This is a genomic window from Autumnicola lenta (assembly GCF_031846515.1).
In the GTDB taxonomy this organism is placed as follows: domain Bacteria; phylum Bacteroidota; class Bacteroidia; order Flavobacteriales; family Flavobacteriaceae; genus Autumnicola; species Autumnicola lenta.
In genome coordinates this window covers 1-115343 of record NZ_JAVRHO010000012.1, presented here as the reverse complement: position 1 = coordinate 115343, position 115343 = coordinate 1, and the positions used below count along the sequence as shown (strand labels likewise).

Below are 115343 nucleotides of genomic sequence, written 5' to 3'. Positions count from 1 at the left end.
TGCAAGGGCTCTTTTCTTTTGAGCACTCCATTTTTTCATCTTTTTCTCGAAATAAATAGCCTGATTTACATCATTAAATTCTTGATGGAAAATAAGTTCAACCGGTCTTCTGCTGTAGGTGAAACTATTCTCATTTTTATCCGAATTATGTTCTGCCAGTCTGCGTGAGATGTTGTTGGTTATTCCTGTGTAAAGCAGATTATCTTTACACTCTAAGATATAGACATAGTACAATTTCATAATGAAGAATGTTAATTGTTTCTAACAACCCCTCGACTTCGCTCGGGGGGACAATCGTTTCAATTTTCTTTTAAGTACTTATTCCTGCTTTCAGACTCACCCCTCGAATACGCTCGGGGGAAAATCATTGGAGTAGTTCGAGCGCTCTCAGCTGTCCGTTCGAGCGGAGTCGAGAACCCGTTGTGCTATTTTTGACAAAAGAATGTTTACTGCTTCTAACCCACCCCTCGACTTCGCTCGGGGAGACAAGTGGTTTTCAGTCTGATTTTATTTTTTCACATTTTCTTTCTCTACAGAGTGTCAGTTCGAACGGAGTCGAGAACCCGTTGTGCTATTTTTGACAAAAGAATGTTTACTGCTTCTAACCCACCCCTCGACTTCGCTCGGGGTGACAAGTGTTTTTCAGTCTGATTTTATTTTTTCACGTTTTCTTTCTATTCAGAGTGTCAGTTCGAGCGGAGTCGAGAACCCGTTGTGCTATCCACAAAAGAATGTTCACTGCTTCTAATCAACCCCTCGACTTCGCTCGGGGGGACATCGTTGGAATACTTAGAGAACTCCAGCTAGTCAGTTCGAGCGAAGTCGAGAACAGTAGCTAATTTATCGTCGTTCCATTCTCAACCCCATCTTCATCAGGATTTACAAAGACCAACTTTCCTTCAGCGTTTTCTGTCATTAAGATCATGCCTTCGCTTTCTACTCCGCGTAATTTTCTTGGGGCGAGGTTGGCGAGGACGGTAACTTTTTTGCCGATGATATCTTCAGGTTTAAAATGCTCTGCAATACCCGAAACTACAGTTCTTTTATCAAGACCTGTGTCGACTTTCAACACCAGTAATTTTTTAGTTTTTGGCATTTTATGAGCTTCGATAATGGTCCCAACTCTCAGGTCCATCTTCGTGAAATCATCGAAATTTGCAGTTTCCTTCTGAGGCTCCACTTTCTGATTTTCAGCTGCGTTGGCGGTTTTTGTAGCTTCCAGTTTTTTCAGTTGTTTTTCGATTTCGGAATCTTCTATTTTACTAAAAAGTAATTCCGCTTTTCCGATTTGATGTCCTGCCGGAAGTAAAGACTTTTTTGTGCCGATTTTATCCCACTGCGCTTCTTCTTCTCCCTGGTGCTCTACGGCATCTGTAATTTTCAGGATTCCTTTCAGTTTAGTTGAAGTAAATGGAAGGAAAGGTTCACTTAAAGTTGCAAGTGCCGATGCAATTTGCAAAGCAACATACATCACGGTTTTCACCCGTTCCTCATCAGTCTTGATCAGTTTCCACGGCTCTTCATCGGCTAGATATTTATTTCCTAAGCGCGCAAGGTTCATCAATTCAGCCTGTGCTTCGCGGAAGCGGTATTTTTCAATAGAACTGGCGATAACTGCCGGATATGCTTTTAATTCAGCAATCGTAGCTTCATCAACTTCAGAATATACATTGGGTTCAGGAACAATTCCGTCATAATATTTATTAGTAAGAACTACAACACGATTTATAAAGTTGCCAAATATCGCCACCAATTCGTTGTTGTTCCTTGCCTGAAAATCTTTCCAGGTAAAATCGTTATCCTTGGTTTCAGGAGCGTTTGCGGTTAAAGCATAGCGCAATACATCCTGCTGATTCGGGAAATCTTCCAAATACTCGTGCAGCCAGACCGCCCAGTTTTTAGAAGTGGAAAGTTTTTTACCTTCCAGGTTCAGGAATTCGTTTGCCGGAACATTATCGGGGAGAATATAGTCTCCGTGCGCCTTCAGCATAGTCGGGAAAATAATACAGTGAAAAACGATATTATCTTTTCCTATGAAATGGACAAGTTTGGTGTTCTCATCCTTCCAGTAAGGTTCCCAATCTTTGCCTTCTCTCGCTGCCCATTCTTTGGTGGAAGAAATATAACCAATTGGGGCATCAAACCAGACATAAAGAACTTTCCCTTCAGCGCCTTCCACAGGCACAGGAATTCCCCAATCCAGGTCACGTGTCACCGCGCGGGCTCTTAAGCCATCATCTATCCACGACTTTACCTGTCCGTAGACATTCGTCTTCCAGTCGGCTTTGTGACCTTCCAGAATCCATTCTTTTAGCCAGTTTTCATATTGATCCAAAGGCAAAAACCAATGTTTTGTTTCTTTTAAAGTAGGAACAGCCCCTGTTATGGCAGATTTAGGGTTAATTAAATCTGTCGCATTTAAGGAAGTTCCGCAGCTCTCACACTGGTCACCATAAGCTTCTTCATTTCCACATTTCGGGCAGGTTCCGGTTACAAAACGATCGGCAAGAAATTGTCCTGCTTTTTCATCATATAGCTGCTTTGTGGTCTCCTCGATAAATTTGCCATTTTCGTACATCGACTTAAAAAAATCTGATGCAGTATCGTGGTGAACTTCAGCAGAAGTCCGCGAATAATTATCGAAAGAGACACCAAAATCTTTAAACGATTTTTTGATAATGGCGTCATATTTATCCACAATATCCTGCGGACTAACGCCTTCTTTTTTTGCCTTTATAGTAATTGGCACCCCGTGCTCATCACTTCCGCATACAAAGGCCACGTCCTGGCCGTGCATCCTAAGGTATCGTGCATAAATATCGGCGGGAACATAAACACCTGCAAGATGGCCTATATGTATAGGTCCGTTGGTGTATGGCAAAGCAGCGGTAATCGTATATCTCTGTGGAGAATTGTTCATTTATTCCTAATCTTTTTTTGAGCTTGTAAAGGTAAGCAACTGCTATATATTACGAGTTAAATTCTTGTAAAAGACCATCATGATGACGGAATTGTTTCTACATTTATGCCACCCTTTAAAAATGGCAATTTTCGTACTTTATACTGCGGAAGTAAATCAGAAAACATGAAAAAAATATTTTTTGTAATAGCTTTTATTGGTCTTTATTCCTGTAATAGCACAAAACAAGCGACTACAGCTACTTCAGACAAATTTGTTGCAGAAAAACTTCTGGATTATGACCTAAAGGAGGTGAAAGAGCGGTTTTCTGATGCTAATATAGAAGAAGGAACCAATTTGTATGATGAGGGAACAGTAGAGCGCTCTTACGCAATACTCTATCCCGGAACTAAAGATGAAATGCACATCACCTGGAATGCGAATAATGAAATATTTGATATTCGCTTTGCCGAAGAAGGGAAATGGCGTTCTGCCTCGGGGGTGAAGGTTGGTACAACCTATAAAGAATTGAACGGGATTAACGGAATTCCGGTTTCTTTCTATGGTTTTGGATGGGATTACAGCGGAGCTGTAGTGTGGAATGGTGGCAAATTGGAAGATACCGATTTAAGGGTCTTTCTGGGTGCGGAAAATGAACCTTCAGATAAATTCTATGGCGATCAGGTAGTAAAGGCTTCGCCGCAGGAGATCGAAAATATGAATTTAAAGGTGCAGGCTGTAGTCCTGAAAAAATCCTGAAAAATTTTCAATTTATTCTAGTTAGCGTTTATGTAGAGAGATCGATTTTAACTTGATTGCTATGGCAAAACACAATTTGCTTGGGAAAAAAGGGGAGGAGTTGGCTGCTGAATTTTTGAAAAAGAACGGTTACATAATTGTAGCCAGAAATTTTGTTTACCAGCAAGCCGAAGTTGATATCATCGCCAGGAAGAGCGATACGCTTATTGCTGTAGAGGTGAAAACCAGGAGTACACCAGACTTTGGTGACCCTCAGGAATTTGTAAAGAAGAAACAGATTCAGCAACTTTTAAAAGCTGTGAATTACTTTGCAGAAGAGCAGGCACTGGACCTGGAAGTCCGTTTTGATGTTATTGCCATTATTAAAAATCAGGCAGGAACTAGAATTGAACATCTAAAAGATGCCTTTTACCACTTTTTGAAGTAGAGAATTGTCACACTGAGCCTGACGAAGTGTGATTGAAGTTGGAAACTGGCTTCGACAGGCTCAGCCGGACTCCGTGACTGACGAACGGCAGTCAACAGTCATTTTATAGTTGCAGTCCCCCTGAGCTTGTCGACGGTGGGTTCAAAGTTGAAAGCATCTCGACTCCGCTCGATGTGACATAGTAATAATAACCAGTTCATTAGGTTTTAAAATTTAGTCTTAATTCTTGTTTCTTTCAGCGAAGCGGTCTTATATCATCAAAAAACGAAAAGAGCCGGAAAAATCCCGGCTCTCGTTAATTAACTGTCTATTGAAAATTACCAGATTTTCACCCGGTTTTCAGGACTTACATACATTTTGTCTCCTTCGGCAATATCAAAGGCTTCATAAAAAGCATCGATATTTTGCAACGGAACATACGCACGGTACATTCCCGGAGAGTGAGGATCTGTTTTAATTCTGTTTCTTAAAGCTTCCTCACGCATTTTTGTGCGCCATACGGTCGCCCAGGACATAAAGAAACGTTGCTCAGGTGTATATCCATCAATTTCCCCAGGGTTTCCATGCTCTTCAAGATGAATTTGTAGTCCGTCGTAAGCAGCATTTACTCCGCCTAAATCCCCAATGTTTTCACCTAAAGTAAATTGACCGTTGATATAAACACTATCGAGAACTTCAATTGCGCTGTATTGATCTGCCAATTCGCTTCCCAGTTCTTCAAATTGCTCAAGGTCTTCATCTGTCCACCAGTTGTTCAGGTTTCCTTCAGCATCAAAACGGGAACCGCTGTCGTCAAAACCATGAGAAATTTCGTGGCCTATTACTGCTCCAATTCCGCCGTAATTTACTGCAGCATCAGCTTTATAATCATAAAAAGGCGGTTGTAAAATGGCAGCCGGGAATACGATCTCGTTGTAACTCGGGTTGTAATAGGCGTTTACAGTTTGCGGTGGCATATACCATTCGCTCTTATCTACGGGCTGTCCAAGTTCTGCAAGGTTTTCTTCAACTCTCCATTTTTGAGCGTTCATTAAGTTCTGGAAATAAGAACCTCCTTCTTCAGGACTTTTAATTTCAAGTCCGCTATAATCTTCCCACTCATCAGGATAGCCTACTTTTACAGTGAAACTCGCTAATTTTTCCAGTGCTTTTTTCTTGGTTTCTTCACTCATCCACGGTAGTTCATTAATCCTGTTTTCATAGGCTTTAATGATATTTCCAATCATTTCCTGAGCTTTTTCTTTAGCTTCTGGCGGGAAATGTTTTTCTACGTAAAGTTTACCCAAAGCTTCTCCAACAGTTCCGTTAACAGTTCCAAGCGCTCTTTCATTACGTGGCCGTTGTTCCTGGGCTCCCTGTAAAGTTTTGTCATAAAACTCCCAGTTCTCGCGCTCAAGCTCAGTAGTTAGCATAGAAGCGGCATCGTTAAAAAGATTCCATTTTAAATATGCTTTCCAATCTTCAACAGAATTTTGAGCAATAATATCCTGAAGTGACTTCATGTACTCCGGCTGGGTAATAATGATTGTGTCCAAATCTTTAGCGCCAATTCCTTCAAAAAATGCCTCCCATTGCATGGCAGGAACAGTATTTTGAAGTTCATTTACCGTCATTGGATTGTAAGTTTTCCTTGCATCACGGCGTTCTACTTTATCAAGCTGGGGTTGTGCAAGACTGGTTTCAAAAGCAAGGATCGTTTCTGCTTCTGCACTAGCTTCCTCTTCAGAATAATCTAAATACTGAAGCATTTCTGCAATGTACTCCTTATATTTTTCCCTCTTCTCCTTGGAATCTGAATCGTCTGCAACATAATAATCCCTGTCTGGCAGTCCCAATCCTGAAGGATTTAGGTAGGCAGCATTCATGTTACTGTTTTTTCTGTCGGCGCTAACGCCAAAGGAGAAAAAACCTGCACTGCCGTACTCACTCATATCCACAAGGAAGTTCTGTAGATCTTCCTTGTTGTTGATGGAATCGATCTTAGCAAGATATGGCTTAATAGGTTCTATCCCCATTTGGTTCCTGGAAACAGTGTCCATAATACTTTTGTAGAGGGAAACCGCTTTCGCCTGATCACTGTCAGGATTTAAAGTGTCGCTGGAAGACGCTGCTTCCAAAATGCTAAGTGCATCATCATCTGTTCTTTGACGAAGCTCATAAAAACTACCCCAGGAAGTTCTGTCTTCCGGAATTTCAGTGGAATCAAGCCACTTTCCGTTTACATATCTAAAAAAGTCGTTTTTTGGGTTTGTAGTAGTATCCATATAGGCAAGATTGATCCCATGTACTTCTTCTTCGGCCTGCGCCGTTCTATCATCATTCTTGCAGCCGGTTAGTACAGCCGAGCCAAGAGCAGAAAATAGTAAAACATTTTTAAGTGTATTCATGTGGTTTTAAAATTTTTTAAAAATTGGATGCTAAAGTAATAAAAACGAATATATCTTTAACAAGGGGTTTTTATGCAGAATTGATGCCAAAAAGCATTAATTTTTCTGAAGTTTGGTTTGCAGCCTTTGATCTGCCTTCTTCTTGATCGCGAGAACTTCTGCAACATTTTCGTTTGGAACAGTAATAGAAAGAACGTAGTGCTTAATTTTCCAGTTTTCGCCCATTTTTATAAGAACTCCCGATCCGCGGCAAATTCCCATTTGCGTGTCCAGCAATTCATCAAACCAGGCATAATTTTCGTTTTTTCCGAAGTAAATATTCCTTTCCAGCACTGTAAAATTCCAGGCTTTTCCTTTGTCGAAATGAGGTTTCGCATATTCCCTGAAGTCTTGGTTTTGCCAGTTTTCAGTCGCATCTGTACCAATAAAAACTGCATCTTCTGTCATTAATCCAAAATACGCTTGAAAATCGGCGTTTGCAGCGGCCTGGTGCCAAAGGTCGAGGGTCTGCTCAACCTGTTTTTGGGCAGAAAATTCAGCATTAGAAGAATCCTGTGCGTAGCAACTAAAGCTGGCTACTGTGAGAAAACAAACTGCTATAAATTTCTTCATGATAAAAAACTGACTGGCTAGGAGTCGTTTAAAGTTCGGAGGCTGCGTACAGAAACGGAATCATTTTCAACTTCATTTTCCTCTTCCTGCAAATCCAATTCAGCTTCAAAATCCTGAAGCGTTTTTAGGAAAATTTCGTTCATCTGGATTTTCAGGTAATTAAATTCTGAAGGAATCTCTTCTGCGACTTCCTCTACTTGCTCAGGATCGGGCTTTCTTTTGGAGGAAGCGTGATTCAGCAGCATAGATTTCGTGGTAAGTACATTTAAACGCGCCTCGACGGCTGTAGATTTTAGCGAATCTGGTACCGAATTTTGTAAAGAGATCATTATTTCTGCGAGGGGAGCGGCATTGTCCATCACTTCGCGAAGCGTGGCATCATCAAATTTATCAATTTCATTTTGCGCAGTGATATATTCAATCCACAGCACAGCATATTCCCGTGCTTCGGGCAAAAGCACTACCTGCTCATTGGTAACCTCTATTTGCCTCCCAAATTCGGTGGTGTCCACTTCTGTTGTTGCAGAATTCTCCACCTGTTTGTCTTTGCAGGACATGAGGCACAACATACCTAAAATAAAGGTTATTTTCTTCATTTAAATTAACTGCATTACGGGATAGAAATACTTCCGTTATAATTGAGGATATAAATTTAGGCTAATTCCGCGGGAAACAAAACAGAAGGTCGAAAATCGCCATTTTACAGGCATCGCTATATTTCTTCGGAAGAAAAAAAGAAATAAAGTTGATGCTGAAGTTTTTACAACTCATTAAATTAAAAGAACTTCAAAAATAGGATAGCTTTAAGGTTTTTTATTGCATAAATCTCTGTAAGAATGGATATATTTGCAAAAAACTTAAATCTATGCCCGGAAAAATCCTAATTATAGGAGCCAGCGGACAAATAGGCACCGAATTGAGCCTCAAACTAAGGGAAATCCACGGAAATGAGCGCGTGATTGCCAGTGATATAAGGGAAGGGAAGGACGAATTGATGAATTCCGGTCCTTTTGAAGTTGCCGATGCCACCAATGCACAACAAATTGGCGAAATTGTGGAAAAACATGCAATTTCTGAGGTTTATCTTATGGCGGCAATGCTTAGCGCCACTGCGGAAAAAGCACCAATGAAGGCCTGGCATTTAAACATGGAATCCCTTTTTAACGTGCTGAACCTGGCAAGGGATAAAAAAATTGCAAAGATTTTCTGGCCATCCAGTATTGCCGTTTTTGGACCTACAACACCTAAAGAAGGAACGCCGCAAAACACTATTATGGAGCCTTCTACAGTTTACGGAATCAGTAAACAAACAGGGGAGCGCTGGTGCGAATATTTTCACAGGATTTATGGCGTAGATGTGAGAAGCATCCGTTATCCCGGGATTATTAGTTACAGAACGCTGCCCGGCGGAGGGACGACAGATTATGCTATAGAGATTTTTCATGAAGCTGTGAAAAATGGCTCATATACTTCTTTTCTTTCTGAAGATACCTCACTTCCCATGATGTATATGGAAGATGCCATAAAAGCGACAATTGACATTATGGAGGCACCTTCTGAAAAGATTAAAATAAGGTCTGCATATAACCTTTCGGCGATGAGTTTTACCCCCAAAGAACTTGCTGAAGAAATTAAAAAGAAGTTACCGGAGTTCAAAATAAATTATAATCCAGATTTTAGACAAAGAATAGCAGATTCGTGGCCTTCCAGTATCGATGATTCTCAAGCCCGTGAAGATTGGGGTTGGAACCCCGATTTTGACATTGAAGCGCTTACCACAGCAATGCTGGAAGGCATGAAGGAACAGCTTCAGAAATAAATTTTCAGATTTTACTGAAATATTCAATTTTATAAATGGTGCAGGGAATTTCAGCAGGTCGAAAATTGGCATTTTGAGGCAAGCTCCAAAAATTAAACGTTCAGAAGAAATTTACAGAGTAGTATAGAACTAAAAAAAGCCGCTGCAGCGGCTTTTTGAAGTCTTAAATAGAAAATATGTTATTCTATAACGCGCACATTGCTTGCGTTTACTCCTTTTCTTCCTTCCACTTCTTCATACTCTACTTTGTCACCCTCTTGAAGAGTTTCGCCGTCAAGTCCTGTAATGTGAACAAAGATGTCTCTTCCGGTTTCGTCGTTAGTGATGAATCCATAACCTTTGGACTCATTGAAAAATTTTACTGTACCTTCCATTATAAAAAAATAAATATTATTAAAGTGCAAACTTAGTATATTATATTCGACATGACTGCAAAATTTTCTCAGAATTTTGAAAAAAATAAGAATTTTACGTTCTAATTACGATTGTTTTCCCGCATCTTTTTCATGTTCTTTTCAGAGAGGGTATAGTCTTCCAGCTTTTTTCCTTTCCATCTCACGTAGAGGAAGATAGGCATTAAAATAAAAGCGCTTGCTAAAACAGCAACTCCAACTATAGCATCACCTAATGGATCGTTTCCCTCCATTTTCTGGTAAAAACCCACTCCAATGGCAATGAGAATCGCTATGCCTAAAATCTTTAATATTGTGTTCATAATTTACACTGTTACTTCAATTAATTTCTTGCGATAGGCGGTGAGTAGTTTAGATTTTGAAATAAACCCTATGTACTCTCTGTCCTTCACAACAGGAAGGTTCCAGGCATCACTATCCTGAAATTTCTTCATTATATCTTTTGTCCTGTCTTTCCTCAGATCTATGATCTCGGGTGGACGCTGCATGATGTCACTTACCTTAACCTCATCATACATTTTCTGGTCAAACATAATTGGCCGTATATCGTCCAGAAGAATTATACCAAGGAATATACCTTTTTTGTCTACAACCGGAAAAATATTCCTGTTGGATTTTATAACGCCTTCTTTTATTAAGTCGCCCAGGGTCATGTTAATCTTAATTGGGATAAAATTTCGTTCAATGACGCTGTTAATGTTCATGAGCGTTAAAACTGTCTGATCCTTATTGTGCGTAAGTAGCTCTCCTCTGGCAGCAAGTTCCAGCGTATAGACAGAATGAGGCTGAAACTGGGAAGTAATCATAAAGGAAATCGCGGCTGTAATCATTAGTGGGATAAATAATTCATAACCGTGCGTTAATTCAGCAATAAGAAAGATTGCGGTTAAAGGTGCGTGAAGAACCCCCGCCATTAATCCTGCCATTCCTACAAGTGTGAAATTACTGACTGAAATAGGATTGCCTATTTTTAAATGGTTTATAAACAGGGCAAAGCAATGTCCCATAGCGCTACCCATAAAAAGAACGGGTGCAAAGATTCCACCAACACCGCCAGCACTAAATGTTAGGGAAGTGGCGACAATCTTAAAAATCACCAATCCGGCTAAAAGTATTATTACCACCCAGAAATTCTCCAGGTAAGCATTGAAAAAATTAGTGCCGAGGGCCTCCAGATAATTTTCCTGAAGCAAATTGTTGATTACGTTATAACCTTCACCATATAACGGTGGAATAAAATATATAAGGATTCCCAGCCCTAAACCTGCTAAAATGAGTCGGTAGAAGGGGGACTCGATCTTCGCAAAAACTTTATTAATACTGAAGTAGGTTTTCGTAAAGTATATAGAACATATAGAGGCCAATACTCCCAGCAGTATGTAATATGGAGCTTCAGAAATAATAAAGCTATCCTTTAGCTGAAACGGAAGAATAATTTCACTTCCGAAGAAAAAATAGGAGGTAAGGATTGCTGAAACTGACGCCAGGAGCAAAGGCAGCAAAGAAACCAAAGTGAGGTCGAGGCTAAACACTTCAATAGCGAAAATAATAGCCGCAATTGGAGCTTTAAAAATAGAAGACATGGCTCCTGCGGCGGCACAACCTATTAACAGTGTCCTAGAAGCCTGGTTGAGCAGAAAAACACGGGAAATATTAGAACCAAGAGAAGCACCGGTAGCCACAGTAGGGCCTTCGAGACCAACAGAACCACCAAAACCCACAGTAATTGGAGCGGTGATAAGAGATGCATACATCTGGTATCTTCTCATAATCCCTTTACGCTGTGAAATAGCATGAAGGGTAGTGGGAATACCGTGTCCTATTTTTCTTCGGAAAACGAATTTTATTAAAAGCCACGTAATAAAGAGGCCGATAATGGGGAAAATAAAATAAAATGCATCGTGGTAATTTGCAATAAACTTTCCTTCAAGCAGTGTCTGTATAAAATGGGTCAGGTTTTTTATGGCTACAGCTCCAAGGCCTGCAATAAAACCAATAATAGCACTTAGAAACATCAGGAATTGCTGATGTGTAAGGTGCTGGGTTTTCCAGTTTAAAAACCGGAGCAAAACTGATTTGCTGAAATTTGGCACGCAAACTCTGTTTTTAATTAGAACGAAAAATTACGCTTACTGCAGAACCTAGGAGGATTTACAACCTCAGCTTTAGATGTAGTTCTTTTAATTGCTCTTCGTCCAGTTTTGCAGGAGCATCAATCATTACATCACGACCGGCATTGTTCTTTGGGAAAGCAATAAAATCACGAATGGTTTCCTGTCCACCCAGAATGGCTACAAGCCTGTCAAAGCCAAAGGCTATTCCGCCGTGAGGTGGAGCACCGTATTGAAAAGCGTCCATTAAAAATCCAAATTGTTCTTTGGCTTCTTCTTCTGTAAATCCGAGATAATCAAACATTCTGGACTGTGTTTTTTTATCGTGGATCCTAATTGAACCACCACCAATTTCGTTTCCATTAAGGACGAGGTCATAGGCATTTGCACGAACTTCTCCTGGATTAGTTTCCAGTAATGCAATATCTTCTTTTTTTGGTGATGTAAAAGGGTGGTGCATTGCATGATACCTTTGGGTTTCTTCGTCCCATTCCAAAAGCGGAAAATCGAGTACCCATAACGGAGCGAATTCTTCAGGATTTCTAAGGCCCAATTCATTCCCCAGGTGCATTCTTAATGCACTTAGTTGAGTGCGTGTTTTAGTTGTATCGCCGGCCATGACCAGGATTAAATCTCCTGCTTTTGCACCAGTTTCTTTTGCCCAGCCAAGAAGATCTTCAGAAGAATAAAATTTATCTACAGAAGATTTTAAGCTGCCGTCTTCATTATATTTTACCCAAACAAGCCCATTTGCGCCTACCTGTGGTCGCTTTACCCAATCAATAAGTTTGTCAATTTCTTTACGGGTATAGGAAGCGGCTCCTGGAACAGCAATTCCCACTACAAGTTCCTGCTGGTCGAAAACATTAAAGCCTTTGTCTTTTGCAAGTTTGTTAAGGTTGGCGAATTCCATCCCAAAACGTATGTCGGGCTTATCATTGCCATATTTTGCCATAGCTTCGGCATAGGTCATCCTCGGAAAATCACTAATATCGACCCCTTTTATTTCTTTGAGGAGGTGTCGGGTAAGACCTTCAAAAATATTCAGAATATCTTCTTGCTCAACAAAGGCCATTTCGCAGTCAATTTGTGTGAATTCCGGTTGCCTGTCTGCCCTTAAATCTTCATCCCTGAAGCATTTAACGATCTGAAAATATTTATCCATTCCGCCCACCATCAGCAATTGTTTAAAAGTCTGAGGAGATTGCGGGAGCGCGTAGAACTGGCCTTCATTCATTCTGCTTGGGACTACAAAATCACGGGCACCTTCAGGAGTTGACTTGATGAGGTACGGAGTTTCAACTTCAATAAAACCAGCCTGTGAAAGGTAATTTCTTACATGCATTCCCACTTTATGCCGAAACATAAGTTTATTCTTTACCGGATTCCGGCGGATATCGAGGTAACGATATTTCATTCTCAAATCTTCACCTCCGTCTGTCTCTTCTTCAATTGTAAAAGGAGGGGTAAGGGAGGTATTCAGGATATTTAGCTGAGATACCAGGATTTCTATTTCCCCGGTTGGAATGTTGGGGTTTTTAGATTCGCGTTCAATCACTTCTCCTGTTACCTGAATCACAAATTCGCGACCAAGTTTTCCTGCCTTCTCCATGAGCCCTTTAGAAGAACGTTCTTCATCAAAAATCAGCTGGGTGATGCCATAGCGATCCCGAAGATCAACCCATACCATGAAGCCTTTGTTTCTAATCTTCTGAACCCATCCTGAAAGCTGAACTTCCTGGTCTTTGTTTGTTAGGTTAATTTCCCCGCAAGTATGACTTCTGTACATAATATCCCTGAATTTTAAAGTGCTGCAAAAGTAATAAGTTCTTGTCGTTTTTAAATGATTAATTATAGATAAAAGTCGGGGTGTTTATACAATAAATCTTCTTTTCAAAAAGGTTTTAAGTGCTGAATATAAGTATTTTGAGCCTTTAATGTTAATTTAATGTTACCTGATTATTGATTTATTGTAAACTTTCTTGTATATTTGTAAAGCAATTATTAAATAAGAACTGTGATGAAGAAGATAAAACAAATAATGCTGATAGGCGCTTTAGCCATTAGTGGTGCTGTCATGGCACAAGAGAAAGAGCCTGTTTTTGAAAAACAGGGAGAATTAATTAAAGGGACGTTTTACTATGAAGATGGAAATATTAGACAGGAAGGTACGTACAAGGACGGAAAACTCCATGGGGAGTGGGTTTCTTACAACAAAGGAGGTGAAAAGACAGCGATCGGCCAGTACGAAGCGGGTCAAAAAGCTGGTAAATGGTTTTTTTGGACTGACGAAAATTTAACAGAAGTAGACTACGAGAACAGCAAAATTGCTTCAGTAAATAGCTGGAAAAATGAAAGTGGCCTTGTGAGCAGTGATTAGTGTTCCTGTAGCTACAGAATATAAAAAAACCCCGGAGCATTTGCTTTGGGGTTTTCTTTTTATGCGGAAGTTATTTGCTTCCGTTCCTTTCTTTCCGAACGTTTGTTTTTAAATTTTACTTTCGCCCTGTTTACAAGATAAAACATTATCGGTACGATGATTAGAGTTAAAAAGGTTGCGAAAATAAGTCCGAAGATTACTGTCCATGCTAAAGGTCCCCAGAATATCACGTTATCTCCTCCAAGATAGATCTGCGGATCATAATCTGTAAACAAAGTAAAGAAATCTACATTAAATCCAATGGCTAAAGGAATAAGTCCAAGTACTGTGGTTATGGCCGTTAGTAATACCGGTCTTAGCCTGGATCTTCCACCAGCTACTATTACATGAAAATACTCTTCACGTGACAAAAGCTCGTCTTCTTCTAAGCCTAATTCCTCTTTCTTCCGGTCTATAAGAATTTGGGTATAGTCAATCAATACAATTGCGTTGTTCACAACAATACCTGCAAGTGAAATGATCCCCATCATAGTCATGATAATGATGAAATCCATTTGAAAAATCACCAGTCCAAGAAAAACTCCTACCAGGCTGAGTAATACCGACATCAAAATTATCACCGGTTTGGATACCGAATTAAATTGTGCAACCAAAATAAGTAAAATGCCTCCTAATGCAATGAGTAAGGCCTTAATAAGGAAGTTCATATTTTCGGCTTGTTCTTCCTGCTCGCCGGTAAATTCAAGGCTCACCTCTTCGGGTAATTCATAATTCTGCAACTCAGTCCTCAATTGTTCAACCACTTCATTTCCGTTGTAGCCTTGTAATACATTAGAATATAAGGTGATAACCCTTTTTAAATCTTTCCTTTTTATTGAGCTGAAGGAAGAGGTTAATTTTTTATCTACCAGAGAAGAGATAGGGACCTGGATTAAATCTCCCGAACTCTGATCCTTAAAGGTAATAGGTTGATTAAATAGTACATTTTCGTTATACCTGTTTTCTTCATTAAACCTCACATTTACCTGATAATCGTCGTCTCCTTCTTTATAAGTCGAAACTTCCTCTCCATAAATAGCCCGTCTTAATGTTTGTCCAACCGCTGCAGTAGATACTCCCAGCTGTCCTGCTTTTTGGCGATCCACCTGAACTTCAAGTTCTGATTTTGCCTTGTTCACATCAATTTTTAGTTCTTCTATTCCGGCAATGCTGAGATCCTGAATATAGGAGCGCAAATTTTCAGCTTCATTAAGCATTTGTTCGTAATTCTCACCCTTGAGCTCAATATTAATGGGGTAACCAGAGGGAGGTCCTGCGGCATCTTTCTCAACAATTACAGACGCTCCCGGGAATCCCTGTACTGCTTCACGAACCTCAGAAAGCACCTTGCTGCTGGAAACGCCCCTTCGCTTTTGAAACTCACGCATAGAAAGCGTAACCTTTCCTTTGTGAGGCATATTATTTTGTTGGCCACCATCAGTTTGTGGATTTCCGGCGCCCTGTCCTACTTGTGAAATTGCAGATTCTACCATAAAGTTGTAGCCATCTTCATCTTCATATTTCTCAATGACCTCAAAAATCTGTTGTTCTACCTGCTTTGTGAGCTCATTTGTTTTTTCAATAGCCGTACCTTCCGGATATTCAATATATGTAATGATTTGCTTGGGTTCATTCTCAGGAAAAAATAACACCTTTGGTTGTACAAGGGCAATTAGAACTATAGACAGGAAAAGCATTAATACAGTTCCAAAGAAGAACACATAGGCCTTTTTCCCTCTAAGAGCATACTTTAAAGTCTTCTCGTAAGAATTCTCAAGTTTTTTTAAAGCACGGAACTGAAAGAATTCTACTCCTCCCGCGAGTACGTATTTGTAAACCCATAATAAAATTCCACTCAGGATTAATAGGTTTCCAAAAGCACGGAGAGCACCGGAAGGAACTATATAACCAAGAATTAAAAGCAAAAGACCGACACCTCCCATAATTCCGCTGTACCTTATGAGCTTTTTCTTCTTCAATTCCTCTTCTTCGGTTTTCATGAATTCTGAAGTAAGCATGGAATTAATAATTAATGCCACAAATAACGAGGATCCCAATACAATTGAAAGGGTAATAGGAAAAATCATCATAAACTTTCCTACTGTTCCAGGCCATAATGCAAGAGGAAAAAAGGCCATAAGAGTAGTGGCAGTTGATGCGATAATTGGCCATGCAATTTCACCCATTCCTTGTTTTGCAGCCTCTTTCCTGGACATTCCCTGGTCCATAAGTGTGTAGACGTTTTCCACGACGACAATCCCGTTATCCACAAGCATCCCCAGACCCATTACCAGTGCAAAAAGTACCATGGTATTAAGGGTATAACCCAAACTGGAAAGTACTATAAAGGATAAAAACATGGAAAGCGGAATTGCCAGCCCTACAAAAAGAGCATTTCTGAAACCTAAAAAGAACATTAGTACCAGAACAACCAGGATAACCCCGAAAATGATGTTATTTACCAAATCATTTACCTGCTTTTCTGTGTTTGTAGACTGATCATTGGAAAGACTTATATGTAGGCTTTGCGGCAGATATTCAGCTTGCTCTGTAGCAATGATATCCTTAATTTTCTCGATGGCCTCCACCATGTTTTGACCACTACGTTTTTTTATATCCAGCATTACAACGGGGTCGCCATACTCACGCGCATAAGTGGTAGGGTCTTTTTCCTTGAAATTAATTTCAGCAATGTCTCGTAAAAAAACATTTCCTCCATTCCGTTTTACCACTACATTTTCAAGTTCATCAGGATCTTGAATTTCACCAAGGATCCTTATGTTTCTTTGTACACCGCTTGTGATAATATTCCCTCCGGAAATTGTTCGGTTTTCTGCACTTACAGCATTTATAATATCTGAAAAACTTACTTTTGAAGCTGACATCTTGTAAATATCCACAGCTATTTCAACTTCCATATCTTCGGCACCCTGGATATTGGCTTCTTTTATTTCAGGTAATATCTCAATACGATCCTGAAGATATTCAGCATAATCCTTAAGCTGTTGAACGGTATAATTTCCGGTTAGGTTGATGTTCAGGATAGATTGCTCTTCAGAAATATTAAGGTCAAAGACATTAGGTTCGACTTTAGCACCATTGTCCAATGTAGGCCATGTGGTTTCGGCTTTCACCATATCTACCTTGTCCTTTATCTTTTGCTTGGCAACATCTACATTTATGTCGTCCTCAAATTCTACAATCACCAAAGAATAGTCCTGCAATGTAGTTGAAGTAATTTCCTTTATGCCGGCAACATCGTTAAACTCTTCCTCCAGAGGTTCAGTTATGAACTTTTCTACATCTTCTGCAGAATTTCCGGGATTTACTGAACTTACATAAATCTCTGTCGTAATAACTTCGGGAAAAGATTCCCGGGGCATGGCATAATAAGACATTAGACCCCCAATAAGGATAATGGCCATGATAACGTACACCGTCATCTTGTTGTCTATAGCCCAGGAAGAAAGTTTAAAGTCCCTATCTATTTTATTCATTGCAAATAATTAATTTCTGATTTTTATTTCCTGACCGTCACGAAGATTTCTGCTGCCGTCGGTAATTATAGTAGTGCCAGGTTCTAAACCTGCCGTAATTTCTATGACACCATTGGCAACATAACCCGTTTCTACAGCTACTTCTTTCGCAATACCAGTGTTTTCTCCCTGTGATTCCCACACGTATATAAGGTTTTCCCCTTGCGGATTCTGCTGCACTGCATACTCGGGAACAACGATGGCATCTTCATTGGTATAATCGTTAATTCTTACCGTGGCAATCTGGTTTGGTTTTATCATCTTGTCTTCATTAGGAATGGCTACCTCTATTCTGAAGGTTCGGTTATTTGGATTAATTGTATTTCCTACCCGCTGTATTTTACCTGTAAATTCTTTTCCAATTGAATTAATTTCCACGATTACTTCGCTTCCTGCTGATATCTGGTTGAGGTAATTCTCCGGGACATTCGCTTCAACATACATATTTTGTAAGCTTACCAGTCTAAATAACTGACTTTGTCCGGGAGATACAACCTCACCTCGTTCTATTAATACTTCATCAATAATTCCGCTGAAGGGAGCTTTGATGGTACTTTTCGCAAGTTGGGTTCTTACCTGGTTAACGGCATTTTGTGTAGCTTCAAAATTGGATTGCGCCTCGAGGTATTGCATTTCTGATCCTATATTCTGGTTCCATAACCGCTCCTGGCGTTCAAAAGTAGTCTTTGCCAAGGATAACTGTGTCTCCAGTCGTGCCAGCTCACTCGCCAGTCCGCCGTCATCAACTACTGCCAATGTTTGCCCACGCGAAACTTCCTGTCCTTCACTTACACGAACATCTGCAAGAAGCCCTGATGTTTCAGGGTATATAATAATATTCTCATCTGTAGATACATCTCCCTGTACCTGTGCGTAATGCTTAAAAACAGTATCTTCCACGGGTTGAATATTTACCAGTGGACGGCTACGGTTCTCATCGAGTTGGTTAATTGCCTCGTCCAGCCGGTTAATCTGTTTTGTAAGCTCATTTTGTTCCTGGCTTAACTCCGACTTTCTTTGTCTTATCTCGCTTAAATCGCCATCCTGAATAACAGCATCTACGGATTTGTTTTCCTGTTCTCCGCAGGAATTTAGTATAAACGGAAGGCTTAGTAAAACGGCTAATTTTCTCATTGGTGAATTTATAATGTACCTGTTAATCTTCATTGTTATATTTTGTAGTGTCCAGTAAATTTTCCAGCTCAACCTTTGCAACGATTACATCCAGCATTGCCTGTAGTAGGTTTTGCTGTGCACTGTATAGTTGTCTTTGCGCTTCACTAAGTTCGAAGCTGCTCGCGAGACCTTCAAAAAACTTAATCTGATTTTTATTTTCGATGCGTTCAGCCAGTGCCAGATTTCTTTTCATATTCTGGTAATTTTCCAGGCTGAATTCGTATTCGGTTTTGGCAGAATTAATCTGATTCTTTACTTCATTTTCTGTACGCTCAAGTTCGATGAGTGCCTGCTCGTAAGCGATTTGTTTTTGTTGTGTTCTGGAACTTCGCATCCCACTGCTGAAAATTGGAATATTTAAGGTCACACCTAAAATTGATTGATCAAAGTACTCCTGATCGCTTTGTAGGAACGAAAATGTTTCACTGAAGCCCTGGACCCCATAATTTACAAATCCAGATAAAGTAGGCAGTGCCTTGGCCTTCTCTAGTCTAACTTCAATATTGGCAGCTTCAGCTGTGTTTTCTGCAATACGATAATCTATATTTTCCCGAACAGGGATCTGCTTTTGAAGCAATGCTAAATCAAAATATTCCATCGTAAGCTCATCAAGGTTTTCAGTTAAAGTGACTTCAGCCTCAACGGGAATGCCTAGAGTAAGGTTTAGCATCTCATAAGCAATGTCACGCATTCTTCTGCTTCGGTTTAAATTGTTTTGTAGTCCAAGAAGTGTTATCTCAAGTTGCTCCACATCTTCCTGTTCTGTCATTCCGTTGTCATAGAGGATGCTGGTCTCTTCAAAATTCTTCTGAACTGTAGCTTCGTTCCGTTCCAGGATTTCTGCACTTTCTTCAGCTAATAATACGTTTCCATATGCATTAATAATTGCCCTTTTTACCTCATGATCTGTTTTGGTCTTTGCATTTTCTGAAATTTCCAAAAGTGTCCTGGCCGACTGGATCCCGACGATATATGAACCGTCAAAAATAAGCTGGTTCCAGGTGGCAGTTGCGTTCACGCTCTGTTTTGTACCAAACCGAACCGGAATAAAACCTTGTGGTGCATTTACCGGGACATCGTTCCTCTGAATATTTTGAAAGTAATCCTGTACAATATCTATCGTACTCTGGGTATTGTCAAAAGCGGCGGCGGGCAACAGGGTCACCGGTTGTTGTAAGAAGTTCTGGTAATCTACATTACCACCAATCTGAGGCAAACCCTGGGAAATGATCTCCCACTTTTGTTTTAGTGAAATTTCCACATCTTTTTGTGCATTTCTGGAGTTGTAGTTATTTGCCAGCCCAAAAATTATAGCTTCGTCAAGGGATAAGTTGTATTCCGGCACCTGGTTTTGCTCCTGCGAGAGGACGGGCAGCGAAAATAGAATTGCGGTGGACGCTAGTTTAAGCTTATTTAAAATTTTCATGACTCTTTTTAAATTCTTCTAAAGTTTTTAATCCTTTTGGGGTGCATATAGCGTGGAGGTGATAATCCAGAAAGTTTTCCATTAGCTTTGGCTTGCTGTATTCTTCCGGAGGGAAAATATCTGGATTTTTTATTCCTGACATGCCAAGAAAATGAATCCTGCTTATGAAAGATACTGGTATGCCTGAACGATAATGTCCCGACTCGATTCCGCGCTCAAGGTTGTCTGTAACGCAGTCCTGTACCACATCGAAATATTTTTTTTCGATTGGCTGTGCTATTTTTGGATAATATTTATGAAGCTGATAGTGTGGAGATGCTTTTTCATCCTTCAAATAAACCATAGTGAACCTTTTGATCTCATAAAGCTCAACAATTGGATTTTTCCTTTGAGCCCTTATTTCATCAATGCCGGTTTGTATTACCTCAAAAAGATGCATTATAGTAGCCTGTACCAATTTATTTTTGGTGGAAAAGTGTGTATAGATAGTTTTTTTTGAAATTCCCAGCTTATCTGCAATATCATCCATCGTTACGCTTTTAAACCCCAGGCTTAAAAACATATCACTTGCTGTAATTAAAATCTTTTCTCTCAATTTTTAAAAATTTGAAGGGCCAAAAGTACTATCAGGAAACTTTAAAAACAAATATAGTTTCCAGAGTTTACTGTAATTTAACATAAGACCAAAATTTGAATTATCTTCAATTGTGGTATTTTAGCTGAAAATTGAAAATTTATGCTGTCTATTTCTCAATATCGGGAAGCATTTTCAGAATATCTGGAGGAAAGAATAAGAGTACAGGAGCCAGAAAACTTATATGAGCCAATGGTTTATATTCTGTCCCAGGGAGGGAAGCGGCTTCGACCGGTACTTCTGCTTATGGCAACCGAAATATTTAATACCGATTACCATAAGGCGCTTGATGCAGCTCTTGCCATTGAAATCTTTCATAATTTTTCCCTCGTTCATGATGATATTATGGATGATGCCCCCATTAGACGTGGGAGTCCTACCGTGCATGAAAAATGGGATATGAATACTGGCATACTTTCCGGGGATGCCATGCTTATAAAAGCATATCAGCTCTTTGAAAATTATGATAACCCAATTTTTAAAGAATTGGCCAGACTCTTTTCAAAGACAGCTATCCAGGTTTGTGAAGGTCAGCAGTACGACATAGATTTCGAAACCAGGGAAGATGTAAGTATAGAGGAGTATATAAAGATGATCGAGTATAAAACAGCGGTCCTTGTAGGTGCTTCTCTGCAAATGGGGGCTATCATTGCTGAAGAAAGCCCCGAATGTAAGGAGGCTATTTATCAGTACGGTCGTTACCTGGGGATTGCTTTTCAATTACAGGATGATTATCTAGACGCTTTTGGAGATCCGGAGACCTTTGGGAAACAGTCTGGAGGTGACATTATTGAGAATAAGAAAACTTTTCTTTATTTAAAGGCTTTGGAGACCTCGGGAAAAAGTGAAGGACAACAATTGGAGCATCTTTATTCTATAAATCCGGGAGATAGTTCAGAAAAAATAGAAGCGGTGAAAAATATTTTCCAGTCCAGTGGAGCGTCTGAGTTAACCCGGCAGGAGATAAAAAAATATACCAAAAAAGCATTTGATGTTCTGGAAAAAATAAATATTCCCCGGGAGAAGAAGGAACTTTTAAGGAAATTTGGTGAGTCTTTGATGGAAAGGGAGGTGTAGAATTTTTTAGTCAAAAATCATAATAAGCTACTTTTTGATAGGGGTCTGGTGGTTTCTATGTTAAATTATTATAATACGTAGTATAAAAATTAGATACGGCAAGGTCCTTTTTTTTAAAAATTGTATTTTTGTTATTACAATTAAAAGAAACATTGGTTTCAAATTATGGATAGATTTTCATTTCTAAATGCCGCACATACCGCATACTTCGCAGAACTTTATGACCAATATTTAAAATATCCTGATAGTGTAGAGCCCAGTTGGAGGGCTTTTTTTCAGGGCTTTGACTTTGGAATGCAGCAGGATGGAGTTGCCGGGGAAATCCTGGAATCTGCTCCCGCAAATTTTGAAGAAGGAGAAATTCCTGAGCATGTAGTTAAGGAATTTCAGGTAATTCGGTTGATCGACGGATACAGGACAAGAGGACACTTATTTACAAAAACGAACCCGGTAAGGGAAAGAAGAAAATACAGGCCAACCCTGGATATCGAAAATTTCGGTCTTTCTAAGGATGATCTGGATATTACTTTTAGCGCAGGTGAGATTTTAGGTATAGGTCCTAAATCCCTTAAAGAAATAGTTAGTCACCTTGAAAAGATTTATTGTGAATCTATTGGTGTGGAATATATGTTTATCAGGAAGCCGGAGGAAATCCAATGGATTCAGAATAAACTTAATATTAACGAAAACCACCCACAGTTTAGTGGAGATCAAAAGAAACAGATCCTTAGAAAGTTAAATGAGGCTGTTTCCTTTGAGAGCTTTTTACATACCAAGTATGTGGGGCAAAAACGTTTTTCCCTGGAAGGAGGAGAAAGTTTAATTCCTGCACTGGATGCATTAATAGAGCGGGCAGCCGAACTTGGAATAAAAGATTTTGTCATGGGAATGGCTCACCGGGGCCGTCTTAATACCCTTACAAACATTTTCGGGAAAAGTGCCAAGGATATTTTTAGTGAATTTGACGGTAAGGATTACGAACAGGATATTTTTGACGGTGATGTGAAATACCACCTTGGGTGGACTTCATGCCGTACAACAGATAATGGCAACGATATTAACATTAATATCGCGCCTAACCCTTCTCACCTGGAAACAGTAGGGCCTGTAGTAGAAGGTATTGCCCGGGCAAAAAAAGATCGCCGTTATAATGGCGACAGTTCTAAAGTATTACCGATTCTGGTACATGGTGACGCTGCAATTGCAGGTCAGGGAGTGGTGTATGAGGTCGTGCAAATGGCACAACTGGAAGGATATGAAAACGGTGGTACGATACATATAGTAGTTAATAACCAAATTGGTTTCACTACCAATTATCTCGATGCAAGATCCTCTACGTATTGTACAGATGTTGCAAAAGTAACTTTGTCTCCGGTTTTACATGTAAATGCAGATGATGCCGAGGCTGTGGTTCATGCGATGTTATTCGCACTGGATTTTAGAATGAAATTCCACCGTGATGTATTTATTGATCTTCTTGGTTACAGGAAATATGGTCATAATGAAGGAGATGAACCACGTTTTACCCAGCCAAAGCTTTATAAAGCCATAGCTAAACAGGAGAATACCAGGGATCTTTATGCTGATAGGCTTAAAAAAGAAGGTGTGATTGACGATGGTTTTATAAAGAAACTTGAAGAAGAATATAAAGCAAAACTGGAAGAGAATCTGGAAGATTCCCGCAAAGAAGATAAAACCAAAATAACTCCATTCATGCAGGACGAATGGGAAGGTTTTGAAAATGCACAGGAAGATAAAATGATGGAGGAGGTGGATACTACCTTTGATATTGATAAACTGGATAAAGTTGCAGAAGCAGTGTCCAGGTTACCTGAAGGAAAAAAATTTCTTCGTAAAATTGATAAGCTGGTAAATCTTCGTCATAAGATGTATTTTGAAACCAACCAGTTGGATTGGTCTATGGCTGAACACCTGGCTTACGGTTCATTAATGACAGAGGGTTATCATATTCGTATTAGCGGCCAGGATAGTGAGCGGGGAACTTTTTCACATCGTCATGCGGTTGTGAAGGTAGAGGACAGTGAAGAAGAGATAATATTACATAATAATATTGAAGGACGAAAAGGAGAATTTTTTATATATAATTCCCTGTTGTCTGAATATGGTGTTGTAGGGTTTGATTATGGATATGCAATGGCAAGTCCACAAACACTTACAATTTGGGAAGCGCAATTCGGTGATTTTGTAAATGGTGCGCAGATTATGATAGATCAGTACATTTCTGCAGCCGAGGATAAGTGGAAACTTCAGAATGGATTGGTAATGCTGCTGCCGCATGGTTATGAAGGACAGGGTGCAGAGCACTCTTCCGGTAGAATGGAGCGTTTTCTTCAGCTCTGTGCTAAGGATAATATGTATGTTGCCGATATTACCACGCCGGCAAATATGTTCCACCTGTTACGAAGGCAGATGAAAGCTGGATTCAGAAAACCCCTTATTGTGTTTACTCCCAAAAGTCTTCTCAGGCATCCGAAAGTAATTTCTACTAAAGAAGAATTTGCTAACGGAAGTTTTCAGCCTCTTATAGATGAAGGTAATGCCGATGTCAAGAAAGTAAAGACTTTAGTTTTCTGTACAGGTAAATTCTATTATGATCTTCTGGATCATCGGGAAAAGAACGATCGTGATGATGTAGCGCTGGTTAGGGTGGAGCAACTATTCCCTCTTCCTGTCCAAAAGATGAAGGAGACAATGCAGAAATATAATAATGCAGATGATCTTGTTTGGGCGCAGGAAGAACCAAGAAATATGGGGGCTTATGGTCATTTACTATTGCATTTTGATGAAGCCAGGAATATGAGGATATGCAGTAGGAAATTCTATGGATCGCCTGCAGCAGGAAGTTCTGTGCGTTTTAAAAGACGTCACGACCGGGTTATTGCCGGTGTTTTCGATAAATCTTTAGAAGAATCAATTTAATAATTAAGAATAAAAATTTCTGTTTCGGCAGAAATCAAAATAAAAATTAAGATCATGGCCTTAGAAATGAAAGTTCCTTCTCCAGGGGAATCCATCACCGAAGTTGAAATAGCACAATGGTTAGTGGAAGACGGAGATTATGTAGAAAAAGATCAGGCAATTGCCGAAGTAGATAGTGACAAAGCTACACTGGAGCTTCCCGCAGAAGCCAGTGGAATAATCACTTTGAAAGCCGAAGAAGGTGATGCTGTTGCTGTTGGTGCGGTTGTTTGCCTTATTGATACTGATGCCGAAAAACCGGGAGGGGAAGATAAAGAGGCGAAAAAGCAGGAAAAGGAAAGCAAAGAAGCAAGTTCCGGAAGTGAAAAACAATTGGATAAGGAGGAAACAGGTTCTGAAGAGGCTCCTGCTAAGACCGAAGAGCCTTCAAAGTCCAGCACTCCTTCTCAGAAGCAAGATAGTTACGCAAGTGGAAGCCCTTCTCCTGCGGCCAAAAAGATCTTGGATGAAAAAGGAATAGACTCAAAGTCGGTTAAAGGTTCTGGAAGAGATGGCAGGATAACAAAAGATGATGCCGTAGAAGCAAAAGCTTCTATGGGAACACCAGGAACCGGAAACAGGGGTGAATCTCGGAAGAAAATGTCCATGCTGCGTCGTAAAGTGGCACAAAGACTGGTTAGTGCGAAAACTGAAACGGCTATGTTAACTACTTTTAATGAAGTAGATATGTCTCCGATTTTTGCACTTCGGAAAAAATTTAAAGAAGAGTTTAAAGATAAGCATGGAGTGAGTTTAGGATTTATGTCCTTCTTTACGCTTGCCGTTACGCGTGCATTGGAATTATTCCCTGATGTAAATTCCATGATAGATGGAGATTATCAGGTAAATTATGACTATAAAGATATCAGTATAGCGGTATCCGGGCCTAAAGGTTTAATGGTTCCTGTAATGAGAAATGCCGAAAACTTGAGTTTCAGAGGTGTGGAGGCTGAAGTGAAGCGTCTGGCGCTAAAAGCAAGGGATGGAAATATCACTGTGGATGAAATGACAGGTGGTACCTTTACTATAACTAATGGAGGTGTTTTTGGATCTATGCTTTCTACTCCAATTATTAATCCTCCTCAAAGTGCGATACTGGGAATGCATAATATCGTGGAGCGGCCGGTAGCTATAGATGGTCATGTGGAAATACGTCCAATTATGTACGTGGCCTTATCTTATGATCATAGAATTATTGATGGGAAAGAATCTGTAAGTTTCCTCGTAGCAGTAAAGGAGGCGCTGGAGAATCCGGAGGAGTTATTGATGGATAACGATGTGAAGAGATCTCTGGAACTCTAAATAGCTTAAAAATTAAAAGAATAGAGGCAGCATTTAATTAATGCTGCCTCTGCTATTTTACAGGCAAGATTAAAACAAGAAAAATAAATTAAATAAATTTAAGAACAGCACAGCAGCTATGGCAATCATCAAGATCGTAAGAAAAGCCGGTGTGAGAACTCTGTTTTTGATAAGACAGGAATTTTGGTTTACTTTATTTCAGGTAAAGGTAAATTAACACTCCTAAGTTTAAAAGGGGAAATTCCCCCCTTTTTTGCATCATTTAAGATAAAGGGCTTTTTTGCCGTAGTCTATTACCGCTTTTCCTCGTTTTAAAATGTCTGCCCCTATAATACCATGAACCTTTTCAGCTTCATGATTCACAAGGGCTTCGTTTACATGTCTTAGATCAAAAAGTACCAGATCTACCTTCTTCTTCTTCCAGCCTTTAATTTCTATTCTGTTCTTCTGGGCGATCTGGGTGAGCATATTTGTGGCTCCGGCTCCGGCTGCTTTTACGTCACTATCTTCAGCAATTAATTCAAAATGTTTCACTGCTTCCATTCCTACGCAGGTGCTTGAGGCGCCGGTATCAAGAATAAAATTACCCTCGATGTTGTTTATTTTAGCTACTATCTCTATATGGTTTGTCTTCGTGTACTTAAATTTTATACGCTGGTACCCTTTCTTTTCAAGCAATTTCTTTAAAGTTGACATTCTTTCTTTTTTCACAAAGATAGGTCTTCAAAATAAATTATTTTTGCATTTATGATTTTAACCGATACACATACCCATTTATATAGCGAAGCTTTTGATGAAGACAGGAAGGAATTAATTGCAAAAGCGATAGATGCGGGTATTAAAAGATTTTTTATTCCGGCTATAGATTCAGAATATACACAGGCTATGTACGATCTGGAGGTGGATTACCCTGATAATATTTTCTTAATGATGGGTCTGCACCCTACGCATGTAAAGGAGGATTATAAAGATGAACTTGATCATGTCGAAGAACAGTTTAAAAAGAGAGAATTCTGTGCTGTTGGAGAAATTGGAATCGATCTGCACTGGGATAAGAGTACCCTGCAAATTCAGCAGGAGGCGTTTAGGAAACAAATTCAGTTGGCGAAGAAATACAAATTACCAATAGTTATTCACTGCCGGGATGCCTTCGATGAGGTCTTTGAAGTTTTGGAAAATGAAAAAGCAGATGATCTCTTTGGGATTTTTCATTGTTTTACAGGAACCCTGGAGCAGGCGCATAAGGCCTTGTCTTATAATATGAAACTCGGTATTGGTGGGGTGGTGACCTTTAAAAATGGCAAAATTAACAGGTTTCTAAATGAAATTCCTATTCAGGATATTGTTTTGGAGACAGATGCACCCTATCTCGCACCAACTCCTTTCCGCGGAAAAAGAAACGAACCGGTCTTTCTTGAAGAAATAGCAAAAAAAATATCCGAAATATATAAGATTGAATTAAAGGAAGTTGCAGAGATAACTACCGCAAATTCAGAAGTAATATTTGGGAGGTAATTATTTCTTGTTTTATATTTTGTTTATTTGCCGGTATAAGCCATTAACATTGTTTGCTTATATTGCCATGCAAAGGCTTTTTGGTTTAATAAGTGCCCGCCGGGCATGCTAAGATGAGAATTTTGTGCAAGAATTTGAGGATATAAGATTTTATAAAGATGAGGAAGTAGAGGAGGCCTTGCGGCAATATGTAAGGCATCCAATGGTAAAGGCTTTACTTCAGTTTACTTTTCCGGAAAAGGAATTTTCCGAAATTGAGGAGCTGGTACTTCAGTGTCAGTCCATCAGGGACTTTCAGACCAGGGTTATTTATCACTCTGTAGATAAGGTATTGGAAAAAAGCACTGAAGGTCTTACTTACAGTGGGTTTGAAAATTTACAGAAAGATCAGGCTTATTTCTTTATTTCTAATCACCGGGACATTATACTGGATACGTCGTTATTGAATTATACTTTATACGACCATGACTTGATAATGACTGCTTCTGCAATTGGCGACAACCTGGTGCGGAAACCTTTTCTTTTGGCACTTTCAAAGCTGAACAGAAACTTTCTAGTTCTGAGAGGGCTCGGTCCAAGGGAAATGCTGAAAAGTTCTCTGAAACTTTCAGAGTACATAAGAAAATTGCACTTTAAAGATAATCGTTCAGTATGGATGGCGCAGCGGGAAGGGCGGACAAAAGACGGTAGCGACCATACACAACAGGGGGTTTTAAAGATGCTGGCAATGGCCAAGAAAGATATGAGTCTTTGTGAGTATTTTTCGACACTTAATATAGTTCCTGTTGCTATTTCTTATGAGTTTGATCCTACAGATATTCTGAAGATGCCAGAAATCATGGCAAAAAGGATGAAGGAAACTTATGTAAAATCTGCCAACGAAGATTTTAATTCAATTATGCAGGGGGCATTAGGCCAGAAAGGAAGAATCCATATTAGTGCCTGCGGAGTAATGGAAGATGAAATCTTTGCTAAAATTGAAGCTCAGCAAAGCTCTGTAAACGATCAGATAAAAGTCGTGGCAGAGAAAATTGATCAGGAGATACACAATAATTACAAATTATGGCCTGCAAATTATATTGCTTATGATTTACTAAAGAATCATGGGAAATATAGTTCTGAATATTCAGACAAACAAAAGAGACAATTTGAAAGAAGGCTTATGCGTAGAGTAGATCTTAAGAATTCCCTTGAAGTTAACAGTTATCTGCTTATGTATGCAAATCCTGTAGTTAACAAAGAAGGTCTGTATGAAAACGAAAGCTAGGATCCTGTTAGTTTACACCGGGGGGACCATTGGCATGATAAAAGATTATGATACAGGTGCTCTTAAAGCCTTTAATTTTGATGAATTACTGCAGAATATTCCGGAATTAAAACTTCTGGAACACGAAATTGAGACCCTAAGTTTTAAGGATCCCTTGGATTCTTCTAATATGAATCCTGATGGCTGGCTTCAAATAGCAGAAACTGTAGAAGAGAACTACGACAAATACGATGGTTTTGTAATCCTGCACGGGAGTGATACAATGTCCTACACAGCTTCTGCATTGAGTTTTATGTTTGAAAATCTCGGTAAGCCGATAATCTTTACCGGATCTCAATTACCAATAGGAGATCTAAGGACTGATGCAAAAGAGAATCTAATCACAAGTATACAGATTGCCGGTCTTCGGAAGAAAGGCAAACCTGTAATCTCTGAAGTAGGGCTTTATTTTGAGTATAAATTATATCGGGCCAATCGTACCACAAAAATAAATGCTGAACATTTTCAGGCCTTTGCTTCGCCGAATTATTCACCCTTAGCTGAATCTGGCGTCTATCTCTCAGTACATGAAACTGATTTGTGGAAGCCGGACCGGAAACAGAAACTTAAACTTCATAGACATCTGGATAATGATATTCTTATTCTTAAGATGTTCCCCGGCATAAGTAAAAGCACAGTCGAACATATGCTGTCGAAAGAAAATTTAAAAGGTGTAATTCTCGAAACTTTTGGTAGTGGGAATGCCCCTAATGACGAATGGTTTCTCAATATACTGAAGGAAAAAATATCTTTGGGACTCAGAATAGTAAATGTTACGCAATGCATTGCGGGGAGTGTTACAATGGGTCAGTATGAGACCAGTATGGAGCTTAAAAAAATTGGCGTGGTTTCGGGAAAAGACATTACAACAGAGGCTGCTGTTGGAAAAATGATGTATTTATTGACAAAAAATTTATCAGCCAAAGTATTTAAAACTATATTTGAAACATCTTTAAGGGGTGAAATGGCTTAAAAATTAACGCAGCATGCTTGATGATGTATTATTTTTTTTGTTATTTGCCGCACCGTTTAACATTTGAGTTCAACATTTTAATAGAGAGGTGGCCGAGTGGTCGAAGGCGCACGCCTGGAAAGTGTGTATACGCCACAAGCGTATCGAGGGTTCGAATCCCTTCCTCTCTGCTAAGTGTTTTATTGAAAAATTATTTTTATATTTACCCTTTAACTAATTAAATTAAGACAAACAGTAATGAAAAGATTATTTTCTATTTTGGTAATCGCTGCGATTATGGTGCTTGGAGCCGTAAATCTTAATGCGGCAAACAGTGTTAATACATTGCCGAGTACTACGGTAACCTTTGTGCAACAAGACGAGGATGCTGCGGCGGCTGATGAAGTAGGCGAAGAAGAGACTGCCGGTTTTCATCAGGAATTAAAACGACGTTTTATAGAAGGTGGTCCTGGCTTCATGGGGATTGTGCTTCTTTGTTTAATTCTTGGTTTGGCCATTGCGATTGAGAGGATTATCTTTTTGAACCTTTCTACAACAAATACTAAAAAGTTAGCACAGGATGTTGAAGATGCTCTAAAGAGCGGTGGTGTTGAAGCTGCTAAAGAAGTATGTAGAAATACAAGAGGTCCTGTGGCTTCTATATATTACCAGGGTCTTGACCGTGCAGATGAAAGCATTGAGGCTGCTGAAAAGGCAGTTGTTGCTTACGGTGGAGTGCAAATGGGACAGCTTGAGAAGAATGTATCATGGGTTTCTCTTTTTATCGCTCTGGCACCAATGCTTGGTTTCATGGGTACGGTAATTGGTATGATTCAGGCTTTTGATAGAATTGAAGCCGCCGGGGATATGCAGCCATCCTTAGTTGCCGGAGGTATTAAGGTAGCACTTTTAACAACGGTATTTGGTCTGATTGTTGCAATTATACTTCAAATCTTTTACAACTATATTATCGCTAAAATAGACAGTATCGTTAACGATATGGAAGATGCTTCTATTATACTTATCGATATGTTGGTAGATTACAAAAACAGAAAAAGAATTTAAGACCAAAATAAATTATGACCTTACATAAGATATTAAAATATTTGGCTTTAGTCATCGGTGTAATTGGGCTTATCCTGTTGGGTAGGATCATTATGGCGGGTGATGATGCGATTGATGCATCAGCCGATCTTCAAGCCAGCGTGTTGGATCCCTTTATGTGGGTAGCCTACATAGTTATGGCAATAGTTGTAGTTTTGGTTGTTATTTTTGTAATCGCCGGACTATTTAGAGGAAACATAAAAAATACTCTTATTTCTGTGGGCGCCTTTGCGGTAATTGTTATTGTCGCTTACGTGATAACTGATGGAAACGAGATAGTGCTTAAAGACGGAGATGTTCTGTCTGCCAGTGGTTCACATTGGGTGGGTGCAGGTCTTGTTACTTTCTATATTCTTGCGGCTATTGCAGTGGGAGCGATGATACTCTCAGGAGTGAGAAAATTAATAAAATAAATTATGGCTAGAAGAGCATCACCAGAAGTTAATGCAGGTTCTATGGCAGATATTGCCTTCCTTCTCCTGATCTTTTTCCTGGTTACTACAACCATTGAAACAGATAAGGGTATTAGCAGGAAGCTTCCGCCATGGCAGGACGAAGATGTGGAACCACCGGTATTAAAGATGCGTAACGTCTTTGAAGTAATTGTGAATAGCAACAATGAACTGCTTGTGGAAGACGAAAACATGGAAATCGGTGAATTGCGCCAGGCAGCTATAGTCTTCCTGGACAATGGTGGGGGAGTTGGAGATGAGGCTTGTGACTTTTGTCAGGGTCCCGCAGATCCAGAGTTATCTGTAAATCCGCAAAAAGCTGTTATCTCTTTGCAGAATAACCGTGGTACGGAGTATGGAACATATATTGCAGTTCAGAACGAACTTGTTGCAGCATATAATTTCCTAAGAAACAGAGAAGCTCAGCGAATTTATAACGTTAGCTTTAATGAAATGGAGGCGGCTTATTCTGATCCCAGGTACAACGGAGACAAGGAGCAATTGGAAGAGAGAATTGAGGTTATCAAGAATATGATACCACAGAAATTGTCTGAAGCCGAGCCGAAAAAGAGCTAATGAGCTTTTTGAACTAAAAATTTTAATTTACTATTATGTCTAAATTTAAGAAGAAAAAAGGTGGAGAGTTACCAGCGGTAAATACCGCTTCTTTACCGGATATCGTTTTTATGTTACTTTTCTTCTTCATGGTTGCTACGGTAATGCGTCAAAATACCTTAATGGTACAGAATAAATTACCATTTGCAGACCAGGTAGAAAAGTTAGATAAAAAGGATCTTATCATGTATATCTATGCTGGGAAACCAAGTCAGCGATATCAGGCTCAGTTTGGAAGTGAAGCGCGTATTCAGTTAAATGATAAGTTCGCGAACGTTTCTGAAGTTCAGCAATTTATTTTCCAGGAGAGAGAAGCAAAGAGAGAGGAGCTTGTACCATACTTGACCACAGCTCTTAAAGTTGATGGCGAGACTAACATGGGACTTGTGTCTGATATTAAACAAGAACTTAGAAAGGCGGAAGCCCTTAAGATTAACTACACTGTAATTCCTGGTGACGCGACTAAGAATTTGTAGTAGTTTTTTAGAAAATAAAGCTTTTAAAAACATCCTGTTCATATTTTTGAACAGGATGTTTTTTTATATTTATGCTGAAACCTCATCACCTCAATGAAAGCCAAATTGTTTTTCTTCTTTTTTTTTCTGGTATTTTACGGCAAATCGTTTTGTCAGGAAGAACAGGATCTGTTTATAGGAGTTGGAGATACTATTCCAACAGTAATAGATAGTGTATATCGGGAAGATCAGATTTATGTAGGTTTTAGTTTTAACCTTCTTACAAATAAATCACAATCTATTGAGCAATCTGGCTTTTCAGGTGGATTTCACGTGGGTCTGATTAGGGATTTTCCTATCAATTCGCGCCGCAATGTTGCTTTGGGAATTGGTTTAGGCTGGTCACTTAATAGTTATGGGCAAAATCTGTTTATAGGTGAAACAGAGGCGGGAGAATCTATTTTTAGAAGCCTCGATGATGATATTTCTTACGACACAAATAGGTTTACCACCCAGCTTATTGAGGCGCCAATAGAATTTAGATGGAGAACATCAACTCCTACGAGCTATAAATTCTGGCGTGTTTATACCGGACTAAGGCTGGGGTATGTATATCATCTGAAATCAAACTTTGTCCAGGAGGCTAATCAGGTGGTTCAGACAGAGGTTCCGGAATTCGACAGGTTTCGGTTAGGTGCAACCTTTACCTTCGGTTATAACACCTTTAATTTCCATTTCTACTACAGTCTCAATTCATTTTTTGAAGATGCCTACATTCAGGATGAGCAGGTAGAGCTTTCCACGCTAAAAATGGGTCTTATGTTTTATATATTATAGCCAGTAATTTACTACTATCAGCTGTGGTATAAGGCCTATAAACAAACCCAGTAAAAGCTCAAGGTTGTCGTGTGCTTTGTAGAAAAGACGGGAGGAGGCGGTAAGGCCTAAAGCGGTGAAAAGAAAAGCAATAGTAAAAATAAGATTTAGATGAAAGTGAACTCCAAGTGCTACAATAAACATTGTTAGCCCCGAGAGGCCTACAAGATGTAAACTGACTTTTACGCGGAAGATGGCCATTATAAAACAGGTTATTGTAGAGAAAAGAATACCTACAAAATAAAAGTAAAGAGCGGGATAATTATAGGAATTCAAAACCTGAAAAAGTATCATCAGGTTGAGTAGTATAAAAAAGAAGAGCGGCCATCTTCGTTCCTGTACATCACTTAGAAAAAGCGAACTGGCCTTGCCTAAATTTTTCAGGAGAAAGTAAAAAACAATTGGAATAAATAGCGTAATGATAGCAATAGCCAGCATTTTTACTTTAATAAGCTCAATAGGGAAAAATCGTGGGGTAAGTATAAAATAGAGCAGGCTTCCTGCAAATGGCATCCATAGGGGGTGAAAAACGTAAGATGCACTTTTAAGCAAGAGTTTCATTAAATTTCTTTACGTAATCTGGCTACAGGAATATCCAGCTGCTCACGATACTTTGCCACTGTTCGCCGTGCTATTGGATAACCTTTGTCTTTAAGAACTTTTGCGAGTTTTTCATCCGTAAGCGGCCTCTTTTTATCTTCCTCCTCTATGGATATTTCCAGGATCTTTTTGATTTCCCGGGTGGAAACATCTTCACCCTGATCATTTTTCATAGATTCTGAGAAGAATTCCTTTATCAGCTTCGTTCCATAGGGAGTATCAACATATTTGCTGTTTGCCACCCTCGAGACGGTAGAAACGTCCATCTCAATTTCATCGGCAATATCTTTAAGGATCATTGGCCTTAGATTGCGCTCATCGCCACTTAAAAAATATTCTTTCTGGTAATTCATTATAGAGCTCATGGTAACCATCAGCGTCTGCTGTCGCTGTTTAATAGCCTCTATAAACCATTTTGCAGCATCCAGCTTCTGCTTAATAAACATTACGGCGTCCTTCTGCTCTCTCGTCTTTTTCTTCGAATCTTTGTAGCCTTTCAGCATATCGCTGTAGTCACGGGAAACATGCATCTCTGGTGCATTTCTTCCGTTAAGACTTAATTCCAGGTCGCCATCAACGATTTTTATTGTAAAATCAGGAATAACATGTTCTGTCATTCTTGTATTTCCTGAAAAGGCACCGCCGGGCTTAGGATTCAAATGTTCAATAACCTCTATGGCATCCCGCAATTGATCTTCAGAAATATCGTGCTTGGACAGAAGTTTGGAATAATGCTTTTTACTGAAGTGATCAAAAGACTGTTCAAGAAGATCATAAGCCAGAGAAACGGACTCAGTACTTTCTTTCCTTTTAAGCTGAATAAGAAGACATTCCTGAAGAGATCTGGCGCCCACTCCTGCAGGATCCAATTTTTGCACGCGTTGTAATACTTTTTCAACGGTATCCTCGTCAGTATAGACATTCTGCGTAAAGGCAAGATCATCTACAATATCCTGAACAGACCTGCGGATGTATCCGCTTTCATCTACACTACCCACAAGAAATTCCGCAATTTCCTGTTCAGTTTCATTAAATCTGAAGGTGCTTAACTGAGTTTTTAAATGTTGGGTAAAAGAGGTTCCAGATGCATAAGGCACCTGCTTATCCTCATCGTCTGCACTATAATTATTGGCATTTAACCGGTAACTGGGGACTTCATCATCACTCAAATAATCATCAACATTAAAATCTTCTAATGCTTCGTCATAATTATCATCCTCAGTATCATTTTCATTAGAAAAATTATCTTCAAACTCGTCTGCCGATTCTTCCCTTCCATCCTCTAAAGCCGGATTTTCCTCGATCTCCTGTTTTAAACGCTGTTCAAAAGCCTGGGTAGGCAATTGGATCAGTTTCATTAACTGGATCTGTTGTGGAGACAGTTTTTGAGATAATTTGAAATTTAATTGTTGCTTAAGCATAAAGTTCCTTCGGCTTTACTACAAAAATAAGAAAAACAAAGCTATACTTGCTTTGGCACAGTACATGTTTGTGGTAAACTTTTGTTAAGGAGTCTGCGCCAGAGTCTCTATTTTTAAGAATTTCTTCGGAAGTGGAAGTTCTACAACCAACATTTTTTCATTGACAGGATGCTTTAATTTTATACCTATTGCAGCCAAATACAAGCCTTTAAATTTTTGCTGAATTTCTCCTCCGTACTGCCTGTCCCCAACGATCGGAAGCCCATTTTGGGATAAATGAATCCTGATCTGATGTGTTCTTCCTGTTTCCGGAAATACTTTCAAAAGCGAGTACTCCAAATTGTCAATTCGGAAGTATTCCTGAACTTCAATTCGTGTAACTGCAGGTTTATCTTCAATCTGTGAGTCGAAAATTGCCATTTTTGGGGCTCGACCCGTAGTACACGCCAGATAAGTCTTCTGAATTTCTTTTTTCTGAAACATTTCCTGAATTTTAATAAGTACCGGTCTTGTTTTAGCACAAATCAGGACTCCGCTAGTGGGATTATCGAGCCTGTGAGCAGGTAAAGGAGCAGGAAGAGCACTCTTTTTAGCTGAAATTTGCAAATTAAAGGGCAGCGCGTTCTCAACAGTCTTAAAATAGTTGCCGCTGGTAGGAATACCTGAAGGTTTATCGATAATTGCCAAATCTTCATCTTCATATAAAACTTCAAGCTTTAAAGTGAAGGTCTTTTTTTTACCATTTTCGGCCTGTAGTAATTCGATCTTCTGTCCCTCTGTTATCCAGTCGGATGTACTTGCGGGTTTGCCATCGAGCAGGATTTCTTTCCGTTTAATAGCTTTTTTAATGCCGCTTCGGGATGGAATGGTTTCAAAAATAGAAACTGCATATTCCTGTAACCTGATTTTATCATCAATTGCAGGGACTATATGAGTTTCTATAATTTTCATTAGTTTGTCGTAGGGATAACCCTAAAAACAAACCTGACAGGTTTCCAAAACCTGTCAGGTTTATTATAATTCAGGTTCTATGGCTTAAAATGGATTGTTCCAGCCGTCCAGAGCTGCATTTACAGTAAAAACAATAAACCGGACAATAACATACACGGAAAATACCAATCCAATAATTTCCAAAATGCTTAGGGATTTGATCTTCTTCATCATTGCAGATTATTTCAACTATGAAAGATAAAAAACAAACCTCACAGGTTTTCAAAACCTGTGAGGTTTTTAGAATTACTCTTCTAAAACTCCGCGTTTTGCGGTGTCCTCGGGAATGGGATTACGTCGCGTATATTGCTCATTCCGGTTACGAACAGCACGAGTCGTTCAAAACCTAATCCAAATCCGCTATGTACGCAGGTACCAAATCTACGGGTGTCAAGATACCACCAAAGTTCTTCTTCGTCTATTCCCAAAGCTTTCATTTTATCCTGAAGCACATCCAAACGTTCTTCCCGCTGTGACCCACCTACAATTTCCCCAATTCCCGGGAAAAGGATATCCATTGCCCTCACGGTTTTACCGTCTTCATTCAGGCGCATGTAAAAAGCTTTAATATTGGCCGGATAATCAAATAAAATTACCGGGGATTTGAAATGTTTTTCTACGAGAAAACGCTCGTGTTCACTTTGTAGGTCAGCACCCCACTCTTCAATAAGATAATTAAATTTCTTCTTTTTATTCGGCTTGGAATCTTTTAAAATATCAATCGCTTCGGTATAACTTACGCGCTTAAAGTTGTTATCGAGCACAAAATGAAGTTTCTCCAGCAATCCCATCTCACTTCGTTCTGCTTTTGGTTTTGCTTTGTCCTCATTAGAGAGACGCTGATCCAAAAATTCCAGGTCATCCTTGCAGTTTTCAAGAACGTACTTCAATACATATTTTATAAAATCTTCAGCAAGATCCATATTGCCGTCCAGGTCGCAAAAAGCCACTTCCGGTTCTATCATCCAGAATTCGGCTAAGTGGCGGGAGGTATTGGAATTTTCAGCTCTAAAAGTAGGTCCAAAAGTATAAATCTGACCCAGGCCAAGTGCGAAAGTTTCCCCTTCTAGCTGTCCCGAAACGGTCAAATTGGTTTCTTTTCCGAAGAAATCTTTTTTGTAATCGATAGAACCGTTTTCCTTTCTCGGCGGATTCTCGAGATCAAAATTGGTTACTTTAAACATTTCACCTGCACCTTCGGCATCGCTTCCGGTGATAATTGGCGTATTTACGTAATGAAAATTGTTCTGCTGAAAATAGCTGTGTACCGCAAAAGACAGTTTGGAACGCACCCGCATTACAGCACCAAAAGTGTTTGTACGTACTCTTAAATGCGCCTGTTCACGAAGTTTTTCAAGACTGTGGCGTTTGGGCGAAAGTATGGTGAGTTTTACTTCTTCGGGATTTGCATCGCCGTAAATCTCAACTTCGTTCACGTCAATTTCCACGCGTTGCTGACTTCCGGCACTTTCTTTTAAAGTTCCTTTTACGCCAATGGCGGCGCCAACAGTGATCCTTTTCAGAATGTCTTCATCGGTATTTTCAAAATCTATAACGCACTGGAGGTTATTAATTGTTGAGCCGTCGTTTAACGCAATAAAGCGGTTACTTCTAAAGGAACGTACCCATCCTTTTACCTGAAATTCCTGTAAAAACTGATTGCTGTCCAGTAATTCAGCAACTTTTGCCTGTGTCATTTAATTAGATTTAGATGGCAACAAAGATAAATTTTCCGTTGTTGCCTGCAAAGCTTTGATTTTTAATATTTGTTGTTGTTCTCCTCCCTGGTAATTTCGTCATCATCTTCAGAACTCTCTACAATATTAATTGCCGGTTCTTTCATAATCTCCTTGTTGGCAATGCTTTTTTCCAAAGAAAGCAGCAAAGAAGGGAGAAGGAGCAGATTAGCCAGCATGGCAAACAACAGAGTGGCAGAAACTAATCCGCCAAGGGCCACCGTTCCGCCAAAACTGCTTATCATAAACACTGAAAAACCGAAAAATAAAACAATGGAGGTGTAGAACATACTTACGCCGGTTTCTTTTAATGCCGCATAGACCGATCTCTTAATTTTCCAATTATTGGCCTTTAATTCCTGCCGGTATTTTGCCAGGAAGTGTATGGTGTCATCTACAGAAATACCAAATGCGATGCTGAAAACAAGAATTGTTGAAGGTTTTATGGGGACTCCAAGAAAACCCATCATTCCTGCCGTGACCAGTAGCGGTAACAGGTTTGGCACCAATGAAATAAGAATCATCCTGAAGGACCTGAACATCCAGGCCATTAAAATAGCAATCAGGAAAATGGCAAGTGAAAGCGACAATACGAGGTTTTTTACCAGGTAATTCGTCCCTTTTTGAAAAATCAATGCTTTTCCGGTAAGGGAAACATTATATCGTTCTTCAGGGAATATTTTGTTGATTTGTGGCCAAAGGTCTTCTTCAATTCCCTCCATTTCCTCAGTACCAATGTCCTTCATAAAGGTCGTGATTCGGGCATATTGCCCTGTGGAATCTACATATGTTCCCAGCAGATTTTCTGTTGAAGGCATTCCCTGTATATACGGCATGATAAAATTCTGTTCCTGTGAACTTGGTAGCTGGTAATACTTTGGATTGCCGTTGTAGTAGGCCTGCTTTGAATATTTTACCAGGCGGACTACAGAAAGTGGTTGCGAAAGTTCAGGAACTTCAGCAATCAAATTTTCCAGCTTTTCCATTCTTTTTAATGTGGAAAGCTTCATGACACCCTGTTTGCGCTGCGTATCAATATAAATTTCCAAAGGCATTATTCCGTCGAATTCCTCTTCAAAGAATTTTATATCCTGGAAGAATTCCGCTTCCTGAGGCATATCTTCAAGCAAACTTCCTGAAACTTTAATATTGTAAATACCAATGATGCTTGCGGCAAGTAATCCTACTGAGACTATATAAATTGTAATTCTGCGGTGCCTCACCATGTTTTCCATCCAGCCAACAAAACCACCAATCCAGCGTTTGTTTAAATGCTTAAGGTGTTTGTCCTTCGGCAAAGACATGTAGCTGTAGATAATTGGGATTACCAGCAGGCAGAGGAGAAATAGTGCAAGAATATTTATGGAAGCTACAACACCAAATTCCTTCAATAATGTGCTATCTGTTAAGATAAAGGTTGCAAACCCGGAAGCTGTGGTCACATTGGTCATGAGGGTAGCGTTTCCAACCTTCGTAATAACCCGCTGCAGGGATTTCGCCTGGTTTCCGTGCTTCTTGATTTCCTGCTGATATTTATTAATCAGGAAAATACAGTTGGGAATTCCAATTACGATAATTAGCGGCGGAATAATCGCGGTTAGGATGGTGATCTCGTAGTGGAGAAGACCAATTACCCCAAACGCCCACATTACACCAATACAAACGGTAATCATGGAAATTACAGTAGCCCTTATAGAACGAAAGAAGAAAAAGAAGATCAGGGAAGTGACCAGCAAAGCGGCCAGCAGGAACATACTTATTTCGTCTATGATGTTCTGCGAATTGAGCGTCCTGATGTAAGGCATTCCGGAAACCCGGATGTCCAGATCATACTCTTCATCAAATTTTTCTAGTAGCGGAGTCAGTTCTTCAAGAACAAAAGTTTTTCTATCTTCAGAATTGACAATGTCTTTATTAATATATAGTGCAGATTGAACCGTATTAGAGTTGGCACTGTAAACCAGGTTTTCGTAAAATGGAAGCCGGTTAAATAATTCATCTTCATAATCCTGCAGCTGCTCCTCTCCGGGATTTTCCTCTTCAATAAAAGGAACCATTTCAAACCGATTGGGATCGTTAAATTTCTCCAGTGTTTGCAGATTACCTAAAGAGAGTACATAATCGACTTCGGGAAAAGTTTCCAGACTGTCGTTGAGATTTGTCCATGCCTCAAACTTTTTCGGAGTAAATAAAGAGGAATCCTTAACAGCAATAACAATTAAATTTCCTTCTTCTCCAAATTTGTCCAGGAAATCATAATAAACCTGATTTATGGGATGATCATCTGGCAGTAGGTTGGCTTCAGTATAAGAAAAGCGCATGTTTTTCCACTGCGTGGCAAGAGCTACGGTAATCCCGAGAATAATAAAAATTATAATTAGCCTGTTTCGCAGAATAAGCCGCGCTACGGAATTCCAGAAACCAAAGCTGAATAATTTAGACATGGTGAGTTTTTAAAGGATGGCAAAGTTAGAAAAAGCTCAGTTAAATACTGCTTTTTGAGGCGGTAAAGTATAATTCTATAACGGTAACGCGAAAGTAAACTTGAAGGAAAAGTTTTCTCTGAAGTCCGGGAGGTGATAAGCTCCAAATCTATATGCCGCGCTAAGGCCGAATCCAAGGAGAATATTGTTTAGCTCCACGCCGGCTTCAGAATAACCGTGCTTTAGCGTTTTAAATTCTGCAAAAGGATGATTGTCCATATCTTCAAAATCACCAATGGCAAACCTGGAAAACATGACAAGCTCCGGTTTGAAGCTGCGAGTGATGTAAAAGGGGCGTAGTTGATGCCTTATGTGAAACATGGCCTGCCTGTCACTAAAGAATTCATTAAAATACATGGTTTCGAAAGCGGTCCTTCCTGCCACAGCAAAACGATTTAGGATTTTTGGTTCATTTACATTGTTGGGGGATGTATGGAAAACATGCGTAAGCGGAAGATCACCAAAGGCATAATTAGCTTCAAAAATAAATTCTGTCCTGGACTGGTCAAGCTGGCTTATTTCATGCTCCACCATAATTCCGGCACGTGTAAACGTGAAATCCCCACCTGCAATTCCTTCTACTGCCTGGGAAACCTGTGCAGTTAATCGTGGAAAACCTCTTTCCAGCAGGACATTTTCTTCAGGAGTATGGAGAAATCTGCTAAACGGCCGCCATAAAACGGAAAAAGTAATTTCGGTAATATCATATTCCGAATAAAGTTGTCCGTTATGCAAATAGCTGTATTCAAAACTCTCGTTCATGGAAATGCGGCTATTGCTTACCAGCAACTCTGAAGTCGTATAGGCGTTGAAACGGTGCTCCAACCCTGTACTTAAAGTTCTATGGTTAAAATAAGAGGCAATATTGCCAAAGCGCGGCCTGAAGAGTGAAAATAAATCTACCTTTTTGCGGTATTGAAAAGCACCAAATTCCCGTATATCATCTGTGTAATCAATATTCAAGTTTGTTCCTGAAGATTTGTCGAGATAGATTTGGGTTCCAATATTATACTTAAATTTTTTATCCCTTAGGCCATAAGCGCCATACCCATGAAGATTAAAGTGGTCTGATAATTTATCGTTGGTTCTGCCTCCCAGTCCCAGCCGCCAGCCTTCGTGACCATTGGAAGAGTAAAAAGCACCTATGTTAAAATTCCAAAAACCAAGTGGATAATTGCCATTTGATAGCGCCTGTTTCACCTCAATCCTACGTTCTACATTATTGGCCTTTACAATACTATCCACATATTGGGCGGCATTTTTATCACGATAAGTAAAGGGCTCCTGCCGGTTAGTTTTCCAAAAAGACTCCGGCTGTTCACCAGCTTCGGGGGGAACTTCTATACTTGCGGGATTTCGTTGAAGATCTTTGGGCGCTTCAAAAACAACATCATAATTGGTAGAACTGGAAGAAAGAACAGCATCTGGGCGCACCTCTCCGGAGCCAAGAACCCGGTTAACAATGTTATCGCTTCTCTGCAGAGTTCCTACAGAAATTACTCCTCCAAAGACCGCAATATCCTTTTCTCCCGTGCTGGGACGTATAGTGGTGGTCTGTCTTTCCGGAAACCATATTCCTGCTTCATCATAATATTTATAATGATGGTTTACCTCCAGTTTTATAGCGCCTAATAATTGTGCTTTTGCACGCTGTATCGCATAGCTCGAAACGTCCAGGTATAAAATTCCCTCCAGGCCTGCGACTGTTTTTTCACGTTTTGGTTCAAAGTAAATCACATAAGCGGGATGGTCTGTAGTTGTGGTGTCGAGAATTTTAAAATTGTAATTTTTAAGGGCATTATCTGCCAATGGTCCTGCATAATCCGTTTGGAATAACTTATAATCTTTTTTGTATAAAGAATAAGGATTGGCTTCCAGCGAGAGCATTTCATAAACCGGCTCTTCAAAACCTGCAGTTTTCAGGCCCAGGATTGTTTCTGTTCTTCCTATTTTCTTCTGAAAAGCTGTTTTTGATATTTTTTCTGAAAGGTAAGCCCTGGCGGTGTTGATGATCGTTTCAACCTCTACATTTGTAGTGTCGGTTTCCAGGTTTACAGCGTCAGATTGGTTGTCGATAATAAATTTAGTATAAGTGTTATGCTGAAAAGCCTCCAGTGCCTGCTCGGGATCATTCTGTTCCCTGGCTGCAATTGCCATTTTGATGATACTGTTTGCAGTATTTTCTTCGGAAGAAATAAAAACAGGATTAAGATTTTCTACGGAAGGTTGCATTTTCACCACAACGTACGTTATGGCATCTGAAATTTCTACATTCTTGCTAAAAAAGCCTACGTAAGTGATTTTTAGCTGAATTTGGTCCTCCTTATAAGTAATCTCAAAAGAGCCGTCAATGTTGGTCATCACATTCCGGTCATTTCCATAACTTATTGTTGCATAGGGAAGCGGTTCTCCGTTTTCTGCATTAACTATTTTTCCTGATACCTCGTTTTGAGCTGTAAGGCTGAAAAACGAGAGCAACGGGAGAGCAAAAAACAGAAATTTGTGCATATAAAATTTTTATTCTGAAGATACTATAAATCTTCAGTAGCCACTAAAATAAAAATTGCCAAATTAAGTCTCCCAAAGCGGCAGGCTGAATTTGGCAATTTTCGTCAAAGAGAAATTTTGAACGTTATATCGTCATAATTTCTTTTTCTTTCACCACCAGAATTTCATCAATTTTTGTGATGTGATTATCAGTAAGCTCCTGAACATCTGCTTCAGCACTTTTAAGCAAATCTTCAGAAATATCTAACTTTTTAAGATCGTTGTTGGCAGATTTCCGGTCGTTCCTCACGCCAATCTTCGCGTCCTCGGCTTCGGCTTTTGCCTGTTTTACAAGCTGGGTACGACGTTCCTCTGTTAATGGCGGAACGTTTATAATTACACTTTCCCCATTATTCATAGGATTAAAACCAAGATTGGCCTGCATGATCCCTTTTTCTATTTCGGGGATAAGTTTCTTTTCAAAAGGCTGAACAGAAATAGTACGGGCATCTGGTGTAGAAACGTTTGCGACCTGGTTTAAAGGTGTTTTTGCACCGTAATATTCTACAAGGACTCCGCCCAACATCGCTGGGTTTGCTTTACCTGCACGAATGTTGAGCAACTGCTTCTTTAAATGCTCAATGGCTCTGTCCATTCCTTCTTTCGTACTATCTATAATAAAATCAACTTCGTCTTCCATTTTTAGTAAACTTTTATCTTTCAGGTGAATTTACAAATTAACTATTGTTCCTATTTTTTCACCCGTAACCACTTTTATGAGGTTTCCGGGAGTGTTCATATCAAATACAATTATTGGTAGCTCGTTTTCATGGCTGAGCGTAAAAGCGGTGGTATCCATGACTTTCAGGCCTTTTTTAATTACATCTTCAAAGGTAATATAATCAAATTTGGTTGCTTTTTTATCCTTTTCAGGGTCTGCGGTATAGATTCCATCAACCCTTGTTCCTTTTAGAATAATATCTGCATGAATTTCTATAGCTCGTAAAACTGCTGCGGAATCTGTTGTGAAGTAAGGATTCCCGGTTCCTCCACCAAAAATCACCACTCTTCCTTTTTCCAGGTGACGAATCGCTTTTCTTCTTATAAAGGGCTCTGCAACTTCATTTATTTTAATGGCAGATTGCAACCTTGTCTGGATTCCTGCATCTTCAAGAGCGCTTTGTAAAGCGAGCCCATTAATAACAGTAGCAAGCATTCCCATATGGTCTCCCTGTACGCGGTCCATGCCTTTGCTGGCGCCGGCAACTCCTCTGAATATATTTCCACCACCAATTACTATTGCTACTTCTATACCTTTATCGGTAACCGATTTTATTTCTTCGGCATATTCTGCCAGCCTTATAGGATCTATGCCATATTGGCGTTCTCCCATTAAAGCTTCTCCCGATAATTTTAGAAGTATTCTCTTGTAATGCATAGTGAAAGGTATAAATTATTGATGCAAATATAGATAATATCTTACTTTGAGAAATAACATAAATAGAAGGAATCTCACTTCTAAAGAAAAATTTATAATAATTAAATGCTTTTAGAGATTTGGAATGGCAGAGATGCTGATGCTGTAAGTATTGGCCGGGTTTTTGCTATCTTTGATAAGATTTAAAATTGTAAAAGATGTTTGGATATTATATAATTGCTGGTTTGATATTTATTGTAAGCCTGTATGTGAGCAATAAATTGAAGAGTAAATTTAAAAAGTACTCTAAGGTTCATCTGCAGAACGGGATGAGCGGAAAGGAAATTGCCGAAAGGATGCTACATGATAATGGTATTCATGATGTAAAAGTCATTTCGACACCGGGAATGCTAACAGATCATTATAACCCGGCTAAAAAGACGATTAACCTTAGCGAAGGTGTATATACCCAACGCAATGCGGCAGCGGCTGCAGTTGCGGCTCACGAATGTGGTCACGCTGTACAACATGCAAATGCCTATGGCTGGCTTAAAATGAGAAGCCAGTTAGTGCCGGTAGTGAGTATTGCTTCAAGATTTTCACAATGGGTAATCTTTGGTGGTCTAATGTTAATGGCTACCACTGCCCTGGGAAGCACTATTTTACTTATAGGTATAATTATGTTTGGTATGGGAACGCTCTTTAGCTTTGTAACTTTACCGGTAGAATATGATGCGAGCAAGCGTGCACTTGTATGGTTGGAAAATGAGAATATGTTGAGCTCCCAGGAGCATGAAGCGGCAGAAGATTCTCTCAAATGGGCTGCAAGAACTTATGTTGTTGCTGCAGTAGGTTCTTTGGCTACTCTTCTTTACTTCCTGAGCATTTACATGGGAAGAGATTAAAGAAACAGAAATAATTTATATTGAAAAAGGCTGCTTTTGGGCAGCCTTTTTTTGTGTTAAGTTTTTAGTTTTTTATTCCCGAATCTGTGGAATTCTTTCGTCAATAAATTTTAATGCTAAACCTTCAGTGCCCATTAAATCAAAAAGTTCCAAGGCTCTTCTCATGGTTTGCTCTTCTTCGGCCTGTTCGGTGACAAACCATAGCAGAAAATTTTCTGTATTGAGATCCTGCACTTTGCGGCATTTATAAACGATATTGTGTATGGATTTGGTGATGGTAATTTCCTGATCCAAAGCAACTTCAAAAATTTCCTGTAGGGAATTATAGTCGTGTTCTATGCCCTGGACTTCAGGAGAATAGGCAGTACCTCCATTGTCATTAATAAACTTGAAAATTTTCAGCATGTGTTCGCGCTCCTCTAAAGATTGATCGTAGAAAAATTTCGCGCTGTTAGTTAAGGCATTATGATCACACCAGGATGCCATAGCCAGATATGCAGAAGAAGAATGTGCTTCTTTTTGTATTTGTTTATTTAGAAGGTCCATGATTTCTACATGGATACTCAGCTTTTGTCTTACAAGATCTTTCATATTCTATTTTAATTAAAAATACAAAAAAACATACGACTAAACTAAAAGGAAAGGAATTTAGAAGCAGTCTAAATCTTAGGAAGCCAGAAGTTTAAGCCGGGGCACTTAAAAGTGAATTAAGTTCCAGCATTCCAAAGGTCCCGTTTACAAGCTCCTGAAGGTCTAATATTTCCAGGGTGTCAAGAATAAAAATATGTTCCCTGTTGCAAAGCATTAAAATTTCAATGCCGCTTTTGTTTTCACCATTAAAATGATTTTCAGGATTTATTTTTTTCACCTGCTGCCGAAATGCCAAAAGCTGACAAAAGCTCAATTTTACCGTTTTACGATAAAAATCCACATAAAAGCAGCGGCCTTTGTCGTACTGGTACGAAGAAAAATATTTGGACGTAAATAATAATTTCATTGCGTCGCCAAAGCTAATTCTTATTTAGAATAAATACAAATATTAAATCTTAATCTGTCGGTTGATTTGCTGATTAAGGGAAATAAATGTTTCTGTTCTGGAAACCCCTTCAATTCCCTGGATGTTTTTGTTGAGTACCTGCATGAGATGCTCGTTGTCTTTACAGAGAATTTTGAGAAATATAGACCAGTTTCCGGTAGTATAATGGCATTCTATAACCTCTGTGATCTCCCGAAGCTGGTTTACTGCTTTTGGGTTACTTACCGCTTTGTCCAGATAAACACCAACAAAAGCCATTGTTTTATACCCCAAAATCCGCGGGTCTATCATAAGCTTTGAGCCTTCGATTAACCCCGATTTTTCCAGTTTTCTAAGTCTTTGGTGTACGGCAGCGCCTGTTATGCCTATACCCCGTGCAATTTCCAGAATTGGTCTTTTTGCATCTTCCATTAGGGCGTTGAGGATTGTTTTATCTATACCATCTATAACAACATCCTGATCAACAATTTTCATAGTGGTGGCTTTTGGTTATTAATCTAAAATAAGAAATTTCTGCTAAAATGTTAGCAAAACCTAAAGTATCAGGCTAAAATTTAACTTCCATATTATTCCTGTTTTAATCTCATAGTTTGTTTCAGGCTTTGCAGGTTCTCTCATCCGTGGCTTCTTAAGGTTTAAAGTGTAAATTAGCTGCAGAAATTGGTTTTTAACTAGCGCTTTTTTCCGTGACTTATTTAATTTGTAGTTGGCAAACATCTAAAATGAAAACTGTTTTCATCTTTATAATTTTTATCACGCAGTGGTGTTACGCTGTCGACCAGCCTGAAATAAGTATTCTTACCTGTTCCCCCGGGGATGAAGTATATTCAGTATTTGGGCATTCGGCAATTAGAATTATAGATAAAGAAAAATCAACAGACGTGGTTTATAATTTTGGAATTTTTGATTTTGATGCTCCGAATTTTACCTTCAAATTTATAGGAGGGAAATTAAGATACTCCCTGGGTATCCAAAAGACGAAAGATTTTATTAAGCAATGTTCAGATGAAAACAGGCTGGTTTCAGAACAAAAGCTAAGCCTTACTGAAAAAGATAAGGGTAAACTTATTGCAAAGCTAAATTTTCTTTACAGGCCGGAAAACCGACAGTATTTATATTCTTTTCTGGAAAAAAATTGTTCCACTGAGATTAGCGATTTGCTGCAAGGACTAGACGTAAGTTTTTCAGATCAAGATTTAGCGGAATCAAACAGAAAATTAATAAATGCACATTTAGAGAAAAATTTGTGGCTAAGGTTTGGAGTCAACTTGTTGTTGGGGAAGACTTTAGATAGGAATTCAAATAAATACCAGCGGATGTTTTTGCCAATCTATCTGGAAGAAGGAATAAATAATGCATCCCTCAATGGAATACCCTTAGTGAATTCAGAAATAGTATTAAATGAGGTAGAAAAGAAAACAAAAAGTGATTTTCAGAACAGGTTTTCTCCACTGGTCGTATTTTCTCTCTTGTTACTAATATTTCTTTTCTGGTTTCCCAAATCAATCCAGTTGCTTATAAGTTTTTTAATAGGTGCGACCGGGCTCATCTTATCTTTAATGTGGCTCTTTTCAGAACATCCGGAGGTAAAATTTAATTTGAATGTCATCTGGTGTAATCCGTTGTATTTGATGTACATTCTGCAGATTATTAGAATTAAATCAAGTGCGGTTTTAGCTTTTGTATTATTTATGAGTATAGTTGGTGTAATTTTTATGTGGATATTAAATTTGCAATCGTTTGATATTGCTATTATTCCAATCCTATTCATTTTGGGAATAATAAACTTTAAGCAGATAAAGAGAACCGGTTATAATAAACTTACAGAAACAAAACGTAGTCTGGAACTGAAGCTTTGAGGTTACCTGTGAAGCGCTTTTTTCCTGTGGAAAAACAGGTTCGGCAGCTTCCATAGTTTTTAAAGTACAAACGGGAAAGTAATACTAATTATATAATTATGGATAAAAAATTCCTAATTGCTGGAACATGTTTTGGATTGCTGGGTGTAATTACAGGAGCCTTTGCTACACATGGGCTGCAGCCACTTCTAATGGATGCTTCTATGAAATCTTTTGAAACGGCTGTAAAATATCAGATGTACCACGCACTGCTTATGCTCCTTTTGGGAGCCAATAATTTCCTGACACCTAAATTACGGGATGTCATTTTTTACCTGTTCGTTTTTGGGATAATTTTTTTCTCGGGTTCTATATATTTACTCGCGACAAATAATCTTACCGACCTAGATTTTAAGAGTATTGCCCTTGTCACTCCTTTTGGGGGTAGCCTTTTAATCGTTGCTTGGGGTTTAATGCTGATAAGCATTTTTAAGTTCAAAAGGGAGAAGGTGTGAAAATATAAAGCACAGGTCGAAAATGGGAGTTTTCGATACCTCGCCAAAAAAGATGTCAAGCTTTGCGCAGCTTTGAAGAATTAAGTACGGTTAAAAAAAATCCGGTATTTCAAAAGAAGTACCGGATTTTTTTTATTCATCAGAAGAAATTATTTTTTATTCATCTGAGCGATATATTTTTCTAACGCCATCGTCATCGAAGGAGTTTCTGCGGTAGGTGCTTTAATGTTTACCGTTAGTCCGTGTTCCTTTGCGGCTTTAATAGTAGTGTTACCAAAAACCGCTATTCGCGTCTCATTCTGTTTAAAATCAGGAAAATTCTCGAAAAGAGATTTAATTCCGCTAGGACTAAAGAAAACAAGAATGTCGTAAGTTACATCTCTTAAATGGGACAGATCGCTCACTACAGTCTTGTAGAAAGTTGCTTTTTTCCAGTTAACTCCAAGCTTATTCAAAGTTTTGGGAACGTCTGGCTTTAGCATATCTGAAGAAGGAAGTAAAAAATTCTCATTTTTGTACTTCTTGATTAAAGGAGATAATTCTGCGAAAGTTCTTTTTCCTACGTAGATTTTACGTTTTCGGTATACCACGTATTTCTGCAGGTAGTAAGCAACAGCCTCACTTAAACAGAAATATTTTAAGGTATCAGGAACTTTATAACGCATTTCTTCAGCAATTCTAAAGAAATGATCAACGGCATTTCTGCTGGTCAGGATTATTGCTGTATGCTGGGTAAGATCTACTTTTTGTTGTCTTACCTCTTTAGAAGATACACCTTCAACATGTATAAAGGGAATGAAATCAATTTTTACTCGTTGCTTTTCTTCCAGCTCAAAATAAGGAGAATTCTCGACTTTTGGTTCTGGCTGAGAAATCAAAATTGTTTTCACTTTCATATATCTTTACTTTATTTAATCCCAGTTATTTGTAAACAGCTTGTATAAAATAATATAAGGGGCAATTTCGAGAGCGCAAAGGTACAAAATAAAATAAAACAAGTTTGACGAAATAATATTTTGATTTTGTCTGTAAATAATAAACAGGCTCAGGACATTACTAATAAGTATAAACCCAGTTATACCGTAAAGTATTGTGCGCGTAGGGGTAAAGGAATAGGTGAGGAGAATCACTGCCAGAAGAACAAAAAGAGAGATAAAGTTGCGGTATCCCAGTTTTCTAAAGAGGTAGTAATCTATTTTCTCATCAAGTGAAAAAACGTTTGCGATAATTTTTTCTATGCCCAACTTTATAAGTACAAAACTGGCGTAGGCCGTTGCAATGCGTATATAGATAATAACGGCTTCTTCCTTTTCAATGTGAAAAAAGAAATCCAGTAGAATAAGCAAAAAAAGGGAAACCGCGCCTATATTAACCAGGAGCATCAATATGTTAAAAGGATGAAAAGCATGGTTCTCCTTTCCTTTAAACATCATAAATTTACCTGAGTTTAGCAGAGAGATAAACTCTCCAAACCGCTGTGGGTATGTCATTTTGATGATGGCCAGCAGTAGAATACAGACCAAAAGGATAAGTGTAATCCAATCTGAAGTATCTGCTTGTCTTTCTATTGCCTGCAAGTGGTGAATTTTTTACAAATGTATGATTATTGAAATAAAAACTTGACCGTAAATCCAAAGAAACGATTACATAAAATGCCTACATTTGTGCAAAATTTTACGGGATGGTAAAAGGGATAATTATTATACCCACCTACAATGAAATTGAAAATATTGAGCGCATAATTAGGAATGTGTTCTCCCAGCGACGCAAATTTCATATTCTGGTGGTGGATGATAATTCTCCCGATGGTACAGCAGCAAGAGTCCGCACCTTGCAGGCAGAGTTTGGAGATTCCTTATTCCTGGAAGAAAGGGAGGGGAAATTAGGACTCGGTACTGCTTATATTTTAGGGTTTAAATGGGCCCTGAATCGCCATTATAGTTATATTTTCGAGATGGATGCCGATTTTTCCCATAATCCTAATGATCTTATAAGGTTGTACAATACCTGTAAGAGGGATAATGCCGATGTCGCAATCGGCTCGAGGTATATAACCGGCGTGAATGTTGTTAACTGGCCAATGAACCGGGTGCTAATGTCCTGGCTGGCCTCAAGATATGTTAGGTTTATTACAGGAATGAATATTCAGGATACCACTGCTGGTTTCGTTTGTTATAAACGGGAAGTGCTGGAAAATATCCATCTGGATAAGATTCAGTTTGTGGGTTATGCGTTTCAAATTGAAATGAAATTTAAGGCCCATTTGTTAAAATATAAGATTGTGGAAGTGCCGGTAATATTTACAGATAGAACTAAGGGCACATCTAAAATGAGCGGCTCGATTATTTCTGAAGCTGTTTTTGGGGTAATAAATATGAAGATGAAAAGTCTTTTTAATAAGGTGGAAGTATAATGAAAAAGGTTTTAATAAAAAACGCCAAAATTGTCAATGAGGGTAAGATCAAAGAAGGCGATGTTTTTATAGAAGAAGGGATTATAGTAGAAATTGCTGAAAGTATAAGTGCTAAATCTCCCGATGTTATTATTTATGATGCAGAAGGGAATTACCTTTTGCCGGGGCTTATAGATGATCAGGTTCATTTTAGAGAGCCGGGTCTTACGCACAAAGAATCGATTGAAACGGGTTCCCGTGCAGCAGTTGCAGGAGGAATTACTTCTTTTATCGAAATGCCCAATACCCTGCCGCAGACCACTACCATAGAGTTGCTGGAAGAAAAGTTCCAGTTGGCAAAAGAATCTTCTTACGCCAATTATTCTTTTATGTTTGGTGGTACTAACGACAACCTGGATGAAATTGTAAAGATAGACCCAAAAACTACTGCAGCTTTAAAGTTGTTCCTTGGCTCTTCTACCGGAAATATGTTGGTAGATAATGAAAAAGTGCTGGAGCAAATATTTTTGAAGTCTCCCTTGTTAATAGCAGCGCATTGTGAAGATGAAGAGACTATTCGCAAAAATCTTGAGGAATGTGTGGAACGTTATGGCGAGGATATTCCTATAGAATTGCACCCTAAAATAAGAAGTGCTGAAGCTTGTTATAAGTCTTCTTCCAGGGCGGTTGCACTGGCTAAGAAAACAGGGGCAAGATTGCATGTATTCCATGTTTCCACAGCAAAAGAAATAAGCCTGTTTAGTAATAAAAAACCTCTGAAGGATAAAAAAATCACTGCTGAAGTTTGTATACACCATCTATGGTTTAATGATTCAGATTATGCTAAAAAAGGAACTTTTATCAAGTGGAATCCTGCAGTAAAAACAGAGAAGGATCAGCAGGCACTGTTACAGGCAGTGAAAGATGATTATATAGATGTTATTGCGACAGATCATGCTCCCCACACCCGGGAAGAGAAGAAAAATGTATATACCAAAGCTCCCAGCGGAGGTCCCCTGGTACAGCATGCATTACCGGCTTTACTTCAGCTTCATCATCAGGAAAAAATTAGTCTGGAAAAAATTGTAGAAAAAATGTGCCATAACCCCGCTATACTTTTTCAGATCAAAGATAGGGGGTATATAAGAGAAGGATATAAAGCAGATCTTGTACTGGTAGATTTAAACGCTCCCTGGGCTGTGCAGCCGGATAACACTGTCTATAAGTGCGGTTGGTCTCCTTTTGAAGGAACAACATTTAAATCCAGGGTCACACATACATTTGTAAATGGTCGCCTGGTATATAAAAACTTTAAACATCAGCCTTTTTCAAAAGTTGCAGAGCGTCTAACGTTTGATAGATAAAATGAAAAACATTCTGTTATTTTTTCTTGTTGTAATTCTTTTTTCTGGCTGCCGAAATATTGAGCGGACAGAGAAACCTGATGATCTGATAGGGGAAGAGAAGATGGTGGATGTACTTACAGAACTTGCTATTTTGCAATCGGCAAGGAATTTAAACAAGACAGTTCTTGAAGATGCCGGTATAAAACCTTACCAGTATATTTATGAAAAGCACGATATAGACAGCCTGCAGCTGGAGCGCAGCAATGATTATTATACCGAAAATTTCACGACTTATGAGAGTATTTTTGAGCGTGTAAGAGATCGGCTGCAGCATGTTAAAGAGGCGCGTGATTCTATCCAGCAAGAAGAAGAACGAATACAGGATTCTATTTCCAAACTGGATTCTGTTGCAGCACAGGATTCTATTCCAAATGATTCATTGAGAGACTCTATAAGGAGACAGAATTCTCTAAATGATGTGCGGGATATACGGCGTAGAAATTTTATTTCCCGGGACAGCCTTATTTCATCCGGGGAGGATAGAAGAAGGTGAAATCAGGACGCTTTTAAATAGATTTTTCCGGTTTCCCTGATACTTTCTGATAATTGCTGAAACTGAAAATTCAGATCGTTCTTTATTTTTTTATTACTAAAATGCCACTCGTCATAAAGGGTTCTAGTGGAATTCCTGCTAAACTGTTTTTTGAATCCAAAAATACTTCCAAGGCTCTGAAATATCCAGGCCAGCAAAATCATCCATTTCTTTAATTTATTTCGGGGTGCGGGTTTATTAATACTTGCCGCCGCTTCTTTCAAGACATATTTAAAACTTCGGTTTTCAGAAATCAGGATATACTGTTCGTTTTTAATTTCTGAAGCCATTAATTGCTGCATGGCCTTAACTACATCCTTTACATCTACAAACCCTGTGATTTTCGGAAAATAATAATTGAATCCTTTATCTACCTTTTGGAAAAGAGGACCAGACCCCGCATTCCAGAATCCGGGGCCAATAATTATTCCGGGATTGACAATTACCGCGTCAACACCTTCCTGTGTTCCGCGCCAAACTTCAATTTCAGCTCCGTATTTTGAAATTGCATAATCGCTATGGTTCTCTTCAGGGTTCCAGGGAGTTTTTTCAGTAATTTTATTACCTACCAAGGGTTTTCCGAGGCTGGCCGTACTACTTACATGGCAAAGTTTTTTAATCGAATTCGAAATACAAAGGTTTACAACATTTGCTGTGCCCGTAATATTTATTTGCCGGAGTTTGTTGACATCGCCGGAATCAAAAGAAATAAGTGCCGCACAGTGGTAAACAAAGTCAACCCCTGAAAATGCCAATTTTAAGGCCGGAATATTCAGTATGTCCGCCTTAACCCATTCAATAGTATTAAAAAGTTTTTTTGCTTCCGCAGAAGAAACATAATAGGAGAAAACTTTCTCCACCGTTTCAAGATTACTGCTTTCTCTATGGATCGCGCGGATTTTCTCTCCCGATCTGGCGAGATCCAAAAGTAAATGCGAACCCACAAGGCCCGTTCCTCCGGTTACTAGAATCATGTGGTAAATATAGCGAAACCACTTAGGAAAAAGAACAGTTTATGGTATCTTTACGGCTGTTTTTAGAAGACTTAGAGACCATGAACAAAAATTTTGTAGAAGAACTTACGTGGCGCGGAATGTTACATGACGCAATGCCGGGAACCGAAGAACATTTAATGGAAGAAATGCGTGCTGCCTATGTGGGGATAGATCCTACCGCAGATTCGCTTCATATAGGTCATTTAGTGGGGGTGATGATGTTAAGACATTTTCAACTTTGTGGACATAAGCCTTACGCACTTGTTGGCGGTGCTACCGGGATGATTGGCGACCCTTCAGGAAAATCTGCAGAGCGTAATTTACTGGATGAGGAAACGCTACGTCATAACCAGGAAGCTCTAAAAGCGCAATTATCAAAATTCCTGGAATTTAAAGGTGATGCAGAAAATACGGCAGTTTTGGTAAATAACTATGACTGGATGAAGGATTTTTCATTCCTGGCTTTTATACGTGATGTGGGCAAGCACATTACCGTTAATTACATGATGGCAAAAGATTCTGTAAAGAAAAGGCTGTCTTCTGATGCTGCGGAAGGAATGTCTTTTACAGAATTTACTTATCAAATGGTACAGGGGTACGATTTTCTTCATCTCTTCAGGGAGCACCAATGTACTTTACAGATGGGTGGAAGTGACCAGTGGGGTAATATTACAACAGGAACCGAACTTATCCGAAGGATTGGGAACGGAAAAGGCTATGCCTTAACCTGTCCTTTAATAACAAAAGCCGACGGGACGAAATTTGGCAAAACCGAAGGTGGAAATGTATGGCTGGATCCGCAGCGTACGTCACCTTATAAATTTTACCAATATTGGCTGAATACGAGTGATGCTGATGCTGAAAAGTATATAAAGATTTTTACTTTTTTAAGTAAAGAAGAAATTAGTGATTTGGTTCACAAACATATTGAAGCTCCTCATCAAAGGGAACTTCAAAGGGTTTTGGCCAAAGAGGTGACGATAATGGTTCATTCTGAAGAAGATTACGACAATGCCGTTAAAGCTTCTGAAGTTTTGTTCGGAAAAAGTACAGCTGAGGATCTTAAAGGTTTAAATGAAGCTACTTTTCTGGATGTTTTTGAAGGAGTGCCACAAGCTGAAATAGCCAGAACAGAAATTGAAGCTGGTCTCGATATGATCGCTGCCCTTGCTGCAAAAACAGACTTTCTCAATTCTAACGGGGAAGCCAGAAGGGCTTTAAAAGAGAATTCTGTTTCTGTTAATAAAGAAAAAGTAAAGGAAGATTATGTAATTACAACTTCAGATCTTCTCAACAATAAATATGTTATCCTGAATAAGGGTAAAAAAAATACGTATATAATAAGGGTGGTATAAAATGCAAATCCCTCTGTCACGTAGGGGTGTACAGAGGGATTGCAACTAACTAACCAACCAATTTATTATGAAAACCAACTAACCTGTAAGAGAGGAAATTCAATTTCACTTTCTTACACTTATTAGGTCGAAAAATCTTCTTTACATTACATTTTTCTACATAAAAAAATTGAATTATTTCTATTTTTTTCTCCTATCCCAGTATTGATAAGGTTTTACAGGAATAATTTTTTTAATGTATTCTATTTTTTACAGTCTGCTGCTAATCAGGCTATAAAACCATAAGATTACAGCCCCGAATGTCACTATTGTCGAATCTGCCCAGAATTTCTGTGGTGTTTTTTGAGAAATTTTTGCCAAGATCTTGTGTGGCAAGGAAAGAACAGGAATTAAGGTTTGCCAGATCGATTACATTTATTCCGCCGTTTTTGTTTTCCGGAAGAATTTCCAGCGCGTCTTCAGGATCGCGGATTAAAATCTTCATCCAGGGCGGACATTCAAAAACACCAGATCCTTTAGAGTAGGCCTGCGAAAGCAATTCCGTCATTCCGTACTCACTGTGGATTTTATCAACCCCAAAACCTTTAGCAAGGATATGATGCAGCTCTTTTCTTATCATTTCTTTGCGCCGGCCTTTCATTCCGCCGGTTTCCATGATAATTGTATTCTGAAGCTTAAAACTGAAGTTTTCCACCATGTCCAAAAGGGCAAAGGAAACGCCTATGAGCAGGATTTTCTTTCCAGATTGATCAAGTTTTGTAAGTTTTGCGGCTAACTCCTGAAGTTCGTTGAGGTAGAAGCCACTTTCGTCATTTTTACTTCTGGAAATAAGGTTTTCTGCCATATAAATAAGCGAAGAACCCTGCCGTTCAAGATAAGACGGTAAAAGGGCAAATATCACCAGGTCTTCAGGATTTCCATAGAAATGTTTAAATCCTTCAGTAAAACTTTCCTCATAAAGCTTTAAATCGATCACATGATGTTTGCTGGTGGTTTTTCCGGTTGTTCCGCTACTTGTAAAGGTGATTTCCGGCGCTTTTTCAGAAGAAAGTATGCTGTGGGATTTAAAAAATTCAATTGGAAGAAAAGGTATTTCTTTTATACTGTTAACCGAAGTGCTGTCTTTGCCCAATAATTGGCAAAATTGGCGGTACACTTTATTTTGGGCATACTGAAACTTAAACACCTCGAGTGTAATCCTTTCAAATTCAGCTTCAGAAGAAATATTAAATATCTGGTCCTTGAGCATGCTATGGGTCATCTGTAAAACGAAAAAGCCTCTATAAATAGAAGCTTTCAGGTACTTAAAATATTATTGTAATATTATTTAATAACGAGCTTTCTTGTTGCTTTGCTATTTTGTTCTTCAATTTTCAGGATATAAATGCCCGGGCTTAAAGCAGAAACATCTAATTCTTTCCCTCGTATCCTTGTCTTTTGAACTGGTTTTCCAAGCACATTGTAAATCTCAATTTGTTTTTCAAGATTTCTGGTCGTGCTAATGTAAACCTTACCGCCAGTAACAGGATTAGGATAGATCGATAATCCTGAAATAGGAATCTCGGTTCTATTGCCCGTGCTTGTAGTGTCTTGAGCCGCTACGGGAGTGGCAAAAGACAAAAAGCATATAAATATGAAACTTAAAAGGTATTTTTGCTTCATTCGTTCTGGCTGATTGTTACAAATCTACAAATTTAAATTCAAAAATCCTGCCATAAAAATACCCTAAATAGGTTAATAATTTTAACAGAAAAAGGCCGCTTTTTTAGCGGCCTTTAAATCTAGAATCTGTTCAATATTTGCAGCTAATTCAAATATTATAAGTTCCCTTCCATCCAGTCAAAAATTCCTGGATCTACAGTAGATTCTGCATCGTAAGCAGTTTCTGTATCAGCATCTGCACCTTCTATTTGGATCCCGGAAAGATCAGTTCTTTCGTCTTCAGCAATATCGATATTTGTATCATATCCTGAGAGAGAAAGTCCAGTGATAGTAGCACCAGACAGGGCTTTAAACTGCAATGCAGTTCCACCTACAGTAGATACCGCAGTGAAGTTTTCAATGGTTGGATTGTTATTTACGCCATCGGCTTCTATAGCAGTGGAAAAATTAGCATCTGTGCTAGATACGTAGACATTGCTTACACCACCGTTCCAGCCTTCAGTCCAGTCTACAGCATCGTCCTGATTATTTTCCAGGTAAAGATTGGATGCAGAAACCGATCCTCCAAAGAATTCAATTCCGTCATCGGCTCCATTGAGAACAGCGATATTTTCAATAGTTGTTTCAGATCCTACGGCATAAAGTGAAAGGCCGTTGTACTGGGAATCTACATTAATCTGTGCTCCGGCATCGGAAAGAATAAGGTAGCTTATAGATCCTGAGTTATCTTCTGGATCGTTTCCGCCATAGATAATACCTCCTACTTCAGCAGTAGCATCTGTACCTGCGGTAGTTTCGGCATTACCGGCAATAACAAGACCTCCCCAGCTTCCGGCTTTACCAGAAGTAGAAGACATTACCACGGGATTCTCCTCAGTTCCCTGGATGTCTATCATTGCTCCCTGCTGGATCACGATATAAATTTCTGTTGGTTCTGCAGTTTCTTCGCCTTCTTCGGCAGCGCCGCTCCTGGCAACAATTCTTGTTCCTGCAGGAATTGTAAAAGTTGCTCCTTCTTCTACAGAAACACGGTTGTTAATTACATATTGCGTATTAGCGTCTAAAGAAAAATCTGAAGAAATTGTGGAAGGAATTACAGAAACCTGACCTCTGTTACTTACCCAGTCGAAATCGCTTGCAGCAACAGTTGCTTCTTCAGTATAATCCATCTCTAAATCTGCAGTAGCACCATTAAGCTTAATCCCTGAAAGGTCTGTTCTTCCCGCTTCCGGAATGTCTACAGCAGTATCATATCCTGAAAGGGAAAGTCCTGTAATAGTTGCCCCAGATTGTGCTTTGAATTGAAGGGCAGTCCCTCCTACAGTGGAAACGGCAGTGAAATTTTCTATAGTCGGATTATTATTTACTCCGTCTGCTTCAATGGCGGTAGAAAAATTCGCATCATTATTTAGTACATAGACGTTGCTTGCAGATCCATTCCATCCTTCTGTCCAGTCTAACGCATCATCCTGATTGTTTTCCAGGTAAATGTTACTTGCAGAAACTGATCCTCCAAAAAACTCTATACCGTCGTCTGCACCATCAATTAATGCAACATTAGTAATTTCTGTGCCTGAACCTACTGCATAAAGAGAAAGACCATTAAACTGGGAATTCACATTTATTTGTGCTCCGGCATCAGAAAGGACAAGATAATTAATAGATCCGGAATTATCACTGGAGTCTGTCCCACCGTAGATAATTCCTCCAACTTCTGCAGTAGCATCTGTGCCGGCAGTAGTTTCGGCATTACCGGCAATGATAAGTCCACCCCAGCTTCCTGGTTGGCCATTCGCAGCAGACATTACCACGGGTGCAGAAGCTGTTCCCTGGATATCTATCATTCCGCCTTTTTGTACTACAATGTACACGTTGGTCTCATCACTGTCATCCAGGTCGGCATCAGCTACAATCTTTGTTCCGGCAGGTATAGTAAGTGTTGCGCCAGATTCTACAGAGTAAACGCCGGTAAGAGAATAGGTTTCGCTGGCATCGAGGGTGCGGTCTTCCTGCAGGGAACCATTTAGTGTTATACCATCAGGTCCTCCTCCCGGCTCGTCGTCAATTAATTCGATTTCATTGTCATCATTACTACACCCTGTAATTCCAAGGCTCAGGACTATTGCCATAATCAGCAAAAATCGGCTACTTAAGTTTTTCATGTTTTTCAATTTTTAAGGTTTAGATTGTTAGTGGTTTTTGTTAATTAAAAAGAATAGTTTACACCAAGACTTAATACTGCACCTCGTGTATAGGAACGAACAGTTTGTGTGCTTTCGATTCCCGTTGAACTTGGTTTTATGTTCTGTACCCTTTCAATATCAGGATTAAGAAGATTCTGTCCACGGAACTGGATATCCCAGTGCTCACCAAGATCCTGAGTTAGTACGGCATCCAGGACAACGAAGCCTTTTTCAATAATTTCATCGTTATAGAAAACATCTGTTTGGGTTTGTACTTCAGGAGCTCCAAGTGCAAAAATTTTATCTGAAGCATAGTAGCCAACAACAGAAGCGCGGAATGGGTTCTCTGACTCAGTAGAGAAATTAAGAGAACCATTAAAAATCCAGTCAGATGCACCCTGAAGTCCAATTTCGGTGTTATTGTTATACTGGAAAGTTCTTACAAAATCTCCTTCGCTGTTGTAAACATTTTTTAGATCCTGTTCGTGCCATGTTCTGGAAATATTAAAGGCAACATCAAAATCTAGTCCTTCCGGTTCTTCATTCTCTATGATATTAATTTTGGTTTCCAGTTCCAGTCCATAGATGTTAGCTTCATCTCCTGCATTAAAATAGGAGAAAACTCCTGCAGCACCTCTGTCCTGAACTTTATTAATAGGATTTTTAATTTTTTTATAAAAGCCCGTAAGGGAAATTAACTGGCCGTTGTCAGGAAATAATTCATACTTAACATCCAGGTTGAGGTTTTTTGAAGCTTCCAGGTCCGGATTACCTCTGGTGATTTGTCCCAATTGTGAGACATACTCAAAAGGAGCAATTTCCTTAAACTCCGGAAGTGTAATGGTCTTGCTTGCAGCCAACCTAATATTTGAATTTTCATTTGGAGAAAATTTAATGTTCAGGCTTGGATAAATATTGTCATACTCCTGAAAGGAATAATTAGGCTGGTTGGAAGGAAAATTGTTTACGTCAAAGACCACATCCAGGTTATCTTTTTGATATCTAGCACCAACATTTAGATTCCACTTGCCGATACCGTAATTAAAAGTTGCAAACCCGGAATAGGATTCCAGCGTGGCCTGATAGAGGTCAGGATTTAATCTGTTTAAATCAAGATTACCATTTCTAAAGTTTTCAGTAGAGAATGCGCTGGTGAGGTTATCTATAGAAGAAGGGTTAACGGTGTTTAGTCCGTTCTCTTCAGCTCCAAAAAATCTGGAGTAAAAATCCCTGTCTTTGTTCCTGTAATTCCCACCAAACTGTAGAAACACATTGTTGTTTGTAGTGTCGCTCTTTACAAAGGTAATTTGATCTGTAATTAAAGCGTTTAATTCATTATCATCAATTTCCTGAGTCGATTTTCGTTGCTGAAAACCACCCATTCTGCCGAACTGAACAAAACCTTCCTCATTTATATTTAACTCATTCCGAATACGGTTAGGCTCATCGGCAGTTACCATATTATATCCTACTGCCCATTCCAGAGTATTCATTTCTGAAAGGCTGTGGTCCCCGTGAAGCTGATTTACCCATAGCCTTGTTTGTTTGATATTCTGGTCACGCACAAACTGGTTGAGATTTTCGGCCGGAGCAGTTTCTTCGAATATGACTCCCTCTGCGTTACGGCCAGCTTCATATATTTCATCGGTAATTTTGTTGATAAAAAGACTGGTGACTTTAAGGTTGTTATTTTCGTTTATTTCATAACCTAAATCCAGCAGTCCGGTAGTATTTATGGTTTTCTGAAAATTTTCAGTATCAGAAAAATAATCATAAAGGTTATTGTTTCTATACTCTCTAAATAATCCGCTGCTGTATTCGTAGTTAATAGATTGAGATCCGGTTAGAAGAATTTTCAGGTTTTCACCAAACTTCTTTCCGGCAGTTAAAGCATACCTCTGGTTTACAGGAAAAGGATCTGTTTGTGGATCCCAACTTTGATTGTTTATAGAGTATTCTGTTGGGATGCTTTGATTATAAAATCCCAAGAATACATCGTCCTGGTTTGGAGAAACTTTGAAGTTATTAAATTCTCCCACAGCATTGGTGTTGGCGCCAACACGAAATCCAAGATCAAATTCCTCTGTTCCTCTTAATTCTCTGGAGTCGATATTGACAGTTCCTGAAGCCTGATCTGCTGAATTCTCTGCGGAATAGGTCTTACTTATGCCTACACTCTGTACCACACGGGTAGGAAATAACCCGAGGTCAATATTTTTGCGCTCCACATCATCTGAGGGAATAGGAAGATTATTTAAAGTGGTATATAAATAGCGATCTCCCAAACCTCTTACAAACAAATCCCCTGAAGCCTCACTAGTGGTGACGCCGGAGATTTTTGTGGTAGCCGTGGCAACATCAGATACTCCTAACTTCGCCAGTTCCTGAGCCCCGATACTTTCTTTAATTTGCATGGCACCTTTTTGCTCCAGTAAAAGGGCAACTTCAGAATCTCTTCTGGAAACTGTGGTAATTAGTACTTCGTCAAGGGCAGCGGCGCTGGAACCTAATCCAGTATTTACCTCGGTTACCTTACCAGAGATTACCTCTACATTGGGAACTTCCAGAGTTTCATATCCTACAAAACTGAATTCTACGGTATATGTTCCCGGTTGAAGATTATTTAAGACATAAAGACCATCAAAATCTGTATTGGTTCCTTTTGATGTACCCTTAATTACTACATTTGCGAATGGTAAGGGCTCTCCATTCATTTCCTTGTCTGATAATTTGCCTGCGATGGAGCCAGTTTCTTCCTGTGCCAGCATCGGCAGCGTTAATAAAAAGCATACTGTGAAAAAAGTGAAAATTTGTTTCATTACTATGTTTAATTCTATGCCGCAAATAAAGAGCAGGTATGTAAACATAGAGTTAACCTCATATTAATCGTTTATGATGATAAGGTTAGTTAAAGGTTACCAATGAGTTGACTGAATCTTAAAATGAAATTTATCTGTATTTTTACTCAAAAATTTATCTTAACTACTTAGTAACATGAAGAAAAAAGACATCTGTATCCTTTTAGTAGACGATGAACCGGATATCCTGGAAATAGTAAACTATAATCTTTCTTCTGAAGGATATAAAGTTATTACGGCAGATAATGGTGCTGATGGTGTGAAACTTGCGAAGAAAAAAAATCCGCAGCTTATCATCCTGGATGTGATGATGCCGGGAATGGATGGTATTGAAGCTTGCGAGAAAATTAGAAAAATTCCGGAACTTGAAGATACTATCATTACCTTTCTTACTGCCCGCGGTGAAGATTATTCGCAGATGGCAGGGTTTGACGCGGGTGCCGATGATTACATAACAAAGCCCATTAAACCAAAAGTACTTACCAGTAAAGTAAAGGCGCTATTAAGAAGGTTTAAAGATGATACTTCTAATGCCAGTATTGTAAAAATTGGCGATCTTACAATAAACAGGGAGGAGTATAAGGTCATAAAGAACAATGAGGAAATGCTCCTGCCCCGCAAAGAATTTGAATTGCTGTCTCTTCTGGCTTCCAAACCGGGAAAAGTTTTTAAACGGGAAGATATTATGGATAAAATATGGGGAAATGATGTCGTCGTCGGGGGCAGAACCATAGATGTGCATATAAGGAAGCTTCGGGAAAAAATTGGTGATGATAGTTTTAAAACCGTAAAAGGGGTAGGATATAAGTTTGTAGTTTAATGGCAAATAAATTTAGACGTTCATATAAATTTGCAATAAAGACATCGCTCTACATCACTATTTTTGTAGGGTTTCTACTGGCTGGTTTTTTGTATTATATGGACGTTTTGCTGTGGATGCCTTTTCTTTTCTTTTTATTTGCAACGTATATTTTCTCATTCTTTATCATTCAGCAGCGGGTAGAATACTTCATTTACCGTCGTATTAAAAAGATTTACGACAATGTTTCTTTGTTAGATTCAACTACACTGCGGCCCAGCCAGGTGACCACAGACATGGTGACCCTTACCAGAGAGGTAGAAAAATTTGCTGAAACAAAGAAGCTCGAAATTGAAGCCCTTAAAATAAGGGAAGGCTACAGAAAAGAATTTATGGGTAATGTTTCCCACGAATTAAAAACTCCTCTCTTTACCGTTCAGGGGTATATTCTTACTTTACTTGATGGGGCGATGAAAGACAAAGCTGTAAGGAAGAAATACCTTAATCGGGCTAGTAAAGGTGTGGAAAGGCTAATATATATTGTCAAGGATCTCGATATGATTAGCAAGCTGGAAGTAGGGGATCTGCACTTGCAAATGGAGGATTTTAATATTGTGGAACTTGTTCAAAATACTTTTGACCTGCTGGAAATGAAGGCAGCAAAAAAAAATATTACCCTCACTTTTGATATCGAATATCAAAAGTCAATTTACGTTTACGGAGACAGGGAGAGAATCCAGCAGGTACTTACAAATCTTGTGGTTAATTCTATTAAATACGGAAAGAAGGACGGAACTACCGAAATTACTATAGAAAACCTTATAAAAAACAAAGTTATAGTGAGAGTGACCGATAATGGGGAAGGTATTGCTAAAGCAAATATTCCGCGGTTATTTGAGCGTTTCTATCGGGTGGATAAAAGCGGTTCCAGAAAAGAAGGTGGATCAGGTCTTGGATTAGCTATTGTAAAGCATATTATTGAAGCCCACGAGGAAAAGATATACGTAGAGAGTGTATTCGGCGTGGGAAGTGAATTTTCCTTTACTCTAGAAAAGAGCGAAGAACTCCCTGAAACTGTCAGCGAAGCCGATATCCTTTAGTCCTTTAAAATTATTGCTTTCCTGCAGCTTCTCAAGTGTAAAGTCGCTCTGGCTACACGATGGAGCTATCCCAAGATTCATGAGTCTTTCTGCGAGGTATTCCTGTTCAAACTGGCCGGGTGTGGGAATGAAAAAGGCTTTTTTCTCCAATTTTGCCAGGTCTAAAATGGAGGTATAACCCGATCTGCAAATAACAACTTCAGAAGAATTAACCGCATCTTCAAGATCTCTTCCATACCTGTAATTCTCAATGTCGATATTTGCCATTTTAGAGGGTTGATCTTTTTCTTCAATAACCCCCCTTATCAATAAAATTTTCGCTTTACTTTCTGCAAATTCTTTTAGTAGTAATTCTTCCAGTATCGTCCGTTGCGGTTCAGGTCCGGAAAGCAAAATAAGATAATCATAAACCTTTGGCAGGTCCTTTTTCTCGAATCTGCTTAGAGGACCAATGTATTTTATGTTCTCATTTATCTTATTAAGATGGCCAAGGATGCCGCTGAGGTTTTTTCTTCCTTTAGCGTCGGGAATCCAGCATTCATCGAACTTCTTTATATACTTTTGGTGGATTTTGCTACTGAAATAGGTGGTGGTTCCGCTTAGAACATTTAATTGGTGGGTGATAAACACACATTTTAAGTGTTTGTATCTCACTCCAAAGCGATTGTCTGAAATTATACCCTCTAAATTAAGTTCTTCCACCAGCTTCTTTGTGATCTTTTTTTCAGCTTTAATGGCTTTTAAGATTCTTGGGCTGTCCCACATCATCTTCAATTTAAAATTGCTCCCGTTTTTGGCATATTCAATTTTATAGGAAGGAAGTTCAAAGGATTTTAAATGCGGAAATTCCTTTTGAAGAAGTGACAGTGCATTTCCATCTGAAGCTAAAACAGGCTCAAAATTTTCCTGTTCCAGGCCTTTAATAATGGGTACGCAACGAGAGGCATGGCCTAAACCCCAATTCAACGGTGCGACTAAAATTCGTTTCTTTCGCATTTCCAAATATAATCTTATCGGGCTGTGGTCTATTTTCTTTAATTTTACCAAAATATTAAATAATCACGTGGGAAGTAAAAATAAGCTTAAACGTTTCAGGCAAAATGAAGAATTTTCGAATGTTATTCAGCCGTCAAGAGAAGAACTTACTAATGAAGATTTTAAATGGAAAGGAAGATGGAATGAATTTTTTAACAATGATAAACCTATAATACTGGAATTAGGTTGCGGAAAGGGTGAATACAGCGTTGGTCTTGCGCAACAAAACCCCGATGCCAATTTTATAGGAATAGACATTAAAGGCGCGCGTTTTTGGCGGGGAGCAAAAACTGCTTTGGAGGAGAATCTGCAAAATGTTGCTTTTCTGCGCACTCAGATAGAGCTTATTACCCACGTTTTTGCTGAAAATGAAGTGAGCGAAATCTGGATCACTTTTCCAGATCCACAGATAAAGTATAAAAGGACCAAACACCGCCTTACAAATTCTGAATTTCTCCAGAAGTATAAACAGATTTTAAAAGACGACGGACTCGTAAACCTGAAGACCGACAGTGAGTTTATGCATGGCTACACCCTGGGGCTTCTGCACGGTGAGGGTCATGAAGTTATTTATGCACATCACGATATTTATAAAAACGAATATTCTCCAAAGGAAGTACGGGAAATCCAGACTTTCTATGAAAAGCAGTATCTTGAAAAAGGAAAACCGATTACTTACATTAAGTTTAAGATAAAATAATTGGAAGAGGCAAGACTTTTTCTCATCACATATTTCGCCGCTTTTCTGGGGGTGATCCCGCCTGGTTTGGTTAATATGACGGTCGCCAAAACCTGCGTGGAGCGTGGTAAGAGAAACGGAATGTATGTTGCAGTGGGTGCTTCTTTTATTGTCCTTCTCCAGGCGTTTATTGCTGTGCTTTTGGCAAATTATATTTTTTCCAATCCTTTTGTTCAGAATATTTTATTAAGGGCCGGCCTGGTAATCTTTATTATCCTGGGGATTTACTTTTTCGTGAAAGCCAAACAAAAAGAAGGCATCCAACAGCGTTCTGAAAAGGCAAATAGCAACAGTATTTTTAAAGGAATGTTTATAGCAGTTCTCAATGTTTTTCCCATTCCTTATTTTGTCGCAATTGCAGGAGCACTAAATGTTGGCGTGGGAGTATCTTACGATTGGCTTAAGATTCTCTCGTTTGCAATGGCCGGTGCCATGGGAACTTTTACCAGCCTTTATTTATATGTGCTGTTTTTCAATAAAATTGAAAGCAAAACAGAATCTTTCTCCCGGTTTTCCAATTACTTTATGGCACTCCTCATGCTTGTGCTAATCGTAATTACCTTATTTAGAATCTACAGTTCATGACAAAAGATTCCGGTTTTTTTGAGAAAGTATATCGTGTGGCCGCTCAAATTCCGCATGGAAAAGTAACTTCCTATGGTGCTATTGCTCGATATTTGGGCTCACCACAAAGCGCCAGGATGGTGGGCTGGGCTATGAATGCTTCGAAAGAAAAACCAGATGTCCCCGCACATCGGGTGGTAAACAGAAACGGACTTTTAACGGGGAAAAGCCACTTTAGCGGCACTCACGCCATGCAGCAGCTTTTGGAGGAGGAAGGGGTGATCGTGAAAGATCTTAAAATTCAGGATTTTAAGAGGTATTTCTGGGATCCTGTAAAAGAGCTGAAAGAGCAGGAATAGCTGCTTAATATTGACTCGCAGGGTCTTTTAAATTGAAAAATCAATTATAGTCAATTGCTTCGTTTTCTTAGGTTTTCAACCTATATTTGCGTTTAGAATCGATCTATATAAGAGCTATTGGATCAATTAATTTTCAGAAGTTTTAATTCTTCCGGAAGAACGTGAAGAATTGAAATTTTTTCTGCTGAAAAAAACATTGTTGTTGTGGTATTGAAGAAGAAAGATATTTTAAAAGCACTGGAGACCATTTCTGTAGCCGGAGAAGGCAAGAACATGGTAGAGGCCGGTGCAGTGCAAAACATTATGATTTTTGGTGATGAGGTGGTTGTGGATTTAGTTCTTGCCACACCTGCACTTCATATAAAAAAGCGGGCCGAGGTTGATATTTTAAAAGCTATTCACGAGCAGGTTTATGAGAAAGCCAAAGTAAAAGTGAATATTAAAGTTGAAGCTCAGGAGAAGAAAAAACCGGAGATTAAAGGAAAACCTATTCCCGGTATAAAAAATATTATAGCTGTTGCTTCAGGAAAAGGAGGAGTTGGAAAATCTACGGTAACTGCAAACCTGGCTGTTACGCTTTCAAAAATGGGCTTTAATGTGGGAATTCTTGATGCAGATATTTACGGGCCGTCTACGCCAATGATGTTCGATGTAGAAACCGAAAGACCTTTGTCTGTTAATGTAGATGGTAAATCGAAAATGAAACCCATAGAAAATTATGGAGTTAAAATATTATCCATAGGTTTTTTTACGCAGCCAAACCAGGCTGTGGTATGGAGAGGGCCAATGGCTGCCAAAGCACTTAACCAGATGATTTTTGACGCCGCGTGGGGAGAACTGGATTTTCTTTTAGTAGATCTTCCACCGGGAACGGGTGATATTCATCTTTCCATAATGCAGTCGTTGCCTATTACCGGGGCTGTTGTGGTAAGTACGCCGCAAAATATGGCCCTGGCAGATGCCAAGCGGGGAGTGGCAATGTTTCAGCAGGAGAGTATAAATGTACCTGTATTGGGTATAGTGGAAAATATGGCTTATTTCACTCCGGAAGAGCTGCCTGAAAATAAATATTATATCTTTGGTAGGGAGGGAGCAAAAAACCTTGCTGAAGATTTACAGGTTCGGTTTTTGGGAGAAGTTCCATTGGTGCAGAGCCTTAGAGAGTCCGGGGATATTGGCCGCCCTGCCGCTTTGCAGGAAGGTACTCCTCTGGAAGAAGCTTTTAAAGAGATCACCAGGAATATGGTCGAGGAGACTGTGAAAAGAAATGAAAATCTGCCGGCAACCGAAGCTGTTAAGATTACCACAATGGCGGGATGTAGTGCAGTTAATAAGAAATAGATGACGAGCGAAGAAGTTAAAATAAACGTAGAAAAGGCTTTGGCCGAGATCCGTCCGTTTCTTGAAAGCGATGGAGGGGATATCTCTTTAGTTTCCATTGAAGATGACCGTCTGGTAAGGGTGCAGCTGGAAGGTGCATGCGTGGGTTGTTCTGTAAATACCATGACGCTTAAATCTGGTGTGGAAATGACCATTAAAAAATACGTGCCGCAAATTGAGCAGGTAATTAATGTAGAGCATTAATTTTGTAGCTGAAGCTGGATTATCCTTCGGAAGAAATTACGGATTCAGGAGAAAATATCAATGCTTGTTTTGAATATTATTTTCATTAAAATGAAAATGAATGATTTCAGAATAAGTTGGATTTGAATAAATGAATATAAATTATAAGCTTGTTTTGATCGAAATTAGCTGAAACTTCCTGCTTCAATTTAGAAGTGGTTGTTTCAGCTTATCATTTTTAAACACGATCAAGATCTTTTTTACTTACACTATGTCTGATATTAAAATCACAATTATCGACCGCGAAGGGGAAGCACATTTGGTAGATGCCCCTACAGATATGAATATGAACCTTATGGAGGTAGTTCGCTCTTACGAGCTTGCACCCGAGGGTACTATTGGAATTTGCGGCGGTATGGCTATGTGCGCGTCCTGCCAGTGCTATATTCTTAATCTGGAGCACATGCTGCCAGAGCAAAGTATAGAAGAGGAAGATATGCTGGATCAGGCATTTTTTGTGGAGTCGAACAGCCGTTTAAGCTGCCAGATTCCAATTACAGAAGAACTGGACGGGCTGGAGGTAAAGCTTGCCCCCGAGTCAAACTAGAGGAATTTTAAAAGTTTAATCCGGAATTTGCCAATTATCGGGATACTGTTGCCGGAATGGTCTTTTTGGACAAACTTGTAGTCATTTTGAGCGAGACCTGTCTCACGCTGTTGGACGGAAATTGCCATTTTTAGACATCGGCTTAAACCCTTTAAACACCCAGACCTCACAGGTTTTTAAAACCTGTGAGGTCTGATTTATTTTCCGTGAGGTGAAAAATATTAGGACGAAAATTGCCATTTTCAGGCATAGACTCAAAAGCTTGTATTATTAAACTCTTTGCAGGTTTTCAGAATCTGTTTTTTCTGAGATGACTTCTTCTATTCCATTCCATAGTTCAATTCGGCTGGAAAGTGCATTTTCAGCAGTTTGTTGAGCTTCCTGCCATTTTTCAGCATCATTTCCGCAGAGCTTTTCTATCATTTTAAAAGCCATGGGACCATGTTCGTCACCATCAAGTTCAATATGCCTGTCAAAATAATACTTGAACAGCCTTAGGTCATTTTCTGGAAAATTTCTTTGAACATTTTCAATAATTGAAGAAAACATCGCGGGGATGAGGCCTTCTCTTCCAAAGGTAAAAGCAGCAGCAATGTTGTGCGGTTTTCCTTCAGAAATTACATCAAAAGTATTTTTAAGAAACTGCTTTATACTTAGCGGTATTTTACTGGCTGCTATAATTAGAAAGATATCTGTGCCGTGGTTAACCTGGAGAAGAAAATCTTCTATCTTTTTTGTATCTGCACCGGCAGAGGCCATTGCTTCCAGGTACATTTCAAAGTGGCTTTGATGTTTTCCTTCCAGGTTTACATCGGTATCTTCAGCAAGTACAATTTCATTAATTAAATATCTTATCTCCGGGTCACCTACTGGAAACCACGGTTGCGTGGTTTTGGTAAGTTTTTCCTGTAGCGCAGTAAGCAGCGACATAAAATCCCATACTGCAAATACATGGTGTTCCATAAAAACCCGAAGCTGCTGTGGAGAATTAACTTTTTTATATAAAGAATGATTTAAAAGCTGTTCTGTTTTTGGTTTCAGGCTGTTATTTATCTTCTCTATCATAAAATCTTAGTTTTTGCAAAAGTAACAGGTGGAAAGGGATTTATAAAATATATAAATACTTTAAAGTAGATTTAACCCGAAAATTGCCCATTTTGCGATAACTTTAAAAATATGAAGACTCGTCTTACACCTTTATTTAGCATCATCATTTTTTACTCAAAAAAGTCTGAGGAGTATTTAAAGATTGATGGGGTAGTGGCAAAGAAGCCGAAAGCCTTAAAGAAGAAGTGCTGCGAGAGCTATAAAAAAGGCAAGCGATGCAAACGCTGCCCTTGCTTCGATTTAGAATAATCAGCTTTTTCAATAGAAGTTTGCTTATGTACCTCCAAATATCCTATTCTTTTTTAAGGCCTTTCAGCTGCTACGAGAAGCATTTCCAAAGGCTCGATATGACACAACTTTTCAATCTTCACTGCATCACCTTTTAACTCATTTCCTCTTTTAACTTTTTACTAAATTTAAAAAGCTGAATGCCCTGTAATATCCATTCCCGTAATTAAGAGATGAATATCGTGCGTACCTTCGTAAGTAATCACGCTTTCCAGGTTCATCATGTGCCGGATAATGCTATAATTACCGCTAATACCGTTTGCACCAAGGATTTGGCGGGCTTCCCTCGCTATTTTCAGCGCCATTTGGACATTGTTCCTTTTAGCCATAGAAATTTGTGCGGAAGTTGCTTTCCCTTCGTTCTTGAGCGTTCCCAGTCTCCAGGACAATAATTGTGCTTTTGTGATCTCCGTAATCATCTCTGCCAGTTTTTTCTGCTGAAGCTGTTTTGCGGCTATGGGTTTGTTAAACTGAACACGTTCCTTTGCGTATTTTAAGGCGGTATCATAACAATCCATAGCTGCGCCAATTGCTCCCCAGGCAATTCCAAATCTCGCCGAATCCAGGCAGCCTAAAGGTGCTCCGAGTCCGCTTTTGTTGGGTAGGAGATTTTCCTTTGGAATTTTCACGTTGTTAAATACCAATTCTCCGGTAGCGCTGGCACGAAGTGACCATTTATTGTGAGTTTCGGGAGTGGAAAACCCTTCCATCCCGCGTTCTACGATAAGTCCGTGGATACGCTCATTTTCGTCTTTTGCCCATACAATGGCTATGTCTGCAAACGGGGCATTAGAAATCCACATTTTCGACCCGTTTAGTAAATAGTGATCTCCCTTGTCTTTAAAAGTGGTGCGCATTCCCGCAGGATTGGACCCGTGGTCGGGTTCGGTTAGGCCAAAACAACCAATCATTTCCCCGGTAGCGAGTTTCGGAAGAAACTTTTCCCGCTGCTCTGTGGTTCCGTACTTAAAAATTGGATCCATTACCAAAGAAGTTTGTACCGAAGCTGTAGAACGAATCCCGCTATCACCGCGTTCAAGTTCCTGCATAATGAGTCCGTAGGAAATTTGATCCATACCGGCACCACCGAAATCTTCGGGAATAAAGCAACCAAAAGCACCGATTTCACCCAGTCCTTTTAAAAGCTGTTTCGGAAATTTAGCCTCCTGTGCTGCTTCTTCAATTATGGGGGAAATCTCCTTTTTTACAAAGGCCCTTGTGGCTTGCCTAACCACCTTATGTTCTTCTGTAATTAGTTCGTCAAGGTTATAATAATCGGGAGCCTGGAAAAGATCTTCTTTCATGCCGGTGAGTTTGTTCACAAATATAACGAGGACTTTTGCAGCAAACAAAGCCTTTTTCTGCGGAAACCTGGAGAAAATTTTGAGTTTCTAATAAAACCTACAAGGTTTCGAAAACCTTGCAGAAGGGATTCGGGAAACTGTGATTATAGCTTTAAATAAAAGGGCGCTACCAGTTTTTTATAAGCTTCAGTATAGTTGTGACGGGAAATTTCGATAATCAATTCATCTGTTTGTACCGCAGTTTTCTGAAAAGAAAATGCCAGTAAAGACCTTTTTAAGGCACTGGTTTCAGTTCCTTTTACGCGGGTAATTTTCTTCGGAAAAAGATGAACTTTGGATGCAAGATCTATAAAATTTTCTTCTTCAGAATAAGGAATTATTACGCTGAAGATCCCTTTTTCAGAAAGTAATAAGGAAGCTCCGCGTACCAGGTGATCAAATGGAAGGGAATCTGAGAAGCGAGCCATTTTCCTTGCCTTTGGTATTTTTTGCTCATTTTCGGCTACTTCCGGAGATAAGGGAGCAGCATAAAACGGCGGATTGGAAATAATGAGGTCGTATTTTTCCTCATCCTGCATTTCTTCAGCAAATTCATTTAAATCTGCATGGTAACAGAACAATCTGTCTCCCCAATCGCTGTTTTCGAAGTTTTCGACTGCCTGTTCATAAGCATTTTCTTCAATTTCTATGGCGTCTATGGCAAAAGCGGAAGATCGTTGAGCCATCATGAGAGCGATAAGCCCGGTTCCTGTTCCAATATCCAGGATTGACTCCAGATTATGTTCCAGAGGTGTCCACGCACCAAGTAAAACACCGTCTGTACCTATTTTCATCGCAGATTTGTCCTGTTCTACAGAGAATTCTTTGAATTTGAAGATTTTATCAGACATAGAAAATCTGGATTTTGAGGTTTTCGTGTAGGAAAAAATGTGAATGCTTAAAAATGGCAATTATCGGCTTACAGTAAATATAATGCTGACCTTTCGACTTCGCTCAAGGTGACACTTCATCTAAAGATAATTAAAAGAAAAAAACCGCTTCCTGATTAAGAAAGCGGTTTAAAATATTTTCTTCAGAAGAAATTACTCACCAAGAGCAACCCTTTCAAAAGCGATAACTTCAAGTTGAGAATCTACAGATTTCACATAATCTGCAACGCTTTCTTTGTTGCCTTTTATGTAATCCTGGTTCACTAAAGTATTGTCTTTAAAGAAACGCTGGATTTTTCCTTTAGCGATTTTATCAAGCATTTCTTCAGGCTTTCCTTCCTGGCGCAATTGATCTTTTGCAATTTCAATTTCTTTATCAATAGTAGTCTGATCTACTCCGTCTTCATTTAAAGCAACGGGATTCATTGCAGCAGCTTGCATAGAAACGTTTTTAGCAGCTTCATCTGCACCGTCTACGTTTGCAGAAAGACCTGTAAGAACAGCGATTTTATTACCTGCGTGAATGTAAGAACCTACAAAAGGAGCCTGAAGCGTTTTGAACGCACCAATCTCAATTTTCTCACCGATAACACCTGTTTGCTCAGTAAGTTTATCCTGAACAGTGATTCCTTTATAATCTGCAGCCAAAAGTTTCTCTTTAGTATTGTAATCCAGAGCAAGTTCAGCAAGACTTTGTGCTAAAGCTACGAAATCTTCGTTTTTGGCAACAAAATCTGTTTCACAGTTAAGGGAAATAACGACACCTTTAGTGTTATCGCCATTTACTTTTGCAATTGCAGCACCCTCACTGGATTCTCTGTCTGCTCTCTTTGCAGCAACTTTTTGACCTTTTTTGCGAAGCACTTCAATTGCTTTGTCAAAATCACCATCAACTTCTACCAAAGCTTTTTTGCAGTCCATCATCCCTGCACCGGTAGCTTTTCTTAGTTTATTTACTTCTGCGGCGGATATCTTAGCCATAGTATTATTTTTTATTTAGAATTAACAAGTCGTTTAGACAATTACAAAGAAATGAACTAAACGACTTATAAAATTTACCAAACTGTTATGTTTATTCTTCTTCTCCGTTAGCGTCGGAAGCTTTATCTAAAGTTTGTTGCTTAGATTGAAGCTTTACGTCTTGTTGAGCTTCCTGCATTGCCTTTTTGTCTTCAGGATCTGTAGAAGGAACTTCAGCTTTCTCTGCTTTTGCTTTTGGAGCTTTTTCAGATTTTGCTGCTTTAGGAGCGGCGTCATCTTTTTCGTCCTTCTTCTTAGAATCTTTGCTCGTCTTTCTATCTGATAAGCCTTCAACAATAGAATCTGCAACATAAGAAATCACCTTGCTGATAGATTTTGAAGCATCGTCGTTAGAAGGGATCAAATAATCTACTTCACGTGGATCTGAATTGGTATCCACCATCGCGAATATTGGAATGTTTAATTTTTGAGCTTCTTTAACTGCAATGTGTTCACGTGTAATATCAACGATAAACAAAGCTGCCGGAAGTCTGGACATATCTGAAATAGAACCTAAGTTTTTCTCTAACTTAGCTCTAAGACGATCTACCTGCAGACGTTCTTTTTTAGAAAGCGTGTTAAACGTACCGTCTTTTTTCATTCTATCGATAGAAGCCATTTTTTTAACAGCTTTACGAATAGTTACAAAGTTGGTAAGCATTCCACCGGGCCATCTTTCTGTGATGTAAGGCATATTTGCTTTCTCAGCTTGTTTAGCTACAATTTCTTTTGCTTGTTTTTTGGTAGCTACGAAAAGTATTTTTCTACCACTGGCTGCGATTTTTGCCAAAGCCTCACCGGCTTCTTCCATCTTAGCAGCACTTTTGTAAAGGTTGATGATGTGAATCCCGTTACGCTCCATGTATATGTAAGGAGCCATGTTTGGATTCCATCTTCTTGTAAGGTGTCCAAAATGTACACCTGCATCAAGTAATTCTTTTACTTCTACTTTGTTTGCCATTTTTGTAATAGTTTACGTTCTGTTGAAGATAGCAACAGGCAAGTGGCTATTTATTATTAAATACGGCCTTGCTTGTTTAGATGCTAAACTAACTTCCGGCACTTCGACAAGCTCAGTGTGACTCCGGAATAACAACAAAAATCTTTTTAATTTTAAATGAACTTTTAGGGCTGTGCCCAAATAATTAACGTTTAGAGAACTGGAATTTCTTACGGGCTTTCTTCTGTCCGTATTTCTTACGTTCTACCATACGTGGATCTCTTGTTAATAAACCTTCTGGTTTAAGAGTAGTACGGTTTTCTTCGTCAAGTTCTACCATAGCTCTGGAAATTGCAAGACGAATAGCTTCTGCCTGACCTGTAATTCCACCTCCGTAAACGTTTACTTTTACATCAAAAGTTTTATCGTTACCGGTAAGGTTTAGCGGTTGATTAACTTTGTACTGAAGAGTACCTGTAGTAAAGTAATCGTTCATTTCTTTTTTGTTCACGGTAATGTTCCCATTTCCATCAGAAACATAAACACGTGCAACTGCCGTCTTTCTACGACCAATTTTGTGAATAACCTCCATTACTTAAGATCGTTTAAGTTAATAGTTTTAGGTTTTTGAGCTTCCTGATCATGGTCAGATCCTGCATAAACCTTTAAATTTCTGAATAGGTCTGCTCCTAATTTGTTTTTAGGTAGCATTCCTTTTACCGCTTTTTCCACCAAACGCTCAGGAGCTTTGTTGAATAACTCGGATGCTGTAAGACTTTTTTGTCCACCTGGATAACCGGTGTGGCGAATGTATTCTTTAGAATCCCATTTCTTCCCGGTTAAGTTGATTCCGCTAGCGTTGGTTATAACAACGTTGTCTCCGCAATCAACGTGTGGGGTGAAGTTGGGTTTGTACTTTCCTCTTAGTAATTTTGCTACTTTAGAAGCAAGACGTCCCAGTGTTTGTCCTTCAGCATCTACGTGTACCCATTCTTTGGTAACGGTGGCCTTGTTGGCCGATACTGTTTTGTAACTTAATGTGTCCACACTAAATAGTTTTACTTAATAATTAAACATTCCATTCCCATAATCCCAATTTTGCTCTTGGGAAAACGGGCTGCAAATGTACAATTATAAATTCATATAGCAAACAGGACTTTCATTATTTTATGGAGGTGGAAAAGGCTGATTGTCAGAAGTATTCTGTCTTCTAAAAATTTAATAGCAAAGAACCTGAGAGATTGAGCCTGGAGAAGATAAAAGTTATATCTAGAACCGGGGTCAAACGGTGAAATGTGTTAAAAAATCGATAAAGAGTATTATTTGTGTTAATAGAGTCATAAAACGTTTTTATGTTGTCTACATTTGCGTGACCAAATCTTAATGAATGATTATGAACAGATTAAACAAATTGGCCGGAGCATTTGGGATGATTGTGATGGTTGCAGGTTTTACGACTTCTTGTGAGCCTGAAAATGATGAAATGGCAGTTGCAGGCGCAGAAGTTCTGAAGGTAAGCAATGCAACAATAGAGCAAAGTAGCCTTATTGGCAGATGGGAACTTTCTTCTATGACTTCAGATGTTGCGGTAGATCTTGATGAGCCTTACACCAATGATAGTGCTGATATTAGTTCTAATATTCTGGAGGAAACTACTTGTTTTAATGAAATGTATTTTGTTTTTAATGAGGATGGATCGGTAAAAACTGGTCAGGCAAAACTGGATTTTAAAAATGGATTTGACTGTAGTTATGGTATCTACTTCGCAGAATATGATGTGGTTAACAATAGTGATAGTTCGGTCCTAGAGGTGACATTTGATGTAGATGGAGTGACTTACACAGATTCAAAAACCATTGAACTTACCAACGAAAATGGAGAGGAACTTTTACATGTAATAACCACAGCTAGTGAAGTTGATGGTGCAAATTATATTAATGACGGACGTGATACCACTGTTGTTTCTGAAATTACAAGGCTGGAAACGATTTATACAAAAGTGCAATAGAAGGAATTTAAAACGGTTAGTTTAGTGTTGTTAGTAGAAAACCCTCCCAGATTTAATTCTGGGAGGGTTTTTGTTTTAATGCCTTTGCCCGCCAACTTTTAATTGCCAACGCATCTCAGCCGGAATGCTTATTTTTTCTTTCATCGGTATCACATAAAGGTACTGCACAAGTATAATTTTGATCAAGACTAGATGGATTGCAAATGATCAATAGGTTCTTACAAAATGATGAATTGAACATGTTTTCCAGTTTGCCAATTTTGTGTTAAAGTCTGTCATGACGCATTGACTAAAAAGTAAATTATTTGAGGTATTTCGCAGTACATATAGCTCCTTAAGTCTTCTTTATTTAATTATAAAATGCTTTTTATGTAATTTAATTCCTTCATTTTCAGTTATTTGCAATAAGTTAAACTATGTAAATGTTTATATTTCAGATTATTAAATAAATAAGTTTGTTTTAAAATTATCTGAAAATGAAGTTAAAACAAGCTACCCAGCCGTTTATATTAATAGTTCTACTTAGTATCCTCACAGGATGTAGCAAGAGTGATACACCCATGGATTCTGAAAAGAATATAGCGTCTAATGTTGTAATTACACCATCAAACCTTTATGGGGAATGGGGTATATCTAAATTAATTACAGATACCCCGGTAGATTTAAATGGAGATGGTTCTTTAAATACAAATATTTTGCTGGAAACAAATTGTTTTAAAAGTATGGCTATTACTTTTAAAAGCAACAGCAAGTTTACAACCACCAATTCTCAAATGAATTTTGAAGCTGGTACAGATAGCGACGCATTTGCTTGCCTTGAGGACCGGAAAGATAGAGGTAGCTGGCAAATTGAAGGAAATAAGCTTACGTTGAATATTTCCATTGATGGTGAAATTTATTCGCAAACGAAAACCATCTCTCTCAATGATGGCAAATTTGAATTTGATGTTTCCAGAATGGAATCCGCTGCTTATGTAAATGACCCTGGTACAACTGATGCTTCTGGTATAACTATAATTTCTATAGAGTATGAGAAAAAAGCCGACTGAACCTTTGCAAAAGGTGTTGTCTTAATTCGTTTTTTTATTAATAACAGTAGTCTTTAAGCAATGAACTTACCAGAATCACTAATGTGCTTCCAGCCAGTTTTGGCCTTCTCCCAAATCTACGTCTAAAGGTACTTCCAGCTTAAAAGCATTTTCCATTTCGAACTTGATCATCTTTTTTATTTCTTGCAATTCCGGCTTGTAAACATCAAAAACAAGTTCATCGTGTACCTGTAGGAGCATTTTAGTTTTATATTTACTTTCCTTCAGCTTTTTGTGGATGTTGATCATGGCTAATTTAATGATGTCTGCAGCGCTTCCCTGGATAGGAGCGTTTACAGCGTTTCTTTCCGCAGCACCTCTTACCATCGCATTCTGCGAACTAATATCTTTTAGGTACCTTCTTCTTCCTAAAACCGTCTGGACATAACCGTTCTCCCTTGCAAAATCTACCTGATCACTGATAAAATTGCTGAGTTTAGGATAGGTTTTATAATAGGTGTCAATCAATTCTTTGGACTCCGACCTGCTCAGGCTGGTCTGGTTACTAAGGCCAAAAGCTGAAACTCCATATATGATCCCAAAATTGACAGTTTTCGCATTGCTCCTTTGTTCGCGGGTTACCTCATCTATAGGCACGTTAAATACATTGGCAGCTGTAGAGGCGTGAATATCTTCACCTTCTCTAAATGCTTTAATCATAGTCTCCTCTTTGCTAAGTGCAGCGATAATTCGTAATTCAATCTGGGAATAATCGGCAGCCAGTAAAATGTAATTTTCGTCCCTTGGTACAAAAGCTTTTCTCACTTGCCGTCCTCTTTCTGTCCTTATAGGTATATTCTGAAGGTTAGGATTATTGGAACTTAATCTGCCTGTTGCGGCAATGGTCTGTACGTAATCTGTATGCACGCGGCCGGTGGTTTCTTCGATCTGCCCGGGCAGCGCATCTATATAGGTGTTCTTTAATTTTACGAGTCCGCGGTAATCCAGGACACGCTGAATGATTTCGTGATCTTTTGCCAGTACAGAAAGAACATCTTCACTCGTTGAATATTGTCCGGTTTTGGTCTTTTTAGGTTTTTTTACCAGCTCCATTTTCTCAAAAAGGATAATTCCTAATTGTTTGGGAGAGCCAATATTAAATTCCTCACCGGCATCGGCATATATTTTTTCTTCTAATTCCTTAATGTCACTATCCAGCGCTTCGGAAAGTGAATTCAGGAACTTTTCGTCAAGATTGATTCCTTCAAGCTCCATTTCGGCCAAGACTTTTACCAGCGGAATTTCAATCTCGTTAAATAATTTCCGCGTGTTTGCTTCATTAAGTTCTTTTTCGAAAAATTGCTTAAGCTGAAGGATAACATCTGCATCTTCTACAGCATATTCGCACTGGCGATCCAGCGGAATGTCACGCATAGACTTCTGGTTTTTTCCTTTCTTACCAACAACTTCAGATAAAGGCTGCGGCGAATAATTGAGATAGGTCTCCGCCAGGATATCCATATTGTGGCGCATATCTGGATTTATCAGGTAATGGGCGATCATCGTATCAAAAAGTTTTCCCTTGATTTCGATGCCGTACCTGGCCATTACTTTAATGTCGTACTTTAAATTCTGACCAATTTTTTCGATGTTTTCATTTTCAAAGAAAGGGCGCAGTTCTTCAACGAGCTTTTGAGATTCATCTTTATCTTCAGGAAAAGGAAGATAAAAACCTTTTCCGGTTTCCCAGGAAAAAGCGATTCCCACAAGTTCAGCATCCATAGGATTGGTGCTCGTGGTTTGTGTATCGAAACTTACACTCTGTTGCTTAATTAAATTTTGAAGAAAAAGCTTCCGCGCCATCTCTGTGCCTAAGCTTTGATATACATTTGCTGTATTTTCCAGTGATTTTCTACCTGAAGTAGGTTCAATTTTTTCTCCACCTCCAGATCCAAAAAGGGAGAATTGCCCTGCTCCTGCGACGGCTTGTGCATTTTGCTTTGCCGAAGGGGAATTGGTAACCTGGGTTTGCGGGTGATCTTCTTCTCCGCTAAATAATTTTAAGAACTGATCCTTCAGCCTTCTGAATTCCAGTTCATCAAAAATCTCCTGGACCTTTTCGGCATCAGGCATCGAAAGTTCGTAATCTTCAGCATGAAATTTCACATCGCAGTCGGTGATAATGGCAGCGAGCTTTTTGGAAAGAATTCCCTGGTCTGCATGGGCTTCTACCTTCTCGCGCATTTTCCCTTTTAGCTTTGTAGTATTCGCAAGCAATTCTTCCATGCTGCCGAATTCCTTAAGAAATTTCTTGGCAGTTTTTTCCCCCACTCCGGGAAGTCCGGGGATATTATCTACGGCATCGCCCATCATGCCCAGGTAATCGATCACCTGCTCGGGTCGCTCTACACCAAATTTTTTCTGAACTTCAGGAATTCCCCATATTTCAATTCCATTTCCCATTCTTGCCGGGCGGTACATAAAAATATTTTCGGTCACCAACTGCGCAAAATCCTTGTCTGGCGTTACCATAAAAACTTTGTAATCTTCCTTTTCGGCCTGCTGTGCAAGGGTGCCAATTATATCATCGGCCTCGCAGCCGGGAAGCACCACAACCGGGATGTGCATCGCCTTTAAAATATCCTGAATTATTGGAATTGCCTGCATAATAGGCTCCGGAGTGGCATCCCGATTGGCTTTGTATTCGCTAAACAGTTCTTTTCTTACTTCGCTACCTTCTTTATCAAAACAAACCGCCAAATGATCTGGTTTTTCCCGTCTAATCACATCAAACAGCGAATTGGTGAAACCCATAATTGCTGAAGTGTCGAAACCTTTGGAGTTGATCCTTGGGTTTTTAATAAAAGCATAGTAACCTCGGAAGATCAGGGCGTATGCATCAAGTAAGAATAAGCGTTTTTGAGCGGACATATATTGATTCAAATGTTATTTACAGAATATTCCAAAACTACAAAGATAATGTCATTCTAAAGAAAAGTCGTTCAGAAATGAACGGCTTAAAAGATTTAGATGGCGACCTGCCGGCGTTTATTGCGATAGCCGTAGTAGAGGATATAAGCATAGCAGAGCATCACCAGGATAAAAGCAATATTAAAGCTGAAGCTGTCCACAATATAACCGTAGGCAGGCGGGATAATCGCACCTCCCACAATCATGGTACAAAGTACACCAGATCCCTGCGGTTTATCGTCGCCCAGACCGTCCAGCGCAAGGCTGAAAATGGTGGGGAACATAATAGAGTTGAACAATCCAATGGCAATTATCGTCCACATTGCTACAAGGCCTGTGCTAAAATTGGTGATTATCAATAAGCCAATTGCGCAGGAGGCAAAAACACTCAGCACTACTGCGGGATTCATAATTTTTGTAAGATAAGAGCCAATAAATCTTCCCACCATTGCACCTGTCCAGTAAAATGTGACGAAAACCCCTACTATGGCCATGCTGCTGGATTCTGTCAATCCTGAATTCAGGGTCCATTCTGCGATGTTCCGCATAAAGGGCGTGTCGCGTATGGTTTCAGATAATTCAAGGCTTAGAAAATAATTTACCATATAACTCCCCAGGGCAACTTCGGCCCCTACGTAAAAGAAAAGCGCGATGGCACCCAAAATAAGGTTTTTGTTTTTCAGTACTTTTCCATAGTCGTTGGATGCTGCTGTATCTCCGATCTTCGGAAGTTTTACAAACAAAAAGACCACGGCAATAAGAATTATAAATGCTGCAATGCCAAGAAACGGCGTTTGTACTGCAGAGGCTTCAGCGATGTAATAATCTTTCTGTTCAGCTTCAGTCATAAAAGCGATTTCTTCAGAAGACATTACCTTGTCGCTTAAGATAAAAAGTGCGCCAATTACCGGAGCGATAGCGGTTCCCAGGGAATTAAAAGCCTGGGAGAGATTGAGGCGGCTGGAAGCAGATTTTTCCGGGCCAAGAATGGTGACATAAGGATTGGCAGCCACCTGGAGAATTGTAATTCCGCCGGCAAGGATAAAATACCCAAGCATAAAAACCCCGAAGATCCTATAGGATGCGGCTGGATAAAAAAGCAAACAACCCACGGCCATGGTCACCAGGCCCAGAATAATTCCTCTTTTATAGCCAATTTTGGATAAAATATAACCCGCGGGAATAGAGAGCAGGAAATAGGCGCCAAAAAAGGCAAATTGCACCATCCCGGCCTGGAAATAACTAAGGGTGAAAACCTCCCTTAATCTCGGAATTAAAGAATCGACCAGCACGGTGATAAAGCCCCAGAGAAAAAAGAGGATAGTTAAAAAAATAAATGCGGTGCGATAAGATTTTTGTTGATTCATTGGTTAGTTAGTCTTAGATGTAGTAGTTATGTAAGTTGTACATTTTTGATATTGTCTTATAAATTTTGCCAAAGAAAACATTTTGTATGCAAAAAAAGCCGGATTTCCTTGTTATATGTAAGATGGGTGAAAGATACTTCTAAGACCTTAGATATTCAAATTTATAGTTTTGTAAGACGCTGAAGATTGTAGTGGGGGCATATAAAATTTCTATTTTATCATTAGCTAAAATAACTATAACAGGCAGTTATACAGAAAGATTAGAAGTATATTCGCGCAAAAATTATACAAGCCAATGCGTTGGATTATTTTTGTTGTTATTTATGTTTTGCTGGACGTTTATACGTACCAGGTTTTTAAAACCGTTAGCAGATATTCCTGGATTTACTATATCTACCTGTTCCTCTCCCTTGCTGTACTGGCAAACCTGCTTTATCAATTCAACAGTGGCGAAGGCGATGGCTGGGCCGGTGCCCGCTCTTATGCCGTAGGTTTCTTCCTGGTATTTTTTGTACCTAAGCTTATCTTTTTGATTTTTATGTTTGGGGAAGATGTTGTGAGGCTTGTTGTAGGTGGAGGTCGAAAATTGACAAATTCGGGCACTGACTTTAATTTGCCGTCAAGAAGAAAATTTATCAGTCAGATTGCGCTTGGTCTCGCTGCAATTCCTTTTGTTTCCATGCTTTACGGAATGTATAAAGGCAGGTATGATTTCAGGGTTTTGAAGTATACATTGTATTTTGATGATTTGCCCGATGCTTTTGACGGGTACAGGATTAGCCAGATTAGCGATATACACAGCGGCAGTTTTGATAACCATGAAAAAATTAAATACGGTGTGGATTTGTTGAGAGAACAGGACAGCGATGTAGTGTTTTTTACAGGAGATCTCGTAAATAATGAAGCAGCCGAAATGCAGAACTGGAAAGAATTGTTCTCCACCGTAAAAGCCCGGGATGGCGTATATTCTATTTTGGGAAATCACGATTACGGGGATTATAAAAACTGGGAAAGTGCAGCTGCCAAAAAGGCAAATATGGACACTTTAAAAGATATACATGCAGAAATGGGCTGGGACCTCATGCTGAACGAGCACCGCTTCCTGGAGAAAAACGGCGAACGAATTGCCCTTGTTGGAGTGGAAAACTGGGGAGCCGGCGGATTTAAAAAGAACGGCGACCTGGCTAAGGCTTCTGAAGGATTAACAGCTAAAGATTTTAAGATTCTGCTTAGCCATGATCCTTCACACTGGGACGAGAAAGTGCGTACAGACGATAAACATTTTCAGTTAACTTTAAGCGGCCATACCCACGGGATGCAGTTTGGGATAGAAATTCCCGGCTGGTTTCGATGGAGCCCGGTGCAATACCGTTACGAACATTGGGCAGGAATCTATGAAGAAATGGGCAGGGTTTTAAATGTAAACCGCGGCTTTGGATTTCTGGCTTATCCCGGGCGGGTTGGAATATGGCCCGAAATAAGTGTAATTGAACTGAAAAAAGGCCCTAAGCCTGCATAATAATAAGAATTTGCTATATTTGAGTATGCCGGCATTTAAGGTGTATAAATCTAATTGTGATAAAAGCTTGGTTTTATGTCAAAATTTGGTGAATTAGTAGATCTCAACATTCCTGTGTTGTTGGATTTTTATACTGAATGGAACGATGCTTCCAAAGCAATGCACCCGGTGTTAAGGGATGTTGCAGCTGCACTTGGGGATAAGGCCAAAGTGATAAAAATTGACGTAGACAAAAATGCCCAGCTTGCAGAGGCCCTGCGCGTAAAAGCCCTCCCCACGCTAATGATCTATAAAAACGGGGAGATGAAATGGCGGCAGAGTGGGGAACAGGATGCCAATACCATTATAGGGCTTATTAAAGAGTACGTTTAAAGGCTTTTAAAGCTGAAGTTCTTCTTTTCGTAATATTCCAGCACCTGCGGCAGCACTTTTTGCAGATTTTTAAAGGCTTTCCTGCTGTCGTGAAAAACGATGATACTCCCTTCTTCTGAATTTTTCAAAATATTTTTCAAGCACTCTTCTTCAGTTAATTCTGAATCGAAATCCCAGCTAATCACATCCCACATCACCAACTGATAACCGAAATTTGCCAATTTTCGGGCCTGGCTGTTTTTTATCCTTCCGTAGGGAGGGCGGAATAGTTTGGTAGTTTGTGGTTTGTAGTTTGTAGTTCGGAGTTCGGAGTTCGTAGTTTGTAGTTCTTCGTTTTTTTCTGAAGTTATTACTTTTTCAGCTTTAAAAACGTTTTCAATATATGCTGAAGTTGAGGTTTTCCAGCCGTCCAGATGATTAAAAGTATGATTTCCCACGTTGTGCCCTTCAGAAAGTATTCTTCTGAAAATTTCCGGGTGTTTTTTCACATTATCACCAATGCAAAAGAAGGTTGCACGGGCATTATATTCCTTTAGTAGGTCCAGAACCCACGGAGTGATTTCAGGAATTGGCCCGTCATCAAAAGTGAGGTAAATACTCTCCGGAATTTCCATTTTTGTCCATCTGCGGGGGTAAAGCCGCCTTAGAACTGAAGGATATTTAACCAGAAATTTGTTCATGGTACTTTCTGCGGAAGATGAAATTTTGTTTCTACGGTACTTAACTTTACCAGTAAGATTATTTTTACATGGTCTGTATGTTCCTGCAAGATTTTTTTAACCTTGTAGGTATGTCAAGTACACAAACCTACAAGGATTTTTAAACCTTGCAGGAGGTGAAAATGTTGTCTGGACCCTATGGTGTTCATTCAAAATTTTAATTTTCAGGGCACTTCCAAAAATGGCTATTATCGGCCTGCTAATTAAAACCTGATTCTTTTATTCCGAAGAAAATTCAGCCCTAAAACAAATAATGAATTATGGCTGAATTATTTTTTACTCCTGAAGCTCTTCCGCCGGAATTTCTTCAGAAAAAGTATCTATTCCCTGCTGCGGATTCAGTTCCCGGTCAAACTGCTCTTCAATTAATTGCTGCGAAGGAGCGGGATTGGTATCTATTTCTTCATCTTCAGCATAAAAGTGCCTGAATAACCGTAAATACTCGTTAAATTCTTCTGCTTTTTCCTTAACAATCTCCTCGTCCTGCTGTCTTACAAGAATGTCTATAATGGAACGGTACCTTTCAATGTCGTTTATAATTTCACTTGCATAGCGATATTGCCTGTCCTGGTCCCAGGTGCTGTAATATCTAAGGTTCTCCTGGTATTTTGTGGCAATCTGTTCCCAGAGATTTCTTGCTTTTTCTACTTCGTTAACTTCGTAATAGCCTTCAATAAAGGGTTCCACAAGGGAATAATAGCCATATTTATCCAATGGCATTTTTTCAATACCCAAATCAAGGATTTCTTTCGCAGCCGATGTATCCTGCTCCTGTAAAAGGTTTTCTACGAGGCGCGCAAGGTTGCTTCTGTACGTAATCGCATTTTTACGGGTTTCGGGATCGTGATAGATATCTGGATCTCCCATGTTGCCCCAGTCCCATTTCTTCACAATATTGTACATTTTTTCGGTATTCACCCTTCCCATATCAAAAGGATTCCTGGGGTTAACCGGGGTGCGGATAGGAACGAGCTTATAGGCCACTCCTTCCAGTTGCAGGTAGTCCTTCATCCAGAGGTAATCCTCGTCACCAAAGCTGCCACCGGTAAAGTAAATTGGGCGCTCCCACTGGTTATTGGCAATAACATCCAGCATCATTAACCTGTTTTTGTACAGTACACTTTGATCGATATGGATGTCTATATGGTCTACAATAAGATCACTCTCATCCTCCTGTACAATTCCGTTTTGCAATACCTTTTGCTTATTTACGGGTATTCTGATATTCTGGGTAGGGAACGTGTTAATGGTTTGTCCGCCTCTAAGCTCGGCCTGTGTGCGGGCGTCATCACTTTCAATATAATTTAACCATGTATTTATAGAAAGTGTATCACTGGTTCGCTCATCCAGAAATATAGCATCGTTTTTACCGGTATAGAAATCGTGTTCCAGTTGAGACGGAATGGGGTCGCTTTCAAAAGCCTTGCGCTTCATCTGGTCAATATACCAGTCGGTTGCAAAAAGGCTGGTGTTCACAACACGCACGTCTGTCCTGTACTTTTCCACCTGCTGTACATACCATAAAGCGAAGGTGTCGTTATCTCCAATAGTAAAAATAATGCCGTTTTCTTCTACAGAATCCAGGTACATCTTGGCCATTGCAAGTGCGGTATAGCGGCCGGACCTGTCATGATCGTCCCAATTCTCACTGGCCAGCAGCGTAGGAACGGCGAGTAAAGTACCAATAATCACTATAGGTACTGCGAGTTTGGGTTTTAAATAATCTTTGAGCATATCTATAAGCGCATAGACTCCAAAGCCTATCCAGATCGCAAAAACGTAAAAAGAGCCAACCAGGGCGTAATCCCTTTCCCGTGGCTCGAATGGACGCTCATTCAGATAAATTTTAAGTGCTATACCGGTGAAAAGGAAAAAAACAAGCAGCACCCAAAAATTATTTTTGTCCCTTTTAAACTGAAAGACGAGGCCTATTAATCCTAAAATCAATGGAAGGAAATAGTAAGTGTTCCTGGCTTTGTTATTTTCCACATCGCTGGGCAGCTCGTCCTGCGGTCCCAGGTGCATTTCATCAATAAAATCGATGCCGCTAAGCCAGTTTCCGTTTAAGTCTGTATATTTTCCCTGCACATCGTCCTGCCGGCCCACAAAATTCCACATAAAGTAACGCCAGTACATATATCCAATCTGGTATTCCAGTAAGTAAGCGATATTGGAGGCAAAAGAAGGTTTTTCTACATCTATATAATCACTAAACCTTTGCAGGAACTGGTGATAATCCTCATTGTCCAGTTGATTTGCGTTATAACTTCTCCGGAATTCGTTGATCGCCTGCATGAGCTGTTCTTCACCCTGGTATTCGGGTTTAACAGTAAATTCCAGGGGGCCGGTAAACTCCATGTAATTTACGGCGTGCTGGGTGCTCCACATTCGGGGTAGAATAGCTTTATGATCATCATCCAGGTTCTGCCTGGCGTTCTTGTAATCATTTACAATAACATATTTTCCCTGTTCCTCATCTTTTTCGTACAGAGGCTTTGCATCCAAGTACGGATTATCCTCGTCCAGGCCAGAATACATTTCTGACCATTGCGGGCCGTAGAAAAGATGGGTTTCCCCGTACTGTTCCCTGTTGTAATAAGCCAGTAGTTCCCGTGCATTGTCGGGACTGTTTTCGTTAATTACCGTTGGCGCGTTGGAACGAATGGGAAGCATCATCCAACTGGAGAAACCAATAAGTATAAAGAGGATGCAAAGAAACAGTGTGTTTAGCTGATAAAAATTTCTTTTGCGGGTATAGTTTATTCCGAAGTAGAATGCAGCCACAATAACGACAAAAGCGATAATCGTTCCTGTATTAAACGGAAGCCCCAGCGAGTTGGTAAAAAATACTTCTGAAGCCGAGAAAAAAGTTAGCGTGTAGGGTAGCAGAAGTTTAAAGATAAACAGTAACACGGCAACCACCACCACATTGGCAATAATGAAATTTTTTACCGTAACTTTTTTGTAATTTTTAAAGAAGTACAGGAATCCAATGGCAGGGATTGTTAGCAACCCAAGAAAGTGGACACCAAAGGAAAGGCCAATAACCAGGGAAATAAGGATTACCCAGCGGTTGCCACGTGGTTTAAACATATCCCTCTCCCAAAGCAGCCCCAGGTAGAATAAAATGGCCATAAAACAGGAGGCCATGGCATAAACTTCAGCCTCAACAGCACTAAACCAGAAACTATCGGTAAAAGTAAAGGCAAGGGATCCAACCAAAGCACTGCCTAAAACCGACATTTTTTTAGATGCGGAAATCTTAGAAACAGGCCCGGTAATTTTTAGCAGAAGCAGTGAAATGGACCAGAACATAAACAGAATGGTAAAGGCACTGGCTACACCAGACATGAAATTGACCATTAATGCCACCTGGCTATCATCTGGTGCGAACGTAGAAAAGAAAGCCCCCATCATTTGATAAAACGGTGCTCCCGGGGGGTGACCGACTTCAAGATTGGCAGAAGTTGCGATATATTCTCCTGCATCCCAGAAACTGGCAGTAGGTTCCAGGGTTAAGGAGTAAGTGATAAGTGCGATAACAAAAACCAGCCATCCCAGGATTTTGTTCCACTTACGAAAGTTGAAATCTGTCATTTTTGTGTAATGTTGAATCCCTCAAAGAGGGTATGGTTGCCCGGGGCCTGCCCCGAATCTAATTTTTTCTCAATTCACCCCGTAAACATTCCCGGAGGTTTCTTATATTAATGTGGCGAATTTAATAATAAATATGTGAATGCCTGATGAACGCTCTTTAAAAGGAATTATTTTCTTTGGAAACAGAAAAACAGGTTCTTTTACAACCTGAGAAAGATCCTGGGATCACTGAATTTTACAAGGAAAAAGAATTTTTTCGATAATTTTGATGAAAATGTTTGTGTAAAAAGAACTTTGTTTTAAATTTGCATCCGCATTTAAGCATTGGCCTATGGTGTAACTGGCAACACGTCTGGTTTTGGTCCAGAAGAGTCTAGGTTCGAGCCCTAGTAGGCCAACTAAAATGTAAAAAGCCCCGAACGGAAGTTTGGGGCTTTTTTGTTAACGGAGGTAGAAGGGCGAGAAGTTGATCCTGAGCGTAGCCTTTTTGGAGGCGTAGTCGAAGGGAGCCCTAGTAGGCCAACTAAAATGTAAAAAGCCCCGAACGGAAGTTTGGGGCTTTTTCGTTAACAGAGGTAGTAGGGCGAGAAGTTGATCCTGAGCGTAGCCTTTTTGGAGGCGTAGTCGAAGGGAGCCCTAGTAGGCCAACTAAAATGTAAAAAGCCCCGAACGGAAGTTTGGGGCTTTTTCGTTAACGGAGGTAGTAGGGCGAGAAGTTTATCCTGAGCGTAGCCTTTTTGGAGGCGTAGTCGAAGGGAGCCCTAGTAGGCCAACTAAAATGTAAAACCGAATTCTGCAAAGAGTTCGGTTTTTTTGTTTCTGATAAAACTGGCGAGAAAGTTAATATTTCCATATTCACTAATGCACGAATAAATAGTTCTTTATTTCCTTTTGTTTAGTATAAATACAGACCTCACAGGTTTCAAAAACCTGTGAGGTCTTGTCGTGGCCGTGGATAAGCATTTGCAATGCATTGGGCATCAAAAACACATTTTTTTAATCTTAAGTTTGATGGTTTTTAGGAACAGACTAAGAAGTGCTAGTCTAAATCATCAGGTTCTATTTTAAAACAATTTCTTCATTATCAACAGTAAAATCCAGGGATTTGCTCACTAATTGATTTAGATTAATTCCCTTTTTAGCAGCCAGCATAAATAGTTTTTTATGTACTTTTTTGTCTATCCGAACATTAAAGCTGCCTCTAAAAATTTTGTCTGGTTTTTTTCCTATTTCTTTGCAAGTCTCCAGATAATCATCTACCGATTCCCGAAAGTTATTTTCTAATTCAGAAACAGATTCTCCTTCAAAAAGAATTAAATCATTTATTCCCTGTATCTTTCCAAAGAAAACTTTATCGTCGGCACTAAAGGCTACAGTACCTAAATACCCATTATATTCTAAATAATTTTTCATTACAGCTCTAATTTTTCAATTACCTGTTCAATGATATACTTTTTCACGACATTCTGAGGATGTGGTTTGTGCGCTATTATAACATCATTGTCCTTTTTTATATTTATAAACTTTCTCCTGGATCCTTCCGTCTTTCCTCTTTTCTTTAACTCAATATAGCCATAGTGCTCAAGTACCTTAGAGAACTCCTCCCAGGTTAGATCTTTTGGAATGCTTAAGAATTTTGAACAAGCTTTTCAATTCTGGACATATACAAATATATACAAATCGAAATAATTGCAACTAAATTTTAGTTGCTTTAATTTTGTATTCTGTATGTCAAAGGAATAGCTGATTTTGCTGATTCGTAACTTTTTGAAAGGGAGGTTTATGAGGGAAGAGATAAATAGCGATAATTGCCAATTATCGGCATATACTTTGTCAAATGTTCAAATTCAGAAATCCTACCGGACGGTTTCCTGTAATTGAATAGGCTGTAGATTTAATTCTTCTGCTTCAGCTTTATTTTCTGTTATTTTATAGAAGGTGTTTAACTTCAGGTTTTTCAGGATTTGGGTAGTGCCACTGCCTGCCCAAAGGATTTTTACTTCATTTATTGCTGATGCTTTTCCTAATCCTATTTGCGCTCGTAAAGTAGAACAACCAAAGCTTCCTCCTGAACTAATCGTATGAAATATTGAACGTTCCAGACCTCCTTCTTCTGTAACTTTCACCTCAATTTTACTGCCAATTGCTGCCCTGTTGGCCTCTGTTCCTTCCAGTTTCAGGCTTATCCAGTTGTTCTCATCCTGATACGGATTTATGTAGAGCGAATTAAAAAAATTATCACCTTCATAGGCGCCTCCCATAACCACATGAATGTCCTGATCGCCATCATTATCAATGTCAGAAAATGAGACGGCGTGACCTTTTTGGATGTGTCCAAATCCCCCGGCGGTGGTAACATCCTGAAATTCTTTTCCGGAATTATTTCTGAAAACCCGGTTTGGAATAATGGATTCATAACTCACTTCGCCGGTACTAAGGTAGATGTCGGGATAACCATCGTTGTCCAAATCACCATAATTAGCACCCATGGCATATCCAATTTTGTTCAATCCTACTTTAGCCGAAACATCAGTAAAAGAACCGCCGTTATTCTGGTAAAGGCGCATCGTTTCTGCTCTGTTTGGTTCTCCTAAATATTCCTTGACGATATCGGGAACAATTGTATAAAAGTCAGATTTTTGGTATCCTGCTACAAAAATATCCATCCATCCATCGTTATTATAATCAACGGACCAGGTGGGGAAACTTGAGATTTGCTCCTCCAATCCTACCCGGGATCCCGCTTCTTCAAAGTATAGACTTCCGGTTTTATCAGGTCCCTGGTTCAGAAATAATAAATTTTTACTTGAAGATTGTAGCGTAGAGACATAGATATCCATCCATCCGTCATTATTGTAATCTCCGGTGGTTACTCCTTTCACGTAGAAAGGCTCTTCAGCAGTACTAATTGTAAGCCCTGCACTGGCAGTACGATTAGAGAAGGTCTCATCCCCGTTGTTAATGTAAAGCTCGCAAGGGTGAACATTTCCTGTTTCAGATTCATTTCCTATAAATAAATCTATCCACCCATCATTGTTAAAATCTGCCCAGGTTGCGGTTTGTGTAGGATGGAGTGAGAGTAAACCTGCTTCTATAGTTACATCGGTAAAGGTATCATCTCCATTATTTTTTAGGAGGGAATTAGGATGTTTGCCAAGATTTCCCATCCAGGCACCGCGCAAAATAAAAATATCCAGAAAACCATCATTATTATAATCGGCCTGCACCATATTAAGGCCTCCTGTAACCGCTTCCAGCCCTGCAGTTTCGGTTTTTTCTGAAAAACTACCATCTCCATTGTTTATAAAATATTTTAGATGATCTGAAGGGAACCAACTGGAGATTAATACATCTAAAAGATGGTCGTTATTAAAATCTTCGACTATACCGCCTCCCGATAATTCATTAATATTCAAACCTAATTTAGGGGCAATATCTTTAAACTTTTTTAATGGGTATTCCGATTCAAAAACACTCTCCGGAATCAGCCATTTTTCTGGTACGCCTTCCGGATATTCCCCTAAAGTCATATAAGCAACATTTAAAAGCCAGCGGCTATTGTAATCGTGGGAATCCTGTCTCAAAAACTGCTCATAAAGACTGATGGCCTTTCTGGATCCTTCCGGGTCCTGATGATAGCCTTCGGGATCTATTGGAATAATGCAGGATGCAGAAGCATCATGGTGATGTATACAATTTTGTTGTTCTCCCAGCCGCATATAGGCAAGGGCCAGTAAAGGACCTATTTTTTCTTCTTCAAATGCCTCTAGTTTATAGCGTAATGCCCCCTTATTGCTTTCTTTCCATAGTCTTTCCAAGATCTCGATGGCATCTTTTGTTTTACCTGCATACAAGAGTGCACTTGCTTTTTTGAGATCGTACCGTTCTTTTTGATTATCTGGAGCTACTTTGGAAATGCTGTCAAAATAAGCGGCTCTCACAGAAGAAGCATAAATATTATCGGGCACAAAAAACTGGTTGTCAGCTGTTTTTTGCAATAATTCAGGCATTGTTTCTTTCTCATTACACGAAATAAGTAATAGAAATGAAAGCAAAGGAATATATGCCAGGTACTTCATGCTGTTGCAAGGTGATTAATATTGTGATTTTGCTATAAAGATAATTGAGTGGCTTAACAATGGGTGAAATTGAAAAATCTAAATTGTCCAAACCTAGGAAATAAAACATTCTTTATGAAGTAACTCCCGCTTTTTCCAAAATTAGAAAAGGCTTACAAATAGTTGCGCGGCGAAAAATATTGTTATTGACCATTAACGAAAAGAATTACCAGTATATCATTTGTGATCTGGAATGCATATTCAGTTTTCGTTTCTTACTATAACAACCTGTAGTCTATTTGAGTTTTCTTTTTATAAAATTTAAATTTATGGCACACTCTGCCACGAAGAACACTTGGGTGAATGCCAATTTTTGCTGAGTACTCGGTTAGGTTACGATCATCTAATGGATTAGCTCCATATTTTTCAAGGTATCCCTGCCATTCAATATCAGAAATTAAATATTGCTCGGCAAACTTATCGGCTTCTTTTTCTTCAACGGAATTTTTATACTCCTCATCTTCGTTTTGTGGATCTAAATCGATGAAGCGGATTTCATTATTATTTATCAGATGTTTAAATATATGGCCCAACTCGTGAAAAAGAGTAAATGCGAAATTATCTAAACGCTTATGTCTTAAAGACATACCAATCGCCGGGTTTCCCTTACTCCAAAAAGAAATTCCATCAACCGGCGTTTTAGTTCCCTTTATCTGAAAAACTAATTTAATGCCGTATTCCCCTAATAAATTTTGAATGGTTTCTAAAGTATTGTTGTTCTCTTTAAGAACTATCTTTATTTCATACATCAATTGATCCTGACATTTATAATCAAAAGCAGCAACCGATTTAAAACCGGCCAAATGCTCAACTAGTTTAGACCAGCCAATGATATTTACCGGATCGATTTTAAGCTTTGTAGATTTTCTGAAGCGTGAAAAACTCGGCTGTGTTCGCATATTCGCAAGTTGCTCAAAATGCTCGACTTCGTAAATATTTTTAATAGCAATTACATCCTCAATTGGATCACCCTGCAAAATTTTTTCTTTTTTTAAAAAGCTATATGCGATTTTGTCTTTAATAAAATCCAATTGTTCTATGGCCTCAAGTCTTTCGTGATTCTTTGCTTTAATTCTGGCTAAATCCAAATCATAATTCTTTTGTGCTTCCATCCAAAACTCAGCATCGATACCCAAAGTCTTCTCCAATAGAATAGCCAGGTCTGCATTTAAGTTTCTCTTTCCTTTAATAAATTCGTTTAACTGACTTCTATTAAACCCGATGGTCTTTGCAAAATCTGATTGAGAAATATCAGAAGCGTCCAGTTCATCCTTAAGAATTTCTCCCGGATGGGTTGCAATTATTGGTGTTAGGTCGGTAACTTTCATAATTATTGGTAGTGCTTACTGAGTTCTTCTAATTCTAAAATATCGATTTGTAGGGAACCTTCTTTAGAAGCAACTTCATTGAAAATGATTCGATATTGTTTGTTTATCCAGACCGCGCTTTTCCCGCTTAAATCGCCTTCTTTTTTTTCGTAGTGAAGACCTTTTATTTGATAAAGCTGTTCAATCCGGGTAATGGATTTCAGTTTATTGACTGTTTTTACGTACTGTTTTACTAAAGCAGGATTAGATTTAAACTCTTTGTACTTTTTAGTTTTACCCTCGTAGAGGTCTTCCAAATAAGCTTGTAAAAATAAAATAGTCATTTAATCCTGTTGCAAATATAAACTTTGTTCACATTTTTGTGAACAAAGTTATGTTAATAATAGAAAAAACTTCCCTGCTATTCATTTATAAAATCTATCTCATCTACTTCCTTCATCAACCTGTCGGTTTCAGTTAAGGCGACAATAATCTTTTGGTAATGCATAATGTCTTCAAACTTTAACTCCCGGCCTTTGCGGTCTTTTAGCCATTTTTGGGCAGGTTGGTAGCCGCCTATATAAAATTCCCAGGCAACTTCAGGTACATTGTCAAAATATTGCTGATCATTGATCCATACTTTTCCGGTTTTTTCTTCGCTTTGGTTCTCGACTCCGCTCGAACTGACAGCAATTTCAAAACCCGGACTTGTTTTCGTGATTTTTCTTGTGATCACGTTATCGCCGTCTACCGGATAGGTGGTAATATATTCTTCGGTTTTCGGGCTTTCAAGTAAATGAATTTTCCGAAGTTCGCCGCCCAATGCTACCAACTTCCAAAATTGTTCCTGATTTTCAGGATAAGGCACCCGCGGAAAATCAATCTTTAAAAATTCTTTATAGGTTTCGCGATAGGTTGGAGAATGTAAAACTGCGTAGATATAGTCCAGTAAATCTATTGGCGCGAATTCCTCCCCCGGCCCCTCCAAAGGAGGGGAGTTCTTCTCTGGCACAAAGGTTAGGCCAAGACTTTTTTCAATTTTCGCAAGGATTTTTGGGTTTAAATTAGGTGAACGCTCTGTCTGGGTTTCGGTGGTTTGTTGGTCTGTGGTTTCCGGATAGAGGTAGAGGGGTAAGATATAGCCTCTTTCTTTCGAGCGATTCGATACTCGACTGTCATCTGCAATCATATTAGTTATTCCTACATGCTCCCAACTATCAACTGCAGTTTGTCTACAAATCATTAATCCTATGTTATTCTTATCTATGAAGTGACGCATATACATTTCTCTTCCCCAATCCACCATTGAGGACGAATAATAAATTTTCCGAACATCAAAGGGTCGGTAATTAATATCTCTAATTAATTCTTTATGATTATTTTTTAAAATGTTATTTCTTGCTTCCGACAGCTTCCATCCTCTTGAATCCCCGATTAAATATTTTCCTTTTTTCTTATTTGGATATAACCAACTCCTAATTTGATCATCTGTATAATTTTTATCGGTAAATTTTTTTATTCGCTGTACTAAGACGTTTTCTTCAAAATCAATCACTACAGCATCTCTGGCTGTTAAGATTCCTGTCACGTTGGTCGGAAAAAGCTTTTCTACACTATATCCTAATTCATATGTTTTTCTTCCTTTTTCTTCTTTAGGTACAAAAAAGAAATATGGATTTGTATAGCTTAATTCTTCAAAAGAAATAGAACGTAGAGATTTTTCTTTTAAAAAATCATATTTTTCTTTTCTCCTCCCGTAGCAATCATAATGATAAACTTTGCCAAGTTCCTTGGCTTTTTTCTTTCCGTTCTTTACCAAAATATTAATGGAAACTCCCTGCATAATATCAAACACATTTTCGTCTTTGCTACCATCGGGTGCGGTTTCATTCTTTTTGGCGTTACCGTGTAAATCAATAGTAAATATTTTATCGTAGGTTTTTAGCAAGTTCCATCGCATTCCCCTAAAGGTTGGATTATCTAAAAAACCATGCGGGTTGATAAATGCCAAAATTCCTTCTCCATTCTTTTCGATAAAATGTTGCCCGTACCGCATAAATTTTACGTAATCGTCATTCAACCAATGTTTGCGTTCGTTGAAATGTTCACCATCCACATATTTATAATCTTCAATTAAATCGGCAATCCATTTCCCGTTATTTGAAGAAATTCCGGAATATGGTGGATTTCCAATTACACACATTACGGGCGTATCGCGTTTAATATGGTTGGCTTCATTGGCTTCGGTACTTAACCAGTTGGAAAATAGCGTACCGGTGTCTTTATGGTGTTCTTCCAGAGAATTTGTGAGGTAAACATTTAAGCGCTGGCTGCTTTCTTCGCGATACCCGGTTTCCCTTAAAAGCATTTCCAGCTTTAAATGCGCCATTGCATAAGAGGCCATCAACAATTCAAAACCGTTTAAACGCGGTATTAAATGCTGCTCTACATAACCGCTCCACGCGCCCTGCATTGCCTTGAATTTTTTACTGTAAATATAGTTTACCACTTCTGCCAGGAAAGTTCCCGTACCGGTCGCGGGATCTAAGATCTGGACTTTATGAACTTCTTTTTCGGTTTGTTTGTAGCCGGTTGCAGAACGTTTATCGGCTACATCGGTATTTACTTTTATCTTTGTTTTAGAAGTATCGGCTAAACCTTGCGGCAGGTTAAATTCGGTTTTTAAAACATCATCTACTGCACGTACAATAAATTTTACCACAGGTTCGGGCGTGTACCAAACTCCGCGTGCTTTTCTTAATTTAGGGTCATATTCTGCCAGAAAGGTTTCATAAAAATGAATAATCGCATCCTGGGTTTGCGTACTTTTCCCAAAATTCTTCAGCAGTTGTTCCACATTGGTTGCCCTAAAAACATCGGCAAGGTTATCTACGGTGGGTTTTATACGTATATCTATATCTGGACCGGCCACATAGCCAAATAATTTCCGAAGAAAAGGATTCGATTTTGGGATAAGTTCGGCGGCTTCCTGCCTGCTAAAATCCTCTAAAGTAGGGTCGTGCAGGCGGGCGGCAAACATTCCGTAAGCCAGGGTTTGCGCATAAATATCGGCAAAACCTTTGGGTGTAAGATCGTGGATAAGTATTTCTTTAAAGGTGTGGAACTGCCCTTGTAAAGAAGTATTTTCCTGGGTTTCCTCGTCGGAAGTAATAGCGTTTTCAAGAATATTTTGCAGAAGGCGGGCTTTGGCGGCCATCATTTCGGCCAGTTTTTTAGCAGATTTGATTGTTTGCCCAATAAAGCTGCAAAAGTTCTTGATCAGGTTTTCAAACTGCTGAAAATTTTCTGTTACCGGAATTATTTTTCCATTATCGATCTCGGCCAGCTTTATTTCGTGCACCAACTCCCCGTTCTGGAAAAACTGAAACCACAGGTAATCGGTAATAATAAGGTTATCCAGCGCATTACGGTAACGTGAGAACTGTTCTTTATAAACTTTGGAATTTAAGTCTTTGCCAACATCTTTAGCTTCAATGTAGCCAATTGGGATTTTGCCGTTGGTTAGCACATAATCAGGGTTCCCACAGTCGGTTACATTCGCCGGTTCATTGGTAACGTCAATATTGGTTAAGATGCTTCTTAATAAATTCTCTAAGTCGGCGCGGTAGGAATGCTCTCTTGAAATACCAGAAGTATATCGGGAATTTACTATTTCCAGGTAGTCGGTTATTGTCATAAATATAGATAATCAGGCTTTTGAATAGAAAAGTGAAGGTAAATTAATTTATTTGAATCAGAAATTTTGTACCAAATGAGGTTGCATCATTATTCATTTTTAGAGGTTATTAAATAACTACATATATCAATTTAATTCAACCTGACTGTTTTTCAGTATTTTAAAGATGAACTTATTGTCTGTTCGAGCGCAGTCGAGAACTTCTCAACTAAAAAGCTTAGGTTTCGACTCCGCTCCTTGATAAACGTCTTATAAATTGTATATACAGTGATTCTCTAATCTTTTACAGAAGGCCGAAAATTGGCAATTTTTGATACATACTAGTAAGCGCAACAAATGGAATCTTAACTTCAGGATTTTCCTTCAAATGAATTAGCTTTTGTAAATTCGTGTAAAACAGAAACTGTGGCGAAAAACGAGTTTTTTCAGAATAAAAATGTCTTTAATGTCCTTTTTGAAGCTGCTTCCGAAGGAATTATTGTGGTGGATGCTTCTCAAACAATAATTGCCGCAAACTCTGCTGCAGAATATATGTTTGGATACCAATCTGGAGAATTAACAGGGGAGCCCCTTAACCTACTTATCCCAATGAATTACCGGCCCAACCACGGCCAGCATTTTTCAAGGTTTTTAGAGAGTAGTGAAAAAAGGCAAATGGGGCATGGGAGGGACCTTCATGGCTTAAAAAAAGATGGTAGCCAGTTTCCTGTTGAAGCGGGTTTAAACCCTTTTAAGATAGACGGTGAGGATTATGTGATGTCCTTAATTATCGATATTAGTGTGCGGAAGGAGACACAGCAGCAAATAAGGGAACTCAATAACAAGCTAGAAGATAAAATTGCAATAAGAACACAGGAACTGCAGGAAAGTGTTCAAAAACTGCAAAATTTAAACCTCGACCTGGAAGATGAAATCCAAAAGAGAAAGGCGGCAGAGCGAAAAATAAAGGATGCCCTGCAAAAGGAAAAGGAGCTTAATGAACTTAAAACAAAATTTCTTTCCCTGGTTTCCCATGAATTTAAAACTCCGCTCAGCGGAATATTAACTTCGGCAACACTTGCTGAAAAATATACAAAAGGAGAACAGCAGGACAAACGCGAAAAGCATTTGGGAACGATAAGGAATAAAGTGCATTATCTTAATAATATCCTGAATGATTTCCTGTCTATCGAACGATTGGAAGCAGGAAAAGGCCAGTATAAGTACACCAACTTTAGCCTGAAAAGGTTAATAAATGAAGTAGTTTACAATGCGAATATTACCCTGAAAAACGGTCAGGAAATTACCTACACCAAAGATCTTGAAGATATGATGCTTTACCACGACGAAAAAATCCTGGAGCTCATTCTCTCGAATTTACTGGGAAATGCAATAAAATATTCGCCCGAAAATACGCTGATAGATTTCAGGATTACACCTACAGAAAGATCGGTAGTTTTTGAAGTAGAGGACCAGGGAATAGGAATCCCACAGAAAGATCAAAAGCATATTTTTGAACGCTATTTTAGAGCAGAAAATGCACTCCTGGACCAGGGAACGGGAATAGGGCTTAATATTGCCTACACACACCTGGAGAATCTTGGTGGGAATATAAAGTTTGAAAGTAAGGAGCACGTAGGAACAAAATTTACGGTAGAAATTCCAATATTGAAGCCGTAAAAAAGTGCAGAAGAATTAAAGAAGTCATTACCATGAAAAAAATATTGCTGATAGAAGACGATGTTACTGTAAGGGAAAACACGGCAGAACTGCTGGAACTTTCAGATTACGAAATTGAAACCGCTTCCAATGGACGCCTGGGTGTCGAAAAAGCGAAAAAAATCCTTCCAGATGTAATTGTGTGCGATATCATGATGCCAGAAATGGATGGTTATGGCGTTCTTGAGGAATTGAGCAAAAATGAAGAAACTATAGATATTCCGTTTATTTTTCTTTCAGCAAAAACTGAACATAAGGATATCCGCAAGGGGATGGACCTTGGTGCCGACGATTACCTTACCAAACCTTTTGAAGAGGAAGATTTGCTTAGCGCCATAGAAAGTAGACTGGCGAGGGTTGCCATTATAAATTCTTTTAAAAATAAGAGGAAAAAAACTCCGCAGCCGGAGGAATCGTCTTTAAAAGGTCTCGAAGACCTTCGCAGCCTCATTAGTAAAAATGAGTTACTCGAATTTAAGAAAGGAGAAAATATTTATGAACCGGGCAAGCAGGCCAGTTTCTTTTACCTTGTAAAAAGTGGTGTGGTGAAAGCCCACAGGATGGATAGCCAGGGGAAAGAGCTTATTACAGAACTTTTTAAGGATGACGATTTCTTCGGAAATATTTCACTGAATAACGCCAGCCCATATCAGGATTTTGCCACTGCAATGGAAGATACCCGGCTCTATGCAGTTTCAAAAGAAGAACTGCACAAGATCCTGGCGAACAATGGCCGTGTAACGCTGGAATTAGTAGAGATTCTAAGTAACAACCTTTCAGGTTTAAAGGAGCAGTTAATGGGAATGGCATACGGTTCTGTCCGCAAGAAAACAGCAAATACCATCTTACTTTTTGCTGAAAAAATTAAAAAACATCCACTGAAAAGCATAAGGATTTCTCGTGCAGATCTTGCCGGTGTTGCGGGAATGGCGCCAGAAAGCCTTATAAGAACCCTTTCAGACTTTAAAAAAGAAGGCTTAATAGAAATTGAAGGAAGGAATATTAAACTCCTTAATTCCCAGGCGTTGAAGAAGGTGGTGTGAATTTTCAGAAAAAATATCGGAACTGATTTTTATCATTTTTCATCCTTTATGGTTCGCATAGTTTTGTATAAATTATTGAACCCTAAAGATGAATGTATTAATCCTGACGGACTTTTCAGAGGTTTCAGAAAATGCAGGAAAATATGCCCTGGATTATCTGGCCGGCAGACCCGGTAATATTTATGTGTTAAATATCCAGGACTTCAACTTCAGTAAATCGAATGGAAAAGCGCTGGAAAAGCAGATGCTCCATATTTCTGCAGAACTTCACAAAACTGTTGAAATGCTTAAAAACCTTTCAAAAAACAAAAATCAGGGTTTCCACAGCATTTTGTCTTCAGATTATCTTATAAATGCCATTCGCAAATGTGTTACCGAAAAAAAGATCGATCTCATTTTTATAGGGGCGGCCAGCAAGGATGTGAGGCATCATCCTATCTTGGGCAACCATGCTTATGAAGTGGTTCGCAAAATAAAATGCAATATTGTGGCCGTGCCGGCAAAGAGTGTTTACCAAAAGCCGGAGACCAGTATCCTCCCCATAGATTATTCGGTTCTTTCTCAGGAAAAGGTTCTTAACCTTGTTCATAATTGTGATTTTGTAAGGGACACGCACATCACCGTGGTGGAAATAAATAAGGGAACTTCCGGAGAGCTGAAAAAAGAACTGGTTCAGTACGGTTTGGCTAAAAAATTACCAGAAGCCACCTTGCATTATATGAATATTAAAGATTCGGACTTTTTTAACCGGGATTTGCTGTTCGAGATTCAGGATAAATTTGATATTATCGCCATAATCGGCAAAAACCTGAATGTATGCGATAAGTTACTCCATGCCCGCTATGGACTTTGTGCAAAAGTAGATAATGCGTTACCTATTCTTGTGTTGCACGAATAATTGAAGAAAATTTCTTCTGAAGAAGAAACCTGCCGTACATCCACGCTTCGACAAGCTCTGCGGGACAACATGTTACTGAGTCCGGCTGAGCTTGTCGAAGCCCATTTTCACTACAGGCCGAAAATTGATATTTTTGAAGTGCGACTATTTTCGGAAAGTGATCTTAAAAGTTGTTGCCCTAAACTTGATTCAGCATTTCATCTCCTTGACTTTCAACGTTATTAAGAATTCGACCTATCGAAGGTTTATCGTAAAATTTGACGTGAAGGCACCGTAAAATTTTATGCTGTTTGAGCTGTGCAAAAATAAGTTCTTAAGATGAAAAAGTCAGCGAGTTCATAAAATTTAGGTGGCGAACGAAAAATTTAGATAAAATTTTTTAAGCCTTGATTTTTTGTTTCTTTTTCATCTAAGGAAAAAGAAAGAGAGGTCTGGTTTTAAACGAAAATTCTTAAAAGTCGAAAATTGATATTTTTGAGATGTCGTTTTTTTCCTCATTAAGAAGAAGCCTGTCGTACATCCACCCTTCGACAAGCTCAGGGTGACAAAGCTGATACTACAGGTCGAAAATTGGCATTTTTGAAGTGCGACTATTTTCGGAAAGTGATCTTAAAAGTTGTTGCCCTAAACTTGATTCAGCATTTCATCTCCTTCACTTTCAACGTTATTAAGAATACGGCCTATCGAAAGTTTATCGTAAAATTTGACGTGAAGGCACCGTAAAATTTTATGCTGTTTGAGCTGTGCAAAAATAAGTTCTTAAGATGAAAAAGTCAGCGAGTTCATAAAATTTAGGTGGCGAACGAAAAATTTAGATAAAGTTTAGTAAGCCTTGATTTTTTGTTTCTTTTTCATCTAAGGAAAAAGAAAGAGAGTTCTGGTTTTAAACGAAAATTCTTAAAAGTCGAAAACTGATATTTTTGAGCTGTCGTTCTTTTCCTCATTAAGAAGAAGCCTGTCGTCATCCACCCTTCGACAAGCTCAGGGTGACAAAGCTGATACTGCAGGTCGAAAATTGCCATTTTTGAAGTGCGACTATTTGCTTTAGCCTTTCTGTGGTCGCCGGCTTTGGAAAACTTTTATATACAAATGAGTAGACATTTTCCTGGCATTGTGTTTAGCTCTTTCTGCCAATTCACCTTTAAAAAGCTCATCTATGGTCTCAAACCATAAATTGAGCCAGATCCCAAAGTGACGCCCATCAATTTTTCCCTGGTGCTCGTAATCCACCTTTACATGCGCCCGCTGGGGATTACCGGAGTATGTCCCCGCAAAGAAAAGGTTACTTTCCCAAAAATCTGTAAGCCTGGAGAGGTGCGCATCCCAGTTGTTAATACTGTTGTTGAAAAAGTAACCAATTTCAGGATTTTTTCTCACTTTTTTATAGAAAGAAGTTATCAGCAGGTGCACGTCCTTTCTATTTTGGAGATCTTTTCTCATACTACAACGGTACGTTCACAGCAATAAGAACTGTGCTTACTACAATACTTAAAAGAAGGGCGTTAAGTACATGTTTAGGTTTTAATTGCGCAAGTACGGTGGCATTATAGCCCATACAAACAATTACCACAAAAAATAATTCCACCATATTAACAAGAGCGTGTCCCTTCATCAAAATCATCATAGCTGCGATAGAACCTACACAGCTGGAAATAATGATTCCGGCGGTCATATAAGCGTAATATGTTTCTTCAAAATCGGCAAGTAAGTTTTGATAAAGTTTCATGATATTTTACTTTTTAATTACAGTGTAAAATTATCACGAAGGGCCTGCTTAAAATATGATCCCGGTCATATAAGCCGATATTTGCCAAATTTTGCTATAGGCTGGAAATCAGGAATGGGATTGGATAATCCTTACAATCTCATCCTTGGGCAACACTCTAGATTGTCTCCAAAGCTGTTCTCCATTTTTAAAAAGAATCATTGTAGGCACGCCCCTTACCTGGTATTTTCCTGCAAGGGCTTCATTTTTATCCACATCTATTTTTACAATCTTCACTTTCTCACCCAGTGTCTCTTTGGCGTCCTTTAAAATAGGGGCAAGTGTTTTGCACGGCCCGCACCAATCGGCGTAGAAATCTATTAGCACTGGTTTATCTGAATTGATGATCTCGTTAAAATTACTTTTCATAGCAACTACTTTTATGTATCTTCTAAATTTACAGATTATCCGTTAACTTATAAAGATTCCGCAGCAAATTTAAACGAATGTAAATGACAGGTTGTTTAAGGAAATTCTCTTTATTCGATCTCTTATCAAAAGCTATTTTTAACCTTAATTTTGTACAACCAGATTAAAATCTATCTCGATTTCATCCTTTACCACGATCATCCCAAAAAGTTTTTTAGGAGGCTCAAGTTTAAAGTCTTTAATGTCCAGGAGTAATATTCCTTTGATATTCGAAACCCCACCTTCAGTAAACTCCACCGGAAAAGTGTGCTCTTTCCTGGTCCCGGCGATGGTAATATTGACCACTGCATTGGCAAAACCGGGTTTTTGAAGACGCATTTCCAGGAGCTCAATCAGGATCTGCGGATACTTTTCTGACTGGATCAACTTGTGAAAGTCATTGTTTATGGGTTGGCTTCCGCAGTCAAAACCTTTGGTGTTAAGGCTAAGAAGAGCGTTTTTAAAACGCATGTGGCCGGGCGCGTCGATAATATAATGTAGTGGGTATTCCTTCTGAAGATATCCCATGTCAAAAACACAGTCAAACGACTTGATGTTGGTGTCTCCCGTAATAGTAAGTTCACTTTTAGGAAGTATTTTTACAGTTTTGTTTTCAAAGCTGTTCTGTGCATATGTAAATGCACTAAAGAACAGCAGCATTATAATGAGCAGAACATTTTTCATTTTGTAGCAATTTGTTATTTATATAATAAACAACGGAGGAATGTTTGATTCCCCCGTTGTTTTGGCCAATTCAAATCATTCTTAGAAGCTTATAGCTGCTTCGAACATTATTCCTTCAAAATTTCCTTCGTGAAGAATATCGGTTGAAGGAAAACCGTCATAATCCTGGTTTACATATTCAACTTTGGCAAGAATATTTCTGGTCATAAACCAGCCTGCACCAAGGTTATATCTTGAGATATCGATATTTGTACCGCCCTGTAACTCTCCATCAACATAATTGTACCGGCCACCTACGTAGAAGTTTTCGTTGTTGCCAAATCTGTAAAGAAGTTCCCCTGCATATTGATTAAACGCTCTGTCATCAGCTTCAGTGGCAGCTTTACCTGTAGCCCTTTCGTATGTTCCGAAGAATTCAAGTTCGCCGTATTTCAAAAATGGGTTAATCATAAAGGCAGTCAGTTCATTCCTAAGGTTTGGATTAAACCTACCAGACCTAAAGTTCCCTGACAGGCTTGCATCAACATCTTCCATTACAAGATAGTACCGGGAACCCGCACGGTCTGCACTATATAAATAAGCGTTTGCACTTTCGCTGGTGTGGTATACAGATCCTGTTAACCTTAATCTTAGGTCATCCTTGTTGAAGGTATCTGTTAAATAGTTGTCATAGCCAATTTTTCCAATGTAAGAGGGTTTTGTTCCAAGAATTGCAGGATCATCAAGGTGGGGAGCACTTACAGATTGGTTTAACTTTCCGTTGGTCATGCTGGCCATAGCAAGAAATCCATTGTTGATGTAGTAAAGTTCAGCTCCAACTTCTGTAGTGAATGCATCCATAATCAGGTTACCTACAAAGGGGTTGTGAAGTGCCTGGGCGTTATCACTTCTTCTAAAGTGCATATCACCATAGTTGTTCTCCATGTGGCCAATTTTAATCCTCACATGATCCATCACATCCTGCATAAAACCTTCACTCACAAAGTCGAGCTTATCAATTTGAATATATCCTCCTTTAACATACGGCTCCGGGTGGTGACGTGAGGAAAGATAGGTTCTAAGATGCATTCTTACACCATCATAAAGATGAACGTCAAGATCCAGGTTTGCAGTTGGAAGGTTAAAGTTGTCTCCTAATGTAACTAGTGGGACGGCACCCGAGTTATCGTGATCCAGTCCCTGGAACTGTATAGCGAATGCGCCACCAAGCCTTACGTTTAATCCATTAAATACTTCGGCAGTATCTTTTTTAGGCTCAAAAACGTCAATTCCTCTTTGATCGTAGTACCTGAAGTTGGGCATATACCTGCCACTTTCTGGTGTCTCCGCCTGAAGTTCGTTTACTTCTGCCTCCTGTGCTTGTGACTGTATTCCTAATGTCATCATTAACGCCATTCCCGAGTATTTGAAGAAATTTTTCATTGTAGTAATATTTAGATGTTGAAAAGGTTATTTAGAAAAAGTTATTTGAAATCTGATGTTTAAGTCTTCGCCGGTAGTTATGGTTCCAAACATTGCAGATGGGGGCTCTACATTAAAGCTAGTCATGCTGATATCCTGATTTCCACTTAGAGTAATTGTACCTCCATTTATGTAAGCATTAAATACAATATCTACAGGTTTCTTTGTGCCTGCTATAGTAAGGTAGCCTGAGGTGGAGACTATACACCTGGTTTTAGAAGTGCAGTCTATTTCTTTCACTTTATTAAGCTGATAAATTATGTTCTTGTTATTATCTGTTTTTAAAGCTTTGTAGGTGTTTTTGTCCATTCCGCCTTTACCACTTTTAAGGCTTTCTGCCACAACAGTAAAATCCAGTGCGGTAATGGCTACAAGTTGTCCATCGTTTACTTCAACATTTAGATTTCCTTTAAAATCTTCTGCTACCATTTCCCAATCATGAATATTAGAAGTTCCTTCTATCTTCATGCTGGAGGCATTTTTGTTTACATTATATTTTTGAGAAAGGACGGTTTGTGCTGAAAAAAACATTATAAGGCTTCCCAGTACCAGTGAAATTTGTTTTGAAGTTTTCATAATTCCTGTTTTTAATTATGGTACAAAGATGGGGTAGGAATGCATCCTGAATTATGACAATTATCAGCATTCAGTATTTTTTGAATTAAAACTTTAGGAAAAGGTTATAGTAGAAAAATGAATAAGAATATTGGGGAGAGCAGTAAAGATTACAGAGGTACTGTAAATTTCCTTATCTTCGCCCGATTAAATTTTAGCAAACTCCGTTTTAGTCGCCTGCCTCATCATATGCGTAAACACAAATGGTCTTATTTCAGTTTACATAATAGACGTGCTCTGTACTCTTTTCTCATTTTTGCTTTTCCGATGGCGATATACGGTGGTAGAGAATTTTTTATTTATTAGTTAGTGTAGAAATGAAGGTGGAAAAGAAAATTTGCGTAATAGATGATGACGAGATTTACCAGATGATCATGAAAAGGGTGATTGGTAAAGCCGATGTGTTTGCTAAAAGGCAGAGCTTTTGTAATGCACAGGATGCCCTGGAATCTTTCGAGAATTTGGCTCATTCTTTACCAGACCTTATATTACTGGATATTAATATGCCTGGAATAGACGGCTGGCAGTTTATAGAAGAGATGCGGGAAAAACGCTCCGGCTTTGAAAAGGAAACAAGAATTTTTATTGTGACATCTTCTATAGCACATTCAGATTATACAAAGGCAAAGTCTTATCCTGAAGTATGCGGTTTCCTAAGTAAACCGGTAGATGTAGCTCAGATAGTGAATATAGCCAGAAAATTGGAAGAAGAGTAAGGGAAATAAAATTATAAGGCTTAGGCAGAAGAATTGCCTTAAGGTTATAAAACAAAAAACTTCAGTAGAGACTGAAGTTTTTTGTTTTAGGCGGCTACAATTAAGTTGTAGTGCGATAGCAATTCTTTATAAAAGTAAACGTGCTTTTGGTCGTCCTTAAGACATGCCTTAAGAAAGCGTTCCATGTCCTGGCATTCAAAGGTGATATTCGTATACTTTCTTCTTCCCACAGGAATTTGCATTGAGACCATTTGCTTTTCGTAATCTATCTTTACGTTTTTAGCCTCAAAATATTTCTTTATAATAGCCCGGTGCATAAGAGTGAAATTCGACTTCTCTGCATCGAGATTTGATATACTGAAAGAAATAAGATTTTTTACCTCATCTATCAGCTCTGTTTGTGTATAGCTGTTCTCCATAAAAATCTTTTTAGTTAGTTATTTTTTTCTCGGTGCTAAGTTACCATGAGAAAGGATATTCGGTGTTAAAAAAAATCTAATAATGCTCTAGTTAGTAAATATTTAACTCGTTTACAGTTTTGTTTAGCTTCTTATTAAGAGTCTTCAACAGAATAGGTTATGGGAGCATTAATATTCCTATATCTTCCATCCAAACAAGAAGAATTTATAAAGAGCGTCTTTTTTGTTCTTACAGAGCCATAAGAATTATGGATATGTCCAAATATATGAAGCTGTGGCTCTATGGTATCCACGTACCTCTGTAATTCCTCGCAACCTATTGCTGTCCCATTGTCGAGGATATCCATTATTTTATAAGGAGGGGTGTGTGTGATAAGCACATTTGTATTTTCTGGAATTTTTTCCCAGTGTTTTCTTATGCTTTTTCCCCTGGCTCGTTCAAAAGCCCAGTTTGAGTTGCCGGGGGTGACAGGTGATCCCCAAAAATTATATTTTCCAATTTTTGTTCCGCTGTCATTAAGATAATGGATGTTTGCAGGAAGAAAATCCAGCTGCTTCTGATTTTTTTCAAGAAAAAAATCATGGTTACCTGCTATTAAAACCTTGTGTTCATGTTCTTGACGGGAAAACCAGTCCAGGAAATCCAAAGTTTCCTTTTTTGTGCCTGCTTCCGTAAAATCTCCGGCATGAACAAGAACGTCGGCAGTGGGTAAAGTCAATTCGCTATGTCTACCGTGTGTGTCAGAAATACAGGTAATCTTCATGCTGTTTTTTAACCTAGATGTAAAAATAAAAAATCCGGTGGAAGTAACTCACCGGATGAATATCTTTGTATAAAATTCAGATGCTATTTTTGCTGTTCGCCATCTTTTGTCTGCTCCCCGGAAATATAATCTTTGTCTGCAGGGAGTAATTTATCTATAAGTTTAGTCACAATAAAAGCTATCATCACTGCTGTTACTGCAAAAAAGATAAATTTTACAAGGAGACTATCGCTAAGGACCATGCTGTAAAACCCCAGAAAGAGTTCTACGGCTACAAATACAATCTTCAAACTTAGCTTAATCAACATGAGTATAAGGGAATTTTGATCCAAAGATACAATCAAAAAACATTGATCCTATCACTGTCCTTTTAGTTTGACTAAAATTTAACAGCTTGGTAATATGACGGTTAGTTTTTCCGTTAAAATATGGCAAAAGGATTCGCAAAATCGATTTTAATTGTACATTGTTTTTACTAATTTTTTCTCTTTGAAAATATCACGAAAAATTCTTATAGGCATCGGCTCTGTAGTTTTACTGGGCATCATTTTGGTAATTGTTAACCTAATTGCTGAAAATAAAATAAAAACTGCGCTGGATTCCAAACTGAAAGAAGCAGGAGGGTCTTATGAAGAGCTGGATGTGAATTTACTTGGAGGTTCTATTGAAGTAAAGCAGATAAAGCTGAATCTTGCTGAAAAAACTCTGGAAGCCTCTGCTGTTGACCTGGATGGTATTAATGTAATTGAATATCTGCGCACCGGGAATATTGAAATAGGGGAGCTGTCGATCACTGATCCACGGTTTCTGATCGATAATGGTAAAAAAGACACTGTGGCTAAAAAGCCTTCAGAAGAGGGCTCAGATTTTAAGAAAAAGGTACTGATTGAGAATGTGAAACTCACAAATGCTGAAGTTCAGATTCTTAAGGAGGATTCTGAAGATAAATTGTTCTCAAAATTCAGCAAATTCGCACTTCAGAAGGTGAAAATTGATCAAAATACACTTAAAGCTCCTGTTCCTTTTGAGTTTGAAGGCTATAATTTTCAGAGCGATACCTTATACTTTCAATTAAATGAATTACATACCGTAACGGCTAAAGAAATAAATGCCGAAAATGGCCATTTTGAGGTAGTCGCTTTAAAGATGTTGCCAAACTTCAGTAAAGAAGAACATCAGCAGCATATTCCTTATGAAAAGGATCGTTACAATTTTACATTTTCCAATATTCAACTGGGAAACCTAACCTGGTCTATGGAGAATGATACACTTCACCTTCGTAATCCATATATGGAGATCAACCAGCCCAATCTGGAGATTTACCGGGATAAAACCCCGCCAGATGATCCCAGGCAGAAATCACTATATAGTCAAACCATCAGAAATTTACCGATTAAAATAAATTTCGACAGTATTGTGCTTAAAGATGGGTATATTTTATATGAAGAGCGAGCGCAAGCTTCCCGTCCTCCCGGGTCTCTTGATTTTTCCAATTTGGATGCTACTATCTATAATTTTACAAATATCGGAATGGAGGAGCCTGAATTTCCGAAGACCGAAATAGATGTTCAAAGCCTGATTTTTGAAAAAGCACCCTTAAAGGTCCATTGGGAGTTCGATGTTAGTGATCGTGCTGACCATTTCCAGATTTCCGGAAATATGGGAGCAATGGCAAGCGCTGAAATTGATGAATTTTTAAAGCCTGCAATGAATGTTTCAACAACCGGGTCTATTGAAGATATGCAGTTTAGTTTTTCCGGTGATGATGACACGGGAAGTGGCGATATGAAGCTTTCCTATAATGACTTTAAAGTTGAGGTTCTCAAGGACGATGGAACAGAAAAGAATAATTTCTTATCTGCAATAGCTAATCTTGTTATGAACGGTACAACAAGTGAGGAAAGGCAGTATAAAGATGTAGAGGTGACAAGAAATAAGAAAAAATCGTTCTGGAATTATTTATGGATATTTATTAAAGAAGGTGCAATTAAGACTCTTATCTAAATCCTGAAGGTGATCACCGGGCGATTGGCGTTGTTAACGAGATCTTCGCTTATGCTGCCGTTAAAGAAATGCGCAATTCCTTTGCGGCCATGAGTACTTATTCCCATCAGGTCGGCATTAATTTCTGCAGCAAAATTCATTATCCCTTTTTCTACTGTAATATCGTTATAAATATGACTTTTGACTACAATGTCATTTTGCCCTTCGGTAAAGGCTTTTATTTGATCCTGAACCTCTTTTGATGTTCTGAAGTTATTGGGAGTATTTACATAGAGCAAATGCAAATTAGCCCCTAATAGAGTGGCAAACTCTGAAGCCTTTTGCAGCGTATGTTTGTTGACCGGTTCAGCATCTGTAGCGAAAACGAACTCTTTAATATTAAATTCTTCTGCAGATCTCTTAATCACAAGTACCGGGGTAGTTGAATGTCTCACTATTTTTTCTGTATTGGATCCAATAAACATTTCCTGAAAACCACTGGCGCCATAGGAACCCATCACAATTAGATCGAACTGATCCTTTTCGCAGAACTCCAAAATTCCTTTGTAGGCGTCATTAAATTGAACATGCTCCTGTGTCGTAATATTCTTTAGGTAAGGTGCCTTCAGAAGCTTAGAAAATCGCTGATGCGCCAGTTTCATAAAGAAAATTGATTCCGGTAGGTTTCGGCTGGAATGCCCCTGCACAGGATCTATCAATTCCAGTGGCAGTTCCAGAACATGCAATAGATGAACCTCGCTGTTAAATCTTTTTGCCAGCTTCGCTGCAACTTTTAATGCGTTTTCGGCTTGGTCAGAAAAATCGGTTGGGACTAAGATCTTTTTCATGATATAAAGGGATTGGAATGTACTTATTATCATAAAATTACTAATAAATTATCATTTGCGCAGCTGTTTTCTATCTCAGAATTAATTATTATATTTGCATCGTTGAAACTAAAAAGTACAGCGAGGGGACGTAAAGTCCCCTCTTTTTATAACCATTATGTTGCAGGAGAGAGTAGAAAAGTTGCTGGATGAGGCATTTGAAGAAAATAAATCGTTATTTTTAATCAGCCTGGAAATAAACAGCAATAATCAAATTAGAGTGGTGATTGATGGTGATCAGGGGATTTCGGTTAATGATTGTATAGAAATTAGCCGGAAAGTGGAACATAACCTGGACAGGGAAGAGGAAGATTTTTCCCTTGAAGTTACTTCTTCAGGAGTTTCGGAGCCATTGAGCTTGCCCCGCCAATACAAAAAAAACATAGGAAGGACATTGCAGGTGAAAACCGCCGACGAAAAAATCGAAGGAACTTTAACCGGTGCAAATGAAGAAGAGATAAGCTTGAAGTGGAAAGCCCGGGAGCCAAAACCAGTTGGTAAAGGGAAGCATACAGTAGAGAAAGAAGCTGTGCTGCCATATTCGGCTATTGTAGAAGCTAAAGTTATGATAACATTTTAATTAAAAATTGATATGGAGAATATCGCCCTGATAGAGTCATTTTCAGAATTTAAGGATGATAAATTAATAGATCGTGTCACCTTGATGTCGATCTTAGAAGATGTTTTTAGGAATGCTTTGAAAAAGAAGTATGGAGAAGATGATAATTTTGATATTATTGTAAATCCTGATAAGGGGGATCTTGAGATATGGAGAAATCGTGTAGTAGTGGCAGATGGAGAGGTTGAAGATTCTAACCAGGAAATCTCTTTAAGCGAAGCGCGTAGAATAGAGCCGGATTTCGAAGTTGGGGAAGATGTTTCTGAAGAAGTAAAGCTTAAGGATTTAGGACGAAGAGCGATTCTTGCCTTGCGTCAAAATCTTATTTCAAAAATTCACGAACACGATAATACTAATATATATAAGCAGTTTAAGGAACTTGAAGGAGAAATATATAATGCAGAGGTTCACCATATAAGACATCGCGCAATAATTTTGCTTGATGACGAGGGTAACGAGATTGTTTTGCCAAAGGACAGGCAAATACCATCAGATTTTTTCAGAAAAGGAGAAAATGTAAGGGGTGTTATAGAGAGTGTGGAGCTTAAAGGGAATAAGCCCACCATTATAATGTCTCGTACAGCACCCGGTTTTCTTGAGAAATTATTTGAGCAGGAAATTCCGGAGGTCTTTGATGGTCTTATTACCATTAAGAAAGTGGTGAGGGTTCCAGGTGAAAAAGCAAAAGTAGCAGTAGACTCTTATGACGATAGAATAGATCCTGTTGGAGCTTGTGTAGGTATGAAGGGGTCTAGAATCCACAGTATTGTGCGTGAATTAGGTAATGAGAATATAGATGTTATCAATTACACTAACAATGACCAGTTGTTTATCACAAGAGCTTTAAGTCCTGCCAAGATTACTTCTATTAAATTAGATGAGGAAAATAAAAGAGCAGAGGTTATCTTGCGGCCAGAAGAAGTTTCCAAGGCTATTGGTAGAGGAGGTCATAATATTAGACTTGCAGGCCAATTGACTGGATTTGAAATAGACGTTTTTAGAGAAGGTGTTGAGGAAGATGTTGAATTGAGCGAATTTACCGATGAAATTGAAGATTGGGTAATAAAGGAATTTTCTAAAATTGGTTTAGATACTGCAAAAAGTGTTTTGGAACAGGATTTGGAAGACCTTGTGCGTCGTACAGATCTTGAAGAAGAAACAATAAGACAGGTTTTCCAGGTATTACGTGACGAATTTGAGGAGTAATGGTCTGGATTTAGATTTTTTATAATAAACAAAAAAGAGGTTAATTTAGAGGGCAATTTATGGCTGAAGCAAAAACAATGCGATTAAACAAGGTATTACGTGAATTCAATATTTCGTTGGATCGGGCTGTGGAATTTTTAAATTCCCAGGGTCACGACATTGAGGCACGTCCTACTACCAAGATCTCTCCTGAAACTTACCAGGTGCTCTTCGATGAGTTTCAAACCGATAAGAGTAAGAAAGTGGCTTCCAAGGAAGTAGGAGAAGAGAAGAAGAAGGAGAAGGAAGAAATTCGTTTAGCTCGCGAAAGGGAGTTGGAGGAAAAGCGTAAAGCTGAAGAGAAGAAGGAAGAAGAAGTTGTTTCAGGAAGAGCGAAACTTTCCGGACCAAAGAAGGTTGGGAAAATAGATCTTGATAAAAAACCTGAGGAAGCTTCAAAGGAAAGGGAAAAAGAAGCGGAAGAAGAGGAATCTGTAAAACCTGAGCAGCCACAGGAAAAAGAGATTCCGGCAGTTGAAGAAGTTAAACCGGAAACTGCAAAAGAAACCGTGGAAGATACTCCGCAGCCCCCTAAAGAAGAAAAGCCTAAACCGAAAGAAGAAGCAAAGCCTGAGGAGGAAAAGAAAAAGGAAGAACAGGAGACGAAGAAAGAGGAAGGACAACAAGAGGACACAAAAGAGGAAGAATCCAGTACTTTGAAAACAAATTATGCAAAGCTGGATGGTCCAAATTTTACCGGACAGAAAATCGATCTTTCTAAATTTAAAAAGCCTGAGAAGAAAAAAGATGACAAAAAAGCTGCCGAGGAAAAGGAGAAGCGTAAAAAACGTCGTCGTAGAATAAGTAAAGATCCTAAACCGGGAGCGGGAGCATCTGGAGCTGGTGGAGCCGCAAGAAAAGGTCGTGGTTCAAAACCGCGCTCAAGACCATTAACTAAGGAGGAGCCTAGCGAAGAAGAAGTACAGAAACAAGTGCGTGAAACGCTCGAGAAGCTTCAGGGTAAATCCGGAAAAGGTAAAGGGGCGAAATATAGAAGAGGTAAAAGAGATCAGCACCGTCAACGTTCAGAAGAAGATCTTGCACAACAGGAGCTTGAGAGCAAAACGCTTAAAGTGACAGAATTTGTTACGGTAAGTGAAGTTGCTACCATGATGGATGTCCCTGTAACCAAGGTGATTTCTGCCTGTATGTCCCTTGGGATGATGGTTACTATGAATCAGAGATTGGATGCAGAGACGTTGTCTATAGTTGCGGACGAATTTGGATATGAAGTAGAATTTGTAACTGCAGATGTAGAAGAAAGTACTGTAGTAGTAGAAGAAAACCCTGAAGATCTTAAACCGAGGGCGCCAATTGTTACTGTAATGGGTCACGTAGATCACGGTAAAACATCGCTGCTGGATTATGTTCGTAAGGAGAATGTAATTGCAGGTGAGAGTGGTGGTATTACTCAGCATATTGGTGCATACGGTGTACAACTGGAAGGCGGACAGAAAATTGCCTTTTTGGATACACCGGGTCACGAAGCTTTTACCGCGATGAGGGCCAGGGGTGCCAAAGTAACAGATATAGCCATTATCGTAATCGCCGCAGATGATGATGTGATGCCTCAGACAAAAGAAGCAATTTCACATGCACAGGCTGCAGGTGTTCCAATAATATTTGCAATAAATAAGTCTGATCTGCCAACGGCAAATCCGGAAAAGATTAAAGAAAAACTGGCAGGTATGAACCTGTTGGTAGAAGATTGGGGAGGTAAAATCCAGTCTCATGATATTTCTGCGAAGACAGGAATGGGTGTGAAAGAGTTGCTTGAAAAAGTATTACTTGAAGCCGAAATCCTGGAATTGCAGGCGAATCCTGATAAACTTGCTGTAGGTACTGTGGTCGAGGCTTATTTGGATCGTGGTCGTGGTTATATTTCTACAATACTTGTACAATCAGGTACTTTAAAAATAGGAGATTATGTTCTTGCTGGTAGAAATAGTGGTAAGATAAAAGCGATGCACGATGAGCGAGGAAACGAGATCAAAGAAGCGGGGCCTTCTACTCCGGTTTCCATACTTGGTCTGGACGGTGCGCCGCAGGCTGGTGACACTTTTAAGGTAATGACCGATGAGAGGGAGGCGAAAGATATAGCTTCAAAGAGAACTCAATTACAACGAGAACAGTCGGTGCGAACTCAAAGGCATATTACACTGGACGAGATTGGAAGAAGGATTGCTCTGGGAGATTTCAAAGAATTGAATATTATCCTGAAGGGGGATGTGGATGGTTCTGTAGAAGCACTTACAGACAGTTTCCAGAAACTTTCTACGGAAGAAATTCAGGTGAATATTATACATAAAGGTGTAGGAGCTATTACTGAAAGTGATGTGCTTCTGGCCTCAGCATCTGATGCCGTAATCATTGGCTTTAATGTACGTCCTGCCGGAAATGCGAGACAGGTTGCCGATAAGGAAGAGATAGACATCAGGACTTACTCCATTATCTACGATGCCATCAATGATCTTAAAGATGCCATGGAAGGTATGTTATCTCCGGAATTAAAAGAGGAGATTACTGGTACAGCCGAAATAAGGGAAACTTTCAAGATTTCCAAGATCGGTACCATTGCAGGTTGTATGGTTACTTCAGGTAAGATATACAGGAGCGCGGGCGTAAGACTTATTCGTGACGGGGTGGTTGTCTACACTGGTGAGCTTACTTCATTGAAACGATTTAAAGATGATGTAAAAGAAGTTTCGAAAGGATATGATTGTGGTCTCCAGGTGAAGAACTACAATGATATTAAAGAAGGTGATGTAGTGGAAGCCTTTAGAGAAGTTGAAGTAAAGAAGAAGTTAAAATAAACTTTAATAGTTTTATAAAAAAAGCCGTTTTCTAACCAGAAAGCGGCTTTTTTGTTTTTCAATTTCAGATTCTGAAGGTTTTTATTTCGGAAATGGTTGAGTTACGTTTATCGTGCTTGTCATGAGAAGCATCCTCTAAAGATGGTGAAAACACCAGTCTGATTTTTAAATCCGAAGTGGTCTAAAATTCGTTCGTTCGTTGTTATA

At 39.0% G+C, this 115343-nt stretch carries 103 protein-coding genes and 2 tRNA genes (1 of these 105 running past the window's edge); 44 read left to right on the top strand and 61 right to left on the bottom strand.

All coding sequences use genetic code 11. From position 1 onward, the window contains the following. Together RM545_RS10175 and metG are read right to left on the bottom strand one after the other, a co-directional pair. Window positions 1-240, bottom strand: partial view of a GIY-YIG nuclease family protein gene (locus RM545_RS10175; protein ID WP_311495216.1) — the 5' portion only. The gene continues 81 nt to the left of window position 1, outside the view; only the first 240 of its 321 coding nucleotides appear in the window; the start codon lies at window positions 238-240; its stop codon lies beyond the left edge, outside the window. Window positions 241-835: 595 nt separating this feature from the next. Continuing rightward, window positions 836-2920, bottom strand: coding sequence for a methionine--tRNA ligase (metG, locus tag RM545_RS10170; protein WP_311495215.1), 2085 nt, complete (start codon window positions 2918-2920; stop codon window positions 836-838). 165 nt (window positions 2921-3085) lie between these two features. On the opposite strand from metG, the gene RM545_RS10165 reads away from it, so the two are divergent. Continuing rightward, a complete protein-coding gene (locus tag RM545_RS10165; protein ID WP_311495214.1) occupies window positions 3086-3658 on the top strand; it encodes a hypothetical protein in 573 nt (190 codons plus the stop codon). A 61-nt stretch (window positions 3659-3719) separates the two neighbouring features. After that, on the top strand, window positions 3720-4085 hold the full coding sequence (locus RM545_RS10160) for a YraN family protein (protein ID WP_311495213.1): 366 nt from the start codon (window positions 3720-3722) through the stop codon (window positions 4083-4085). Between the two features lie 317 nt (window positions 4086-4402). On the opposite strand, the gene RM545_RS10155 is transcribed toward RM545_RS10160, so the two are convergent. The 3 genes from RM545_RS10155 to RM545_RS10145 form a co-directional block, all read right to left on the bottom strand. After that, complete coding sequence (locus RM545_RS10155) at window positions 4403-6472, bottom strand: M13 family metallopeptidase (RefSeq protein ID WP_311495212.1); 2070 nt, start codon at window positions 6470-6472, stop codon at window positions 4403-4405. Between the two features lie 96 nt (window positions 6473-6568). Then, entirely contained in the window at window positions 6569-7084 is a 516-nt protein-coding gene (locus RM545_RS10150; RefSeq protein WP_311495211.1) for a nuclear transport factor 2 family protein, read from the bottom strand. A gap of 17 nt (window positions 7085-7101) precedes the next feature. Continuing rightward, window positions 7102-7680 carry a hypothetical protein gene (locus RM545_RS10145; RefSeq protein ID WP_311495210.1) on the bottom strand — a complete coding sequence of 193 codons (579 nt, stop codon included), beginning with the start codon at window positions 7678-7680 and terminating at the stop codon, window positions 7102-7104. 269 nt (window positions 7681-7949) lie between these two features. Here RM545_RS10145 and RM545_RS10140 point away from each other — a divergent pair, with 269 nt between their 5' ends. Then, window positions 7950-8903: an NAD-dependent epimerase/dehydratase family protein gene (locus RM545_RS10140; protein ID WP_311495209.1), complete on the top strand. Its 954-nt coding sequence runs from the start codon at window positions 7950-7952 to the stop codon at window positions 8901-8903. Window positions 8904-9082: 179 nt separating this feature from the next. Here RM545_RS10140 and RM545_RS10135 read toward each other — a convergent pair whose 3' ends face one another. The 4 genes from RM545_RS10135 to aspS form a co-directional block, all read right to left on the bottom strand. Further along, window positions 9083-9277 carry a cold-shock protein gene (locus RM545_RS10135; protein WP_311482759.1) on the bottom strand — a complete coding sequence of 65 codons (195 nt, stop codon included), beginning with the start codon at window positions 9275-9277 and terminating at the stop codon, window positions 9083-9085. A 101-nt stretch (window positions 9278-9378) separates the two neighbouring features. After that, window positions 9379-9618: a hypothetical protein gene (locus RM545_RS10130; protein ID WP_311495208.1), complete on the bottom strand. Its 240-nt coding sequence runs from the start codon at window positions 9616-9618 to the stop codon at window positions 9379-9381. A gap of 3 nt (window positions 9619-9621) precedes the next feature. Beyond that, complete coding sequence (locus RM545_RS10125) at window positions 9622-11409, bottom strand: chloride channel protein (RefSeq protein ID WP_311495207.1); 1788 nt, start codon at window positions 11407-11409, stop codon at window positions 9622-9624. 58 nt (window positions 11410-11467) lie between these two features. Beyond that, window positions 11468-13216, bottom strand: coding sequence for an aspartate--tRNA ligase (gene aspS / locus RM545_RS10120; protein ID WP_311495206.1), 1749 nt, complete (start codon window positions 13214-13216; stop codon window positions 11468-11470). Between the two features lie 231 nt (window positions 13217-13447). Between aspS and RM545_RS10115 the strand changes: the two genes are divergently transcribed. Next, window positions 13448-13807 carry a toxin-antitoxin system YwqK family antitoxin gene (locus tag RM545_RS10115; RefSeq protein WP_311495205.1) on the top strand — a complete coding sequence of 120 codons (360 nt, stop codon included), beginning with the start codon at window positions 13448-13450 and terminating at the stop codon, window positions 13805-13807. 59 nt (window positions 13808-13866) lie between these two features. Here RM545_RS10115 and RM545_RS10110 read toward each other — a convergent pair whose 3' ends face one another. From RM545_RS10110 to RM545_RS10095, 4 genes are read right to left on the bottom strand one after another with little or no spacing between them, the layout of a single operon-like run. After that, window positions 13867-17343: an efflux RND transporter permease subunit gene (locus RM545_RS10110; protein ID WP_311495204.1), complete on the bottom strand. Its 3477-nt coding sequence runs from the start codon at window positions 17341-17343 to the stop codon at window positions 13867-13869. Window positions 17344-17352: 9 nt separating this feature from the next. Then, complete coding sequence (locus RM545_RS10105; RefSeq protein WP_311495203.1) at window positions 17353-18549, bottom strand: efflux RND transporter periplasmic adaptor subunit; 1197 nt, start codon at window positions 18547-18549, stop codon at window positions 17353-17355. Further along, the gene (locus RM545_RS10100; RefSeq protein ID WP_311495202.1) at window positions 18539-19984 is read right to left on the bottom strand and encodes a TolC family protein; all 1446 of its coding nucleotides are present in this window, start codon (window positions 19982-19984) and stop codon (window positions 18539-18541) included. The genes RM545_RS10105 and RM545_RS10100 overlap by 11 nt, the downstream gene beginning before the upstream one ends. Continuing rightward, a complete protein-coding gene (locus RM545_RS10095) occupies window positions 19968-20579 on the bottom strand; it encodes a TetR/AcrR family transcriptional regulator (RefSeq protein ID WP_311495201.1) in 612 nt (203 codons plus the stop codon). Before RM545_RS10095 ends, RM545_RS10100 begins: the two co-directional genes overlap by 17 nt. A 141-nt stretch (window positions 20580-20720) precedes the next feature. Between RM545_RS10095 and RM545_RS10090 the strand changes: the two genes are divergently transcribed. From RM545_RS10090 to odhB, 3 genes are all read left to right on the top strand, one after another. Then, on the top strand, window positions 20721-21695 hold the full coding sequence (locus tag RM545_RS10090) for a polyprenyl synthetase family protein (protein ID WP_311495200.1): 975 nt from the start codon (window positions 20721-20723) through the stop codon (window positions 21693-21695). A 165-nt stretch (window positions 21696-21860) separates the two neighbouring features. Continuing rightward, window positions 21861-24635, top strand: coding sequence for a 2-oxoglutarate dehydrogenase E1 component (locus tag RM545_RS10085; RefSeq protein WP_311495199.1), 2775 nt, complete (start codon window positions 21861-21863; stop codon window positions 24633-24635). Window positions 24636-24689: 54 nt separating this feature from the next. Next, complete coding sequence (gene odhB / locus RM545_RS10080; RefSeq protein WP_311495198.1) at window positions 24690-25976, top strand: 2-oxoglutarate dehydrogenase complex dihydrolipoyllysine-residue succinyltransferase; 1287 nt, start codon at window positions 24690-24692, stop codon at window positions 25974-25976. 258 nt (window positions 25977-26234) lie between these two features. On the opposite strand, the gene RM545_RS10075 is transcribed toward odhB, so the two are convergent. Next, complete coding sequence (locus RM545_RS10075) at window positions 26235-26672, bottom strand: retropepsin-like aspartic protease family protein (protein WP_311495197.1); 438 nt, start codon at window positions 26670-26672, stop codon at window positions 26235-26237. Between the two features lie 51 nt (window positions 26673-26723). Between RM545_RS10075 and RM545_RS10070 the strand changes: the two genes are divergently transcribed. The 9 genes from RM545_RS10070 to RM545_RS10030 all read left to right on the top strand — a co-directional run bounded on the left by RM545_RS10070 (window position 26724) and on the right by RM545_RS10030 (window position 33212). Next, the gene (locus RM545_RS10070) at window positions 26724-27491 is read left to right on the top strand and encodes a TatD family hydrolase (RefSeq protein WP_311495196.1); all 768 of its coding nucleotides are present in this window, start codon (window positions 26724-26726) and stop codon (window positions 27489-27491) included. A gap of 124 nt (window positions 27492-27615) precedes the next feature. After that, a complete protein-coding gene (locus tag RM545_RS10065) occupies window positions 27616-28758 on the top strand; it encodes a 1-acyl-sn-glycerol-3-phosphate acyltransferase (RefSeq protein ID WP_311495195.1) in 1143 nt (380 codons plus the stop codon). After that, the gene (locus RM545_RS10060; protein ID WP_311495194.1) at window positions 28742-29770 is read left to right on the top strand and encodes an asparaginase; all 1029 of its coding nucleotides are present in this window, start codon (window positions 28742-28744) and stop codon (window positions 29768-29770) included. The genes RM545_RS10065 and RM545_RS10060 overlap by 17 nt, the downstream gene beginning before the upstream one ends. A gap of 82 nt (window positions 29771-29852) precedes the next feature. Continuing rightward, window positions 29853-29940: transfer RNA gene (locus tag RM545_RS10055), tRNA-Ser, on the top strand. A 67-nt stretch (window positions 29941-30007) separates the two neighbouring features. Next, the gene (locus tag RM545_RS10050) at window positions 30008-30814 is read left to right on the top strand and encodes a MotA/TolQ/ExbB proton channel family protein (RefSeq protein ID WP_311495193.1); all 807 of its coding nucleotides are present in this window, start codon (window positions 30008-30010) and stop codon (window positions 30812-30814) included. Between the two features lie 14 nt (window positions 30815-30828). Then, on the top strand, window positions 30829-31266 hold the full coding sequence (locus tag RM545_RS10045; protein WP_311495192.1) for a hypothetical protein: 438 nt from the start codon (window positions 30829-30831) through the stop codon (window positions 31264-31266). 3 nt (window positions 31267-31269) lie between these two features. Further along, window positions 31270-31881, top strand: coding sequence for an ExbD/TolR family protein (locus RM545_RS10040; protein ID WP_311495191.1), 612 nt, complete (start codon window positions 31270-31272; stop codon window positions 31879-31881). Window positions 31882-31916: 35 nt separating this feature from the next. Beyond that, window positions 31917-32396, top strand: a complete 480-nt coding sequence (locus RM545_RS10035) for an ExbD/TolR family protein (protein ID WP_311495190.1) — start codon at window positions 31917-31919, stop codon at window positions 32394-32396. 93 nt (window positions 32397-32489) lie between these two features. Next, a complete protein-coding gene (locus tag RM545_RS10030) occupies window positions 32490-33212 on the top strand; it encodes a porin family protein (protein ID WP_311495189.1) in 723 nt (240 codons plus the stop codon). On the opposite strand, the gene RM545_RS10025 is transcribed toward RM545_RS10030, so the two are convergent. The 9 genes from RM545_RS10025 to pyrH form a co-directional block, all read right to left on the bottom strand. Next, on the bottom strand, window positions 33207-33812 hold the full coding sequence (locus RM545_RS10025) for a hypothetical protein (protein ID WP_311495188.1): 606 nt from the start codon (window positions 33810-33812) through the stop codon (window positions 33207-33209). The genes RM545_RS10030 and RM545_RS10025 overlap by 6 nt on opposite strands. Continuing rightward, entirely contained in the window at window positions 33812-35272 is a 1461-nt protein-coding gene (gene rpoN / locus RM545_RS10020) for an RNA polymerase factor sigma-54 (protein ID WP_311495187.1), read from the bottom strand. The genes RM545_RS10025 and rpoN overlap by 1 nt, the downstream gene beginning before the upstream one ends. 84 nt (window positions 35273-35356) lie before the next feature. Then, complete coding sequence (locus RM545_RS10015; RefSeq protein ID WP_311495186.1) at window positions 35357-36223, bottom strand: RluA family pseudouridine synthase; 867 nt, start codon at window positions 36221-36223, stop codon at window positions 35357-35359. A gap of 84 nt (window positions 36224-36307) precedes the next feature. Continuing rightward, window positions 36308-36436 carry a hypothetical protein gene (locus RM545_RS10010; protein ID WP_311495185.1) on the bottom strand — a complete coding sequence of 43 codons (129 nt, stop codon included), beginning with the start codon at window positions 36434-36436 and terminating at the stop codon, window positions 36308-36310. A gap of 80 nt (window positions 36437-36516) precedes the next feature. Next, window positions 36517-37959 carry an asparagine--tRNA ligase gene (asnS, locus tag RM545_RS10005; RefSeq protein WP_311495184.1) on the bottom strand — a complete coding sequence of 481 codons (1443 nt, stop codon included), beginning with the start codon at window positions 37957-37959 and terminating at the stop codon, window positions 36517-36519. 62 nt (window positions 37960-38021) lie between these two features. Beyond that, window positions 38022-40442 (bottom strand): efflux RND transporter permease subunit, encoded by a 2421-nt coding sequence (locus RM545_RS10000; protein WP_311495183.1) that lies wholly within the window; start codon window positions 40440-40442, stop codon window positions 38022-38024. A gap of 75 nt (window positions 40443-40517) precedes the next feature. Further along, window positions 40518-42989 carry a DUF5686 family protein gene (locus RM545_RS09995; protein WP_311495182.1) on the bottom strand — a complete coding sequence of 824 codons (2472 nt, stop codon included), beginning with the start codon at window positions 42987-42989 and terminating at the stop codon, window positions 40518-40520. A gap of 124 nt (window positions 42990-43113) precedes the next feature. After that, window positions 43114-43668, bottom strand: a complete 555-nt coding sequence (gene frr / locus RM545_RS09990) for a ribosome recycling factor (RefSeq protein ID WP_311495181.1) — start codon at window positions 43666-43668, stop codon at window positions 43114-43116. A gap of 30 nt (window positions 43669-43698) precedes the next feature. After that, entirely contained in the window at window positions 43699-44406 is a 708-nt protein-coding gene (gene pyrH, locus RM545_RS09985) for a UMP kinase (protein WP_311495180.1), read from the bottom strand. Between the two features lie 197 nt (window positions 44407-44603). Here pyrH and RM545_RS09980 point away from each other — a divergent pair, with 197 nt between their 5' ends. Continuing rightward, entirely contained in the window at window positions 44604-45290 is a 687-nt protein-coding gene (locus RM545_RS09980; RefSeq protein ID WP_311495179.1) for a zinc metallopeptidase, read from the top strand. Between the two features lie 72 nt (window positions 45291-45362). On the opposite strand, the gene RM545_RS09975 is transcribed toward RM545_RS09980, so the two are convergent. The 3 genes from RM545_RS09975 to RM545_RS09965 form a co-directional block, all read right to left on the bottom strand. Then, window positions 45363-45881 carry a ferritin gene (locus RM545_RS09975; protein ID WP_311495178.1) on the bottom strand — a complete coding sequence of 173 codons (519 nt, stop codon included), beginning with the start codon at window positions 45879-45881 and terminating at the stop codon, window positions 45363-45365. 91 nt (window positions 45882-45972) lie between these two features. Beyond that, the gene (locus RM545_RS09970; RefSeq protein ID WP_311495177.1) at window positions 45973-46287 is read right to left on the bottom strand and encodes a hypothetical protein; all 315 of its coding nucleotides are present in this window, start codon (window positions 46285-46287) and stop codon (window positions 45973-45975) included. 42 nt (window positions 46288-46329) lie between these two features. Beyond that, entirely contained in the window at window positions 46330-46800 is a 471-nt protein-coding gene (locus RM545_RS09965) for an Lrp/AsnC ligand binding domain-containing protein (RefSeq protein WP_311495176.1), read from the bottom strand. Window positions 46801-47048: 248 nt separating this feature from the next. Here RM545_RS09965 and RM545_RS09960 point away from each other — a divergent pair, with 248 nt between their 5' ends. After that, window positions 47049-48185, top strand: coding sequence for a lipoprotein N-acyltransferase Lnb domain-containing protein (locus RM545_RS09960; protein ID WP_311495175.1), 1137 nt, complete (start codon window positions 47049-47051; stop codon window positions 48183-48185). Between the two features lie 98 nt (window positions 48186-48283). After that, window positions 48284-48679: a DUF423 domain-containing protein gene (locus RM545_RS09955; protein WP_311495174.1), complete on the top strand. Its 396-nt coding sequence runs from the start codon at window positions 48284-48286 to the stop codon at window positions 48677-48679. A 149-nt stretch (window positions 48680-48828) separates the two neighbouring features. On the opposite strand, the gene RM545_RS09950 is transcribed toward RM545_RS09955, so the two are convergent. Both RM545_RS09950 and RM545_RS09945 read right to left on the bottom strand, forming a co-directional pair. Further along, window positions 48829-49575: a uroporphyrinogen-III synthase gene (locus RM545_RS09950; protein WP_311495173.1), complete on the bottom strand. Its 747-nt coding sequence runs from the start codon at window positions 49573-49575 to the stop codon at window positions 48829-48831. Window positions 49576-49590: 15 nt separating this feature from the next. Continuing rightward, a complete protein-coding gene (locus RM545_RS09945; protein WP_311495172.1) occupies window positions 49591-50256 on the bottom strand; it encodes a DUF4271 domain-containing protein in 666 nt (221 codons plus the stop codon). Window positions 50257-50360: 104 nt separating this feature from the next. Here RM545_RS09945 and RM545_RS09940 point away from each other — a divergent pair, with 104 nt between their 5' ends. From RM545_RS09940 to RM545_RS09930, 3 genes are read left to right on the top strand one after another with little or no spacing between them, the layout of a single operon-like run. Continuing rightward, on the top strand, window positions 50361-51092 hold the full coding sequence (locus RM545_RS09940) for a polyprenol monophosphomannose synthase (RefSeq protein WP_311495171.1): 732 nt from the start codon (window positions 50361-50363) through the stop codon (window positions 51090-51092). After that, a complete protein-coding gene (locus RM545_RS09935) occupies window positions 51092-52435 on the top strand; it encodes a dihydroorotase (RefSeq protein WP_311495170.1) in 1344 nt (447 codons plus the stop codon). Before RM545_RS09940 ends, RM545_RS09935 begins: the two co-directional genes overlap by 1 nt. Before the next feature lies 1 nt (window position 52436). Next, complete coding sequence (locus RM545_RS09930; RefSeq protein ID WP_311495169.1) at window positions 52437-52970, top strand: DUF4296 domain-containing protein; 534 nt, start codon at window positions 52437-52439, stop codon at window positions 52968-52970. 2 nt (window positions 52971-52972) lie between these two features. Here RM545_RS09930 and RM545_RS09925 read toward each other — a convergent pair whose 3' ends face one another. Next, a complete protein-coding gene (locus tag RM545_RS09925) occupies window positions 52973-53983 on the bottom strand; it encodes an NAD-dependent epimerase/dehydratase family protein (RefSeq protein ID WP_311495168.1) in 1011 nt (336 codons plus the stop codon). Window positions 53984-54063: 80 nt separating this feature from the next. Here RM545_RS09925 and tyrS point away from each other — a divergent pair, with 80 nt between their 5' ends. Then, a complete protein-coding gene (gene tyrS / locus RM545_RS09920; protein WP_311495167.1) occupies window positions 54064-55359 on the top strand; it encodes a tyrosine--tRNA ligase in 1296 nt (431 codons plus the stop codon). 271 nt (window positions 55360-55630) lie between these two features. Here tyrS and RM545_RS09915 read toward each other — a convergent pair whose 3' ends face one another. The 4 genes from RM545_RS09915 to RM545_RS09900 all read right to left on the bottom strand — a co-directional run bounded on the left by RM545_RS09915 (window position 55631) and on the right by RM545_RS09900 (window position 62023). After that, entirely contained in the window at window positions 55631-56608 is a 978-nt protein-coding gene (locus RM545_RS09915; protein ID WP_311495232.1) for a LuxE/PaaK family acyltransferase, read from the bottom strand. Window positions 56609-56682: 74 nt separating this feature from the next. Then, window positions 56683-57021 (bottom strand): T9SS type A sorting domain-containing protein, encoded by a 339-nt coding sequence (locus RM545_RS09910; RefSeq protein ID WP_311495166.1) that lies wholly within the window; start codon window positions 57019-57021, stop codon window positions 56683-56685. A gap of 155 nt (window positions 57022-57176) precedes the next feature. Further along, window positions 57177-59183: a hypothetical protein gene (locus tag RM545_RS09905; protein WP_311495165.1), complete on the bottom strand. Its 2007-nt coding sequence runs from the start codon at window positions 59181-59183 to the stop codon at window positions 57177-57179. Window positions 59184-59227: 44 nt separating this feature from the next. Then, complete coding sequence (locus RM545_RS09900) at window positions 59228-62023, bottom strand: TonB-dependent receptor (protein ID WP_311495164.1); 2796 nt, start codon at window positions 62021-62023, stop codon at window positions 59228-59230. A gap of 175 nt (window positions 62024-62198) precedes the next feature. Here RM545_RS09900 and RM545_RS09895 point away from each other — a divergent pair, with 175 nt between their 5' ends. Beyond that, a complete protein-coding gene (locus RM545_RS09895) occupies window positions 62199-62882 on the top strand; it encodes a response regulator transcription factor (protein ID WP_311495163.1) in 684 nt (227 codons plus the stop codon). Beyond that, a complete protein-coding gene (locus RM545_RS09890) occupies window positions 62882-63961 on the top strand; it encodes a sensor histidine kinase (protein ID WP_311495162.1) in 1080 nt (359 codons plus the stop codon). The genes RM545_RS09895 and RM545_RS09890 overlap by 1 nt, the downstream gene beginning before the upstream one ends. On the opposite strand, the gene RM545_RS09885 is transcribed toward RM545_RS09890, so the two are convergent. Next, on the bottom strand, window positions 63908-64957 hold the full coding sequence (locus tag RM545_RS09885; protein ID WP_311495161.1) for a glycosyltransferase: 1050 nt from the start codon (window positions 64955-64957) through the stop codon (window positions 63908-63910). The two genes, RM545_RS09890 and RM545_RS09885, sit on opposite strands and share 54 nt — an antisense overlap. A 67-nt stretch (window positions 64958-65024) precedes the next feature. Here RM545_RS09885 and trmB point away from each other — a divergent pair, with 67 nt between their 5' ends. The 6 genes from trmB (at window position 65025) to RM545_RS09855 (ending at window position 68828) form a co-directional block, all read left to right on the top strand. Further along, window positions 65025-65696, top strand: a complete 672-nt coding sequence (gene trmB, locus RM545_RS09880; protein ID WP_311495160.1) for a tRNA (guanosine(46)-N7)-methyltransferase TrmB — start codon at window positions 65025-65027, stop codon at window positions 65694-65696. Then, window positions 65697-66320, top strand: coding sequence for a LysE family translocator (locus tag RM545_RS09875; RefSeq protein ID WP_311495159.1), 624 nt, complete (start codon window positions 65697-65699; stop codon window positions 66318-66320). After that, a complete protein-coding gene (locus RM545_RS09870) occupies window positions 66317-66658 on the top strand; it encodes an MGMT family protein (protein ID WP_311495158.1) in 342 nt (113 codons plus the stop codon). Before RM545_RS09875 ends, RM545_RS09870 begins: the two co-directional genes overlap by 4 nt. Window positions 66659-66862: 204 nt before the next feature. Beyond that, window positions 66863-67999: an Mrp/NBP35 family ATP-binding protein gene (locus tag RM545_RS09865; protein ID WP_311495157.1), complete on the top strand. Its 1137-nt coding sequence runs from the start codon at window positions 66863-66865 to the stop codon at window positions 67997-67999. Further along, entirely contained in the window at window positions 68000-68242 is a 243-nt protein-coding gene (locus RM545_RS09860; RefSeq protein WP_311495156.1) for a NifU family protein, read from the top strand. A gap of 250 nt (window positions 68243-68492) precedes the next feature. Then, window positions 68493-68828 carry a 2Fe-2S iron-sulfur cluster-binding protein gene (locus RM545_RS09855; protein ID WP_311495155.1) on the top strand — a complete coding sequence of 112 codons (336 nt, stop codon included), beginning with the start codon at window positions 68493-68495 and terminating at the stop codon, window positions 68826-68828. A 270-nt stretch (window positions 68829-69098) separates the two neighbouring features. On the opposite strand, the gene RM545_RS09850 is transcribed toward RM545_RS09855, so the two are convergent. The 7 genes from RM545_RS09850 to rplM form a co-directional block, all read right to left on the bottom strand. Continuing rightward, entirely contained in the window at window positions 69099-69893 is a 795-nt protein-coding gene (locus RM545_RS09850; RefSeq protein WP_311495154.1) for a DUF3050 domain-containing protein, read from the bottom strand. A 458-nt stretch (window positions 69894-70351) separates the two neighbouring features. Continuing rightward, window positions 70352-71527: an acyl-CoA dehydrogenase family protein gene (locus RM545_RS09845; protein ID WP_311495153.1), complete on the bottom strand. Its 1176-nt coding sequence runs from the start codon at window positions 71525-71527 to the stop codon at window positions 70352-70354. 143 nt (window positions 71528-71670) lie between these two features. Next, entirely contained in the window at window positions 71671-72417 is a 747-nt protein-coding gene (locus RM545_RS09840) for a tRNA1(Val) (adenine(37)-N6)-methyltransferase (protein WP_311495152.1), read from the bottom strand. A gap of 192 nt (window positions 72418-72609) precedes the next feature. Then, window positions 72610-73437 carry a translation elongation factor Ts gene (gene tsf / locus RM545_RS09835; RefSeq protein ID WP_311495151.1) on the bottom strand — a complete coding sequence of 276 codons (828 nt, stop codon included), beginning with the start codon at window positions 73435-73437 and terminating at the stop codon, window positions 72610-72612. A gap of 91 nt (window positions 73438-73528) precedes the next feature. After that, window positions 73529-74437, bottom strand: coding sequence for a 30S ribosomal protein S2 (gene rpsB / locus RM545_RS09830; RefSeq protein WP_311495150.1), 909 nt, complete (start codon window positions 74435-74437; stop codon window positions 73529-73531). Between the two features lie 184 nt (window positions 74438-74621). Next, complete coding sequence (rpsI, locus tag RM545_RS09825; protein WP_311495149.1) at window positions 74622-75008, bottom strand: 30S ribosomal protein S9; 387 nt, start codon at window positions 75006-75008, stop codon at window positions 74622-74624. Further along, window positions 75008-75463: a 50S ribosomal protein L13 gene (gene rplM / locus RM545_RS09820; RefSeq protein WP_311482696.1), complete on the bottom strand. Its 456-nt coding sequence runs from the start codon at window positions 75461-75463 to the stop codon at window positions 75008-75010. The genes rpsI and rplM overlap by 1 nt, the downstream gene beginning before the upstream one ends. A gap of 346 nt (window positions 75464-75809) precedes the next feature. Here rplM and RM545_RS09815 point away from each other — a divergent pair, with 346 nt between their 5' ends. Both RM545_RS09815 and RM545_RS09810 read left to right on the top strand, forming a co-directional pair. Then, window positions 75810-76424, top strand: a complete 615-nt coding sequence (locus RM545_RS09815) for a lipocalin family protein (protein ID WP_311495148.1) — start codon at window positions 75810-75812, stop codon at window positions 76422-76424. A 476-nt stretch (window positions 76425-76900) separates the two neighbouring features. Further along, on the top strand, window positions 76901-77473 hold the full coding sequence (locus RM545_RS09810) for a lipocalin-like domain-containing protein (protein WP_311495147.1): 573 nt from the start codon (window positions 76901-76903) through the stop codon (window positions 77471-77473). A gap of 78 nt (window positions 77474-77551) precedes the next feature. Here RM545_RS09810 and polA read toward each other — a convergent pair whose 3' ends face one another. Further along, window positions 77552-80383, bottom strand: a complete 2832-nt coding sequence (gene polA, locus RM545_RS09805; RefSeq protein ID WP_311495146.1) for a DNA polymerase I — start codon at window positions 80381-80383, stop codon at window positions 77552-77554. 95 nt (window positions 80384-80478) lie between these two features. Continuing rightward, window positions 80479-81789, bottom strand: a complete 1311-nt coding sequence (gene fucP, locus RM545_RS09800) for an L-fucose:H+ symporter permease (protein WP_311495145.1) — start codon at window positions 81787-81789, stop codon at window positions 80479-80481. Between the two features lie 295 nt (window positions 81790-82084). Here fucP and RM545_RS09795 point away from each other — a divergent pair, with 295 nt between their 5' ends. Then, window positions 82085-83308 (top strand): metallophosphoesterase, encoded by a 1224-nt coding sequence (locus tag RM545_RS09795; protein ID WP_311495144.1) that lies wholly within the window; start codon window positions 82085-82087, stop codon window positions 83306-83308. 75 nt (window positions 83309-83383) lie between these two features. Further along, window positions 83384-83680, top strand: a complete 297-nt coding sequence (locus RM545_RS09790) for a thioredoxin family protein (RefSeq protein WP_311482691.1) — start codon at window positions 83384-83386, stop codon at window positions 83678-83680. On the opposite strand, the gene RM545_RS09785 is transcribed toward RM545_RS09790, so the two are convergent. Together RM545_RS09785 and RM545_RS09780 are read right to left on the bottom strand one after the other, a co-directional pair. Next, on the bottom strand, window positions 83677-84360 hold the full coding sequence (locus tag RM545_RS09785) for a polysaccharide deacetylase family protein (protein ID WP_311495143.1): 684 nt from the start codon (window positions 84358-84360) through the stop codon (window positions 83677-83679). The genes RM545_RS09790 and RM545_RS09785 overlap by 4 nt on opposite strands. Window positions 84361-84675: 315 nt before the next feature. Next, window positions 84676-87996: a glycosyltransferase family 117 protein gene (locus RM545_RS09780; protein ID WP_311495142.1), complete on the bottom strand. Its 3321-nt coding sequence runs from the start codon at window positions 87994-87996 to the stop codon at window positions 84676-84678. Window positions 87997-88321: 325 nt separating this feature from the next. On the opposite strand from RM545_RS09780, the gene RM545_RS09775 reads away from it, so the two are divergent. After that, window positions 88322-88394 (top strand) — tRNA-Gln (locus RM545_RS09775). Window positions 88395-89055: 661 nt separating this feature from the next. On the opposite strand, the gene RM545_RS09770 is transcribed toward RM545_RS09775, so the two are convergent. From RM545_RS09770 to RM545_RS09745, 6 genes are all read right to left on the bottom strand, one after another. After that, complete coding sequence (locus RM545_RS09770) at window positions 89056-89409, bottom strand: type II toxin-antitoxin system HicB family antitoxin (protein WP_311495141.1); 354 nt, start codon at window positions 89407-89409, stop codon at window positions 89056-89058. Beyond that, window positions 89409-89564: a hypothetical protein gene (locus RM545_RS09765; RefSeq protein WP_311495231.1), complete on the bottom strand. Its 156-nt coding sequence runs from the start codon at window positions 89562-89564 to the stop codon at window positions 89409-89411. The genes RM545_RS09770 and RM545_RS09765 overlap by 1 nt, the downstream gene beginning before the upstream one ends. A 288-nt stretch (window positions 89565-89852) precedes the next feature. Beyond that, on the bottom strand, window positions 89853-92075 hold the full coding sequence (locus RM545_RS09760) for a CRTAC1 family protein (RefSeq protein ID WP_311495140.1): 2223 nt from the start codon (window positions 92073-92075) through the stop codon (window positions 89853-89855). A gap of 257 nt (window positions 92076-92332) precedes the next feature. Then, entirely contained in the window at window positions 92333-93442 is a 1110-nt protein-coding gene (locus RM545_RS09755) for a HigA family addiction module antitoxin (protein WP_311495139.1), read from the bottom strand. Window positions 93443-93444: 2 nt separating this feature from the next. Next, window positions 93445-93765 carry a type II toxin-antitoxin system RelE/ParE family toxin gene (locus RM545_RS09750; protein ID WP_311495138.1) on the bottom strand — a complete coding sequence of 107 codons (321 nt, stop codon included), beginning with the start codon at window positions 93763-93765 and terminating at the stop codon, window positions 93445-93447. A 77-nt stretch (window positions 93766-93842) separates the two neighbouring features. Next, window positions 93843-97118 carry a type ISP restriction/modification enzyme gene (locus RM545_RS09745; protein ID WP_311495137.1) on the bottom strand — a complete coding sequence of 1092 codons (3276 nt, stop codon included), beginning with the start codon at window positions 97116-97118 and terminating at the stop codon, window positions 93843-93845. A gap of 405 nt (window positions 97119-97523) precedes the next feature. On the opposite strand from RM545_RS09745, the gene RM545_RS09740 reads away from it, so the two are divergent. The 3 genes from RM545_RS09740 (at window position 97524) to RM545_RS09730 (ending at window position 100757) form a co-directional block, all read left to right on the top strand. Beyond that, window positions 97524-98777 carry a PAS domain-containing sensor histidine kinase gene (locus tag RM545_RS09740; RefSeq protein WP_311495136.1) on the top strand — a complete coding sequence of 418 codons (1254 nt, stop codon included), beginning with the start codon at window positions 97524-97526 and terminating at the stop codon, window positions 98775-98777. 32 nt (window positions 98778-98809) lie between these two features. Further along, a complete protein-coding gene (locus tag RM545_RS09735; protein WP_311495135.1) occupies window positions 98810-99859 on the top strand; it encodes a response regulator in 1050 nt (349 codons plus the stop codon). A gap of 88 nt (window positions 99860-99947) precedes the next feature. Then, window positions 99948-100757, top strand: a complete 810-nt coding sequence (locus RM545_RS09730) for a universal stress protein (RefSeq protein WP_311495134.1) — start codon at window positions 99948-99950, stop codon at window positions 100755-100757. 1044 nt (window positions 100758-101801) lie between these two features. On the opposite strand, the gene RM545_RS09725 is transcribed toward RM545_RS09730, so the two are convergent. From RM545_RS09725 to RM545_RS09700, 6 genes are all read right to left on the bottom strand, one after another. Then, on the bottom strand, window positions 101802-102197 hold the full coding sequence (locus RM545_RS09725; protein WP_311495133.1) for a group III truncated hemoglobin: 396 nt from the start codon (window positions 102195-102197) through the stop codon (window positions 101802-101804). Window position 102198: 1 nt separating this feature from the next. Then, the gene (locus RM545_RS09720) at window positions 102199-102483 is read right to left on the bottom strand and encodes a hypothetical protein (RefSeq protein WP_311495132.1); all 285 of its coding nucleotides are present in this window, start codon (window positions 102481-102483) and stop codon (window positions 102199-102201) included. Between the two features lie 108 nt (window positions 102484-102591). Next, window positions 102592-102891, bottom strand: coding sequence for a thioredoxin (trxA, locus tag RM545_RS09715; protein WP_311495131.1), 300 nt, complete (start codon window positions 102889-102891; stop codon window positions 102592-102594). 144 nt (window positions 102892-103035) lie between these two features. After that, complete coding sequence (locus RM545_RS09710; protein ID WP_311495130.1) at window positions 103036-103614, bottom strand: YceI family protein; 579 nt, start codon at window positions 103612-103614, stop codon at window positions 103036-103038. Between the two features lie 81 nt (window positions 103615-103695). After that, window positions 103696-105036 (bottom strand): hypothetical protein, encoded by a 1341-nt coding sequence (locus tag RM545_RS09705; RefSeq protein WP_311495129.1) that lies wholly within the window; start codon window positions 105034-105036, stop codon window positions 103696-103698. A 27-nt stretch (window positions 105037-105063) separates the two neighbouring features. Continuing rightward, complete coding sequence (locus tag RM545_RS09700) at window positions 105064-105651, bottom strand: YceI family protein (protein WP_311495128.1); 588 nt, start codon at window positions 105649-105651, stop codon at window positions 105064-105066. A 356-nt stretch (window positions 105652-106007) separates the two neighbouring features. On the opposite strand from RM545_RS09700, the gene RM545_RS09695 reads away from it, so the two are divergent. Next, a complete protein-coding gene (locus RM545_RS09695) occupies window positions 106008-106406 on the top strand; it encodes a response regulator (RefSeq protein ID WP_311495127.1) in 399 nt (132 codons plus the stop codon). An 86-nt stretch (window positions 106407-106492) separates the two neighbouring features. On the opposite strand, the gene RM545_RS09690 is transcribed toward RM545_RS09695, so the two are convergent. From RM545_RS09690 to RM545_RS09680, 3 genes are all read right to left on the bottom strand, one after another. Further along, window positions 106493-106825 carry a hypothetical protein gene (locus tag RM545_RS09690; protein ID WP_311495126.1) on the bottom strand — a complete coding sequence of 111 codons (333 nt, stop codon included), beginning with the start codon at window positions 106823-106825 and terminating at the stop codon, window positions 106493-106495. Window positions 106826-106959: 134 nt separating this feature from the next. Next, window positions 106960-107589 (bottom strand): metallophosphatase domain-containing protein, encoded by a 630-nt coding sequence (locus RM545_RS09685; protein WP_311495125.1) that lies wholly within the window; start codon window positions 107587-107589, stop codon window positions 106960-106962. Between the two features lie 83 nt (window positions 107590-107672). Next, on the bottom strand, window positions 107673-107897 hold the full coding sequence (locus RM545_RS09680; RefSeq protein WP_311495124.1) for a hypothetical protein: 225 nt from the start codon (window positions 107895-107897) through the stop codon (window positions 107673-107675). Between the two features lie 181 nt (window positions 107898-108078). Here RM545_RS09680 and RM545_RS09675 point away from each other — a divergent pair, with 181 nt between their 5' ends. Next, window positions 108079-109593, top strand: coding sequence for an AsmA family protein (locus tag RM545_RS09675; protein ID WP_311495123.1), 1515 nt, complete (start codon window positions 108079-108081; stop codon window positions 109591-109593). Here RM545_RS09675 and RM545_RS09670 read toward each other — a convergent pair. After that, on the bottom strand, window positions 109590-110420 hold the full coding sequence (locus RM545_RS09670) for a universal stress protein (RefSeq protein WP_311495122.1): 831 nt from the start codon (window positions 110418-110420) through the stop codon (window positions 109590-109592). The genes RM545_RS09675 and RM545_RS09670 overlap by 4 nt on opposite strands. A 157-nt stretch (window positions 110421-110577) precedes the next feature. Between RM545_RS09670 and rimP the strand changes: the two genes are divergently transcribed. Genes rimP through infB form a run of 3 tightly spaced genes read left to right on the top strand, consistent with a single transcriptional unit; the run spans window position 110578 to window position 115136 of the window. After that, window positions 110578-111039, top strand: coding sequence for a ribosome assembly cofactor RimP (rimP, locus tag RM545_RS09665; RefSeq protein WP_311495121.1), 462 nt, complete (start codon window positions 110578-110580; stop codon window positions 111037-111039). 12 nt (window positions 111040-111051) lie between these two features. Continuing rightward, complete coding sequence (nusA, locus tag RM545_RS09660) at window positions 111052-112284, top strand: transcription termination factor NusA (RefSeq protein WP_311495120.1); 1233 nt, start codon at window positions 111052-111054, stop codon at window positions 112282-112284. A gap of 59 nt (window positions 112285-112343) precedes the next feature. Further along, complete coding sequence (infB, locus tag RM545_RS09655) at window positions 112344-115136, top strand: translation initiation factor IF-2 (RefSeq protein ID WP_311495119.1); 2793 nt, start codon at window positions 112344-112346, stop codon at window positions 115134-115136. Window positions 115137-115343: the final 207 nt, after the last annotated feature.

Excerpts from the sequence above, each read along its gene's own strand:
- metG (WP_311495215.1), bottom strand. The coding sequence starts at position 2,920 with ATGAACAATTCTCCACAGAGATATACGATTACCGCTGCTTTGCCATAC.
- RM545_RS10165 (WP_311495214.1), top strand. The coding sequence starts at position 3,086 with ATGAAAAAAATATTTTTTGTAATAGCTTTTATTGGTCTTTATTCCTGT.
- RM545_RS10160 (WP_311495213.1), top strand. The coding sequence starts at position 3,720 with ATGGCAAAACACAATTTGCTTGGGAAAAAAGGGGAGGAGTTGGCTGCT.
- RM545_RS10155 (WP_311495212.1), bottom strand. The coding sequence starts at position 6,472 with ATGAATACACTTAAAAATGTTTTACTATTTTCTGCTCTTGGCTCGGCT.
- RM545_RS10150 (WP_311495211.1), bottom strand. The coding sequence starts at position 7,084 with ATGAAGAAATTTATAGCAGTTTGTTTTCTCACAGTAGCCAGCTTTAGT.
- RM545_RS10145 (WP_311495210.1), bottom strand. The coding sequence starts at position 7,680 with ATGAAGAAAATAACCTTTATTTTAGGTATGTTGTGCCTCATGTCCTGC.
- RM545_RS10140 (WP_311495209.1), top strand. The coding sequence starts at position 7,950 with ATGCCCGGAAAAATCCTAATTATAGGAGCCAGCGGACAAATAGGCACC.
- RM545_RS10135 (WP_311482759.1), bottom strand. The coding sequence starts at position 9,277 with ATGGAAGGTACAGTAAAATTTTTCAATGAGTCCAAAGGTTATGGATTC.
- RM545_RS10130 (WP_311495208.1), bottom strand. The coding sequence starts at position 9,618 with ATGAACACAATATTAAAGATTTTAGGCATAGCGATTCTCATTGCCATT.
- aspS (WP_311495206.1), bottom strand. The coding sequence starts at position 13,216 with ATGTACAGAAGTCATACTTGCGGGGAAATTAACCTAACAAACAAAGAC.
- RM545_RS10115 (WP_311495205.1), top strand. The coding sequence starts at position 13,448 with ATGAAGAAGATAAAACAAATAATGCTGATAGGCGCTTTAGCCATTAGT.
- RM545_RS10110 (WP_311495204.1), bottom strand. The coding sequence starts at position 17,343 with ATGAATAAAATAGATAGGGACTTTAAACTTTCTTCCTGGGCTATAGAC.
- RM545_RS10105 (WP_311495203.1), bottom strand. The coding sequence starts at position 18,549 with ATGAAGATTAACAGGTACATTATAAATTCACCAATGAGAAAATTAGCC.
- RM545_RS10100 (WP_311495202.1), bottom strand. The coding sequence starts at position 19,984 with ATGAAAATTTTAAATAAGCTTAAACTAGCGTCCACCGCAATTCTATTT.
- RM545_RS10090 (WP_311495200.1), top strand. The coding sequence starts at position 20,721 with ATGCTGTCTATTTCTCAATATCGGGAAGCATTTTCAGAATATCTGGAG.
- RM545_RS10085 (WP_311495199.1), top strand. The coding sequence starts at position 21,861 with ATGGATAGATTTTCATTTCTAAATGCCGCACATACCGCATACTTCGCA.
- odhB (WP_311495198.1), top strand. The coding sequence starts at position 24,690 with ATGGCCTTAGAAATGAAAGTTCCTTCTCCAGGGGAATCCATCACCGAA.
- RM545_RS10075 (WP_311495197.1), bottom strand. The coding sequence starts at position 26,672 with ATGTCAACTTTAAAGAAATTGCTTGAAAAGAAAGGGTACCAGCGTATA.
- RM545_RS10070 (WP_311495196.1), top strand. The coding sequence starts at position 26,724 with ATGATTTTAACCGATACACATACCCATTTATATAGCGAAGCTTTTGAT.
- RM545_RS10060 (WP_311495194.1), top strand. The coding sequence starts at position 28,742 with ATGAAAACGAAAGCTAGGATCCTGTTAGTTTACACCGGGGGGACCATT.
- RM545_RS10050 (WP_311495193.1), top strand. The coding sequence starts at position 30,008 with ATGAAAAGATTATTTTCTATTTTGGTAATCGCTGCGATTATGGTGCTT.
- RM545_RS10045 (WP_311495192.1), top strand. The coding sequence starts at position 30,829 with ATGACCTTACATAAGATATTAAAATATTTGGCTTTAGTCATCGGTGTA.
- RM545_RS10040 (WP_311495191.1), top strand. The coding sequence starts at position 31,270 with ATGGCTAGAAGAGCATCACCAGAAGTTAATGCAGGTTCTATGGCAGAT.
- RM545_RS10035 (WP_311495190.1), top strand. The coding sequence starts at position 31,917 with ATGTCTAAATTTAAGAAGAAAAAAGGTGGAGAGTTACCAGCGGTAAAT.
- RM545_RS10030 (WP_311495189.1), top strand. The coding sequence starts at position 32,490 with ATGAAAGCCAAATTGTTTTTCTTCTTTTTTTTTCTGGTATTTTACGGC.
- RM545_RS10025 (WP_311495188.1), bottom strand. The coding sequence starts at position 33,812 with ATGAAACTCTTGCTTAAAAGTGCATCTTACGTTTTTCACCCCCTATGG.
- rpoN (WP_311495187.1), bottom strand. The coding sequence starts at position 35,272 with ATGCTTAAGCAACAATTAAATTTCAAATTATCTCAAAAACTGTCTCCA.
- RM545_RS10015 (WP_311495186.1), bottom strand. The coding sequence starts at position 36,223 with ATGAAAATTATAGAAACTCATATAGTCCCTGCAATTGATGATAAAATC.
- RM545_RS10010 (WP_311495185.1), bottom strand. The coding sequence starts at position 36,436 with ATGATGAAGAAGATCAAATCCCTAAGCATTTTGGAAATTATTGGATTG.
- asnS (WP_311495184.1), bottom strand. The coding sequence starts at position 37,959 with ATGACACAGGCAAAAGTTGCTGAATTACTGGACAGCAATCAGTTTTTA.
- RM545_RS10000 (WP_311495183.1), bottom strand. The coding sequence starts at position 40,442 with ATGTCTAAATTATTCAGCTTTGGTTTCTGGAATTCCGTAGCGCGGCTT.
- RM545_RS09995 (WP_311495182.1), bottom strand. The coding sequence starts at position 42,989 with ATGCACAAATTTCTGTTTTTTGCTCTCCCGTTGCTCTCGTTTTTCAGC.
- frr (WP_311495181.1), bottom strand. The coding sequence starts at position 43,668 with ATGGAAGACGAAGTTGATTTTATTATAGATAGTACGAAAGAAGGAATG.
- pyrH (WP_311495180.1), bottom strand. The coding sequence starts at position 44,406 with ATGCATTACAAGAGAATACTTCTAAAATTATCGGGAGAAGCTTTAATG.
- RM545_RS09980 (WP_311495179.1), top strand. The coding sequence starts at position 44,604 with ATGTTTGGATATTATATAATTGCTGGTTTGATATTTATTGTAAGCCTG.
- RM545_RS09975 (WP_311495178.1), bottom strand. The coding sequence starts at position 45,881 with ATGAAAGATCTTGTAAGACAAAAGCTGAGTATCCATGTAGAAATCATG.
- RM545_RS09970 (WP_311495177.1), bottom strand. The coding sequence starts at position 46,287 with ATGAAATTATTATTTACGTCCAAATATTTTTCTTCGTACCAGTACGAC.
- RM545_RS09965 (WP_311495176.1), bottom strand. The coding sequence starts at position 46,800 with ATGAAAATTGTTGATCAGGATGTTGTTATAGATGGTATAGATAAAACA.
- RM545_RS09960 (WP_311495175.1), top strand. The coding sequence starts at position 47,049 with ATGAAAACTGTTTTCATCTTTATAATTTTTATCACGCAGTGGTGTTAC.
- RM545_RS09955 (WP_311495174.1), top strand. The coding sequence starts at position 48,284 with ATGGATAAAAAATTCCTAATTGCTGGAACATGTTTTGGATTGCTGGGT.
- RM545_RS09950 (WP_311495173.1), bottom strand. The coding sequence starts at position 49,575 with ATGAAAGTGAAAACAATTTTGATTTCTCAGCCAGAACCAAAAGTCGAG.
- RM545_RS09940 (WP_311495171.1), top strand. The coding sequence starts at position 50,361 with ATGGTAAAAGGGATAATTATTATACCCACCTACAATGAAATTGAAAAT.
- RM545_RS09935 (WP_311495170.1), top strand. The coding sequence starts at position 51,092 with ATGAAAAAGGTTTTAATAAAAAACGCCAAAATTGTCAATGAGGGTAAG.
- RM545_RS09930 (WP_311495169.1), top strand. The coding sequence starts at position 52,437 with ATGAAAAACATTCTGTTATTTTTTCTTGTTGTAATTCTTTTTTCTGGC.
- RM545_RS09925 (WP_311495168.1), bottom strand. The coding sequence starts at position 53,983 with ATGATTCTAGTAACCGGAGGAACGGGCCTTGTGGGTTCGCATTTACTT.
- tyrS (WP_311495167.1), top strand. The coding sequence starts at position 54,064 with ATGAACAAAAATTTTGTAGAAGAACTTACGTGGCGCGGAATGTTACAT.
- RM545_RS09915 (WP_311495232.1), bottom strand. The coding sequence starts at position 56,608 with ATGCTCAAGGACCAGATATTTAATATTTCTTCTGAAGCTGAATTTGAA.
- RM545_RS09910 (WP_311495166.1), bottom strand. The coding sequence starts at position 57,021 with ATGAAGCAAAAATACCTTTTAAGTTTCATATTTATATGCTTTTTGTCT.
- RM545_RS09905 (WP_311495165.1), bottom strand. The coding sequence starts at position 59,183 with ATGAAAAACTTAAGTAGCCGATTTTTGCTGATTATGGCAATAGTCCTG.
- RM545_RS09900 (WP_311495164.1), bottom strand. The coding sequence starts at position 62,023 with ATGAAACAAATTTTCACTTTTTTCACAGTATGCTTTTTATTAACGCTG.
- RM545_RS09895 (WP_311495163.1), top strand. The coding sequence starts at position 62,199 with ATGAAGAAAAAAGACATCTGTATCCTTTTAGTAGACGATGAACCGGAT.
- RM545_RS09890 (WP_311495162.1), top strand. The coding sequence starts at position 62,882 with ATGGCAAATAAATTTAGACGTTCATATAAATTTGCAATAAAGACATCG.
- RM545_RS09885 (WP_311495161.1), bottom strand. The coding sequence starts at position 64,957 with ATGCGAAAGAAACGAATTTTAGTCGCACCGTTGAATTGGGGTTTAGGC.
- RM545_RS09870 (WP_311495158.1), top strand. The coding sequence starts at position 66,317 with ATGACAAAAGATTCCGGTTTTTTTGAGAAAGTATATCGTGTGGCCGCT.
- RM545_RS09860 (WP_311495156.1), top strand. The coding sequence starts at position 68,000 with ATGACGAGCGAAGAAGTTAAAATAAACGTAGAAAAGGCTTTGGCCGAG.
- RM545_RS09855 (WP_311495155.1), top strand. The coding sequence starts at position 68,493 with ATGTCTGATATTAAAATCACAATTATCGACCGCGAAGGGGAAGCACAT.
- RM545_RS09850 (WP_311495154.1), bottom strand. The coding sequence starts at position 69,893 with ATGATAGAGAAGATAAATAACAGCCTGAAACCAAAAACAGAACAGCTT.
- RM545_RS09845 (WP_311495153.1), bottom strand. The coding sequence starts at position 71,527 with ATGAAAGAAGATCTTTTCCAGGCTCCCGATTATTATAACCTTGACGAA.
- RM545_RS09840 (WP_311495152.1), bottom strand. The coding sequence starts at position 72,417 with ATGTCTGATAAAATCTTCAAATTCAAAGAATTCTCTGTAGAACAGGAC.
- tsf (WP_311495151.1), bottom strand. The coding sequence starts at position 73,437 with ATGGCTAAGATATCCGCCGCAGAAGTAAATAAACTAAGAAAAGCTACC.
- rpsB (WP_311495150.1), bottom strand. The coding sequence starts at position 74,437 with ATGGCAAACAAAGTAGAAGTAAAAGAATTACTTGATGCAGGTGTACAT.
- rpsI (WP_311495149.1), bottom strand. The coding sequence starts at position 75,008 with ATGGAGGTTATTCACAAAATTGGTCGTAGAAAGACGGCAGTTGCACGT.
- RM545_RS09815 (WP_311495148.1), top strand. The coding sequence starts at position 75,810 with ATGAACAGATTAAACAAATTGGCCGGAGCATTTGGGATGATTGTGATG.
- RM545_RS09810 (WP_311495147.1), top strand. The coding sequence starts at position 76,901 with ATGAAGTTAAAACAAGCTACCCAGCCGTTTATATTAATAGTTCTACTT.
- polA (WP_311495146.1), bottom strand. The coding sequence starts at position 80,383 with ATGTCCGCTCAAAAACGCTTATTCTTACTTGATGCATACGCCCTGATC.
- fucP (WP_311495145.1), bottom strand. The coding sequence starts at position 81,789 with ATGAATCAACAAAAATCTTATCGCACCGCATTTATTTTTTTAACTATC.
- RM545_RS09795 (WP_311495144.1), top strand. The coding sequence starts at position 82,085 with ATGCGTTGGATTATTTTTGTTGTTATTTATGTTTTGCTGGACGTTTAT.
- RM545_RS09790 (WP_311482691.1), top strand. The coding sequence starts at position 83,384 with ATGTCAAAATTTGGTGAATTAGTAGATCTCAACATTCCTGTGTTGTTG.
- RM545_RS09785 (WP_311495143.1), bottom strand. The coding sequence starts at position 84,360 with ATGAACAAATTTCTGGTTAAATATCCTTCAGTTCTAAGGCGGCTTTAC.
- RM545_RS09780 (WP_311495142.1), bottom strand. The coding sequence starts at position 87,996 with ATGACAGATTTCAACTTTCGTAAGTGGAACAAAATCCTGGGATGGCTG.
- RM545_RS09770 (WP_311495141.1), bottom strand. The coding sequence starts at position 89,409 with ATGAAAAATTATTTAGAATATAATGGGTATTTAGGTACTGTAGCCTTT.
- RM545_RS09760 (WP_311495140.1), bottom strand. The coding sequence starts at position 92,075 with ATGAAGTACCTGGCATATATTCCTTTGCTTTCATTTCTATTACTTATT.
- RM545_RS09755 (WP_311495139.1), bottom strand. The coding sequence starts at position 93,442 with ATGAAAGTTACCGACCTAACACCAATAATTGCAACCCATCCGGGAGAA.
- RM545_RS09750 (WP_311495138.1), bottom strand. The coding sequence starts at position 93,765 with ATGACTATTTTATTTTTACAAGCTTATTTGGAAGACCTCTACGAGGGT.
- RM545_RS09745 (WP_311495137.1), bottom strand. The coding sequence starts at position 97,118 with ATGACAATAACCGACTACCTGGAAATAGTAAATTCCCGATATACTTCT.
- RM545_RS09735 (WP_311495135.1), top strand. The coding sequence starts at position 98,810 with ATGAAAAAAATATTGCTGATAGAAGACGATGTTACTGTAAGGGAAAAC.
- RM545_RS09730 (WP_311495134.1), top strand. The coding sequence starts at position 99,948 with ATGAATGTATTAATCCTGACGGACTTTTCAGAGGTTTCAGAAAATGCA.
- RM545_RS09725 (WP_311495133.1), bottom strand. The coding sequence starts at position 102,197 with ATGAGAAAAGATCTCCAAAATAGAAAGGACGTGCACCTGCTGATAACT.
- RM545_RS09720 (WP_311495132.1), bottom strand. The coding sequence starts at position 102,483 with ATGAAACTTTATCAAAACTTACTTGCCGATTTTGAAGAAACATATTAC.
- trxA (WP_311495131.1), bottom strand. The coding sequence starts at position 102,891 with ATGAAAAGTAATTTTAACGAGATCATCAATTCAGATAAACCAGTGCTA.
- RM545_RS09710 (WP_311495130.1), bottom strand. The coding sequence starts at position 103,614 with ATGAAAAATGTTCTGCTCATTATAATGCTGCTGTTCTTTAGTGCATTT.
- RM545_RS09705 (WP_311495129.1), bottom strand. The coding sequence starts at position 105,036 with ATGAAAAATTTCTTCAAATACTCGGGAATGGCGTTAATGATGACATTA.
- RM545_RS09700 (WP_311495128.1), bottom strand. The coding sequence starts at position 105,651 with ATGAAAACTTCAAAACAAATTTCACTGGTACTGGGAAGCCTTATAATG.
- RM545_RS09695 (WP_311495127.1), top strand. The coding sequence starts at position 106,008 with ATGAAGGTGGAAAAGAAAATTTGCGTAATAGATGATGACGAGATTTAC.
- RM545_RS09690 (WP_311495126.1), bottom strand. The coding sequence starts at position 106,825 with ATGGAGAACAGCTATACACAAACAGAGCTGATAGATGAGGTAAAAAAT.
- RM545_RS09685 (WP_311495125.1), bottom strand. The coding sequence starts at position 107,589 with ATGAAGATTACCTGTATTTCTGACACACACGGTAGACATAGCGAATTG.
- RM545_RS09680 (WP_311495124.1), bottom strand. The coding sequence starts at position 107,897 with ATGTTGATTAAGCTAAGTTTGAAGATTGTATTTGTAGCCGTAGAACTC.
- RM545_RS09670 (WP_311495122.1), bottom strand. The coding sequence starts at position 110,420 with ATGAAAAAGATCTTAGTCCCAACCGATTTTTCTGACCAAGCCGAAAAC.
- rimP (WP_311495121.1), top strand. The coding sequence starts at position 110,578 with ATGTTGCAGGAGAGAGTAGAAAAGTTGCTGGATGAGGCATTTGAAGAA.
- nusA (WP_311495120.1), top strand. The coding sequence starts at position 111,052 with ATGGAGAATATCGCCCTGATAGAGTCATTTTCAGAATTTAAGGATGAT.
- infB (WP_311495119.1), top strand. The coding sequence starts at position 112,344 with ATGGCTGAAGCAAAAACAATGCGATTAAACAAGGTATTACGTGAATTC.